The sequence below is a fragment of the Massilia norwichensis genome (assembly GCF_024753245.1).
Classification (GTDB): domain Bacteria; phylum Pseudomonadota; class Gammaproteobacteria; order Burkholderiales; family Burkholderiaceae_D; genus Telluria; species Telluria norwichensis.
Genome location: NZ_JANUGX010000012.1, coordinates 56,753 through 159,246 on the forward strand (window position 1 = coordinate 56,753; position 102,494 = coordinate 159,246).

The 102,494-nt window shown below is 65.4% G+C and carries 83 protein-coding genes and 1 pseudogene (1 of these 84 cut by a window edge); 41 read left to right on the plus strand and 43 right to left on the minus strand.

All coding sequences use genetic code 11. The annotated features are described in order from the left end of the window. From NX782_RS11835 to NX782_RS11850, 4 genes are all read right to left on the minus strand, one after another. Positions 1-318: the beginning of an ATP-dependent DNA ligase gene (locus NX782_RS11835; protein WP_258845661.1), read on the minus strand. It extends 1,314 nt beyond the left edge of the window; 318 of the gene's 1,632 nt are visible here — the first part of the coding sequence; it begins with the start codon at positions 316-318; the stop codon falls past the left edge of the window. Further along, positions 311-1,378 carry a ligase-associated DNA damage response exonuclease gene (locus tag NX782_RS11840; protein WP_258845662.1) on the minus strand — a complete coding sequence of 356 codons (1,068 nt, stop codon included), beginning with the start codon at positions 1,376-1,378 and terminating at the stop codon, positions 311-313. The genes NX782_RS11835 and NX782_RS11840 overlap by 8 nt, the downstream gene beginning before the upstream one ends. Positions 1,379-1,386: 8 nt before the next feature. Beyond that, positions 1,387-3,102, minus strand: a complete 1,716-nt coding sequence (locus NX782_RS11845) for a RecQ family ATP-dependent DNA helicase (protein ID WP_258845663.1) — start codon at positions 3,100-3,102, stop codon at positions 1,387-1,389. Positions 3,103-3,565: 463 nt separating this feature from the next. Next, positions 3,566-3,901, minus strand: coding sequence for a DUF805 domain-containing protein (locus NX782_RS11850; protein ID WP_258845665.1), 336 nt, complete (start codon positions 3,899-3,901; stop codon positions 3,566-3,568). A gap of 156 nt (positions 3,902-4,057) precedes the next feature. Here NX782_RS11850 and NX782_RS11855 point away from each other — a divergent pair, with 156 nt between their 5' ends. Next, a complete protein-coding gene (locus tag NX782_RS11855; protein ID WP_258845667.1) occupies positions 4,058-6,043 on the plus strand; it encodes a PAS domain-containing hybrid sensor histidine kinase/response regulator in 1,986 nt (661 codons plus the stop codon). Here NX782_RS11855 and ahpF read toward each other — a convergent pair. The 10 genes and pseudogenes from ahpF to NX782_RS26575 form a co-directional block, all read right to left on the minus strand. Further along, the gene (ahpF, locus tag NX782_RS11860) at positions 6,004-7,587 is read right to left on the minus strand and encodes an alkyl hydroperoxide reductase subunit F (protein WP_258845668.1); all 1,584 of its coding nucleotides are present in this window, start codon (positions 7,585-7,587) and stop codon (positions 6,004-6,006) included. The genes NX782_RS11855 and ahpF overlap by 40 nt on opposite strands. 296 nt (positions 7,588-7,883) lie before the next feature. Then, positions 7,884-8,447 carry an alkyl hydroperoxide reductase subunit C gene (gene ahpC / locus NX782_RS11865; RefSeq protein WP_258845670.1) on the minus strand — a complete coding sequence of 188 codons (564 nt, stop codon included), beginning with the start codon at positions 8,445-8,447 and terminating at the stop codon, positions 7,884-7,886. 241 nt (positions 8,448-8,688) lie between these two features. Beyond that, entirely contained in the window at positions 8,689-9,906 is a 1,218-nt protein-coding gene (locus NX782_RS11870; RefSeq protein ID WP_258845671.1) for a hybrid sensor histidine kinase/response regulator, read from the minus strand. After that, a complete protein-coding gene (locus NX782_RS11875; RefSeq protein WP_258845672.1) occupies positions 9,896-10,525 on the minus strand; it encodes a chemotaxis protein CheB in 630 nt (209 codons plus the stop codon). Before NX782_RS11875 ends, NX782_RS11870 begins: the two co-directional genes overlap by 11 nt. Beyond that, positions 10,522-11,373 (minus strand): CheR family methyltransferase, encoded by an 852-nt coding sequence (locus NX782_RS11880; protein WP_258845673.1) that lies wholly within the window; start codon positions 11,371-11,373, stop codon positions 10,522-10,524. Before NX782_RS11880 ends, NX782_RS11875 begins: the two co-directional genes overlap by 4 nt. Then, a complete protein-coding gene (locus NX782_RS11885) occupies positions 11,346-14,819 on the minus strand; it encodes a response regulator (RefSeq protein ID WP_258845674.1) in 3,474 nt (1,157 codons plus the stop codon). Before NX782_RS11885 ends, NX782_RS11880 begins: the two co-directional genes overlap by 28 nt. A 91-nt stretch (positions 14,820-14,910) precedes the next feature. Further along, complete coding sequence (locus NX782_RS11890; RefSeq protein WP_258845675.1) at positions 14,911-17,451, minus strand: excinuclease ABC subunit UvrA; 2,541 nt, start codon at positions 17,449-17,451, stop codon at positions 14,911-14,913. 115 nt (positions 17,452-17,566) lie between these two features. Continuing rightward, positions 17,567-18,634 (minus strand): SDR family oxidoreductase, encoded by a 1,068-nt coding sequence (locus NX782_RS11895; protein WP_258845676.1) that lies wholly within the window; start codon positions 18,632-18,634, stop codon positions 17,567-17,569. An 87-nt stretch (positions 18,635-18,721) separates the two neighbouring features. After that, complete coding sequence (locus tag NX782_RS11900) at positions 18,722-20,032, minus strand: glycosyltransferase (RefSeq protein ID WP_258845677.1); 1,311 nt, start codon at positions 20,030-20,032, stop codon at positions 18,722-18,724. A gap of 83 nt (positions 20,033-20,115) precedes the next feature. Continuing rightward, positions 20,116-20,202: pseudogene (locus NX782_RS26575) on the minus strand (PEP-CTERM sorting domain-containing protein); the annotation flags it as partial. A gap of 771 nt (positions 20,203-20,973) precedes the next feature. Between NX782_RS26575 and NX782_RS11910 the strand changes: the two are divergent. Next, positions 20,974-22,524 carry a cytochrome-c peroxidase gene (locus NX782_RS11910; protein WP_258845679.1) on the plus strand — a complete coding sequence of 517 codons (1,551 nt, stop codon included), beginning with the start codon at positions 20,974-20,976 and terminating at the stop codon, positions 22,522-22,524. A gap of 1 nt (position 22,525) precedes the next feature. On the opposite strand, the gene NX782_RS11915 is transcribed toward NX782_RS11910, so the two are convergent. Both NX782_RS11915 and NX782_RS11920 read right to left on the minus strand, forming a co-directional pair. Further along, positions 22,526-22,993 (minus strand): cyanophycin metabolism-associated DUF1854 family protein, encoded by a 468-nt coding sequence (locus NX782_RS11915; protein ID WP_258845680.1) that lies wholly within the window; start codon positions 22,991-22,993, stop codon positions 22,526-22,528. Between the two features lie 2 nt (positions 22,994-22,995). After that, positions 22,996-25,278, minus strand: a complete 2,283-nt coding sequence (locus NX782_RS11920) for a cyanophycin metabolism-associated ABC transporter (RefSeq protein WP_258845681.1) — start codon at positions 25,276-25,278, stop codon at positions 22,996-22,998. 233 nt (positions 25,279-25,511) lie between these two features. Between NX782_RS11920 and NX782_RS11925 the strand changes: the two genes are divergently transcribed. From NX782_RS11925 to NX782_RS11955, 7 genes are all read left to right on the plus strand, one after another. Next, positions 25,512-27,671 (plus strand): cyanophycin synthetase, encoded by a 2,160-nt coding sequence (locus tag NX782_RS11925; RefSeq protein ID WP_258845682.1) that lies wholly within the window; start codon positions 25,512-25,514, stop codon positions 27,669-27,671. A gap of 16 nt (positions 27,672-27,687) precedes the next feature. Beyond that, complete coding sequence (gene cphA / locus NX782_RS11930) at positions 27,688-30,264, plus strand: cyanophycin synthetase (protein WP_258845683.1); 2,577 nt, start codon at positions 27,688-27,690, stop codon at positions 30,262-30,264. Positions 30,265-30,470: 206 nt separating this feature from the next. Then, positions 30,471-30,824, plus strand: a complete 354-nt coding sequence (locus tag NX782_RS11935; RefSeq protein ID WP_258845685.1) for a hypothetical protein — start codon at positions 30,471-30,473, stop codon at positions 30,822-30,824. An 85-nt stretch (positions 30,825-30,909) separates the two neighbouring features. Further along, positions 30,910-31,167: a hypothetical protein gene (locus tag NX782_RS11940; RefSeq protein WP_258845686.1), complete on the plus strand. Its 258-nt coding sequence runs from the start codon at positions 30,910-30,912 to the stop codon at positions 31,165-31,167. A 142-nt stretch (positions 31,168-31,309) separates the two neighbouring features. Next, positions 31,310-31,528 (plus strand): hypothetical protein, encoded by a 219-nt coding sequence (locus NX782_RS11945; protein WP_258845687.1) that lies wholly within the window; start codon positions 31,310-31,312, stop codon positions 31,526-31,528. A 114-nt stretch (positions 31,529-31,642) separates the two neighbouring features. Beyond that, positions 31,643-34,348, plus strand: coding sequence for a DNA mismatch repair protein MutS (gene mutS / locus NX782_RS11950; RefSeq protein ID WP_258845688.1), 2,706 nt, complete (start codon positions 31,643-31,645; stop codon positions 34,346-34,348). Further along, positions 34,348-35,418 (plus strand): hypothetical protein, encoded by a 1,071-nt coding sequence (locus NX782_RS11955; protein WP_258845689.1) that lies wholly within the window; start codon positions 34,348-34,350, stop codon positions 35,416-35,418. The genes mutS and NX782_RS11955 overlap by 1 nt, the downstream gene beginning before the upstream one ends. Before the next feature lie 89 nt (positions 35,419-35,507). On the opposite strand, the gene NX782_RS11960 is transcribed toward NX782_RS11955, so the two are convergent. After that, positions 35,508-36,053: an FKBP-type peptidyl-prolyl cis-trans isomerase gene (locus NX782_RS11960; protein WP_258845691.1), complete on the minus strand. Its 546-nt coding sequence runs from the start codon at positions 36,051-36,053 to the stop codon at positions 35,508-35,510. 79 nt (positions 36,054-36,132) lie between these two features. Between NX782_RS11960 and NX782_RS11965 the strand changes: the two genes are divergently transcribed. The 3 genes from NX782_RS11965 to NX782_RS11975 all read left to right on the plus strand — a co-directional run bounded on the left by NX782_RS11965 (position 36,133) and on the right by NX782_RS11975 (position 38,244). After that, positions 36,133-37,254, plus strand: a complete 1,122-nt coding sequence (locus tag NX782_RS11965; RefSeq protein WP_258845693.1) for a ribosomal protein uL16 3-hydroxylase — start codon at positions 36,133-36,135, stop codon at positions 37,252-37,254. 17 nt (positions 37,255-37,271) lie between these two features. Then, positions 37,272-37,742, plus strand: a complete 471-nt coding sequence (locus NX782_RS11970; RefSeq protein ID WP_258845694.1) for a DUF7931 domain-containing protein — start codon at positions 37,272-37,274, stop codon at positions 37,740-37,742. A gap of 217 nt (positions 37,743-37,959) precedes the next feature. Beyond that, positions 37,960-38,244: a hypothetical protein gene (locus NX782_RS11975; RefSeq protein ID WP_258845695.1), complete on the plus strand. Its 285-nt coding sequence runs from the start codon at positions 37,960-37,962 to the stop codon at positions 38,242-38,244. 128 nt (positions 38,245-38,372) lie between these two features. Here the strand turns inward: NX782_RS11975 and bamC are convergent, their stop codons facing one another. From bamC to NX782_RS12015, 8 genes are all read right to left on the minus strand, one after another. Next, entirely contained in the window at positions 38,373-39,512 is a 1,140-nt protein-coding gene (bamC, locus tag NX782_RS11980) for an NlpB/DapX family lipoprotein (protein WP_258845753.1), read from the minus strand. Positions 39,513-39,535: 23 nt separating this feature from the next. Continuing rightward, positions 39,536-40,429 (minus strand): 4-hydroxy-tetrahydrodipicolinate synthase, encoded by an 894-nt coding sequence (dapA, locus tag NX782_RS11985; RefSeq protein ID WP_258845696.1) that lies wholly within the window; start codon positions 40,427-40,429, stop codon positions 39,536-39,538. A 118-nt stretch (positions 40,430-40,547) separates the two neighbouring features. Next, positions 40,548-42,248 (minus strand): group II intron reverse transcriptase/maturase, encoded by a 1,701-nt coding sequence (ltrA, locus tag NX782_RS11990; protein WP_258845697.1) that lies wholly within the window; start codon positions 42,246-42,248, stop codon positions 40,548-40,550. Between the two features lie 1,121 nt (positions 42,249-43,369). Continuing rightward, positions 43,370-43,912, minus strand: coding sequence for a class I SAM-dependent methyltransferase (locus NX782_RS11995; protein ID WP_258845698.1), 543 nt, complete (start codon positions 43,910-43,912; stop codon positions 43,370-43,372). Between the two features lie 31 nt (positions 43,913-43,943). Continuing rightward, positions 43,944-44,597, minus strand: coding sequence for a site-2 protease family protein (locus NX782_RS12000; RefSeq protein WP_258845699.1), 654 nt, complete (start codon positions 44,595-44,597; stop codon positions 43,944-43,946). 61 nt (positions 44,598-44,658) lie between these two features. Continuing rightward, positions 44,659-45,282: an L-threonylcarbamoyladenylate synthase gene (locus NX782_RS12005; protein WP_258845700.1), complete on the minus strand. Its 624-nt coding sequence runs from the start codon at positions 45,280-45,282 to the stop codon at positions 44,659-44,661. 23 nt (positions 45,283-45,305) lie between these two features. Beyond that, a complete protein-coding gene (locus NX782_RS12010) occupies positions 45,306-46,139 on the minus strand; it encodes a 3',5'-nucleoside bisphosphate phosphatase (RefSeq protein WP_258845701.1) in 834 nt (277 codons plus the stop codon). A gap of 104 nt (positions 46,140-46,243) precedes the next feature. Next, positions 46,244-47,122, minus strand: coding sequence for an alpha/beta fold hydrolase (locus NX782_RS12015; protein ID WP_258845702.1), 879 nt, complete (start codon positions 47,120-47,122; stop codon positions 46,244-46,246). A 163-nt stretch (positions 47,123-47,285) separates the two neighbouring features. Between NX782_RS12015 and NX782_RS12020 the strand changes: the two genes are divergently transcribed. The 5 genes from NX782_RS12020 to NX782_RS12040 all read left to right on the plus strand — a co-directional run bounded on the left by NX782_RS12020 (position 47,286) and on the right by NX782_RS12040 (position 50,750). Beyond that, complete coding sequence (locus tag NX782_RS12020; RefSeq protein WP_258845703.1) at positions 47,286-47,810, plus strand: gamma carbonic anhydrase family protein; 525 nt, start codon at positions 47,286-47,288, stop codon at positions 47,808-47,810. A 3-nt stretch (positions 47,811-47,813) separates the two neighbouring features. Then, positions 47,814-48,770 (plus strand): Hsp33 family molecular chaperone HslO, encoded by a 957-nt coding sequence (gene hslO / locus NX782_RS12025; protein ID WP_258845704.1) that lies wholly within the window; start codon positions 47,814-47,816, stop codon positions 48,768-48,770. Between the two features lie 13 nt (positions 48,771-48,783). Beyond that, complete coding sequence (locus tag NX782_RS12030) at positions 48,784-49,206, plus strand: acyl-CoA thioesterase (RefSeq protein ID WP_258845705.1); 423 nt, start codon at positions 48,784-48,786, stop codon at positions 49,204-49,206. A 126-nt stretch (positions 49,207-49,332) separates the two neighbouring features. Beyond that, the gene (locus tag NX782_RS12035) at positions 49,333-50,097 is read left to right on the plus strand and encodes a DUF3108 domain-containing protein (RefSeq protein WP_258845706.1); all 765 of its coding nucleotides are present in this window, start codon (positions 49,333-49,335) and stop codon (positions 50,095-50,097) included. Between the two features lie 281 nt (positions 50,098-50,378). Further along, positions 50,379-50,750: a PAAR domain-containing protein gene (locus NX782_RS12040; protein WP_258845707.1), complete on the plus strand. Its 372-nt coding sequence runs from the start codon at positions 50,379-50,381 to the stop codon at positions 50,748-50,750. A gap of 13 nt (positions 50,751-50,763) precedes the next feature. Here NX782_RS12040 and NX782_RS12045 read toward each other — a convergent pair whose 3' ends face one another. The 7 genes from NX782_RS12045 to pyrG all read right to left on the minus strand — a co-directional run bounded on the left by NX782_RS12045 (position 50,764) and on the right by pyrG (position 57,037). Beyond that, positions 50,764-51,642, minus strand: a complete 879-nt coding sequence (locus NX782_RS12045; protein ID WP_258845708.1) for a hypothetical protein — start codon at positions 51,640-51,642, stop codon at positions 50,764-50,766. Positions 51,643-51,710: 68 nt separating this feature from the next. Continuing rightward, on the minus strand, positions 51,711-52,190 hold the full coding sequence (locus tag NX782_RS12050) for a hypothetical protein (protein ID WP_258845709.1): 480 nt from the start codon (positions 52,188-52,190) through the stop codon (positions 51,711-51,713). A gap of 206 nt (positions 52,191-52,396) precedes the next feature. Beyond that, positions 52,397-52,639, minus strand: coding sequence for a hypothetical protein (locus tag NX782_RS12055; RefSeq protein ID WP_258845710.1), 243 nt, complete (start codon positions 52,637-52,639; stop codon positions 52,397-52,399). Between the two features lie 2 nt (positions 52,640-52,641). Beyond that, the gene (gene ftsB, locus NX782_RS12060; RefSeq protein WP_258845711.1) at positions 52,642-53,001 is read right to left on the minus strand and encodes a cell division protein FtsB; all 360 of its coding nucleotides are present in this window, start codon (positions 52,999-53,001) and stop codon (positions 52,642-52,644) included. Between the two features lie 89 nt (positions 53,002-53,090). Beyond that, positions 53,091-54,377, minus strand: a complete 1,287-nt coding sequence (gene eno / locus NX782_RS12065) for a phosphopyruvate hydratase (protein ID WP_258845712.1) — start codon at positions 54,375-54,377, stop codon at positions 53,091-53,093. Positions 54,378-54,503: 126 nt separating this feature from the next. Continuing rightward, the gene (gene kdsA / locus NX782_RS12070; RefSeq protein ID WP_258845713.1) at positions 54,504-55,358 is read right to left on the minus strand and encodes a 3-deoxy-8-phosphooctulonate synthase; all 855 of its coding nucleotides are present in this window, start codon (positions 55,356-55,358) and stop codon (positions 54,504-54,506) included. Continuing rightward, entirely contained in the window at positions 55,355-57,037 is a 1,683-nt protein-coding gene (pyrG, locus tag NX782_RS12075) for a CTP synthase (protein ID WP_258845714.1), read from the minus strand. The genes kdsA and pyrG overlap by 4 nt, the downstream gene beginning before the upstream one ends. Before the next feature lie 235 nt (positions 57,038-57,272). Between pyrG and NX782_RS12080 the strand changes: the two genes are divergently transcribed. Both NX782_RS12080 and NX782_RS12085 read left to right on the plus strand, forming a co-directional pair. Further along, positions 57,273-58,436 (plus strand): YjgN family protein, encoded by a 1,164-nt coding sequence (locus NX782_RS12080; RefSeq protein ID WP_258845715.1) that lies wholly within the window; start codon positions 57,273-57,275, stop codon positions 58,434-58,436. Between the two features lie 5 nt (positions 58,437-58,441). Then, entirely contained in the window at positions 58,442-59,494 is a 1,053-nt protein-coding gene (locus NX782_RS12085; RefSeq protein ID WP_258845716.1) for a M48 family metallopeptidase, read from the plus strand. On the opposite strand, the gene NX782_RS12090 is transcribed toward NX782_RS12085, so the two are convergent. Further along, on the minus strand, positions 59,491-60,759 hold the full coding sequence (locus NX782_RS12090; RefSeq protein ID WP_258845717.1) for an ROK family transcriptional regulator: 1,269 nt from the start codon (positions 60,757-60,759) through the stop codon (positions 59,491-59,493). The two genes, NX782_RS12085 and NX782_RS12090, sit on opposite strands and share 4 nt — an antisense overlap. Positions 60,760-61,207: 448 nt before the next feature. On the opposite strand from NX782_RS12090, the gene NX782_RS12095 reads away from it, so the two are divergent. The 5 genes from NX782_RS12095 (at position 61,208) to NX782_RS12115 (ending at position 68,004) form a co-directional block, all read left to right on the plus strand. Further along, entirely contained in the window at positions 61,208-64,219 is a 3,012-nt protein-coding gene (locus tag NX782_RS12095; protein ID WP_258845718.1) for a TonB-dependent receptor, read from the plus strand. Between the two features lie 48 nt (positions 64,220-64,267). After that, positions 64,268-65,815 carry a tryptophan halogenase family protein gene (locus NX782_RS12100; RefSeq protein ID WP_258845719.1) on the plus strand — a complete coding sequence of 516 codons (1,548 nt, stop codon included), beginning with the start codon at positions 64,268-64,270 and terminating at the stop codon, positions 65,813-65,815. Next, positions 65,812-66,513: a SapC family protein gene (locus tag NX782_RS12105; RefSeq protein ID WP_258845720.1), complete on the plus strand. Its 702-nt coding sequence runs from the start codon at positions 65,812-65,814 to the stop codon at positions 66,511-66,513. The genes NX782_RS12100 and NX782_RS12105 overlap by 4 nt, the downstream gene beginning before the upstream one ends. Beyond that, entirely contained in the window at positions 66,503-67,516 is a 1,014-nt protein-coding gene (locus NX782_RS12110; RefSeq protein ID WP_258845721.1) for a cupin-like domain-containing protein, read from the plus strand. The genes NX782_RS12105 and NX782_RS12110 overlap by 11 nt, the downstream gene beginning before the upstream one ends. Before the next feature lie 86 nt (positions 67,517-67,602). Next, the gene (locus NX782_RS12115) at positions 67,603-68,004 is read left to right on the plus strand and encodes a PRC-barrel domain-containing protein (protein ID WP_258845722.1); all 402 of its coding nucleotides are present in this window, start codon (positions 67,603-67,605) and stop codon (positions 68,002-68,004) included. A gap of 167 nt (positions 68,005-68,171) precedes the next feature. Here NX782_RS12115 and NX782_RS12120 read toward each other — a convergent pair whose 3' ends face one another. Beyond that, a complete protein-coding gene (locus NX782_RS12120; RefSeq protein ID WP_258845723.1) occupies positions 68,172-69,497 on the minus strand; it encodes an amidohydrolase in 1,326 nt (441 codons plus the stop codon). A gap of 300 nt (positions 69,498-69,797) precedes the next feature. On the opposite strand from NX782_RS12120, the gene NX782_RS12125 reads away from it, so the two are divergent. Beyond that, positions 69,798-71,504 (plus strand): methyl-accepting chemotaxis protein, encoded by a 1,707-nt coding sequence (locus tag NX782_RS12125; protein ID WP_258845724.1) that lies wholly within the window; start codon positions 69,798-69,800, stop codon positions 71,502-71,504. Positions 71,505-71,638: 134 nt separating this feature from the next. On the opposite strand, the gene NX782_RS12130 is transcribed toward NX782_RS12125, so the two are convergent. Continuing rightward, positions 71,639-74,815, minus strand: coding sequence for an error-prone DNA polymerase (locus tag NX782_RS12130; protein ID WP_258845725.1), 3,177 nt, complete (start codon positions 74,813-74,815; stop codon positions 71,639-71,641). A gap of 103 nt (positions 74,816-74,918) precedes the next feature. Here NX782_RS12130 and NX782_RS12135 point away from each other — a divergent pair, with 103 nt between their 5' ends. The 11 genes from NX782_RS12135 to NX782_RS12185 all read left to right on the plus strand — a co-directional run bounded on the left by NX782_RS12135 (position 74,919) and on the right by NX782_RS12185 (position 87,873). Continuing rightward, positions 74,919-75,686 carry a PhzF family phenazine biosynthesis protein gene (locus NX782_RS12135; RefSeq protein WP_258845726.1) on the plus strand — a complete coding sequence of 256 codons (768 nt, stop codon included), beginning with the start codon at positions 74,919-74,921 and terminating at the stop codon, positions 75,684-75,686. Between the two features lies 1 nt (position 75,687). Beyond that, positions 75,688-76,209, plus strand: a complete 522-nt coding sequence (locus NX782_RS12140; RefSeq protein WP_258845727.1) for a hypothetical protein — start codon at positions 75,688-75,690, stop codon at positions 76,207-76,209. A 64-nt stretch (positions 76,210-76,273) separates the two neighbouring features. Next, positions 76,274-77,044 (plus strand): DJ-1/PfpI family protein, encoded by a 771-nt coding sequence (locus NX782_RS12145; protein ID WP_258845728.1) that lies wholly within the window; start codon positions 76,274-76,276, stop codon positions 77,042-77,044. A gap of 61 nt (positions 77,045-77,105) precedes the next feature. Next, a complete protein-coding gene (locus NX782_RS12150) occupies positions 77,106-80,387 on the plus strand; it encodes an EAL domain-containing protein (RefSeq protein WP_258845729.1) in 3,282 nt (1,093 codons plus the stop codon). A 4-nt stretch (positions 80,388-80,391) separates the two neighbouring features. Beyond that, positions 80,392-81,462: an AI-2E family transporter gene (locus NX782_RS12155; RefSeq protein WP_258845731.1), complete on the plus strand. Its 1,071-nt coding sequence runs from the start codon at positions 80,392-80,394 to the stop codon at positions 81,460-81,462. A 3-nt stretch (positions 81,463-81,465) separates the two neighbouring features. Beyond that, positions 81,466-81,702 carry a hypothetical protein gene (locus tag NX782_RS12160; protein ID WP_258845732.1) on the plus strand — a complete coding sequence of 79 codons (237 nt, stop codon included), beginning with the start codon at positions 81,466-81,468 and terminating at the stop codon, positions 81,700-81,702. Positions 81,703-81,762: 60 nt separating this feature from the next. Continuing rightward, the gene (locus NX782_RS12165; protein WP_258845733.1) at positions 81,763-82,209 is read left to right on the plus strand and encodes a GNAT family N-acetyltransferase; all 447 of its coding nucleotides are present in this window, start codon (positions 81,763-81,765) and stop codon (positions 82,207-82,209) included. Positions 82,210-82,443: 234 nt separating this feature from the next. Next, on the plus strand, positions 82,444-84,837 hold the full coding sequence (locus tag NX782_RS12170; protein WP_258845734.1) for a TonB-dependent receptor plug domain-containing protein: 2,394 nt from the start codon (positions 82,444-82,446) through the stop codon (positions 84,835-84,837). 132 nt (positions 84,838-84,969) lie between these two features. Beyond that, positions 84,970-85,932 carry a glycosyltransferase family 2 protein gene (locus tag NX782_RS12175; protein WP_258845735.1) on the plus strand — a complete coding sequence of 321 codons (963 nt, stop codon included), beginning with the start codon at positions 84,970-84,972 and terminating at the stop codon, positions 85,930-85,932. Beyond that, complete coding sequence (locus NX782_RS12180) at positions 85,925-86,359, plus strand: GtrA family protein (protein ID WP_258845736.1); 435 nt, start codon at positions 85,925-85,927, stop codon at positions 86,357-86,359. The genes NX782_RS12175 and NX782_RS12180 overlap by 8 nt, the downstream gene beginning before the upstream one ends. After that, positions 86,329-87,873, plus strand: coding sequence for a glycosyltransferase family protein (locus NX782_RS12185; RefSeq protein WP_258845737.1), 1,545 nt, complete (start codon positions 86,329-86,331; stop codon positions 87,871-87,873). Before NX782_RS12180 ends, NX782_RS12185 begins: the two co-directional genes overlap by 31 nt. Positions 87,874-87,882: 9 nt before the next feature. On the opposite strand, the gene NX782_RS12190 is transcribed toward NX782_RS12185, so the two are convergent. From NX782_RS12190 to NX782_RS12210, 5 genes are all read right to left on the minus strand, one after another. After that, positions 87,883-89,487, minus strand: coding sequence for a L,D-transpeptidase family protein (locus NX782_RS12190; protein WP_258845738.1), 1,605 nt, complete (start codon positions 89,485-89,487; stop codon positions 87,883-87,885). Between the two features lie 157 nt (positions 89,488-89,644). Next, the gene (locus NX782_RS12195) at positions 89,645-90,649 is read right to left on the minus strand and encodes an MBL fold metallo-hydrolase (RefSeq protein WP_258845739.1); all 1,005 of its coding nucleotides are present in this window, start codon (positions 90,647-90,649) and stop codon (positions 89,645-89,647) included. Then, positions 90,646-91,995, minus strand: coding sequence for an ATP-binding protein (locus NX782_RS12200; protein ID WP_258845740.1), 1,350 nt, complete (start codon positions 91,993-91,995; stop codon positions 90,646-90,648). The genes NX782_RS12195 and NX782_RS12200 overlap by 4 nt, the downstream gene beginning before the upstream one ends. Then, positions 91,992-92,654, minus strand: coding sequence for a response regulator (locus NX782_RS12205; RefSeq protein ID WP_258845741.1), 663 nt, complete (start codon positions 92,652-92,654; stop codon positions 91,992-91,994). The genes NX782_RS12200 and NX782_RS12205 overlap by 4 nt, the downstream gene beginning before the upstream one ends. Positions 92,655-92,879: 225 nt before the next feature. Then, positions 92,880-94,418 carry a Do family serine endopeptidase gene (locus tag NX782_RS12210; protein WP_258845742.1) on the minus strand — a complete coding sequence of 513 codons (1,539 nt, stop codon included), beginning with the start codon at positions 94,416-94,418 and terminating at the stop codon, positions 92,880-92,882. 305 nt (positions 94,419-94,723) lie between these two features. On the opposite strand from NX782_RS12210, the gene NX782_RS12215 reads away from it, so the two are divergent. Then, on the plus strand, positions 94,724-96,343 hold the full coding sequence (locus tag NX782_RS12215; RefSeq protein WP_258845743.1) for a methyl-accepting chemotaxis protein: 1,620 nt from the start codon (positions 94,724-94,726) through the stop codon (positions 96,341-96,343). A gap of 105 nt (positions 96,344-96,448) precedes the next feature. Here NX782_RS12215 and NX782_RS12220 read toward each other — a convergent pair whose 3' ends face one another. After that, entirely contained in the window at positions 96,449-96,919 is a 471-nt protein-coding gene (locus NX782_RS12220; RefSeq protein WP_258845744.1) for an Hsp20 family protein, read from the minus strand. 234 nt (positions 96,920-97,153) lie between these two features. Here NX782_RS12220 and NX782_RS12225 point away from each other — a divergent pair, with 234 nt between their 5' ends. Beyond that, entirely contained in the window at positions 97,154-99,079 is a 1,926-nt protein-coding gene (locus NX782_RS12225; protein WP_258845745.1) for a M61 family metallopeptidase, read from the plus strand. A 26-nt stretch (positions 99,080-99,105) separates the two neighbouring features. Continuing rightward, entirely contained in the window at positions 99,106-99,585 is a 480-nt protein-coding gene (locus tag NX782_RS12230) for a hypothetical protein (protein ID WP_258845746.1), read from the plus strand. Between the two features lie 15 nt (positions 99,586-99,600). On the opposite strand, the gene NX782_RS12235 is transcribed toward NX782_RS12230, so the two are convergent. Together NX782_RS12235 and NX782_RS12240 are read right to left on the minus strand one after the other, a co-directional pair. Then, the gene (locus tag NX782_RS12235; RefSeq protein ID WP_258845747.1) at positions 99,601-100,242 is read right to left on the minus strand and encodes a CatA-like O-acetyltransferase; all 642 of its coding nucleotides are present in this window, start codon (positions 100,240-100,242) and stop codon (positions 99,601-99,603) included. A gap of 9 nt (positions 100,243-100,251) precedes the next feature. Continuing rightward, complete coding sequence (locus tag NX782_RS12240; protein ID WP_258845748.1) at positions 100,252-101,010, minus strand: alpha/beta hydrolase family protein; 759 nt, start codon at positions 101,008-101,010, stop codon at positions 100,252-100,254. 89 nt (positions 101,011-101,099) lie between these two features. Between NX782_RS12240 and NX782_RS12245 the strand changes: the two genes are divergently transcribed. Both NX782_RS12245 and NX782_RS12250 read left to right on the plus strand, forming a co-directional pair. After that, positions 101,100-101,288, plus strand: a complete 189-nt coding sequence (locus NX782_RS12245; RefSeq protein WP_258845749.1) for an aspartate/glutamate racemase family protein — start codon at positions 101,100-101,102, stop codon at positions 101,286-101,288. After that, on the plus strand, positions 101,285-102,421 hold the full coding sequence (locus NX782_RS12250) for an SGNH/GDSL hydrolase family protein (RefSeq protein WP_258845750.1): 1,137 nt from the start codon (positions 101,285-101,287) through the stop codon (positions 102,419-102,421). The genes NX782_RS12245 and NX782_RS12250 overlap by 4 nt, the downstream gene beginning before the upstream one ends. Positions 102,422-102,494 lie beyond the last annotated feature (73 nt).

Sequence of the window (102,494 nt, forward strand, 5' to 3'; positions counted from 1 at the left end):
TTCCATCCACACGGCCAGGCCGATGTCGCTGTGGCGCTTCGGCGGCGGCAGGATGTGGGCGATGGTCTCGGCCATGTCGCCGACCGCCGCGTGGCTTTCTTCGAACAACCACTCGTCCAGCCCGGCGTATTCGATGGCCGCCTCGCGCAATACCTTGGTCGGCACCGCCTGTCTCGGCTTGCCGCCGGCCAGGAAGTAGACGGCCCAGGCGGCGTTTTCGGGCGCGGTGTGCTCGAAGTAGTTCTGCAGCGCTTCCAGCTTGCGATTGGTGGCGGTGGTTTCGTCGAGTTCGGCGTAGAGCTGGGCGAATTCACGCATCCTTCGCCTCCGCCTTGTCAGCCGCCCCCTTGTGCGACTCGCCCTCCTCCGGCGCGGCCGAACCAGTGGCCTCATCGTCTTCGTCCCCGTACTCGGTGTCGAAGGCCTTCGCATCGAGCCCGATCTGGCACAGCCAGCGCACCATCACCGGGATCGAGCCATGGGTGACGACCACCTGGTGCGCGCCGGTGGCTTCGATGGCCGACAGCAGGCCGGGCCAGTCGGCATGGTCGGACAGCACGAAGCCGCGGTCGACGCCACGGCGGCGCCGGGCGCCGCGCAGCAGCATCCAGCCGCTGGCGAAGGCATCCGAGTAATCGCCGAAGCGGCGGGTCCAGGTCGAGCCGGCGGCGGACGGCGGCGCCAGCACCAGCGCGCGCTTCATCTCGTCCTTGCCGGTCTCGCTGACCAGCCGGGTCGGCGGCAGTTCGACGCCACCCTCGCGGTAGACGCGGTTCAGCGGCTCGACCGCACCATGGCAGACGATGGGCCCGATCGAAGTATCCAGCCCGGACAGGATGCGCTGGGCCTTGCCGAAGGCGTAGGCATACAGCACGCTGGTGCGGCCCTCATCCGCGTTGCGGCGCCACCAGGCGTTGATGTCGTCGTAGACCTCCTGCTGCGGGTCCCAGCGGTAGATCGGCAGGCCAAAGGTCGACTCGGTAATGAAGGTATGGCAGCGCACCGCCTCGAAGGGTGCGCAGGTGGCATCCGGCTCGACCTTGTAGTCGCCCGAGGCGACCCAGATCTCGCCCTCGTATTCCATGCGCACCTGGGCGGAGCCGAGCACGTGGCCGGCCGGGTGCAGCGAGACCGCGACGCCGTTATGGACGATGCGATCGCCATACGCCAGGCCGTCGATGTTGATGTCGGCGCCCAGGCGCGACTTCAGGATGTTCACGCTCTGGTTCGATGCCAGGTAGTGCTTGTGGCCCCAGCGCGCGTGGTCGCCGTGGGCATGGGTGATGACGGCCCGGTCCACCGGCCGCCAGGGGTCGATGTAGAAATCGCCAGGTACGCAGTACAGGCCCTCCTTCCTTACGACGACCATGTCACCCATAAAGCTCCTTAATCGATGTGCGTCACGAAGTCCTTCAGGAAGGACCGCTTTTCCCCGTCCGGGAATTCGATGCAGACCTGATCGGCCGCCATCGACACCACCGTGCCCTCGCCGTACTTCGGCACCTTGACCCGCTGGCCGGGCTCGAACAGCGAGGCGGGATCGGGTTCGGCTGCCGGTTCGTGGTCGAATTCGTCGTCGCGGATTTCGATATCTTCCGTCAGCACGGCCGCCGGCGGATTCAGGCAGTTATCGCAGCGGCAGCACTTCTCGAAGCCTTCGACTTCGTCGCCGAAGTAATCGAGCAGCAGCTTCCAGCGGCAGAAACCGCTGACCGCATAGCCGACCATCTGCTCCAGGGCCTCCTTGTCGTGCTCCTGCTTGCGGCGGTAAACCTCGGCCATGGCTTCGAACAGGGTTTCTTTCGGCTGCTGGGCGGTGACGTTCCAGGCCAGCTTGCGCGACTGGCGCAGCAGCTTCATGTCCTTCAGCAGCTTCAGGCAGACCTTCAGGTGCGGACCGGCCAGCTCGCCGGCGACGTCCTCGACGCGCTCGGGCGTGGCGGTCTCGTTCTCCGCCAGTTCGCGCACGGCCTCGTAAACGGCGCGGATCTCGGCGGCGGTCGGGTAGTGCTTCACCAGGAAGAACTGCTGCACCCGCTTGTCGTCCTGCAGGAACAGCAGCGTGCATTCGGCATCCTTGCCGTCGCGGCCGGCGCGCCCGGATTCCTGGTAATAGGCTTCCAGGTTGGCGGGGATCTGCAGGTGGATCACGAAGCGCGTGTCGGGCTTGTCGATGCCCATGCCGAAGGCGTTGGTGGCGACCATCACGCGCCGCTCATCGTCCATGAACAGGTCCTGATTGGCCTTGCGCTCGGCGGCCGGCAGCTTGCCGTGGTAGATGGTGACCGACTCGCCGGCTTCCGCCAATAGGTGGTACATCTCTTCCGCCATCTTGACGGTGGCGGCGTAGACGATGCCCTTGCCCTCGGTCTCGGCCACCAGGCGCCGCGCTTCGGCCAGCTTTTCGTCGTGGTTGGTCACCTGCAGCACGCGGTAGTGCAGGTTCGGTCGGTAGACCCCGGTATTGATGACGTTCATGCGCGGCCGGTTGAGCTGACGGCCGATATCGTCCATCACCTCCTCGGTGGCGGTGGCAGTCAGCGCCAGCACCGGCGGCCGGTCGAGGGCTTCGATGGCGCCGGCCATCTCCAGGTAGGCTGGACGGAAATCATGGCCCCATTGCGAGATGCAGTGCGCTTCGTCGATCACCACCAGGGCGATCTTGACGGGCTTGAGCACCTCGACGAACTCCGCCATCACCAGGCGTTCGGGCGTGCAGAACACGATCTCGCAGCGGTTCTGCGCGATGGCGGCGAGCGCCTCGCGCTCTTCCTCGGCGGAGAGGCTGCTGTTGACCTGCACGGCGCGGATTCCCAGCTCTTCCAGCTTTTCGAGCTGGTCCTTCATCAGCGAGATGAGCGGGGAAACGACGATGGTCATCCCTTCCAGGATACGGGCGGGAATCTGGTAGCACAGCGATTTACCGCTGCCGGTGGGCATGATCGCCAGCGTGTCCTTGCCATCGAGGACGCTGTCGATCACGCGTTGCTGGCCGTCGCGCAGCTGCTGGATGCCGAAGACGGTATTCAGCAGGCGGCGAATGGTGTTGCGGCGTACCGCAAGCAGGCCTTTGTGCAGGAGTTTGGGTTCGTGTCGGGTCATGATGGCCCAACTGTATCCGGGGCCGATCTGAGCTGGTATAGGACGCAACCTACAGTTACCGTAGGAGCGCCACTAGAGCTTTCCGCTACCGCTCAGACAAGGCGACAAGCTGTTTTCCTACAAAGCGGCGGAATTCCCGCCGATAGTTGCCAGACAGCAGGCGACCTATCATGGAACCATATTCTCCCGCAACCGGCACACGATTGGAGCCATATCATGATCCGCATCTTCCCCGCTACCTGGACCGCCCTGCATGTTGGACTCATCAGCGCCGCTACCTGGCTGCTGATCGAAACCGATGCCCTGACCGGCATGGCTCCGGTGTTCTTCCACTGAACGATGCGGCAAGTCTTGCAGTCTTACCGCATCAGTTTCAAGGGCATGCCTTGCGCGTGTCAGGCGACGCTATCCTGAGCAATCACGGATCGGCGCGCTTTCCTTTGTCCTTTCTTTTCCCTTCTATTCAGGCGTAACGCTGCATCGAATCCGCATAGCGGTTCGGGCGGGATTCCTGCACCCAGAACACGATCAGCACGATCCAGCCGATCAGCGGCACGAACATCAGCAGTTGCCACCATCCGCTGCGATCGGTGTCATGCAGGCGCCGGGCGCCGGCTGCCAGCGAAGGCAGCAGGGTCGCGATATTGAATGCCAGCTGCAGATTCTGGCTGAACAGGCCGCAAAAGAACGACCCCAGGCACAGGAAAAGGAAGAACCACCAGTATTCCGAACGCGGCGCCGTCCCGTCGAACGTTGCGTATTTGCTGAAGCAGGTTTTGATCGATTCGCTAAAGGTCATGACATCCCCGGTTTGACAGGCGCGGCAGCCACCATGGCGAGCCGGCGCGACTCTATCCTACATGCGATTCTCATCTCGAAATCTCTCGAACTTCCACGGCCCCGGTTCCGCAATCGGTGTCAAATTTACAGCATGCCAAAGCAGGCTTCTCTTACAATGAGCGATCCATCCGGTCCACCCATCACGCCGATGCAGTCCACCATCCTGTTCGAAGCCGTTTTCAATCATTCGCCGATCGGCAGCTACCTGCTCTCGCCGACGCCGGAAGCGACCATTCTCGCCGTCAACGAAGCCTTCCTGCAGGCCTCGGGACGCCGCCGCGACGAACTGGTCGGCATCAGCCTGTTCGAAGCCTTCCCCGGCAATCCGGACGATCCCGCCGACAGCGGCGAGTCCGTCCTCAGGCAATCGCTTGCGCGCGTGGCCGCCACCGGCAAGCCGGACACCCTGCCCGCCGAGCGCTACCCGATCCGGGTGCAGCTGCCCAGCGGCGAGGTGGTCTTCGAAGAACGCTTCTGGGATGCCGTCAGCACGCCGATTTTCCGCGAGGACGGCAGCATCCTGTGCATCTCGCACGCCACCTCGGACGTGACCGAGCGCGTGCGTTCAGCGATGGCGATCCGCGCCAGCGAGGCGCGCTTTCGCGCACTGACCCATGCGTCGGCCGACGTCATCTATCGCATGAGTCCCGACTGGACCGAACTACGCCAGCTCGACGGCCGCGGCTTCATCAAGGACACGATCGATCCGCGGGCCCACTGGCTGGACGAGTACGTGGCCACCGAAGACCAGCCGCTGGTGCACGCGGCAATCGGCGAGGCGATCCGCAACAAGCGCTTCTTCGAACTGGAGCACCGCGTGCGCCGCGTCGACGGCAGCTATGGCTGGACGCTGTCGCGGGCGGTGCCGATGTTCCGCGAGGACGGCGAGATCGAAGAATGGATAGGCACGGCCAGCGACATCACTGAACGCAGGATGGCGGAAGAAAAGCTGCGCGAGCAGGACCGGCGCAAGGACGAATTCCTGGCCATGCTGGCGCACGAACTGCGCAATCCGCTGGCGCCGATCGGCGCCGCCGCCGACCTGCTGCAGCGTGCCAAGCCGGACGAGCCGATGCTGCGCACGACCAGCCAGATCATCGGGCGCCAGGTGCGCCACATGACGGAACTGATCGACGACCTGCTCGACGTCTCGCGGGTCACGCGCGGGCTGATCGAACTGGAGACGGCGCCGCTGGACATCGCCCAGGCCGCTTTTGACGCGGTCGAGCAGGTCATGCCGCTGATCCAGGCGCGCCGCCACCAGTTGAGCGTGCACCAGCCGCCCGCGCCGGCCCTGGTGCGGGGCGACAGGAAGCGCCTGGTGCAGGTGCTGGCCAACCTCCTCAACAACGCCGCCAAGTACACGCCGGAAGGCGGCGCGCTGCGGCTCGGCATCGAGGTGGAAGAAGATCAGGTCTGCATCGAGGTCGCGGACAACGGGATAGGCATGACGCCCGAACTGGCAGAGCATGCCTTCGAGCTGTTCGCCCAGGCCGAACGCAGCGTCGACCGCGCTTCGGGCGGGCTGGGACTGGGTCTGCCGCTGGTGCGGAATCTGGTCGAGCTGCACGGCGGGACGGTGAGCTGCGCCAGCGCGGGACTCGGCAAGGGGAGTTGTTTCACGGTCTGCCTGCCGCGCCTGGCGCAACAGCAGACAATAAAATCGGAGGACGACGCCGATAATAAGGCGGCTGCGGCCGGGCAGCCGGCAGCGCTGCGCATCCTGGTGGTCGACGACAATGAAGATGCCGCGGACACGCTGGCCATGCTGCTGGAACTGTCCGGGCATGAGATGCTGGTCGAACACGGTTCGCGCCAGGCGCTGGCGCGGGCGCTAGAAGCCCGGCCGAATGTCTGCCTGCTCGACCTCGGCCTGCCCGACATGGACGGCGCCGAGCTGGCGCGGCAGCTGCGCGCGCGGCCGGAAACCGCGGATGCGATGCTGGTCGCGGTCACCGGCTACGGCCAGGAAGCCGACCGCGCGCGCACGCGCGAGGCCGGCTTCGACCACCACCTGGTCAAGCCGATCGATCTCGACCGGCTGCAGGCGGTGCTGGGGGATTACGCCGCTTCGACCGCCACCGGCATGCGGATCAGGTAGTCGAAGGCCGACAGTGCGCACTTGGCGCCGTCGCCCGCGGCGATCACGATCTGCTTGAACGGCGTGGTGGTGGCGTCGCCGCCTGCAAACACACCCGGGATGTTGGTCCGGCCGTGGGCATCGACCACGATCTCGCCGAAGCGCGACAGTTCCACGCTGCCCTTCAGCCACTCGGTGTTCGGCACCAGGCCGATCTGCACGAACACGCCTTCCAGCTCGACGTGCTTGTCCTCGCCCGACACGCGGTCCTTGAACGAGATGCCGTTGACCTTCTTGCCGTCGCCGGTGATCTCGGTGGTCTGGGCGTTGACGTGGATGGTCACGTTCGGCAGGCTTTGCAGCTTGTTGACCAGCACCGCGTCGGCCTTCAGCTGGTTCGCGAACTCCAGCAGGGTCACGTGCTGGACGATACCGGCCAGGTCGATCGCCGCTTCCACGCCCGAGTTGCCGCCGCCGATCACGGCCACGCGCTTGCCCTTGTACAGCGGACCGTCGCAGTGCGGGCAGTAGTTCACGCCGGCGTTCTTGTACTGCTCTTCGCCCGGCACGTTGACGTTCCTCCAGCGCGCGCCGGTCGACAGGATCACGGTGCTCGACTTCAGCGAGCCGCCGTTGGCGAACTTCACCTCCACCAGTTCACCCGGCTTCGAAGGCGCGATCAGCTGCGCCGCTTCCTGCTGGGTCATGATGTCGACGCCATAGTGGCGCACCTGGGCTTCCAGCGCGGCCGAGAATTTCGGGCCGTCGGTTTCCAGCACCGAGATGTAGTTCTCGATCGACATGGTGTCGTTCACCTGACCACCCATGCGGCCGGTGGCGATACCGGTGCGGATGCCTTTGCGGGCTGCGTACACGGCAGCGGCCGAGCCGGCCGGGCCACCGCCGACGATCAGCACGTCATACGGTTCCTTCGCATTCAGCTTGGCGGCATCGCGCTCGCCGGCACCCTTGTCCAGCTTGGCGACGATCTCTTCGACCATCATGCGGCCGGAACCGAACAGTTCGCCGTTCAGGAACACCATCGGCACGGCCATCACCTGGCGCGCCTCGACTTCCTTCTGGTAGGCGCCGCCTTCGATCACGGTGGTCTTCACGCGCGGGTTCAGGATCGCCATCAGCGACAGCGCCTGCACCACGTCCGGGCAGTTATGGCAGCTCAGCGACATGTACATCTCGAACTCGTAGTTGCCGTCCAGCGCCTTGATCGCGTCGACGGTGTCCTGCTCGACCTTCGGCGGGTGGCCGCCGGTCCACAGCAGGGCCAGCACCAGCGAAGTGAACTCGTGGCCCAGCGGCAGGCCGGCGAAGCGTAGCGAGGTCTCGCTGCCGACGCGCTGCACGCTGAAGGACGGCTTGCGCGCATCGTTGCCGTCGGTACGGACGGTGATCTTGTCGGCGCGCAGGCTCTGGATGGTCTGCAGCAGTTCCAGGGTCTGCTTCGAGGTCTCGCTGTCGTCCAGCGAGGCCACCAGCTCGAACGGTTGCTGCACGCGCTGCAGGTAGGCGCCCAGCTGGGTTTTCAGGTCGTTGTCGAGTACGCTCATGGTGATTTCCTTTTCTTCAGTCGTGTTCAGGCCGATGCGGCTCACATGCGGGCGCATCCAATTAATCAAAGTCGTAAATCTAGCTGGGCAGATCGACCAGTTTGATCGCCTGTCTTTCGTGGCCAGTCCTGCGTAGGCGGACGGCATTTCAGGGAGGGGTGGGAGACCGCCCGCCCCTCGCGGGCGGCCTCCTGTACTGCTTTTGCTGCTGGTACTTCTTGTACTGCTCGTGGGCTCGGAGAGCCCACCCTACCACTTGCCGTAGGGTGGGCACCCGTGCCCACCATGTGCTGCTATTAGATCTTGCCGACCAGATCCAGCGACGGCTTCAGGGTCTCGGCGCCTTCGCTCCACTTGGCCGGGCAGACTTCGCCCGGGTGTGCTGCGACGTATTGCGCTGCCTTGACTTTGCGCATCAGTTCCGATGCGTCGCGGCCGATGCCGTTGTCGTGCACTTCCATGACCTTGATCTGGCCTTCCGGATTGATCACGAAGGTACCGCGCAGGGCCATGCCTTCTTCTTCGATCATGACTTCGAAGTTACGCGACAGGGTACCGGTCGGGTCGCCGATCAGCGGGTAGTTCACTTTCTTGATGGCTTCCGAGGTGTCGTGCCATGCTTTGTGGGCAAAGTGGCTGTCGGTCGACACGCCGTAGACTTTGACGCCCATCTTCGCGAATTCCGGCTGGAAAGCAGCCAGGTCTTCCAGTTCGGTCGGGCAGACGAAGGTGAAGTCCGCCGGGTAGAACATCAGGACCGACCAGGTGCCTTTGAAGTCGGCTTCGGTCAGGTCGATGAACTTGCCATCGTGGAAAGCGGTTGCCTTGAACGGTTTGATCTCGGTGTTGATGATGGACATGAAAGCTCCTCTTTCGGGGTTAAAAAAAACGTTAGGTACGCACTATACCGCGCGCACCGTGTTTTGTGAAATTAATTGAACGGATTTCATCAATTGATTTTTCCTATCGCCTCTCGTCATTCCCGCGGAGGCGGGAATCCAAGTATTGCGTACATCTCGTTAGCGCCTGCAACCTGGGTCCCCGCCTGCGCGGGGACGACGGTCAAGAGCGAGGACGACGGCTGGGTTCACGCGAACGACGTCAGGCGGAAACAGCCGCCGCCGGCACCTCCGCCTCGCTGCAGGGCAGCAGCAGGCTGAAGGTGGCGCCCTCGCCGGGCGTGCTCTGCACCGTCAGCGCGCCGCCGTGGGAGGTGGCCAGCTGGCGCGAGATGTACAGGCCCAGGCCGAGGCCCTTCGGTTCGCCGGCCTTGGCGCCGCGTTCGTAAGGTTCGAAGATGCGGTCGATGTAGTCCGGTGCAATGCCCTTGCCGTGGTCGCGCACGTCGATGCGCACGTTGCAGCCGACCTGGTGCACGCTGACCTCGACCGTGCCGCCGCCGCCGTAGCGCAGCGCATTCGTCAGCAGGTTGACGATCACCTGTTCGATGCGGAACTCGTCCCAGATGCCCTCGACCGGCGCATGGCTGGCCAGCTGCAGCGTCGAATTGGCGGCGGCGGCCTGCAGCGAGAGATCGTTGACGACCCGCTCCAGCAGCCCCATCAGCTCGACCTTGCCCGGACGGATGGACAGCGTGCCGCTCTTCATGCGCGAAACGTCCAGCATGTCGTCGATCAGGCGGATCATGGCCTTGATCTGGCGCTCGTCGCGCTTGATCATGTTGGCCACCTGTTCCGGCGTGGAGGCCGGCAGGTTGCCGCGCTTGAGCTGCAGGCTGCGCATCTGCGTTTCCAGGAACAGCGTGTTGAGCGGCGTGCGCAGCTCGTGCGCCACCAGCGACATGAAATCGTCGCGCATGCGCAGCGAGCGCTGCAGTTCTTCCTGGGTCTTGTTCAGCTCGCGCAGCAGGGTGTCCTGCTCGCGCCGGCTGCGTTCCAGCGCCTCCATCTGGCGCCGCATCTCGCGGCGCTGTTGGTCCAGCGTGACGAAGACGTTCACCTTGCTGCGCACCGCGTCGGGGTCGATCGGCTTGTGCAGGAAGTCGACCGCGCCCTGCTCGTAGCCCTTGAAGGCGTAATTCAGTTCGCGGCCGGCAGCCGAGACGAACACGATGGGAATGTTGCGGGTGCGCTCGGTACCGCGCATCAGCTCGGCCAGTTCGAAGCCGTCCATGCCGGGCATCTGCACGTCGAGAATGGCGAGCGCGAACTCGTGCTCGAGCATCAGGGTCAGCGCTTCCTCGCCGGAGCCGGCCTGGAACACCTGGCGCGCCTCATCGCGGATCAGCGCATCCAGTGCGCGCAGGTTCTCCGGCAGGTCGTCGACGATCAGCAGTTTGCTTGGTTCTTTAGGGCTCATGAGTGTCGCTCTCCAGCATGGGCAACAGCGCCCCGATGCGGGCCAAAGGCAGGATCAGGTGCGGGGTAAAACGGTCGATGGCGCTCTGCGGCATGGTGGCCACCTGCGCCTCATCGGGATCTTGCACGACGGTCAGGCCACCGGCGGCGTGAATGGCAGCCATGCCGGCGGCGCCGTCGTGATTGGCGCCGGTGAGCAGGATGCCCGCCAGGCCGGCGCCGTAGGCATCGGCGCTCGATTCCATCAGCACGTCGATGGCCGGGCGCGCGAAATGCACGGGCGGTTCGCAACTCACCGAGAATGTGAAGTCGCTTTCCACCGAGAGGTGATAGCCGGCGCCCGCGAAGTACACGGTGCCGGGCTCGATCGCTTCCTTGTCGACCGCTTCCTTCACGCGCAGCGGCAGGCGCTCGGCAAACAGCTCGGCCAAGCGGCTCTCGCGGTCGCCCGGCAGGTGCAGGATGCAGAACACCGGCAGCGTGTAGCCGGCCGGCAGCGCGGGCAACAGCGCGCCCAGGGCTTCGACGCCGCCGGCGGAGGCGCCGATCACCACCGCCTCGACACGGCGCCCGGCCAGTGCGGCTTGCAGGTCGGTCGCATCAAAGGCTGACTTGTTCACTGTCCCACCTTGCGGAACACCCGCTCGCGCCTGGCCAGCGGCTCGAAGCGCTGGGCATAGCTGGAAAAGTCGATGCTTTCCTTGCTGCCCAGACCCAGGAAACCGCGGTGCACCAGCGATTCGTGGAACAGGCCCAGCACCCGGTTCTGCAGGCGCCGGTTAAAGTAGATCATCACGTTGCGGCAGCTGATGAAATGGGTCTCGGCGAACACGCTGTCGGTGGCCAGGCTATGGTCGGCGAAGGTCACGTTCTCGATCAGGCCGCGGTCGAACAGGGCCCCGCCGTAGGCCGCCGTGTAATAGTCCGAGAAAGCCTGCGTGCCGCCGGCCTTCTGGTAATTCTCGGTGTACAGGCGCATGCGCTCGAGCGGCATCACGCCGCGCCGCGCCGTCTCCAGCGACTCCGGATTGATGTCGGTGGCGTAGATGAGGGAGCGCTCGAGCAGGCCCTCTTCCTTCAGCAGGATTGCCAGCGAATACACCTCCTCGCCGGTGCTGCAGCCGGCCACCCAGACCTTCAGCGACGGATAAGTCTTCAAGAAAGGCACGACCTGGCGGCGCACCGCCAGATAGTACTCCGGATCGCGGAACATCTCGGTCACCGGAATCGTCAGGAACTGCAGCAGCTGGGCAAAGGCGGCCGGTTCGTGCATCACCCGGGCCTGGAGCGCGGACACGGTTTCGCATTCCATCACGCGCATGGCGGCCAGCACGCGGCGCTTTTGCGAGGCGCCGGTGTAGTCGCGGAAGTCGTAGTTGTACTTGAGGTAGACCGCCTCGACCAGCATCCGCAGTTCGATGTCGATGTCGCTGGGCTGTTTCAAATGCGCTCCATGGTCGGCATCCATACCCGCAGCAGCGAGTACAGCCGGGTCAGGTCGATCGGCTTGGCCAGGTAGTCGTTGGCGCCGGCGGCCAGGCACTGTTCCTGGTCATCCTTCATGGCCTTGGCCGTGATCGCGATGATCGGCAAGCGCGCGAAACGCGCATCCTGGCGGATCCTGCGCGTCGCCTCCAGTCCGTCCATGCCGGGCATCATGACATCCATCAGCACCAGGTCGATGTTCTCCACTTCGTCGAGCTTGGCAAGGGCTTCGAAACCGTTGCGGCCCACCTCCACATGCGCGCCGCGCTGCTCCAGCGCGCTGGTCAGCGCGAACACATTGCGCACGTCGTCGTCCACCAGCAGGATGGTCCTGCCCTCGAACACCCGGTCGCGCCCGCGCACGCTCTTGAGCATGCTCTGGCGCTCGGACGAGAGCTGCGACTCCACCTTGTGCAGGAACAGCGTCACCTCGTCCAGCAAGCGCTCCGGCGAACGCGCGCCCTTGATGATGATCGAGCGCGAATACTTCAGCAATTCCGCTTCTTCCTCACGGGTCAGGTTGCGCCCCGTGTAGACGATGACGGGCGGGAAGGAGCACAGCTCTTCCAGCGACATCGCCTTGAGCAACTCGTTGCCCTGCATATCCGGCAGCTTCAGGTCGATGATCATGCAGTCGAAAATCTGCGTGCGCAAGAGGTGCAGTGCTTCCTCGCCCGAACCGACGGCCGCGATCTCGACGTCGGTATCCGAGATCAGCTGCACCACGCTCTCGCGCTGGCGCGCGTCGTCCTCGACCAGCAGCACACGCTTGACCTGTTGCGCCGATTTTTCCTTGAGCTTCAGGAACACCGCTTCCAGCTGCTCGCGGGTGGTGGGTTTCAGCGCATAGCCGATCGCGCCCAGGTGCAGGGCTTCGCCACCGTTTTCCATGCTCGACACCACGTGCACCGGGATGTGGCGGGTGGATGGATTTTCCTTCAGCTGCTGCAGCACCGACAGGCCGGAGCGGTCGGGCAGGCGCATGTCGAGCAGGATCGCGTCCGGGTTCTCGCTGGCGGCCAGTTCCAGGCCCTCTTCCGCGCGCAGCGCCACCAGGCAGCGGAAGTCCATGTCGTGCGCCAGGCCGTACAGGATGCGGGCGAATTCCGGCTCGTCCTCGATCACCAGCGCAGTGCGGCGCCCGGAAGCCGGCTCGAGCCGGTCGTCCTCGAAGCGCGGCGCATCCGCGGCGGCGGCATCGGCGACGGCAGCGGCTGGCGCCGGCGCCTCCAGCGCAGCGCGCGCCGGCTTGGCCGCGTGCACCAGTTGCGGCGCCGGCGGGGTCGCGGCGACAGCGCCATTGCGCGGCAGGCTGAGCATGAAGGTGCTGCCCTCGCCCAGCGTGCTGGCCACCGTCAGCGTGCCGCCCAGCAGGCTGGTCAGGTCGCGCGAGATCGACAGGCCCAGGCCGGTGCCGCCGTACTTGCGCGCGGTCGAGCCGTCGGCCTGGTGGAAGGCGTCGAAGATCTTTTCCTGCTGCTCGGGCGCGATGCCGATGCCCGAGTCCTGCACCTCGAACTGGACCCAGCCGTCGGCGTTGGCGCTGACCGTCAGGCTGACGCGGCCGGCGTCGGTGAACTTGACGGCGTTCGACAGCAGGTTCTTGAGGATCTGCTCCAGGCGCTGGCGGTCGGTGTGGATGGACATCGGCACGTTCGGCTCGACCGTCAGCGAGAACGCCAGCGCTTTTTGGCGCGCCAGCGGCTCGAAGGTGCGCGCCAGGCCCTCGATCACGCGGCGCAGCGGCAGTTCTTCCGGCACCAGCTCCAGCTTGCCGGCCTCGACTTTGGAAATGTCGAGGATATCGTTGATCAGGTTCAGCAGGTCGTTGCCGGCCGAATAGATGGTCTGGGCGAAGCGCACCTGCTCTTCGTTGAGGTTGCCGGCGGCGTTGTCGGCCAGCAGCTTGGCCAGGATCAGCGAGCTGTTCAGCGGTGTCCTCAGCTCGTGCGACATGTTCGCCAGGAACTCCGACTTGTAGCGGCTGGCGCGCTCCAGCTCCAGCGCGCGGTCGCGCAGCTGGTCCTGAGCGGTGGTCAGGGCCGCATTCTTGAGGTCGAGGTTGGCGGCCTGTTCGGCCAGCTGCTCGTTGGTCTGCTCCAGTTCCGCCTGCTGGTTTTCCAGCGCCGTCTGCGATTCCTCGAGGGCGCGCGACTGCTCTTCCAACTCCTCGTTGGCAGTGCGCAGCTCTTCCTGCTGGACCTGCAATTCTTCGTTCATGGCTTGCTGCTCTTCCAGCGCCACCTGCAGACGCTGGCGGTAGACCACCGAAGCGACCGAAGCACCGACGGCCGGGCCAATCAACTCCATGAATTCGGTGTCGCGCTCGCGCACGGCGTGCAGGAAGCCGATCTCGATCACACCCTTGATCTTGCCGTGGTTCACGATCGGCGCGATCAGCAGTTCGCGCGGCGCGGTCTCGCCGAGGCTGGAACCGACCTTGATGTAATCGGGCGGCAGTTCGCGCAGGGTCAGGATGCGGTTCTGGTTGGCGGACTGGGCCGCCAGCGATTCGTTCGGCTGGATGACGCGGGCATGCTTGTCCTGGTGCGCGAAACCGTAAGCGCCGATGCGGGTCAGCGTACCGTCATCGGCGCGCACGTACATGGCAGCCACCACGCCGCCCAGGTAGGGTGTGACGTAATCCAGCACGGCCGCGGCCAGCGGCTCCAGCTCATGCAGGTTGGCGCTTTTCGTGGCCAGTTCGGCCTGGCCGGTGCGCAGCCAGTCCTGGTGGCGCAGCTGGGCGTTGTGCTCGGCTTCGTGGGCAAGGATCTCGCCATAGGAATTCGATAGGGTCATCAGTTCGCGGCGGCCGAACAGGGCCAGCAGGCCGGCCACGGTCAGGCTGAACAGCAGGAAGGCGCCGACCGACCAGCCGATCACGGTGCGCGAGGAGCTGTTGCGCTCCTGCAGCAGGCGCTCCTCGGATTCGATAAACAGCTTGAACTGACGGCGTACTTCGTCGGTGAGGGCCTTGCCACGCCCGCTCTTGACCAGCTCGACCACGTCCTCATTCTTGATGCGCCGCCCGATCGCTTCGTCGGCGAATGCCTGCCAGTCGCGCTGGGCAGAACGGACCCGCCGCACGCGGTCCAGCTGGGGGAAGTTGTCTTCCACCAACCTGGCCAGGCTGTTCAGCTCGGCATCGAGCTTCGGTTTGGCATCGGTATATGGTCCCAGGAATTCCCTGTCGCCGGAGATCAGGTAACCGCGCAAGCCGGCTTCCATGTCCGCCGACATGCGGCTGACTTCATTGGCTTTCCCGATCACGCGCTCGGAATGCTCGACCCAGGTGAGCACATTGATCAGGTAGGCGATGATGCCGACGAAAACCAGTGCGCTCAACACACCCATGCCCAGCGGCATGGCGACATTGCGGGACAGGATGCGGCGGAACTGGCTGCTGTCGATACTCGATCCAGACATGCTTATTCGTTAACTCTTAAGAAAAAAATATCCTAAGTGTAACGCAATTGCAAAATCGAGCGTGTTCTATTGAACCTGTTTTTGTAGCCTGTTAGCGTAAATACCGCGCAAGATAAGGGGCTGTTCGGCTGCCCCGGCTGTTTGCCACCTGCTGCGGTGGACCCGACGCCACCACCGTGCCGCCGGCCTCGCCCGCGCCCGGACCAATGTCGATGACCCAGTCGCAGGCTGCCGCCACACGCATCGTGTGTTCGACCATGATGACGGTATTGCCGGCGTCGACCAGGCGGTTCAGCTGGGCCACCAGGCGGTCGGTATCGAGCGGATGCAGGCCAGTGGTGGGTTCGTCCAGCACATACAGGGCGCCGCCGCGGGTCGCGCGCTGCAGTTCGGTGGCCAGCTTGATGCGCTGCGCCTCGCCGCCGGACAGCTCGGTCGCGCTCTGCCCCAGGCGCAAATAGCCCAGGCCGACTTCGCGCACCACCTGCAGCGGGCGCGCCACCGCTTCCTCGTCTTCGAAGAAGGCATGCGCTTCGTCCACCGTCATGCGCAGCACTTCGGCGATATTCCGGTCTTTATAAGTGATCTTCAGGGTGTCGGCGTTGTAGCGCGCCCCTTCGCAGGTCGGGCAAGGCGCGTAGACGCTGGGCAGGAACAGCAACTCGACCATCACGAAGCCCTCGCCGGCGCAGTGCTCGCAGCGGCCCTTGGCGACGTTGAAGGAGAAGCGCCCGGCATCGTAGCGGTGCTTTTTCGCGCTTGGGGTCGCGGCGAACAGTTTGCGTACCTGGTCGAACAGGCCGGTATAGGTGGCCAGGTTCGAGCGCGGCGTGCGCCCGATCGGCTTCTGGTCGACCCGCACCAGGCGCTTGATGTTTTCCATGCCGCCCGCGATGCGGCCCTCGGTGGCGATCTGCGGCTCCTGCTCCAGGCCCGGCTCTTCCTCGGCCTCTTCCTGTGCTGCGCCCTGCCCCAGTGCGGTGCTCACCAGGTCGACCAGCACCTGGCTGACCAGGGTCGACTTGCCGGAACCGGACACCCCGGTCACGCAGCTCATCACGCCGAGCGGGAAGGCGACCTCCAGCTCGTGCAGGTTGTTGCGGGTGACGCCTTCGAGCTTGAGCCAGCCGCTCGGCTCCCTCAATGGGCGCGGTTCCGGCTGCACCTCGTCGAACAGATAGCGCTTGGTGTGCGAGCGCTCGACTTTCTTCAGCCCCTCGGGCGGGCCGCTGTACAGAATCTCGCCGCCGCCCTCGCCCGCCTGCGGACCGACGTCGACGATCCAGTCGGCGCAGCGGATCACGTCGAGCGCGTGTTCGACCACGAACAGCGAGTTGCCGGCCGCCTTCAGCTGGTCGAGCGCCGCCAGCAGCGCCTCGGTATCGGCCGGGTGCAGGCCGGCCGAGGGTTCGTCCAGTACATACACCACGCCGAACAGGCTGGAACGCACCTGGGTCGCCAGGCGCAGGCGCTGCAGCTCGCCCGGCGACAGCGTCGGCGTGCTGCGCTCCAGCGCCAGGTAGCCCAGGCCCATGTCCAGCAACACGCTCAGGCGCGCGCACAGGTCGGCGGCGATGCGGCGCGTGACGATCAACTGTTCCGGGTGTTTGGCGGCGGCCGTATCGGCCGGCACCTCGCCCTTGGCGAAAGGCTTCATCAGCTGCGCCAGGCGGGCCAAGGGAAGGCGCGACATCTCGGTGATGTCCAACCCGGCAAAGGTCACGGACAGCGCCTCCTGGCGCAGCCGCCGGCCGCGGCACAGCGGGCACTCGGTACTGACCATGTAGCGCGCCACGCGCTTCTTCATCGATGCGCTCTCGGTGTTGGCGAAGGTCTGCAGCACGTAGCGGCGCGCGCCGGTGAACGTGCCCTGGTAGCTGGGCGTTTCCTTGCGCTTGAGGGCGCGCTTCGTTTCTTCCGGCGTGAGGCCGGCATACACCGGGACGGTCGGGGTCTCGTCGGTGAACAGGATCCAGTCGCGGTCTTTTTTCGGCAGGTCGCGCCAGGGGGTGTCGACGTCGTAGCCCATCGTGACCAGGATGTCGCGCAGGTTCTGGCCGTGCCAGGCCGGCGGCCAGGCGGCGACCGCGCGCTCGCGGATGGTGAGCGTATCGTCCGGCACCATCGACTGCTCGGTCACCTCATACACACGGCCCAGGCCCGAGCACTGCGGGCAGGCGCCTTCCGCGGTATTCGGCGAAAAGGATTCGGCATACAGGAGTTCCTGGCCCGGCGGATAGTCGCCGGCGCGCGAGTACAGCATGCGCAGGGAGTTCGACAGCGTGCTGACGCTGCCGACCGAGGAGCGCGCGGTGGGCGTACCGCGCTGCTGCTGCAGCGCCACCGCCGGCGGCAGGCCGTCGATCTCGTCGACTTCCGGCACCGGCATCTGGTGGAACAGCCGGCGCGCGTAGGGCGAGACCGACTCCAGGTAGCGCCGCTGCGCTTCCGCGTACAGGGTGCCGAAGGCCAGCGAGGATTTACCGGAACCGGAGACGCCGGTGAACACGACCAGCGCATCGCGCGGCAGCTCGACGCTGACGTTTTTCAGGTTGTGCTCGCGCGCGCCGCGTACGCGTACGCGGCCATGGTCGGCGTGGATCGACGTTTCGGTTTCTTGCTTGCGGCGCATCGGCCCTCCAGGGATCGTGTCGGATGACCGTATTACAACGCAGTGCGCGGTTTTCCGCGGTGCGCTGGCGCACCGTGCGGGACCCTTGCCGGCATCGCCGACGACGAATTGCCGATCAAGGTATCAGGCGCTCCGCCCGCAGCGCCGTGAACAGGTCGTAGAAGGAATCTTCGGTCGACTGCCAGCCGGCAAACCCCAGGCGCCGGCTGTTGGCCATGTCCGTCATCACCTCGATCGGTCGGCCGAGGTCGAGGTCGGTGTGCCAGGGCGAGGCCAGGCGCCGCAGGTCGGCTTCCTGCAGGTGGTGGCGGCGTGCCATCTCGCTCCACAGTTCGGCGTCGTTCGCCATCTCGGCCTCCAGCGCTTGCACGGTGCCGCTCCAGCCTTCGGCCTGCACGCCGAACCAGGCCGCCAGCCGGCGCCACAGCCAGCTCCAGCGGAAGTAATCGCCGTTGGTGATGTTGAAGGCTTCGTTCTTGGCGGCGTCGTTGTCGGCGGCCCAGCGCAACTGCTTGGCCAGCATGCGCGCATCGGTGACGTCGCACAGCCCGTTCCATTGCGCTTCCGAGCCCGGGAAGCGGAATGGACGCCCGGTCTCCTTGCAGATCGACGCGTACACGGCCAGCGTGGTGCCCATGTTCATGGCGTTGCCGACCGCCATGCCGATGATGCTGTGCGGGCGGTGGATGGTCCAGGTGAAGCGGTCGCGCGCGGCGGCGGCATAGACCTCGTCTTCCTGGGCATAGTAGAAATTGTCGAGCGGCAGGCGCGGCTGGGATTCGCGCAGCGGCGTGTCCGGCAGCGTGCCCGAGCTGGCGTAGGCTTCGAAGGGACCGAGGTAGTGCTTCAGGCCCGTCACCAGCGCCACGTGGCGCAGCGACTTCTTGGGCGACAGCGCGTCCAGCAGGTTGCGCACCAGCAGCGCGTTGACGCGGATGTTCTCGGCCTCGGTGTCCTGGCGCATCCAGGTGGTGATGAAGACGTGGGTCGGCGCGACATCGGCGAGCGCCGCCTGCAGGCCGACTTCGTCCAGCAGGTCGGCCGCCACCGGGATCAGGCCCGGCAGGTCGCGCGGTGGATGGCGCGCCAGGCCATAGACGGTCCAGCCATTGGCCAGCAGTTCACGGGCGGTATAGCGGCCGCCGATGCCGCTGGCGCCGACGACCAGTGCGCTTCTTTGCATTGTTCACTCCAGGAAATCATAAGATCGTTCGATTTTACTGCCATTCTTGCGCGCTTTCCGGAGGGGTCGGCGCGCCATTGCCTGGACTCATCGATTGATGGACGCATCGGCCGGCGCGTCGGCACTCGCCGCCAGCGTTTCCAGGCGCAGGCGCACGGCCTGCATGCCCTGTCCGAGGGCGAAGCGGCGGCTGATCCGGCGACAGCGCGCGATCAGCTCGCGGTCCGCGAGCAACTGCTGCAGCCCGCGCGCCAGGCGCACGCCGTTCAGCCGCGATGCCACCGCGCGAAAGGCCACACCCAGGGCCGCGACGCGCGCCGCATTGTCGAACTGGTCGTGCGCCAGCGGCACCACCAGTTGCGGCGTACCGGCGCGCAAGGCTTCGGCCGTGGTGCCGATGCCGCCATGGTGGACCAGCACCATCGCGCGCGGCAGCAGGCGCCGCAGCGGCACGTAGTCCTGCCACAGGATGGAAGGCGGCAGCTCGCTCGGCAGCTGCTCGCGGTGCGGGGTCAGGAAGATGGCGCGCAGGCCGGTCAGCTCCACCGCCGCGCGCGCATGTTCGAAATAGGCGCGCGCCTGGGTATTGCCGGTGCCATGGGTGAAGACCACCGGCCGGGTGCCCTGCCCGTCTTCCAGGAAGTATTCGAGTTCGCGCGACAGCGGTGCATCCGGATTCGGATCGAACAGCGGGAAGTCGGCGCGCAACAAAGGCTTGGGCCAGTCCGGCTGGGTCGGCGCGAACCAGTCGGGAAAGAGCGTGATCGACAGGTTGGCCACCGCGAACAGATGCTCGAGCATGCTGGGGACCGCCGGCATCCCCCTGGCCTGGCGCGCCGCGTTCACGTCCCGCAGCGCCACCGGATCGATGAAGCGCGCCGCCAGGCGCCGCAACAGCCAGCTGCGCATGCCCAGGGGCACCCAGCGCGGCACCGGCCATGGACCGAGCATCAGCGGATCGTGGACAGTCGGCAGGTTTTGCGGCGCCAGATAGGCCGCGGCCACTTTCAGGCCGGGACGCCGGGCGCGGCACAGGTCGGCCTCGGGCAGGGCCAGCGGATGCACCAGCAGCACCAGCGGCTCGTCGGCCGGCAAGGCATCGACGAAAGGCACGATCTGCGCCATTGCCGGGCGCGTCGCGCGCCAGACCACGCCAAAGCCGCGGGTCGGGTGCCAGAGGTCGGGATCGAGCAGCACGGCCGGGTCGGCGGGCAGGCCGATGAAGGGCAAGCCGCTGGCACGCACATAGGGTTCGTGCTGCTCTGGTGCCAGGAAGCTGACGCGGTGCCCGGCATCGAGCAGGGTCAGCGCCATCGCCATGAAGGGAAAGAGGTCGCCGGCCGAGCCGATGGTAACGACGACGAAGTGGGTTCTGCGGACGCCTGTTGCTAGTAACATGGCGCCACATTACGCGAAACCCGGGCAGGACGGCGCGGGGCTGCGGGGCAAGGACCGGGCTGGCCCTTGCCGGACGAGGCAACTCAGGCCTTGCGGTTTGCCTTGCGGCGGTGCACGGCCAGGCCGGCCAGGCCAAGGCCCAGCAGCGCCAGCGAAGCCGGTTCGGGCACCTCGGCAGATTGTTCGCGCACCAGGAAGGTTTCCGCCCAAATGGCGTTGCTGTACTGCTCGCTCGTCGCGAGCGGCGAGTGCCAGACGTAGCCGCTCAGGGCGTCGCCGTAATCGCAGTGGTTGTAGAACTTGTCGAAAAAGGATGCAGCGCACTTGCCGTCGAAGGCGCTTACCAGCTCTTCCAGTGAGGTGAAGCTGGCGTTCCACTGCTCGGCGGTGGCGAATTTGAAACCGTAGGACAGCTCGACGCGGCTGCAGCTCGGCCCGTCGCCGGCGCAGGACGAGGCATAGACCCAGTCCAGCTGACCGGCCTTCACGATCAGGGTGGCGGGCGGCTCCTGACCCAGCTGGGCGGCGGCCTGGGCCAGCGGGGCGGCGCAGGCGGCAGAGAGGCCGATGGCGGCGATGAGCGTGCGGATAGTGGATTTCATGTTGTTCTCTCGATTGGACGAGTTGAATACAAGCAAGAAATATACCGCTTCCATAAGTAGTTGATTATTATTGATTTCCTGTTTTCATCTAATTCTCAGTGTAAAGATTTTCGACAAGAAATTATTCACTTTGCATACCGGATCGGGCGGTTCTATTGGTGGTCTCGCCTGACGAGCATTTCCTGGAGCGCATGAGGCTGACGCATCTGGTCGACTGGGTTGCTGGACGGTGGCGCGTCACCCGCTGAGCCTCACCCGCTGAGCATGCGCAAAAGCGAGCCTGGCAGCGCGCGTTACGTTAGGTGTATTGACACTGTATGACGTGCCCCGGGAGCGCCCATGAACAGAACTCTGGCTTTGCAGCAAGCGTATCGGACATCGGCACTGCTGCTGGCCTTATCGCTGGCGCTTGCCGGCTGCGGCGGCGCCGACCAGCCGCGCAAGGCGCCGCCTGCACCGCCGCCACCGCCGACCCTCGACCAGCAGCTCGCCGCCACGCTGGCGCAGCACGGCTTCACCGGCACCGTCGAGCAAAAGCTCGAGAGCCGGCTCGGCCGGCCGCTGGACTTCAAGCGGGCCGACCTCGGCCGCCTGCTGTTCTTCGATCCGGTATCCAGTCTTCACAACGACAATTCCTGCGCCGCCTGCCACTCGCCCAGCCATGGTTATGGCGATACCCAATCGATCGCGATCGGCATCCAGAACAACCTGATCGTCGGGCCGGACCGCCAGGGACCGCGCAACCGGCGGCGCTCGCCGATGATTCTGAATGCCGGCTTCTTTCCCAGGCTGATGTGGAATGGCCGCTTCTTCGCGCCCTCCGGCGATCCCTTCGACAATTCACTCGGCTTCAGCTTTCCGCAGCCGGAAGGCAGCAGCACCTTCCGGCCGCATGACCCGGCGGTGCCGCAGCTGCTGGTCGCCCAGGCCTATCTGCCGCCGACGGAGCTGATCGAGGAAGCGGGCTTCACCGGCATCCGCGACGGCCTCGATCCGCGCTACTTCCAGTTCGACGACGGCAAGGGCGAAACCTGCCCGGCGCTCGATACGGGCGGCTTTCGCAACGGGCCGATCCGCGCACGTGTCGAACAGCGCCTGAACGCCATCCCGGCCTATGTGCAGAAATTCGGCGAGGCCTTCGACGAAGTGCGCAGCGGCGCCCGGATCGACATCAGCATGTTCGCCCGCGCGATCGCCGAATACGAATACATCCTCAAAGGCGCCAACGCCCCGATCGACCGCTTCGCCCGCGGCGAGACCGGCGCGATGACCGATGGCCAGAAACGCGGCGCACTGCTGTTTTTCGGGAAGGCCAATTGCGTGGCCTGTCATGCTGTCGGCGGGAAATCGAACGAGATGTTCAGCGACTTCAGGATGCACAACATCGGCGTGCCGCAGATTGCGCCGGCCTTCGGCGTCGGTAGCGGCAACGTCATCTTCGACGGTCCGGGGGAGAACGAGGATTATGGACTGGAGCAGGTCACCGGGCTGGCCAGCGACCGCTATCGCTTCCGCACTTCGCCGCTGCGCAACGTGGCGCTGCAGCCGGCCTTCTTCCACAATGGTGCCTTCACCAGGCTGGAAGACGCGGTCCGCCACCACCTCGATGTGATGGCCTCGCTGCGCAGCTATGACGCGAAGCGGGCCGGGGTGGCGCCCGACCTGGCGCAGCGGATGGCACCCATCGCCAATGTTGCAGCCAGCATCGATCCCTTGCTGCGCCGTCCCTTGAGGCTGAGAGCGGAAGAATTCGATGACCTGGTCGAGTTCGTCCGCAAAGGCCTGCTCGACGAAGGCACGCTGCCGGCGCTGGCCTGTACCCACATTCCGGATGCGCTGCCGAGCGGCATGCCCTTGCCGACATTCCAGTCCTGCCCGGCGACGCCTTGAATTACAGGAAGCGGTCCAGGATCTTCCGGCTACCCTTGTCGATCGCAAACATATCGCGGATCAGGAAGTGAATCCCGTGGCTGTCGGCGATCAGCAGCGAGTACGCATTCAGGCGGCGGATATCTTCCTCGCCTTTCAGCACGAATTCGGTATCGCCGCGGTCGGTCTTGACGGTCCAGGTCGAGGGCGTGGCAAAGCTGGACACGCCCCGGATCGACAGGATCTCGGGCATGAATTCGCGCCCTTCGAGTTCTTCGGTGACCAGTGCGCGCACTTCGGGCGACACGTCCTCCAGGTTCTCGATCCAGGCCACTTCCTTGCCGCCATCGCGCACCAGCGAGATGCCGCGGGTCGGCGCCTGGACCGGGAAGGAGCGCACCGGCGCGACGCCGACGAATTCCTCGCCTTCGGCATTGGTCAGCACCAGCTTGCCGAAGGGGTCGCGCCGTAAATTAAAAGCAGTCGTCATTCTTAGTCTTCTTGGCTAGAGTCGTCCGGGTCCTGGTCGACGTTGCGCGCCTGCGCTTCGTACAGGCGGTAATAGGCGCCCTGGCTTGCCATCAGTTCATCGTGGCTGCCCTCTTCCACCACCACGCCGCGGTCCAGCACCACCAGGCGGTCGGCGCGGTGCAGCGTGGACAGGCGGTGCGCGATCGCGATCGTGGTGCGGCCTTGCACCAGGTTGTCGAGCGCCTTCTGGATTTCCTTCTCGGTTTCCGAGTCCACCGACGAGGTCGCTTCATCCAGGATCAGGATCGGCGGGTCGATCAGCAGTGCGCGCGCGATCGAGATGCGCTGGCGCTCGCCGCCGGACAGGCCCTGGCCGCGCTCGCCGACCATCGAATCGTAGCCCTGCGGCAGGCGCAGGATGAATTCATGGGCGTGGGCGGCGCGCGCAGCGGCGATGATTTCTTCGCGCGTCGCATCCGGCTTGCCGTAGGCGATGTTCTCGGCAATCGTGCCGAAGAACAGGAAAGGCTCCTGCAGCACCAGGCCGATGTGGCGGCGGTAGTCGGCCACGGCGAAGGAGCGGATATCTTTACCGTCGAGCAGGATCGCACCCTCGGCGACGTCGTAGAAGCGGCAGATCAGGTTCACCAGCGTCGACTTGCCGGAACCGGAATGGCCGACCAGGCCGACCATCTCGCCGGCCTTGATCTTCAGCGAGATGCCGCGGTTGACCGCGCGGTTGCCGTAACGGAAACCGACTTCGCGCAGTTCGATATTGCCCTCGACCTTGTCGATCTTCACGGGGTTGACCGGGTCCGGCACGCTCGAGACGTGGTCGAGGATGTCGAAGATGCGCTTGGCGGCCGAGGCCGACTTCTGCGTCACCGAGACGATGCGGCTCATCGAATCCAGGCGCACGTAGAAGCGGCCGCTGTAGGCGATGAAGGCGGACAGCACGCCGACCGTGATTTCCTGGTGCGCCACCTGCCAGATGCCGAAGCACCAGATGACCAGCAGGCCCAGTTCGGTGAGGAAGGAGACGGTCGGCGAGAACAGCGACCAGACCTTGTTCAATTTATCGTTGACGGCCAGGTTGTGCTTGTTCGCTTCGCGGAAGCGCGAGGCCTCGCGCTTTTCCTGGGCAAACGCCTTCACCACGCGGATGCCCGGAATGGTGTCGGCCAGCACGTTGGTGACTTCGCCCCAGACGCGGTCGATCTTCTCGAAGCCGGTACGCAGCTTGTCGCGCACCACGTGGATCATCCAGGCGATGAAGGGCAGCGGCACCAGGGTGATCAGGGCCAGCTTGGCGTTAATGCTGAACAGGATCGCGCCGGTCATGATGATCATGAGCACGTCGGACAGGAAGTCCAGCAGGTGCAGCGACAGGAACACGCAGATGCGGTCCGAACCGCTGCCGATGCGGCTCATCAGGTCGCCGGTGCGCTTGCCGCCGAAGAATTCCAGCGACAGCCGCAGCAGGTGTTCATAGGTTTCCGAGCGCATGTCGGCGCCCATGCGTTCCGACACCAGCGCCAGCACGTAGGTACGGCCCCAGCCCAGCGCCCAGGCCAGCACGGCCGAGGCCAGCAAGCCGCCCATATACATATAGACCAGCCCGGTATCGATCTTCTGGCCGTTCTGGTAAGGGATCAGGACGTTGTCCATCAAGGGCATCGTCAGGTAAGGGGGAATCATGTGTGCGCCGGTACTGGCCAACATCAGCAAGAATCCAAGCAGGAGCTGGCCCCGATACGGCTTGGCGAAGCGCCACAGGCGGAACAGGGTCCAGGTCGACGGCGGGGTGTGCAGTACCTTGGTGCAGATCGGGCACTCTTCCTGGTCGGCGTCGAGCGGCGCCTTGCAGCTCGGGCAGGTGTGCTGCTCGGGCGGCTGGATGGCGATGCCGGTCAGGTAGCTCTGGACCTGGTCCTGGAACTGGTCCACCAGGCGGATCGCCTGCAGGTTCTGGCCGAGGGTGAAGCGCCACGAGGCCAGCAGGCCCTTGGCATCGACCAGTTCGATGTGGCCGACGCCGGCGTGGTCGTAATGACGCATGGCCAGACCGGCATGGTAAGGCCAGTCGCGCCAGTGCGTATCGCCCGGGCTGCGGGTCAGTAAACGGATGTTGGTGACAACCAGTATCCCTTTGGTGAAGCGTAATTTCGCATCGAGGTCAACCTCGAGGGCGCTTAAAACGTTTTCCCCTGGCGCAAGCTTTTTCTGGACGTCCGCCTGCCAATGCTCAGGCAGGAAACTGGCAGCCGCCAGCGGCGTTGAGGGAACTAGTTGTTGAGTCGTCATGTGCTATCAAAAGTTGGAGACCGGAAGGGTCGCCAGGATGGAACGCTGAGCAGGGCACGCCGGTTGACAGGCGTACGGTATTCTATCGATGGGGGCGAGACTGGCAGATTTCGGTTGAGGCCTGTAAGCTTCGTTTCGGCAAGTATACAACATGTGCACTGCAGCAATATCCGCACAAACATAAGGCAACGCTACGGGTGAGAGAGCGGTCACCACGCGGCAAGATATTTTTCATGACAAACAAGAAAGACATAAAGATTCTTCGTGTAACCCACCTGCGTGGACCGAACATCTGGACCTATCGCCCCGTCATCGAGACCTGGCTCGACATCGGCGAACTCGAAGAATGTCCTTCGAACACCCTCCCCGGTTTCAACGAGCGCCTGACCGCCTGGCTGCCGGGACTGATCGAACATCGCTGCGGCGTCGGCGAACGCGGCGGCTTCCTGGAACGCCTGCGCGACGGCACCTGGGCCGGCCACATCCTCGAACACGTGGTTCTCGAACTGCAGAACATGGCCGGCATGAAGACCGGCTTCGGCAAGACCCGTTCCACCGGCGACCACGGTATTTACAAGATGGCCTTCCGCACCCGTGACGAGGTCGTCGGCCGCGCCGCCCTGCAGGCCGGCCACGCGCTCCTGATGGCCGCCATCAACGACACGCCCTTCGACATGAAGGCCACGGTGGCGAAGCTGACCGAACTGGTCGATCGCTACTGCCTGGGCCCGTCCACCGCCAACATCGTCGATGCCGCCACCGAGCGCCGCGTGCCTTCGATCCGTCTGACCGAAGGCAATCTGGTGCAACTCGGCCATGGTGCGGCGCAGCGACGCATCTGGACTGCCGAGACCGATCGCACCAGCGCCATCGGCGAAAGCATCGCCAGCGACAAGGACCTGACCAAGACCCTGCTCGCCTCCTGCGGCGTGCCGGTGCCGGAAGGCAGCGTGGTGCGCAGCGCGGATGACGCCTGGGAAGAAGCCGAGGATATCGGCCTGCCGGTGGTCGTCAAGCCGGTCGACGGCAACCACGGCCGCGGCGTGACCCTGAACCTGATGAACGAAGCGGACGTGAAAGCCGCCTACGCGATCGCCGCCGAGGCGGGCGACTCCAGCGCCGTGCTGGTCGAGCGCTACGTGCCGGGCAACGAGCACCGCGTGCTGGTGGTCGGCTCGAAGGTCGTGGCCGCCGCCAAGGGCGAATCGCTGTTCGTGACGGGCGACGGCAAGTCGACCGTAGTCGAGCTGTGCAACAGCCAGATCAACACCGACCCGCGCCGCGGCGAAAGCGAAGAGCACCCGCTCGGCCTGGTCAACCCGACCGACCACGAGATCCGGCTCGACCTGCAGCGCCAGGGCCTCACGCCGGATTCGATCCCGCAGGACGGCCAGAAAGTGCTGATCCAGCCGAACGGCAACGTCGCCGACGACGTCACCGACGAGGTGCACCCGGACGTGGCCTACGTGGCGGCGCTGGCGGCGCGCGTGGTCGGCCTGGACATCGCCGGCATCGACCTGGTGTGCGAGGACATCTCGCGTCCTTTGGCCGAACAGCGCGGCGCCATCATCGAAGTCAACGCCAGCCCGGGCCTGCTGGCCCACATCAAACCGGCCACCGGCAAGCCGCGCGAAGTCGGCAAGGCCATCGTCGAGCATCTGTTCGCCGACGGCGAAGTCTCCGGCCGCATTCCGCTGGTGGGCGTGACCGGCACCGAGGGTGCCAGCCTGGTCGCCAGCCTGGTCGGCACCGTGCTGCACCAGTCCGGCAAGCACGTGGGCGTGGCCAACCGCAAGGGCCTGTTCCTCGACCAGCGCCGCGTCACCGGCGCCGACTGCACCCGTTTCGACGCCGCCCAGCGCCTGCTGATCAACCGTAACGTGCAGGCCGCCGTGTTCGAGTCGAACGCGCGCGCGATCCTGACCGAAGGTCTGCCCTACGACCGCTGCCTGGTGGGCGTGGTGACCGACATGGGCCAGGTCGGCGCTGTGGAAGACCTGTACGTGCGCGACCAGGATGCGCTGTTCAACGTGGTGCGCAGCCAGGTCGACGTGGTGCTGTCGGAAGGCGCCGCGGTGCTGAACGCGGCCGACCCGCAAGTCGTGAAACTGGCCGAGCTGTCCGACGGCGGCGTGATCTTCTACGCGCTGGACGAACAGAACGAGGTCCTGCAGCAGCACCGCGCCGCCGGCGGCCGCGTCGCCTTCGTGCGCGACCAGCACATCGTGCTCGGCCAGGGCAGCGAAGATGCGCCGCTGCTGGGCCTGGCCAAGCTGAAAGCCTCGGTTGCCGCGCACCCCGAAGCCGTGCTGGCCGCCGCCGCCGCAAGCTGGGCGCTGGACGTGCCGACCGATTTGATCTGCGCCGGTCTGCGCAGCTTCGAGAACAAATAAAGGATTGAAGGTTTTTATGGAAGTATCTCGCGTCCGGGCCCTGCGCGGCCCCAACCTGTGGAGCCATCACACCTCGGTCGAGGCGGTCGTTTCCTGCACGCCCGAAGAAGAGTCGATCCAGGCCCTGCCCGGCTTCGAAGCGCGCCTGCGCGCCCTGTTCCCGCAGATCGGCCAGCTGCAGCCGATGGGTCATGACGACACCATCCCGCTGGCCCAGGTGCTGGAAGTGGCGGCCCTCGCCCTCCAGGCCCAGGCCGGCTGCCCGGTCACCTTCAGCCGCACCACCGCCACCATCGAACGCGGCATCTACCAGGTCGTGGTCGAGTACAGCGAAGAAGACGTCGGCCGCCTGGCCCTGACCCTGGCCGAGCAGCTGATCGCGGCCGCCCGCGCCGACCAGTCCTTCGACCTCGACGCCGCCCTGCACCAGCTGCGCGAACTCGACGAAGACGTGCGCCTCGGCCCGTCCACCGGTTCCATCGTCCAGGCCGGCGTGGCACGCGGCATCCCGTTCCGCCGCCTGACCGAGGGCAGCCTGGTGCAGTTTGGCTGGGGCAGCCGCCAGCGCCGCATCCAGGCCGCCGAGATCGATGCCACCGGCGCCATCGCCGAGACCATCGCCCAGGACAAGGAACTGACCAAGAAGCTGCTGGACGCCGCCGGCGTGCCGGTGCCGCTGGGCCGCGTCGTGCTGGACCCGGACGATGCCTGGCTTGCTGCCCAGGAGATCGGCCTGCCGGTCGTGATCAAGCCGAAGGACGGCAACCAGGGCAAGGGCGTGACCGTCAACGTCAACACGAAGGAACAGCTGACGGCCGGCTTCCACGCCGCCTCGGAATTCCGCGACGACATCCTGGTCGAAAAATACCTGCCGGGCCACGACTACCGCCTGCTGGTGATCGGCAACCGCCTGATCGCCGCCGCCCGCCGCGACCCGCCGCATGTGGTCGGCGACGGCAAGCACAGCGTGCGCGAACTGGTCGAGATCGTGAACCGGGACCCGCGCCGCGGCTCCGGTCACGGTACCGCCCTGACCAAGATCCGCTTCGACGACATCGCCCTGGCCAGCCTGGCCAAGCAGGGCTACGACGCCGACTCGGTGCCGCCGAAAGGCCAGCGCGTCACCCTGCGCAACAACGCCAACCTCTCGACCGGCGGCTCGGCCACCGACGTGACCGACGACGTGCATCCGGAAGTGGCGGCACGCGCCATCGCCGCCGCGCACATGGTCGGCCTGGACATCTGCGGCGTCGACCTGGTGTGCGACAGCGTCCTCAAACCCATCGAAGAACAGGGCGGCGGCATCGTCGAAGTGAATGCCGCGCCGGGCCTGCGCATGCACATCTCGCCGTCCTTCGGCAAGGGCCGCGCGGTCGGCGAAGCGATCATGGACACCCTGTACGCGCCCGGCGACGACGGCCGCATCCCGGTGGTGGCGGTGACCGGCACCAACGGCAAGACCACCACCGTACGCGTGATCGCGCACCTGCTCGGCGCCTCCGGCCTGCGTACCGGCATGACGAACACCGATGGCGTGTACATCCAGGGCCGCCGCATCGACAGCGGCGACTGCAGCGGTCCGCGCAGCGCGCGCAATGTGCTGCTGCACCCGGACGTCGACGCGGCCGTGTTCGAGACCGCGCGCGGCGGCATCCTGCGCGAAGGCCTGGCCTACGACCGCTGCCAGGTCGGCGTGGTCACCAACATCGGTTCCGGCGACCACCTGGGCCTGAACTACATCACCACGCTGGAAGACCTGGCGGTTCTGAAGCGCGTGATCGTGCAGAACGTCGCGCCGAACGGCATGGCGGTGCTGAACGCGGCCGACCCGATCGTCGCCGCAATGGCCGAGAACACCAAGGGCGACGTCACCTACTTCGCGATGGATTGCTCGCTGCCGATCATGCAGAAGCACCGTGCCCAAGGCCGCCGCATCGTCTACGTCGACGACGGCCACATCGTCGCGGCGCAGGGCAAGGTCGAGGAACGCATCGACCTCAAGGAAGTGCCGATTACCCGCGGCGGCGTGATCGGCTTCCAGGTCGAGAACGTGATGGCGGCCGTGGCTGCGGCCTGGGCGGTCGGCATCGAGTGGAACATCATCCGCACCGGCCTGAAGACCTTCGTCGGCGAGAGCGACAACGCGCCGGGCCGCTTCAACGTGTTCGATTACAAGGGCGCGACCGTGATCGCCGACTACGGCCACAACCCGGACGCGATCCAGGCGCTGACGAATGCCGTCGAATCGATGCCGGCCAAGCACCGCTCGGTGGTGATCAGCGGCGCCGGCGACCGCCGCAACGAGGACATCACCGACCAGACGCGCATCCTGGGCAAGGCCTTCGACGAGGTCCTGCTGTACGAAGACCAGTGCCAGCGCGGCCGCTCGGAGGGCGAAGTCGTGGCCCTGCTGCGCGAAGGTTTGCAGGGTGCGAGCCGCACCAGCCATGTCGAGGAGATCAAGGGCGAATTCGTCGCGATCGACCGTGCTTTGGCCCGCCTGCAGCCGGGCGATCTGTCGTTGATCCTGATCGACCAGGTCGACGAGGCGCTGGCGCATATTGCCAAGCGGGTGGCGGAAGCCAAGGCGTGAAGGCTTGAAGTAATCTGAAGACGGGCGCTGCGGCGCCCGTTTTTACGTTCGTCGTCCCCGCGGAGGCGGGATAGTGCCCCCAGCACTATCCCCCCAAGTTTGCCGGCACACCACCCACGCCAGCACGATTCAGTTAGCCACCGCACAAGCCCACCAGGCTTCATGCCTTACCATGAGCGATCACGACATCGCGCAGGCAGTGAATCATGACGACCGACAAGGATTCCAACGAGCAGTCTCCTGAACTGCCTTTCCGCTCGCTGCTCTACCGCTTCCTGTTCTTCGACTGGCTGTTCCGCGACGTCGGCGCCGCCGGCACCCGCCTCGAACGGCACGCCGCCTTCCAGCACAACCGCCGGATGAGCCGCTACCTGCCGGTCTACCTGCGCCGCTGGTCTTTCCTGACCGCCTTCGACTTCGCGCTCGGCGTGCTGTTCGAAAAGGTGCTGCAGGCCGGGCTGCTGTCGGCCTGGTTCTTCACCTGGAGCTGCGTGACCCTCACCGGGATGCTGGTGATCACGGTGGCATGGTTGATTTTGACCCACGCCAGGCTTTCATAAATTTCTTGATTCCAACTAAAATTTCCTAATTCCAATTGCAGGAAGATGCCTCCAGCTACTTCAGCGAACCACCATGGAGGCCAACATGAGTTATCTGCGCATCAATTCCCACAAAGTTCCCCGGCTGTATCCAGGCAAGCGCCACTTCGAAAGGCGCGTCGACGAACGCACCGCCACCGACATCGACGACGCCCTGCGCGCCGACAGCGTGCAAGCGGCGGCGATGGCGATGGACCACTTGCAGGTCGACGTCGACGTAGCCTTGCGGGTGTTGGCCGGCAAGAACGACGACCGGGGCAAGAAGCGGCGACAAGCAGACCAGGACTTGCCCGCCGCTGCCTGAATCAAACTTTCCGCTTCTCTTCCTCCGTCCTGCGCCGGATTGCCGGCCAGGACGATTTGCTCTTCCTCCCTGCTCCATTGACCTTCGCTAAATTGCCAGCACGGCAAGGCGAGATGATGGCATTTCAACAACGGAGGTTACGATGAGCTACCAATGGATCGACGAACAGCCCCAGTTTCCCCACACTCGCGCCGAAACCCTGGGCGACCGCCGCACGGACCACCAGACCGCACAGAAAATCCGCGATGCCTTGCGAGCGCGCAGCGTGCACGCGGCGGCGCAGGCGCTGGAGCATCAGGAGGTCGATCTGGCGACGGCGCTGCGGGTGCTGGCCAAGCCGGAGTGGCGGCGGGCTTGCTAGGCTCGAACCCAGCTAACTGTTGTCAAACGCGATCATCCGCTCTCCCCGCCCAGCCCTAACGCGGTAAAATGGCAACCCAAGCCCGGCCCCCTGCCGGGCTTAGCCTGAATAGCCATGAACGTCCCACACGAAATCAACGCCGCCGCGGCCAAGGCCCTTGCCACCGCCGAAAAACACACTCCGATGATGCAACAGTACCTCCGGATCAAGGGAGAGTACCCGACCATGCTGGTGTTCTACCGCATGGGCGACTTCTACGAGCTGTTCTTCGAGGATGCCGAGAAAGCCTCGCGCATCCTCGGCATCACGCTGACCGCGCGCGGGACCTCGAATGGCAACCCGATCAAGATGGCGGGTGTGCCCTTCCACTCGCTCGATCCCTACCTGGCCAAGCTGGTCAAGCTGGGCGAGTCCTGCGCAATCTGCGAACAGATCGGCGACCCGGCGCTGAGCAAAGGCCCGGTCGAACGCAAGGTGGTGCGGGTGGTCACGCCGGGCACCCTGACCGATTCGGACCTGCTGCCGGAAAAGGCCGAGCGCCCGCTGCTGGCCGTGTGCACGGTCCCGAACCGCAAGCATGTGACGACCGGCCTGGCCTGGCTGTCGCTGGCCAGCGGCGCGCTGAAGCTGATGGAATTCACGGCCGATTCGAAGAACGCCGCGCTGCGCCTGGTGCAGGAGCTGGAGCGCATCGCGCCGGCCGAAGTGCTGCGTGCGGATGCGAATGGCGACATGTTCGAGGAAACGAACATTGGCCACAACCAGCGCGTGCCCGAATGGCACTTCGAGGTCGTGCACGGCCACAAGGCGCTGCTCGACCAGCTGGGTGTGTCGACGCTCTCCGGCTTCGGCTGCGATGGCCTGGGCGCCGCCTTCGGCGCGGCCGGTGCGCTGCTGCGTTACGCGCAGTCGACGCAGGGCCGCGGCCTGCAGCACGTGAAGAGCCTGGCCGTCGAATCGGAATCCGAATTCATCGGCCTGGATGCCACCACGCGCCGCAACCTGGAAATCACCGAGACCATTCGCGGCCTTGAGGCGCCGACGCTGTTTTCGCTGCTGGACGGCTGCCGCACGGCGATGGGTTCGCGCCTGCTGCGCCACTGGCTGCACCACGCGAAGCGCGACCAGTCGGTGGCGCGCGGCCGCCACGAGGCGATCGCCGCGCTGGCCGAGCACGACGCCTGCCACGCATTGTCGGCGACGCTGGCCCACGTGCCGGACGTCGAGCGCATCACCACCCGCATCGCTCTCTTGACCGCGCGCCCGCGCGACCTGGCCTGCCTGCGCGACGGCCTGAAACAGCTGCCGGTGCTGCGCGAGCTGGTCGCCAACTGCTTCATCCCGGGTGACTCCTGCCTGCTGCGCGATATTCATGAAGCCATCGCCATCCCCGAGCATTGCCTGGACCTGCTGACGCGCGCCATCGCCGAGGAACCGGCCGCCATGGTGCGCGACGGCGGCGTGTTCGCGCGAGGCTTCGATGCGGAGCTCGACGAGCTGCGCGCGCTGTCCGAGAACGCCGGCCAGTTCCTGGTCGACCTCGAGACCCGCGAGCGCGCCCGCACCGGCATCGCCAACCTGCGCGTCGAATACAACAAGGTGCACGGCTTCTACATCGAAGTCACCAACGGCCAGGCCGACAAGGTGCCCGAGGACTACCGCCGCCGCCAGACCCTCAAGAACTGCGAACGCTACATCACGCCGGAGCTGAAGGCGTTCGAAGACAAGGCCCTGTCGGCCCAGGACCGCGCGCTGGCCCGCGAGAAGCTGCTGTACGACCTGCTGCTGGCCGACCTGGCGCCGCATATCGCCTGCCTGCAGATGGTCGCTTCGGGCATCGCCCGCATCGACGCGCTGGTGGCGCTGGCTGCGCACGCGGTGCGCAACAACTGGTGCCGTCCGCAGCTGGTCGACGCGCCCTGCCTCACCATCTTCGAGGGCCGCCATCCGGTGGTCGAGAACCAGATCGAGCGCTTCATCGCCAACGACTGCAAGCTGTCGAACGACCGCCGCCTGCTCCTGATCACCGGTCCGAACATGGGCGGTAAGTCGACCTTCATGCGCCAGGTCGCATTGATCACGCTGCTGGCCTACGTCGGCAGCTACGTGCCGGCGACCAGTGCGACGATCGGCCCGATCGACCGCATCTTCACCCGCATCGGCGCTTCCGACGACCTGGCCAATGGCCGCTCCACCTTCATGGTCGAGATGACGGAATCGGCGGCGATCCTGAACGGCGCCACCGAGCATTCGCTGGTGCTGATGGACGAAGTCGGCCGCGGTACCTCGACCTTCGACGGCCTCGCGCTGGCCTGGGCGATCGCGCGCCACCTGATCGACACCAGCCGCAGCTTCACCTTGTTCGCGACCCATTATTTCGAACTGACCCAGCTGCCGGAGAGCCATCCGAGCGCGGCCAACGTGCACCTGTCGGCGGTCGAGCACAAGGACAGCATCGTGTTCCTGCACGCGGTGCAGGACGGCCCGGCATCGCAGAGCTACGGCTTGCAGGTGGCGCAGCTGGCCGGCGTGCCGCCCTCCGTGATCCGCGCCGCGCGCAAGCACCTGGCGCGCCTGGAATCGCAGGCGCTGGATGCGACGCCGCAGCTCGACCTGTTCGCTGCCGCGCCTTGCGACGATGCCCTTGACGCCGATGCGGCGCCGGCCGAATCGACGCAAGCTACAGTGGCGCCGGCACCTGCCCCGGTGCAGGAAGAATCGCCGGCCCTCACCCTGCTCGATGCGATCGATCCGGATGCCCTGACCCCGCGCGAAGCGCTCGAGCGCCTGTACGAGCTCAAGCGCCTGGCCAGCGCATAATGCGGTTGACGCGCCCGCGCCTCGGTCTCCTGGTCGCCGCCGCCCTGCTCACGGGCAGCGCGCTGGCGGCCAGGGACGCGAAGGAGGACGATGGCGCGCACCGCTTCGCCGTCATCGGAAACAATGCGGGGCGCGATGCGGGCCAGCGTGCCGGCGACGGCATCGACGCGCGCCTGAAGCAGGCCATCAACGAAGCCGACGACAAGTCGACCGCCTTCCTGGTCGTCACCGGCATCAAGGGCGTCAAGGAAGCCTGCAGCGACAAGCTCTACCAGCAGCGGCGCGAGGTGATCAGCAATGCGCGCCGTCCCGCCATCGTGGTGCCGGCCGCCAGCGACTGGACCGAGTGCCGCAACAGCGCCGGGCGTACCAATGCGATCGAGCGCCTGAACCGGATCCGCGAGCTGTTCTACGCCGAGCCGCAATCGCTGGGCGCGCGCAAGCTGCCGCTGACGCGCCAGTCGGCCAGCCCGCGCTTTCGCAGCTATGCGGAGAATGCCCACTGGTCGGTCGGCAAGGTGCTGTATGCCGTGCTGAACCTCCCGGCCAACAACAACCATTACCTCACCGAGGCCGGCCGCAACAGCGAATACGAAGACCGGCTGGTGGCCAACCGCTTCTGGCTCAACCGCCTGTTCGCAATCGCCAAACGCGACAAGGCGGAAGCGATCGTGCTGTTTGCGGAAGGCGACCTGAAGGCGCTGTCGCAGCCGACCGGCCTGCGCGCCCTGCTGCGCCGCGCGGTGCCGGTGCCGGACAACGACGGCTTTGCCGAAACGCGCCGCCAGGTGCTGACGCTGGCGCAGAAATTCCGCGGCAAGGTGCTGCTGGTCGACAGCGCGCCGCTGGCCAAGGGGGCGAAGCCGGCGATCGAGTGGCGCGGCAACCTCGGTCATCTATCGGTCGGGCAGGAAGAAATCCAGGTCACGGTGGACCCGGCGGCCAAGGCGCTGTTCAGGATCGGCGAGCTGGACGATGCCGGCGACAAGGCGAAAGGCGAGAAGCCGGAAAAGCAGGAGAAGCCGGACGGCGGCAGCCATCCCAAGGCGGTGAAGCAGGCGCTCAAATGAGCAGAATTTAGCGCGCAAATGAGCACGGGCCGCAGCTAGCGGCCCGTTTTTCATGCGCGCTGACTTAGCTCGTGAGCTTAGTGGTGAGCTTAGTTGAGCGGCTGGCTGCGGAAGTGGTCGCCTTCCTCGCCGTCGTCCATGTCGTCGCCGTGGCCGTGATGGTGGCCATGGGCGCCATGCACGTGACCGTGGGCGATTTCCTCTTCGGTGGCGGCGCGCACGTCGATGACCGACAGCTCGAAACGCAGGGCCATGCCGGCCAGCGGATGGTTACCATCGAGCACGACCTTGTCGTCGGCGACTTCGGTCACGGTGAAGATCGTCGGTTCTTCGTCGCTGCCATCGGCCACGCCTTCGAACTGCATGCCGACTTCCAGCGGTTCCGGCAGGCGCGAACGCTCTTCGACCTTCAGCAGGCTCGGGTCGTAGTCGCCGAAGGCGTCTTCCGGCTCGATCTGGATGGTCGACGAGTAGCCCACTTCCTTGCCGTCCAGTTCCTCTTCGATCTTCGGCAGCGTGTTTTCGTAGCCGCCGTGCAGGTACACCATCGGCTGGGCGCCGTCTTCGATCAGGTTGTTCTGGGCGTCGGACAGCTTGTAGTTGACCGATACCACCGTGTTCTGGGCAATCTTCATTGCGCTTCCTTTCATGTATAAGGCTCGGATTATAACCCCGCTAACGCCGAAGCCCGCCGGCCGCTGGTTATAATGTCGCATGAAAAAATTACAGCTCCTCGGGAACATCACGCCCGCCCAGTTTCTCCGCGATTACTGGCACAAGAAGCCGCTGCTGATCCGCCAGGCGATCCCCGGTTTCAAACCCCTGCTCAAGTTCGACAAACTGGCCGAACTTGCCAAGCTCAACCACGTCGAATCGCGCCTCGTCATCCTCGCTGATGGGCAATGGAACATGGACCACGGTCCGCTCCAGGAATTGCCGCCGCGCAGCCAGCGCGAGTGGACCATGCTGGTGCAAGGCATCAACCTGCACGAGCCCAAGGCCGACGAACTGCTGCGCGAGTTCCGCTTCGTGCCGGACGCGCGCCTGGACGACCTGATGGTCAGCTTCGCCACCGATGGCGGCGGCGTTGGTCCGCACTTCGATTCCTATGACGTGTTCCTGCTGCAGGCGCAGGGCCGCCGCCGCTGGCGCATCGGCGCCCAGCAGGACCTGAGCCTGGTCGAAGGCCTGCCGCTCAAGATCCTCGCCAACTTCGAGCCGGAAGAGGAATTCGTGCTGGAACCGGGCGACATGCTCTACCTGCCGCCGCACTATGCCCACGATGGCATCGCCGAGGGCGAGTGCATGACTTATTCGATCGGTTTCCGCTCGCCGTCCTACCAGGAACTGGGCGAAGCCTTCCTGCAGTTCATGGCCGATTCGATCGACCTGCCGGGCCGCTACGCCGACCCCGGACTGCAGCCGGCCAAGAACCCGGCCGAGATCCCGAAGGAGATGCTCACCAGCATTACCGAAGAACTGAACAAGGTGCGCTGGGACGAGGAAGACGTGACCATCTTCATGGGCGAGTACCTGTCCGAGCCCAAGCACAACGTGTTCTTCACGCCGGTCGCCAAGCCGCTGACGGTCGGCCGCTTCATGGAACAGGCTGCCAAGCGCGGGCTGAAGCTGTCGCCGAAGACGCTGATGCTGTACCGCGGCAAACACGTGTTCATCAACGGCGAATCCTTCGAGGTGGGCCGCGCCGACAAGGCCGTGCTCGACGTGCTGGCCAACCAGCGCAGCCTGGACGGTGCGATGCTGGAGCAGGCCTCCGATGACGTGCTGGAAGCGCTGTACACCTGGTACTCGGACGGCTGGCTCGAACTGGGCTGAATGCGCCGCCTGAGCCCATGGAGATCCTGCGCTTCGACACCCGTGCCGAGTTCCAGCGCCAGCTGCGCGCGGTGATGGCGCGGGCGCAGGCATCGCTCGATCTGTTCGACCCGGATTTCGCCCTGTTCCCGCTGGGCGATCCGGACGTCGATGCGGTGTTGCGCAGCTTCCTGGCGGGTGGCGGCCAGCTGCGCCTGGCGATGCACGGCAGCGCGCACATCGAGCGTCACGCCCCGCGCTTCCTGCGCCTGCTGCGCACACATGGGCACCGTATCGAGTGCCGGGTAACGCACCGGGGTATCCGCCAGCTCACCGATTCCTTCTGCATCGCGGATGGCCTGCACATCGTTCGGCGCTTTCACAGCGACCATTTACGGGGCGAAGCGGTCTTTGATGCGCCGCAAGAAACGGAGGTGCCGCGTGAGCGTTTTGCGGCGATTTGGGAAGAATCTCAACCCGGTTTACACCCTACTGTGACCGGTCTTTGACTGCCTCCTGAGGCCGTTACATGTTGTAACAATATGAATGTTGTTGTTACCTCCAATAGTTTCAGGATAGCATGTGTTTTCTATTGCGATTCAGTAAATTTGGCTATAATATCGGGTTAGGAAGATTCCGCTACGGTAATTCCTAACGAGCGATAATTACCGGTAATTATTCATCGCATTAGACGCACTTACCTTTTGAATTAACTAAGGAAAAACCATGAAAAAATCTCTGCTGATCGTTTCCCTGCTGGCTGTTGCTCTGGCTGCTTGCTCGAAGAAAGAAGAAGCTCCGGCCGCTGCTCCGGCTGCTGAAGCCACCGCTCCGGCTGCCGCTCCGGCCGCTGACACCACCGCTGCTCCGGCCGCTACCACCACCGACGCTACCGCTGCTGCTCCGGCCGCTGCTGACGCTGCTGCTTCGGCCGCTTCGGCTGCTGCTTCGGCTGCTTCGGCTGCTGCTGACGCCGCTTCGGCTGCTGCTGCTCCGGCTGCTTCGAAGTAATCAGCATTGCTTCATTAAAACCGGCCCGCGGGCCGGTTTTTTTTCGCCCGTCATTCCCGCGCAAGCGCAAATGAAGGGCAATAAAAAAACCGGCCATCAGGCCGGTTTTTCATTGGCAGCAAACCAGATTACTTCAGCTCGCCCACCAGCAGATTCAGGATCTTCGCGCCGGTTTCCGAAGTCTCCGGCTTGCCGTCGTTGCTCTGGACGGTGACGTCGGTCGTGGCGGCATTCGGCACGGCCGAGACCAGGACGCGGTAGCGCTGGGCTTCCTTGTTCTTGTCTTCGCTGCCGAACAGCTTGCTGAAGAAGCCTTCCTTGGAAGCCTTGTCCGGATCGACGTAGCGCACGAAGTAGATGCCCTGCACGCGGTCGCGGTCTTCGACGGTGAAGCCGACGCGGTCCAGCGCCAGGCCGACACGACGCCATGCACGGTCGAAGCCTTCATCGACGACGACCTTGCCGTTTTCCAGCTTGGCGTGCTCGGCTTCCGGCGCCGCATTGACGACGGCGGCGGTGGCCTGCTTGACCTCGGCCGGCTTGGTGGCGCCGGTCAGCTGGGCCATCAGGCGAGCCAGGAATTCGGCCTCGAGGCCCGGATCGGTCGGACGCGTGGTCCAGGTCGTGCTTTCCTTCTGCGGGCCGACCAGCACTTCTTCCGCGCCGCGGTGGCTGATGTAGATTTCGGTCGAGCCGTCCGGACGGCGCTCCAGGCGGGTGCGGTACTTGTCGCGCTCGCCGGTCGAGTAGGCCGCGTCGAACACTTTGCCGATGGTGCGGCGGATGATGTCTTGCGGAATCTTGGAACGGTTCTCGGCCCAGTTGGTTTCCATGACACCGGTCTGGGCGTTCTCGGTTTCCACCGTGAAGCCGACGCTCGGCCAGAAGGCCTGCAGCTTCGGCCACAGCTGTTCCGGGGTCGCCTTGACCACCAGCCAGCGCTGGTTGCCGGCGCGCTCGATGCGCACGGCGTCGGTCGAGATCGGGCCCACCGGCTCGCCCGCCACCATTGGCGCGGCAGTCTGGTCGCCGCGCGCCTGCTGGAAGCCGGAAGCGGTGGCGACGCCGCGGCCTTCCGGCACGGCATAGCGGTTGTCTTTCTGCAGCTGGGTCAGGTCCGGCGGGATGTCCAGCGGGGCGGCTTTCTTGGCCGAGCGATAGTCCACCTTGTCGTGTTCGAACACGGTCGTGCACGCTGCCAGGCTGAGTGCCAGTGCGGTCAGGGCGACGGTACGGGTAGCGTGGTGAGTCTTGATCTTACGATTCATCATGTGTTCTGAGTCTGAAGCTATCAAAGTACGCCCGATTCGCGCAGTGCCGCGCGGACGGTGTCGTGGTATTGCGCGGACAGTGGTGCCAGCGGCAAGCGCAGGCCCGCCGGCATCTTGCCCATTTCAGCCAGCGCCCATTTGACCGGGACCGGGTTCGGTTCTACGAACAGCTTTGCGTGCAGCGACAGCACGCGGTTATTGATCTCGACCGCACGTGCGATATTGCCCGCCATGGCCGCCTCGCACATGTCGTGCATGGCGCGCGGCGCAACGTTCGCCGTCACCGAGATATTGCCGGCGCCGCCCATGAACATCAGCGCCATCGCGGTCGGATCGTCGCCCGAGTACACGCCGAAGGGCTTGCCGCCGGCGAAAGAACGGTCGAGCTCGCGCAGCAGCTCGGCGCCACGGCCGATGTTGCCGGTCGCGTCCTTGATGCCGACGATATTGTCGATCGGCGCCAGGCGCAGCACGGTCTCGTTGCTCATGTCCGCCACGGTACGGCCCGGCACGTTGTACAGGATCACCGGCAGGTCGACCGCTTCCGCGATCGCCTTGAAGTGCCGGTACATGCCTTCCTGGGTCGGACGGTTGTAGTACGGAACCACCTGCAGCGAGGCGTCGGCGCCGACGTCTTTCGCATGGCGGGTCAGTGCGATCGCTTCCGCGGTCGAGTTGCCACCCGACCCGGCGATCACCGGAATACGGCCAGCGACGTGCTCGACCGTCAGCTTGATCAGTTCGCAGTGCTCTTCCGGGCTGACGGTCGCGGATTCACCAGTCGTACCGACGATGACGACACCGTCCGTGCCCTCCGCAACGTGCCAGTCCAGCAGTTTTCGGAGGCTGTCCTTGTCCAGGCTGCCATCTTCAAACATTGGCGTGACGATTGCTACTATGCTGCCCTTAATCATAATCAGTGGACCGTGCCGTTAATAAAGTTGGGTAGGAAGAGCCTGTTACCAGACCCCTCCCCCCGTAGAACCGTGCGTGCGACTTTCATCGCACACGGCTCGAGTGTAATAAAAGCTCCTATACAGGAGCCGGCTTAACAACTTTCAAACCAAGGCTGTGAATCTGCCTGTGGCAGGTCGGGTGCACCAGAACTTTGTTGCTGAGAGCTTCCGAGCCGCCGTTCACCTTGTAGACGATATGGTGAACATCCGCCTCCTCAGTCAACTCGAACCCACATACCGGGCACTTTCCCTGCTGGTCGAGGTACAGTCGAGCCCACCGCTTGAAGAATGGCGCCTTGCGCTGCATCCTCTTTTGCAGGGTCTCTTCCAGATAGACCTCGTCCTTCGGGTCGTAAGGGTTGAACTCCCCCTTGATCTTCAAGTGCCGTAATATGGGCGTGCTAGACAGCGAGTATAACTCTAGCACATCTTCTGCACCATCTTTCTTGGCTGCATTTACGGCAAACACCCAGTTCCGATCTCCGACCGTCCGCCAATACCTGTCGCGGATGTAGTCCTTCTTCTTCCTTGGATGCCTGCGCTTGGCCCAGCGCACTAGTCGCCAGTACAGCAGCGAGTCAATGCGCGAGAAGGTTTCCTTCGCCACGACCGGACTGTGATACGCCGCCCAGCCTTTCAGCTTCAGATTCAGCGCGCGGATAAGATCCTCCTGCGTCGCCGTTGCCATGGATCTGACAACCCTTCTCAACTCGTCGTAGAACGCTTTCACATTCTTCCTGCTTGGCTTGATGAGAAGCTTCTCGGAATACTTGCGGAAGTTCCAGCCAAGGAAATCAAAGCCATCGTCGATATGCACGATCCTCGTCTTCGACTTCGAGAGCCTGAGGCCTCTCTCCGCCAGGAAGGATTCAAGCCAAGGAACGACCTCGTTCTCCAGCAGCTCTTTCGAGTCCGCAGTGATCACAAAGTCGTCGGCATACCGTATGACTCCGAGCTTGAGCTTGTTGGTCCGGACCGTGCCCCACTTCCCGATGAAATGTTCGGTAAGGCTTCCTTCCAGTCCGTTCAACGTCCAGTTCGCTAGTGCTGGGGAAATCACGCCTCCCTGCGGCGTTCCAGCGACTGTTGCAGCCAGACCTGCCTTGTCAACCACACCGCACTTCAGCCACCTTTTCAGGATCAGCTTGTCCATGCAGACGTGCTCCAATAGCCACTTGTGATTGATGTTGTCGAAGAACCCCTCAATGTCCGCGTCCAGAACCCATGCTGCCGAGATCTTCTTTCGGGCCATTTTCACGAACAGTTGGGACATCGCGTCGGCTGTGCACCGAGAGCGCCGGAACCCATACGAGTTCGGGTCACTCTTCGTTTCCAGTACCGGATCGAGCGCAAGCTGATACAGCGCTTGCATTGCCCTGTCCAGCATGGTCGGAATCCCCAAAGGGCGCATGGTTCCGTTCGCCTTGGGAATGTACACACGACGTAATGGCCGGGGGTGGTAGCCCCGCTTCTTCAACCGGGATATCGCCCTATATTTCGACTCCCGCGTATCCCACAGCTCACGGTCGACTCCCGCCGTCCGTTTGCCTCGGTTTTCCGTCACTCGCCTCACCGCCAATGCTCTGGCAGAAAACGAGCGGGTCAGTGACCGTTGCAAGGATTTGACCCTGCGCCAGTCGCACGACGCTGTTGCCTTCGCTAGCCGGACCTGCATGGCTCTCACGTTTCGCTGGACTAGGCCCCAATCCACCGTTGCCCAATCCCTGCTGACGTGTGAGGACGCAGAACCGGCCGTCATGCCGCCAGTTACTTCCATGCTGTACCTCCATAGTCAGTGACTGTAGAGGCCGCACGTCGTCCCCGAAGGGATTACGTGCTCCCTCCTGGGTCCAATGAAATAACTACAAAGCCGGAACAGATGCTAACGACTATTACACCTCGTGGAAGTCTGCACCCTTTCGGGCAGGACAAATCTTGAATCCCTATCCGGACCGTTACAGCCCGGCCTTCGCTTTCTCCACGATCCCCTACCCGCTATCCCAACAGCTCGCGCCTGCCTGCTCTTTCGGTGTTTTGTCCGAACAGGCGAGAAGTCGGGCTTACCACGTTCCCTGCAATGCCGACGCGGGACTTGACCACCTCCCGCGACCTACCGTTTAGGGTCCATCTTTCCCCCGGTGACCGTTCGACGACGTGCTCTGTTTTTCAATCAGGGCATCCGGTCACGTACCTTTTGGTTAAGGCCATCAAGCAGCTTAAGCCTTTCAATCGTCACGAGGGTTCACACGATGGTTCAGTTAATTTACCCATGCGGCACTAGCCTTGCCCCGCAACCGCCTGCTGCTGGCAGTATCCATGCTCCACTCACGTGGCGCATGACAGTAAGAAGCTACTGTGGGACGTGTTCCTGAGGCTTCGAACCCCACCGTTACCGGTGACGCACGCTCAGTCCAGGCTACAGATGGTCGTACATCTGGTTGTGGCACCACTAAATAATCCATGGACACAACAAGGCATCACAGAGCAGAGGTGCTCTGGACAGGAGACATGTTGCACGCCTCCCCGCTCCACTCATGACACAAAGAATGTTGTAAGCAGTTGTTACGAAAATGCCTACAGTGACGAAAATGCTACATCCTGCCCAAATCAAGCTACAACTTCAGACAAAGGCTCGACCTGCCACCTCCATTAACGCGAGGCAACAACTCGATTGTGCAGTTCCGGAGGGAACTGATAAAGCGTCGGAGCCGAAGCGCCAGACGGTTCTCTCAGAGTGAAACTTCAGAATAATGCTCGCCAAAACGCACAAGGCCAGCTTTTGTGTCCAGGCAACACTCAACGTGTCGCACTAAAAATTCGATTGTACTGGATAGCCCGAGGTTATGGTTTATTTCCCATTTAGATAAACAGCTCAGTTACACCTCAGTTACAGCTCAGTTACATATCCAGTCGCGCAACCTCGAGATCGAAACCCTGCCCCACCGCGCACAGGCGCTGCACCCGTGCCGGCTTCGGTGCGGCGATCACGCCATCCTCGTAAGCCAGCACCCGCAGACCGCCCAGCGCCGCCAGTTCCAGCAGCTCACCCGGATTCAGCAGGAACGCAGGGTTCGACGGCTTGCCGAAGATTTCGTTCCCGCGGGCGAAGGTTTCGTAGATCAGCACCCCGTCCGGCGCCAGCGCGGCGGCAATCTGGCCGAACAGCGGACGGTGCAGGTAATTGGTGACGACGATGCCGGCCAGGCTGCCCGGCGCCATCGGCCAGACGGCATCCGGCGCTTCCAGGTCGTGCTGAAGCGTGGCGATGCCCGGCCCGCTTGCCGCGGCCAGCGACTGCGCATCGCGGTCGAGTGCGGTGACGGCGTGGCCCAGCGAGGCCAGCAGACGGGCATGGCGGCCGCTGCCGCAGGCCAGGTCGAGCGCCGCACCCTGGGGAATGAGCGGCGCCCAGCGCGCCACCCAGGCAGATACCTCAGACATGGGATCGCCTCAACATGGCTGTGTCGTGCAATCAGGTCAGGATGAAGCTCAGCGGATACACGATCACGTGCAACAGCACCTGGGACACCGCAATGATGGGAATGATCCAGTAAATGTGCAGTTTCAGCAGGATCACGCCGAGCAGGATGAAGAAGCCGTAGGGCTCGATGCGCGCATACTTGTAGGCCAGCTTGTTCGGCAGCAGGCTGAAGACGATGCGGCCGCCATCCATCGGCGGAATCGGCAGCAGGTTAAAGGCCAGCAGCACCAGGTTGGTGATGACACCTGCTTTGGCGACCATGTTCGGGAAAGGTTCGCTGACGCCGAAGTATTGCAGGAACATGCCCAGCAGCAACCACATCAAAGCCATGCCGAAGTTGGCGGCCGTACCGGCCAGCGCCACGAAGGCCATGTCGCGCTTCGGCTTGCGCAGGCGGCCGTAGTCGATCGGCAGCGGCTTGGCGTAGCCGAAGGCAAAGCCCGTGGTCAGGTAGAGCAGCGCCGGCAGGATCACCGTGCCGAAAGGATCGATGTGGGCCAGCGGGTTGGTGGTGACACGACCGGCCGCGAAAGCGGTCATGTCGCCGAAGTATTTTGCGGCATACGCCTGGGCGGCGTTGTGCATCGTGATCGCAAAAAGAACGGGCAGCGCGTAGACTGCTAGGTTACGTATTTGTTCATCCATAAAAACGATTCTAACAGACGAACAGATGCCTGCCGAACTACAGGCGAAACTTCAGGCCGGGTTAGAGGCCGAATGCGCCTGGGTCGCCGCGGCCTTCGCGCAGCAGCACGGGCTCGGTGCCGGTGAGGTCGACGATGGTGGTCGGCTCGAGGGTACCGGCGCCGCCGTCGATCACCAGGTCGATCTGCTTGCCGAGGCGTTGCATCACCTCTTCCGGGTCGGACAGCATGTGGTCGTCGCCGGGCAGTTGCAGGGTGGTGCCGATCAGCGCCTCGCCCAGCTCCTCCAGCAGCGCCAGCAGGATCGCGTTCTCGGGCACGCGGATCCCGATGGTCTTGCGCGAAGGATGCGACAAGCGGCGCGGCACCTCGTGGGTGGCATCCAGGATCACGGTGTAAGGACCGGGCGTGACCGCCTTCAGCAGGCGGTACTGGCGGTTGTCGACGCGCGCGTAGGTCGAAATCTCGGACAGGTCGCGCACCAGCAGGGTCAGGTGGTGCTTCTCGTCGACGCCGCGCAGCCGGCGCAGCTTCTCGACGGCCGCCTTGTCGTCGAGGCGGCAGACCAGGGCATAGGCGGAGTCGGTGGGCACCGCGACGATGCCGCCCGACTGGATGATCTGCGCGGCCTGGCGGACCAGGCGCGGTTGCGGGTTTTCGTGGTGGATTTCGAAGTATTGGGTCATCGGCTACCTTTACTTGGAACCAGTCAGAACCAGTCGTGCCACACCGGCGTCAGTCCCGCGGGCAGCGGCGGCAGTTTGTCGAACTCCACCCTCGCCTCGCCCGGCGCGTGGAAATCGGTGCCGCGCGAGGCCAGGAAACCGTAGCGGCGCGCCACCTCGGCATAGGTCTCGTACTGGTCCGGCGTGTGGCTGCCGGTGACGACCTCGATGGCATTGCCGCCCAGCTGCTTGAATTCGTCGAGCATCGCGCCTTCGGCCACCGGCGTGAAACGGTAGCGGCCCGGATGGGCGATCACGGGAATGCCGCCGGCCTGGCGGATCCAGCCGACCGCTTCGGCCAGCGTGGCCCAGCGGTGCGGCACATAGCCCGGCTTGCCCTCGGTCAGGTATTTGCGGAACACCTCGGACGTGCTGCCGCAGGCGCCGATCTCGACCAGATAGCGGGCGAAATGGGTGCGCGACAGCAGGTCCGGGTTGCCGACGTATTTGAGTGCGCCTTCGTAGGCGCCGGGGATGCCGGCGCGCTCCAGCTGGGCGCCGATCTCGCGTCCGCGCGCATCGCGTCCGTTGCGGGTAGCGGCCAGGCCCTGCGTCAGCACGGGTTCGTCCTCGTTCACCTGCAGGCCGACCACGTGCACGGTCTCGCCGCCCCAGGTCACGGAAATCTCGACGCCCGGCACGAAGCGCATGCCGAGGTCCAGCGCCGCCTGGCGCGCGGCCTTGATGCCCTTCAGCTCGTCGTGGTCGGTCAGCGCCCAGGCGTCGACCCCACCCTTGCGGGCATAGGCCGCCACGGCAGCGGGTGCGAGGACGCCGTCGGAGACGTTGGAATGGCAGTGGAGATCGACTTTCAGCATGGTGTCATTGTACCCGGATCGATCCGAACGCGACGGCCGGCGTGGGCACGGGGTGCCCACCCTACATGTCTCGTAGGGTGGGCTCCCCGAGCCCACGTATCACATCACTCAGCCAAAAACGCCTCGATCATCCGCGCCAGCATTTCCGGCTGGTCATGATGCAGCATATGCCCGGCCTCCGGCATCATCTTCGGCGTCACCTTGGCCAGGCAAGCCATGCGCCGCTCGACCTCGTGGCGCGCCTCTTCCTTCGGCCCCATCCACAGCCACATATTGGTGTGCTCGGCCTCGACCCACAGCACCGGCGCGGTGATGCGGCGCCAGCAGGCCAGCACTTCATCCACGTGGTACAGCAGTGGACCGTGCATCTTGTGCGCCGGGTCGCCCAGGATTTCCCACTGGCCATCGGCGTTCTGCGCGGCCCAGTGCTGGGCCAGGTAGGCGGCGCGTGCGGCCGGCAGGCGCGGGTTGGTCTTCTGCAGGCGCTGCGCCACTTCGTCCAGGCTGGCATAGGGGCGCATGGCGGGCGGCGCTTTCAGCTCGTCGAGCCACTTGGCGTAGCGGCCCGGCGCCTGTTCCGGCCGGGTGGGCGCCAGGCCGAAGCCTTCCAAGTTGATCAGGCGCTTGATGCGCGCCGGGCAGATGCCGGCATACACGCTGGCGATGTTGCCGCCCATGCTGTGGCCCAGCAGGTCGACGGCCTCGCCCGGCGCGTAATGATCGAGGATGGCATCGAGGTCGGCAAAGTAGTCGGGGAACCAGTAGGTGTCCGTGCCCGGACGCTCGGTCAGGCCGAAGCCGCGCCAGTCGTGGGCGATCACGTGCCAGTCGCCCTCCAGCGCATCGACCACGAACTGGAAGGACGCCGACATGTCCATCCAGCCGTGCGCCATGAAGAGCTTGGGTGCGCCTTCGCGGCCCCAGTGCCGGACGTGGGTGCGCAGACCGCGGATGGTAAGGAATTCGGAACGGGATGGCTTCATGGCTTGTGCGGGATAAGATGTGAAAATAGAACGACCGTTCGCATTATAGGCACAAAGCTTGATTTCCCGCTCGCCGGCCCCATCTCAGCCGCTTGTCGGACGACAGCTGGCGCGAGGGCGTAAAATAGCGCCAATAACAACCTAAACTTTCGCGAGCACATCCATGGCAATTTACCAGCTGGGCGAGCATGCGCCCGAGATCGACGCCTCGGCCTACGTGGCCGATTCCGCCAACCTGATCGGCAAGGTGACCCTTGAAGCCAAGGCTTCGGTCTGGGACGGCGTGACGATCCGCGGCGACAACGAGCGCATCACGGTCGGCGAAAACAGCAATGTGCAGGAAGGCACGGTGATGCACACCGACATGGGCTTCCCGCTGGTGATCGGCAAGAACGTCACCATCGGCCACCAGGCCATGCTGCACGGCTGTACCGTCGGCGACGGCTCGCTGATCGGCATCCAGGCCGTGGTGCTGAACGGCGCCAGGATCGGCAAGGGTTGCCTGGTCGGCGCCGGCGCCCTGGTGACCGAGGGGAAGGAATTCCCGGATCACTCGCTGATCATCGGCAGCCCGGCCAAGGTAGTGCGTACCCTCACGGAAGAAGACCTGCTCCGCCTGCAAGGCAATGCCGCCAGCTATGTCGAGCGCGGCCAGCGCTTCAAGGCGGAACTCAAGAAAATCGGATAAAGAATGACGACTGATACCAGCAAGGACATCCTGCAAAAATTCATCTTCGACAACGCTGCCGTGCGCGGCGAGCTGGTCGAGATTTCCAACGCCTGGCGTGAGATCCAGTCGCGCCACGACTACCCAAAGGCAGTGAAGGGCTTGCTGGGCGAAATGGTTGCCGCCGCGGCGCTGCTGTCGGCCAACCTGAAGTTCAACGGCTCGATCGTGATGCAGATCTTCGGCGACGGCCCGGTCAAGCTGCTGGTGGTCGAGTGCGACGCCGAGCTGCACCTGCGCGCCACCGCCAAGCTGAGCCCGGGCGCCACGGTGCCGGACGACGCCTCGATGGCCCAGCTGCTGAACGTGGGCGGCCAGGGCCGCTTCGTGATCACCCTCGATCCGAAGGACAAGGTGCCGGGCCAGCAGCCTTACCAGGGCGTGGTGCCGCTGGTCGGCGAGGACGTGGCCACCGTGATCGAGAACTACATGCTGCGCTCGGAACAGATGGACACCAAGCTGTGGCTGGCGGCCGACGACAATGTCGCGCGCGGCCTGCTGCTGCAAAAGCTGCCGCGCAACAGCAACATCGAAGGCCAGGTCGCCCAGGCCACCGAAGAGGAAGACATCGAGACCTGGAACCGCGCGCTGGCGCTGGGCGGCACCCTGCAGCAGAAGGAACTGCTGGAGGCCGACGTGGCAACGCTGCTCAAGCGCCTGTTCTGGGAAGAGACGATCCGCGTGTTCGATCCGCTGCACCCGGAATTCCATTGCACCTGCTCGCGCGAGAAGGTCGGCAACATGCTGAAGATGCTGGGTCGCGAAGAAGTCGATTCCGCGCTGCACGACCTCGGCCAGCTGGCGATCAACTGCGACTTCTGCGGCAAGCACTACGAGTTCGACGCGGTCGACTGCGCCCAGCTGTTCGCCGCCGACACCACCGCCGACGCGATTGCGCCGGCGTCCGATGTGAAGCACTAACCACAAGGTCCGCATGCGCGACACGCCCCGCTCCGCCTTCCCGCACTTTTGCGAGATCGCTACCCGCTGGATGGACAACGACGTCTACGGCCACGTCAACAACGTCCATTACTACAGCTACTTCGATACGGCGGTGAACCGCTTCCTGATCGAGCGGGGCGTGCTCGACATCCACGGCGGCAAGACGGTCGGTTTCGTGGTCGAGACCGGCTGTTCCTACTTCCGCTCGATCGCCTTCCCGGACACCGTGCACGTGGGTGTGCGCGTGGCCAAGCTGGGCAATTCCAGCGTGCGCTACGAGATCGGGCTGTACCGCAACGACGACGAGATGCCGGCAGCGGCCGGGCATTTCGTACACGTTTATGTGGATCGCGAATCGAATCGGCCGGTGCCGATTCCCGACGACACCCGGGCGCTGCTGGCGACGCTGTCGTAGGGTGGGCTCCCTGAGCCCACGCGTGGGCGGGGGCCGCCCACCCTACGCATGCATATCCATTTGTTGTTGATCTGACATAGTCATACTCGGCATACTCGGCGGTATCTCCCTTCCGCCGAGGTCTTCATGCGCCGTGCCCTTCTCTCCGCCCTGCTCGCTTGCCTGTCGATGTGCGCCCAGGCCGCCGTCACCAATATCGACGTTGGCACCCCGCTGCCGCGCTTCAACTTGCTCAAGCCAGGCACCCACCACTACCTGCGCTATTTCCGCACCACCGACGGCGCCAATATTCCGCTCGACATCTGGGCGCGTGAAGTGCGCTTCGAACAACGCGAAGGCAGGCAGCAGATGCACATCGTGCAGCGCTGGGATGGCGCGATGGCCTCGCCCACCTCACCCGGTTCGGTCAAGCGCCTCGACTCCTGGTTCGAGACCGCCACCTTCCGCCCGTTGAGCCATGTGCGCATCACCGAAAGGGATGGCAAAAAGCTGGTCGAAGGCGTGGTATTCAGCAAAGAAGGCGTGAGCGGCATGCCGGAACTGGCCGATAACGCCCTGAAAACGCTAGCGATCGCGTCGGGCGAGCCGACCTTCAACTTCGAGACCGACATCGAATTCCTGCAGGCGCTGCCGCTGGCCGCAGGCTATGAAGCCAGCATCAACTTCTACCATGCCGGCGGTCCGGCGCCGAAGCGCTATCAGTTTAAAGTCAGCGGTTCGGAAACCATCGCCGGCCCGGCCGGTCAAGTCGACTGCTGGGTCGTCACGACCGATTACGGCACGCCCGGCGCGGAGGCGAAGTTCTGGTTTGCCAAGGGCACGCAGTTGATGCTGCGCCAGGAAAGCGCGCCGCGCGACGGCAAGGTGCTGGTCAAGACCCTGATCGACTAGCTGGCGCAGGCAAGTCCACAGGCGCAGGATGCCGGACAAAATGTTTCGCAGACTTCTTTGAACTGCAACAAAGCGGAGCTATGCGAAGAAGCGCTGTCGGAATACGCTGAATCGATGTCCTGCGCATGGCGTAGTTGATTAAGATCAATTGAATTTCATCAACCCCGCGCTCCAATGACGGCCAGTGCACAAATGCGTGCACGCGGTGCCGGGACAATGTCGCTTTTACACAAAAGGCGCCATTTCCCGGTCAGTCCAAATCCGTCGCTTGGAGATCAGAAATGAACGAACATGTTTTACCCCGCAAGGTCGTCGCCCGTTATGCAATCGCTACCATCGGCTCGCGCACCAGTCGCGGCGACCAGGTCGTGCTGGCATCGAACGATCCCTGCGCGGACGATTACCGGATTGCCTGCGTGGGCGACCGCGTGCGCTACCCGGACGGCAGCGAAAGCGTGATCACCTCGGGGGCCGGCCATGCGTCGACCATCGGCAACCGCCCGATCGCGCTGGTCGGCAGCCACGTTGCCAACGGCGACCGCATCGTCATGCGTGCGCAGAGCATGGGCGAGATCGTGGTGCTCGAAGGCGAACCCGTGCTGGGCCTGCTCGAGCCAGGCTACATGCCGCCGCAACCGGGCGCCGCGCCCTGAACGGCGGCGTGCCTCAGCTGCGTGGGCAGGCTGCGGCCGCCAGGCGCGTGCCGGCCTGCAGCGCGGCATCGAAGGCGCCGGGCGCCAGTTCTTCGCCGAAGCGTTCGCGCAGTTGCTGTTCGCTCAGGGGATGATGCCGCGCCATATTGGACGCAATTGCATAAGTCATCGAAGCGGCCGGATCGCGCGCCACGATCTGGCCGGCATCATAGGCATTCGACAGCAGGCCAAGCGCGAACTGGTCGCACTGCGCCCCGGCCTGGCGCAGGTAGGCGACGGCCTGCTGCTTCCACTGCTGCACTTCCGGGTCGTCGGCGCGCGCGCCCAGGTCGACCGGCTTGCCGCCCGGCCCCTCCATATAAAAATCGATCATCGCCTCGCGCTGCCCGGCGTCGGCCAACTGGCCAAGGAAGCGCATGCGCTCCTGCAGCTGGGCCGGCGAGACGTTCGCACACAGCTTGTGCATGCGCTCGCGTTCGCGCCGGGTCTCCTTGAGTTCGTCCTCGCTGAAGAAATCGGGCAGCGGATCGTCGGCCGCGGCGCAGCCGGATGCGGCCTGGTACGCCTCGTAGGCCGCCTTCAGGTCGCCGGTGCGGGCACGCGCGGCGCGTTCGCTAATGTAGGTGGCGGCATCCTGGCCGCCGAAATCGACGGGACGGCCGTTGCGGCCGTAGAACACCTTCGGGGGCGCGGCAACGAAGTCTTCCTTCGACGCCGATGCCGACGTCGCGAGCATGCCCGGATCCATCCAGCTCCCCCGTGCCGGTGTGCTGTGCGCGGCCGGTGCCGGCGTTGCGGCGGACAGCTCGGGCTCGGCACCTGGGCGCAGGGCGAGCACGGCGGCGAGGCCGGCGCCGGCGGCGAGGAGGATGGCAAGGGTTCGGGTCTGCATCGTCGTATCCTAGCAGCACTGGGCATAAAGCACTGCGGCGGCTGCGGCGCAGTGCTTCCCAGGCTGGCTTAGTTCCACAGATAACAATAAGCCTGGCTGCGTTCCAGGTTGGCGCTGACGCTGCCGCTCGAGGATACGGTCTTCAGGAAACCGTTCGGGGCCGAGGTGGTCGGGGTGGCGTTGCAGTTGTTGTGCACCCAGTGGATGCCGCTGCCGTCCGAGTACTTCTGGCCGCAGGCTTCGACGCGCTTGCCGGCGGTCAGGGCTGCCAGCGAGGGCGGCATCGAGGTCGAGTTCTTCACGTAGTCGCTGGCATAGACATTGTCCATCGCGACCTGGTAGGAACGGCCGTCCTGGTCGGCCTTGATATACATGATGGTGTGCGAAACCTGCACGCCCTGGATGGTCTGGGTGGCGGCCTGGAATTTTGCGCTGGTGGTGATGGTGCCGGTCAGGTAGGTACCCTTGTTGGTGGCGCAGGTGGTGGCGTCGGTGGCGAAGGCGCACAGCGGCGCGAACAGCAAGATCGCGAGCAGGTTCTTTTTCATTTTTCCGTTTCCAATATGTCGTTATACGTGTGAATCCCCGCTCGATGGCGGGTGCCGCCCTTCCTGCCCAAACCGCACAACACAGAAAAGACTGCCAGGAATTCTATTCCTGCTCAGCAGTATGAAGACACATTGTTACAAAATTATTATGAAACCGCGCCTGCTATAAACCATAGTCGCGCCGATCGACGAAAGTCACCGAGATGTCACGGCATATGCAGGTCGATGACCTTCATGATCGCCAGCGTGGTGTCGAGGCTCATTTCGCCGGCCAGCATGGCATCCGCCAACTGGGCGCGCGGCAGGCTGGCGGCGGCCGCGAGAAGCGGCAGGCCGTCGGAGCGCGCGACCGTCGCCAGGGCCGCGGTCATGGCCTCGGCATTGCCGCTCTCGAAGGCGGCCGCCAGGTAGGCGGCAACGGCTTCGAGCGTGTTCAGTTCCTCGTTCATGCTCAGTCCTCGGGCGGCTTCTGGTTCGCCTTGGCGCTCTTGGGGTCGCGCGGCGGCGGTGGCGGGGTCATCATGACGGCCGGCTTCTCGTCCTTGCGCAGCACCTGCACGAAGATCTCGTTCTGCTTGATCATGCCGAGTTCGTAGCGGGCTCGCTCCTCGACGGCTTCGGTGCCGTCGCGCAGGTCGCGCACCTCGGACTCGAGCTTGGCATTGCGTGCCTTCAGCTGGTCGGTGCGGGCGTGGCTGACGGCCAGTTGCCGCTCCAGTTCGCCGACGTCGAGCCAGCCCCCTTTCCCCAGCCACAGCGGGTACTGGATCAGCAGCAGCAAAGCGGCGAGAGCGAGGGTGATGAGACGCATGGTGAATATGGTGTAAAAAATCGGGAGACAATCCGACCGGCCGTGGCCGTGCGGAATTGACTCCCGAATTTTGGGTACTACATAAAATATTACTTCAGGTTGTAGAACGCGTCACGGCCCGGGTAGCTGGCGATATCGCCCAGGTCTTCCTCGATGCGCAGCAACTGGTTGTACTTGGCCATGCGGTCCGAACGCGACATCGAGCCGGTCTTGATCTGCAGGGCGTTCAGGCCCACGGCGATGTCGGCGATGGTCGAGTCTTCGGTTTCGCCCGAGCGGTGCGAGATCACGGCGGTGTAGCCGGCGCGCTTGGCCATCTCGATGGCGGCGAAGGTCTCGGTCAGGGTGCCGATCTGGTTGATCTTGATCAGGATCGAGTTGGCGATGCCCTTCTGGATGCCCTCTTTCAGGATCTTGGTGTTGGTGACGTACAGATCGTCGCCCACCAGCTGCACGCGCTTGCCCAGACGGTCGGTCAGGATCTTCCAGCCGTCCCAGTCGCCTTCGGCCATCGCGTCCTCGATCGAGATGATCGGGTACTTGTCGCACCAGGTTTCGAGGATGTTGGTGAAGTCGGTGGCCGACAGCTGCAGGCCGCCTTCGCCTTCCAGCACGTACTGGCCGTTCTTGTAGAACTCGCTGGCGGCGCAGTCCAGGCCGATCGCGATCTGGGTGCCCGGCTCGTAGCCTGCCTGCTCGATCGCCTGCATGATCAGCTTGATCGCTTCTTCATGGTTGGCCACGGAAGGTGCGAAACCGCCTTCGTCGCCGACGGCGGTGTTCAGGCCCTTCGAGTGCAGGATCTTCTTGAGGGTGTGGAACACCTCGGCGCCGTAGCGGATCGCTTCCTTGAAGGACGGCGCGCCGACCGGGATGATCATGAATTCCTGGATGTCCAGGTTGTTGTCGGCGTGCGCGCCGCCGTTGATGACGTTCATCATCGGCACCGGCATCTGCATCGCGCCCGAACCGCCGAAGTAGCGGTACAGCGGCAGGCCGGCTTCTTCGGCGGCGGCCTTGGCCACGGCCATGGAGACGGCCAGCATCGCGTTCGCGCCCAGGCGGCTCTTGTTCTCGGTGCCGTCCAGGTCGATCAGGGTGCGGTCCAGGAATGCCTGTTCGTTGGCGTCCAGGCCCATGATGGCTTCGCTGATTTCGGTGTTGATGTTCTCGCAGGCCTGCAGCACGCCCTTGCCGAAGTAACGCTTCGGATCGCCGTCGCGCAGTTCGATCGCTTCGCGCGAACCGGTCGAGGCGCCCGAAGGCACGGCAGCGCGGCCCATCACGCCAGATTCCAGCAGAACATCGCACTCGACGGTCGGATTGCCGCGCGAGTCGATGATTTCGCGGCCGATGATATCAACGATAGCACTCATGGTTTTTCAGTCTCCGGAAAGTAAAGAATTTAGCAGCGTCATTCCCGCGAAAGCGGGAATCCATACCGCGCCTGCTTCGGCCAGTCAGCATGGATTCCCGCTTCCGCGGGAATGACGGTTGAACGATTACTTGAAGTTGGATTCGATGAACCCAGCCTTCTTGACGATACGGTCGATATCGACCAGGGTCGTCAGCAGTTCCTTCATGCGGCCCAGCGGCACGGCGTTCGGGCCGTCCGACAGCGCGCAGGCCGGGTCCGGGTGGGTTTCCATGAACAGGCCCGACACGCCGGCGGCAACCGCCGCGCGCGCCAGCACCGGCACGTGTTCGCGCTGGCCGCCGGACGAGGTGCCCTGGCCGCCCGGCAGCTGCACCGAGTGGGTCGCGTCGAACACCACCGGGCAGTTCGATTCGCGCATGATGGCGAGCGAACGCATGTCCGACACCAGGTTGTTGTAGCCGAAGGAGGCGCCGCGTTCGCAGGCCATGAAGTTATCTTCCGGCAGGCCGGCTTCCTTCGCCGCGGCGCGCGCCTTGTCGATCACGTTCTTCATGTCGCCCGGCGCCAGGAACTGGCCCTTCTTGATGTTGACCGGCTTGCCCGAACGCGCGCAGGCGTTGATGAAGTCGGTCTGGCGGCACAGGAAGGCCGGGGTCTGCAGCACGTCGACCATGCTGGCGACCACCGGAATCATCTCTTCGTCATGCACGTCGGTCAGGACCGGCACGCCGATTTCCTTGCGCACGTCGGCCAGGATCTCCAGGCCCTTCTCCATGCCGGGGCCGCGGAAGGACTTGCCGGACGAGCGGTTGGCCTTGTCGAAGGACGATTTATAGATGAACGGAATGCCCAGCGCGCCGGTGATTTCCTTCAGCTGGCCGGCGACGTCCATCGCCATCTGGCGCGATTCGATCACGCAGGTACCGGCGATCAGGAAGATAGGCTGGTCGAGGCCGACTTCGAATCCACAGAGCTTCATGCCACTTCTCCTTGCACGGCCGCGAGGTTGCTGTCCTTCGCGGCCTGTTTGTTTTCTGCCTGGTGAGCCAGGGCTCCCTTGATGAACGCCGTGAACAGCGGGTGGCCGTTACGCGGGGTCGACTTGAACTCCGGGTGGAATTGCACGCCGATGTAGAACGGGTGCACGTCGCGCGGCAGCTCCATGATTTCCAGCAGGTCTTCGTTCGGCGTACGGGCCGACACCACCAGACCGGCCGCTTCGATCTTCGGCAGGTAGTAGTTGTTGCCTTCGTAGCGGTGACGGTGACGCTCGGTCACGACGTTGCCGTAGATCTCGGCCGCCAGCGTGCCCGGATTCACCGCGCAGGTCTGGGCGCCCAGGCGCATGGTGCCGCCCAGGTCCGAGTTCAGGTCGCGCTTCTCGACCTTGCCGTCGTGGTTCTGCCACTCGGTGATCAGGGCGACGACCGGCTGGTCGGTTTCCGGATCGAACTCGGTGGAGTTGGCGTTCGGCAGGCCGGCCATGTGGCGCGCGTATTCGATCAGCGCCACCTGCATGCCCAGGCAGATGCCCAGGTAAGGGATCTTGTTCTCGCGGGCATAGCGCGCGGCCATGATCTTGCCTTCCACGCCGCGCTTGCCGAAGCCGCCCGGCACCAGGATCGCGTCGAACTTGGCCAGGTGGGCGCAACCGGTGCTCTCGATCTCTTCCGAGTCGATGTACTCGATGTTGACGCGGCTTTCGGTGTGGATGCCGGCGTGGCGCAGCGCCTCGGTCAGCGATTTGTAGGATTCGATCAGGTCGACGTACTTGCCGACCATGCCGATGGTCACTTCGTGCTTCGGGTTCTCCAGCGTGTGGATCAGTTTGGTCCACATCGACAGGTCGGCCGGCGGCGCTTCCAGGCCCAGGGCTTCGAGGATGATGTCGTCCAGGCCCTGGTCGCACAGCACCTGCGGCACCTTGTAGATGGTGTCGACGTCCCACACCGAAATCACGGCCTGCTCTTCGACGTTGGCGAACAGCGAGATCTTGGCGCGTTCGTCGTCCGGGATGCGGCGGTCGGCGCGGCACAGCAGCGCATTCGGCGAAATGCCGATCTCGCGCAGCTTCTGCACCGAGTGCTGGGTCGGTTTGGTCTTGAGTTCGCCGGCAGACGAGATGTAAGGCACCAGGGTCAGGTGGACGAAAGCGGCGCCCTTGCGTCCCTGGCGCAGCGACAGCTGGCGCGCGGCTTCGAGGAAGGGCAGCGATTCGATGTCGCCGACGGTGCCGCCGATCTCGACCAGCGCCACGTCGACGCCTTCGGCGCCGCGGCGGATGTAGTCCTGGATCTCATTGGTGATGTGCGGGATCACCTGCACGGTCTTGCCGAGGTACTCGCCGCGGCGTTCCTTGCGGATCACCGATTCGTAGATCTGGCCGGTGGTGAAGTTGTTCACCTTGCGCATGCGGGTGCTGATGAAGCGCTCGTAGTGGCCGAGGTCGAGGTCGGTCTCAGCGCCGTCGTCGGTAACGAAGACTTCACCGTGCTGGGTCGGGCTCATGGTACCCGGATCGACGTTGATGTACGGGTCGAGCTTGAGCATGGTGACTTTGAGACCGCGCGATTCGAGGATCGCAGCGAGGGAAGCGGCCGCGATTCCCTTGCCGAGGGAAGACACGACGCCGCCAGTGACGAATACGAATTTGGTCATTGTGCTGAAGGTGCCGAACGGCACGCGCGGGAAATTGAAATTATACCTTAAAAGCTGCAAATACTTCCTCGTTACAACTTGGCAACGGCCTCCGGCAGCGCACGAGAGCGTCGCTTCGACGCCATGGCGTGGCGCATTCGACTCAGCCGGCATCAAGCCGTCTTGCAAAAATTGCCAAGACAGGAAAGCTGTGCTTACACTGGCATCTTTCCTTCAAGCCAACATCGAGCCACCCATGATCGAGCATGAACAGGCAGCCGACACCGCCGTGCTGCCGGACGCCGCACTGCCTGCCGCCGAAGCTGCCGACCTCGGCACGCCGGCGCCCCTGCGCTTCGGCTTCAGCGGCAGCGGCGCCGAATATTTCCGCATCTGGATCGTCAACCTGCTCCTGAGCGTGGCCACGCTCGGCATCTACTCGGCCTGGGCCAAAACCCGCCGGCTCCAGTATTTTTACCGGAACACCGAGCTGGCCGGCGCCAGCTTCGACTTCCGCGGCGATCCGAAAGCGATCCTGCGCGGCCGGCTGCTGGCGGTGGTCCTGCTGGCGGCCTACCACTATGCCTTCGGCTTCTCGGCAATGGCCGGCGCGATCACGGTGGCGGTGCTGGTGGCGGGCCTGCCCTTCATGATGCGTTCCGCGCTGCGCTTCCGGCTCTCGAACACCTGGTACCGCGGCCTGCCCTTCGGCTTTGCCGGCGGCACCGGCGCCGCCTACCGCGTCTACGCGCTGCCGATCGCCACCTTCATCCTGCCGGGCGCGCTGATCGCACTGATGCCGGACACGCCGATCGTGCGCGCCATCTTCCTGCTCTACCTGGGCTGGCCGCTGATGCACGGGGCGATGAAGGTCTACCAGCACGGCAACCTGATGTATGGCAACCAGCGTGCCGCATTCGGCGCCGGCATCGGCGAGCTGGCGACGCCCTACGTGGTGACCTTCGTGGCGGGCATCGTCTTTGCCGTGCTCTACGGCATCGTCGTCTACGTGGCGACGTCGACCTCCGTTGCCGGCCCCGGCAAGATCGCCGGCCCGGTGATGATCGTCGTTGCCGTGCTGCTGCTCTACCTGTACTTCATCCTGGCCGCCCTGTTCGTCATGGTGCGGATGAACAATATGGCGTGGTCGGATACCGGCTTTCCCGGCGTGCGCATCGTTTCCTCGATGCGGCTGCGCAGCTACTTCGGCCTGCAGGCCGTCAATGTCCTGCTGACGATCCTGACCCTGGGCCTGTACCGTCCCTTCGCCGCGGTGCGCACCTGGCGCTACCGCCTCGCCCATGCGCATGTCGAGGCGCCCGACGGCTTCGAAGCCGCGACCGGCCAGGCCGGCCGGCGCAGCGCATCGGCGGCCGGCGACGGCAGCGCCGAATTCCTCGGCCTCGATCTTTCCTGGTAACGCCCATGATCACCGCCCACTATTTCGACGGCCGCAGCGCGCGCCTGCATCCGGTCCAACTGAACGTCGAGGCCGACAAGCTGCTGGTCAGCGCGCCCAGCTTCGAACGCAGCTATCCGGTCGCCGCGGTGGCGCTGGCCGAACCCTTTGCCGCCGCGCCCGCCATGCTGCGCTTTGCCGACGGCGCCAGCTGCGAAGTCAGCGCCACAGACCGCCGCCAGTTGCTCGATGCACTCGGCTACCGCAAGAGCGCGGTGGAGCGCTGGCAGGGCCGCTGGCCGGCCGTGCTGCTGGCGCTGGCGCTGCTGGTCGCGCTGCTGGCCCTGCTCTACTTCCGGGGCCTGCCGGCCCTCGCCGAGCGCATCGCCACCGCACTGCCGCCATCGGTCGACACCCGGCTCGGCCGCGCTGCCTTGTCCAGCCTGGAGCGGCACGGTGTACTGGAACCCTCGCGCCTGAGCGATCAGCGCATCGCCGAAGTGGAAGCCCTGCTGCCGGGCATGCTGCCGGCCCATCCGCGCGTGCCGATCCTTCTGTTGGTGCGCAATTCGCCCAAACTGGGCGCGAATGCGATGGCCCTGCCGGACGGCACGATCGTCGTCACCGACAAGATGGTGCGCCTGGTGCAGACCAAGGACAACCAGCTCAACGAAGAAGGCAAGGCGGCGCTGTCCGCCGTGCTCGCGCACGAGGTCGGGCACATCGAACACCGCCATGCCACGCGTGCCATGACCGGTTCCTCGCTGATGGCGGCGTTGTCGGCGGCGCTGTTCGGCGACTTCAGCGCGGTGGCGGCCGGCGTGCCGGCGGTGCTGACGCAGATGCAGTATTCGCGCGCCATGGAACTGGATGCCGACGACTACGCGGTGGCCCAGCTACGCCGCCATGGCCATTCGCCCGCCGCCTTCATCGAGGCACTCGAAGCCCTGGAAAGCCAGGCGCCCAACGAGTCCTCGACGCCGCGCTGGCTGAAGACCACGATGAGCTATATGTCGACCCATCCGGACACGGCCGAGCGCATCGAGCGCCTGGAATCGCTGGGGGGCCCTGAGGATTAGCAGGCCAGGCCGAGCTCGCTGCTCGGTGCCCGCATCTGGCGGCCCGCCTTGTCCGCCCGCCGCGCCAGGCTCTGCAGGTCGAGCGGCCGCGTGAGCCGGTGGCGTGCCAGTGCGGCGCCGCCCAGCGCGACCGCGTTGGCGCCGAAGCGCGAGGTGCGAATCGCCGGTGCGCTCAGCATCGCGGCATCCGCATACTCGCCCAGCACCCGCCGCGCCGGCTCGATCAGCGTTTCGCCCAGCCGCAGCGCGGGCCCGCCGATCACGATCGCCATCGGGTCGAAAGCGGCCCACAAATTGTTCAGCAAGACGCCAAGCTGGCCCCCGGCCGCGGTCACCGCCGCGCAGGTCTGGCACTGGCCCTGCGCCACCTTCTCGAACAGCCGCTCGAGCGCCGCGGGGCTTGGCTTTTCGCTGCCCAGCAAGGAACCCAGGCCGATCAGCGCATCCGCGCAGCCGCGCCGCCCGCACGAGCATACCGGCCCGTCGGCTTGCAGGATCGCGTGCCCGACCTCGCCCGCGAACCCGTTCAGGCCGGTGAGCAGACTGTCGCCGACGATCACGCCGGCGCCCACGCCATAGCCGATCGACAAATAGACCAGCGGATCGGTACCCGACTGTCCGGTGAATTCGAATTCGGCCAGCGCCGCGACGTTCGCCTCGTTCTGCATGTACAGCGGCAGCCCCTCGAGCGGGGTGCCGGCGAAGTGCGACCACATTTGGGTGCCGACGTCGACGTTGCGCCAGCCCAGGTGGGGCGCGTAGCGCAAGACCCCGAGCGTTTCGTCGACCCCGCCATGCAGGCCGACGCCGATGCCCAGCACCCGGCGCGCACCGAGCGCGCCCGTGGCACGTCCCAGCCGGCGCGCCAGGCGGACCAGGGCGGCAGCGGCCAGCTTGATGCACGATGCCGGATCGCGCGCATCGTCGTAGGCGACCACGCGCGTATCGAGCACCTCGCCCAGCAGGTTGGTGGCGACCACGCGCGCTTCATCCACGCCGATCTCGGCGCCGAGCAGGGCCAGCCGGTCGGGATCGAGGTGCAGCGGCGTCGCCCGGCGCCCCACTTCGCCGGTTGCGATCAGCTCGCTCTCGCTCAACCAGCCTTCGTCCATCAGGTCGCGCACCAGCATGGTGACCGTCGACTTGGTCAAGCCCAACACCTCCGCCAGCGAGGCGCGCGACAGCCCGGGCTGCGTGCTGACCTGCCGCACCAGGGCCATCCGATTGAGTTGCTTCAGCAGTTGGTGGTCACCGGTGACTGGCATGGATGATAAGTGAGATAAGTGTGATGTTTATGCAACACCCGTACCGGCATTAGAGACAGCCCCAAGTCTGCATTGCCGGGTCAGAATGACAAGTATAACCCCCTCTTCCGCCGGGATGAGCGGCGCCGAAAAAACGCGAAGTCCTTGATTTTTCTATGAAATCGATTTCATGACCGCTCGGGGGTGCTTCGCCGCGCCTTATGCGGCATGGGTTTCCCGGGCGCCGCCGTGCATTTTCGGCCCTCGATTTCGTTTGTTCGACGAATTGACTAATTCAAACTTAACCATTAGCCTTCAGTCAATACAATTAAGTCCGAACAGCAATTTCCGACACAGATAACGGACGAAGCCCCACTACAAAATCACAAAAAGGTGCCTTGCGGCACCACCACCAGCGGCACGTTCCCGTCTGGGCGCGGCGCCATATTTGTAGACGAGAGGAGACATCGTGCTGCACAAAAAACGGAAGGCGAATTCGTTCCACCCAGACACCAGGCAAAGGCTGATCGCCCTGGCCGTCGCCAGCGCTTGCGCTACCCTGCTTGGCCAGGCACACGCGCAGGAAGCGAACACCGGGGCCGCTGCCAACGCGGCCGATCCCACCAACCCGAATACCGTGGTCGTGCAAGGTATCCGCGCCAGCATGCAGTCGACGCTGAACATGAAGCGCAACTCGGACGGCTTCGTCGACGGCATCGTCGCCGACGACATCGGCAAGTTCCCGGACACCAACCTGGCTGAAGCGCTGCAGCGCATCAGCGGCGTGTCGATCGACCGCAACCGCGGCGAAGGCGCCCTCGTCACCGTGCGCGGCGTCGGCCCCGACCTGAACCTGGTCCTGCTCAACGGCCGCCAGATGCCGACGGCGCGCCTGGGCGACCAGTCGGGCCGCGCATTCGATTTCAGCAACCTGGCCTCGGAATCCGTATCGCAGATCCAGGTGTACAAGAGCGTGCGCGCCGACGTCACCCCGGGCGGCATCGGCGCCAGCCTGAACATCCTGACGGGCCGTCCGCTCGACCTGGGCAACCAGGCCAGCTTCGGCGCCAAGGTGATGTACGACGAGTCCAACAACAACCTGCCGGGCGACGTCAAGGCCAAGCGCTCCACCACCCCGGAAGTGTCGGGCCTGTACAGCACCACCTGGCACGACGGCATGTTCGGCCTGGCCGCCACCGGCAGCTACCAGTCGCGCAACATGGGCATCAACACGGCCTCGGTCATCAACGGCTGGCTGGGCCCGCTGCGCGGCAATGCCACCAGCGGCGAAGGCCTGGTCACGCCGCCGGGCGACCCGAACTATGTGAACATCAAGAACCCGCCGGGCCCGAACGACCTGTACCTGACGCCGCAGAACATGTCGTACCGGATGAACGGCTACCAGCGCCAGCGCACCAACGGCCAGCTGACCTTCCAGTTCCGCCCGGTCAAGGACCTGACCACCACCCTGGACTACACCTACGCCGAGAACAAGATCCAGCAGCGCTACAGCGAACTGTCGGCCTGGTTCGGCCATAACACCGACATCCAGGGTGCCGAGTTCACCAAGGGCCCGCTCGCCTCGCCGCTGTACTACGAGGAACGCTATACCAGCCCGCAGGACATCTCGATGAACGGCGGCGACTCGGCCACCAAGTCGACCCTCAACTCGCTCGGCTTCAACGCCCAGTGGAAGGTGTCGCCGAGCCTGCGCCTGAACTTCGACGTCCACCATTCGGTGGCCGAAGCGAAGTCGGACAGCCCCTTCGGCATCAACAACGACCTGGGCACCGCCAGCTTCAGCCGCGGCACCACGCGCGCCGATTTCACCAACGAGATGCCGGTGATGTCGATCCAGGGCGCCGATTTCGTGGCGGCCCCGCACCAGGTCGCCGGCTCCTGGTTCCAGGACGGCGTCAACAAGATGAAGATCGACCAGATCCAGCTGGGCGGCCGCCTGTCGCTGTTCGAACGCTCGGGCCTGAACTTCGGCCTCGGCCACATCAAGAACGAAAACCATTCGGTCTTCCAGCAGGTGCAGCGCGATACCTGGGGCGGCACCGTGCCGCAGAACTCGGCCGCGTACGACCAGAGCCTGTGGCACCTGGACGACCTGCGCAAGTACTTCGGCAAGCTGGGCGGCGCGGACAACCCGAACCTGTTCACCCAGATCCACCCGTTCGACTTCGCCGCCGTGCGCAACGCCGCGATCGGCATCACCGGCGACCAGGCCGGCTATACCCCGAGCCTGTCCAACCCGGCGTTCGACCGCACCACCATCGAGAAGACCAGGTCGATCTACGCCCAGTTCAACACCGACTGGGACACCGCGCTGCCGATGCATACCGGGATCGGCTTCCGCTACGAGCAGACCCGGGTCGATTCGACCGGCCTGACCAAGGTCCCGACCGCCATCCGCTGGATCTCGGAGAACGAGTTCCCGGTCGACTTCGGCACCCAGGTCTACGAGACGCTGCACGGCAAGTACAACAACTTCCTGCCGAGCGTGGACTGGGACATGGACCTGCGCCCCGACCTGAAGATCCGCGCCAGCTATGGCGTGTCGATCGGCCGTGCGCGCTACGACCAGATCGCCGGCGGTTCCACCTATGGCACCACCGCCAGCGTCACCGGCGATACGGTCAGCCGCGGCAACCCGGCACTGGAGCCGGTCAAGTCGAAGAACCTGGACCTGTCCGCCGAGTGGTACTACAACAAGCAGAGCATGCTGTCGCTGGGGCTGTTCAACAAGAACCTGACCGATTACACCGGTTCGGCCGTGGTGAACGAGAACTCGCCGAACGCGCTGACGCCGGTCGGCGGCAAGTACTGGAACGCGGCGCTGGCATCCGGCTGCTCGGCATCGAACCGGATCTGCATCCGCAACTACATCCTGCACAACTTCGCCGGCCAGCCGGGCGTGACCTTCACCGGCGACAACTCGGTGGGCAATGCCCAGGGCACCATCACCGGCATCCCGGGCGATCCGGCGCTGCCCTACACGGTGTCGACCCTGGCCAACTCCGAGGGCGCCAACCTCAAGGGTGCGGAGGTGAACTGGCAGCACATGTTCGCCAACGGTTTCGGCTTCCAGGCCAACTACACCTACGTGAAGTCGGACCTGAAGTACGACAACCTGAGCCTGGGCAACCAGTTCGCGCTGGTCGGCCTGTCGAACTCCGCCAACCTGGTCGGCATCTACGAAGACCAGAACCTGTCGGTGCGCGCAGCCTACAACTGGCGCGGCGAGTTCCTGTCGTCGACCAGCGACAACAGCAAGCCGAACCCGAGCTATGTCGAGCCCTACGGCCAGCTGGACCTGTCGGTCGGCTACAATCTCAGCAAGAACCTGAGCCTGTCGCTGGAGGCGATCAACCTCACCGACGCGACCCAGCGCACCCACGGCCGTTCCGACATGCAGGTGCTGCAGGTGTCGACCGGCGGCCGCCGCTACATGGTGGGCGCACGCTACAAGTTCTAAGGCATGGCGCAGGCCGTCCCCCGGCGGCCTGCTTTTCTCATACGCACCATGAACAGTCGCGAAGTCAAACATGTCGTCATCGTCGGCGGTGGGTCTGCCGGCTGGCTCACCGCCGCCGTCATCGCGGCCGAACATGCGCGCGCGCTCGGCTCGGACCTGCGCGTGACGCTGCTCGAATCGCCCGAGGTCGCGCCGGTCGGCGTCGGCGAAGGCACCTGGCCGAGCATGCGCGAAACCCTGCGCCGGATCGGCGTCCATGAAGCGGACTTCGTGCGCGAATGCGACGCCTCGTTCAAGCAGGGCTCCCGCTTCGACGGCTGGCTGAGCGGCGGCACCGACCGTTATTTCCACCCCTTCGTCGTCCCCCAGGGCTACGGCGAAGCCAACCTGGCCGCGCGCTGGCGCGACACGCATCCCGACGTCCCCTTCGCGGAGCTGGTGAGCTTCCAGCCGCACCTGTGCATGGCCGGCAAGGCGCCCAAGCAGTTCGGCACCCCTGAATTCGCGGCCGTCTCGAATTACGGCTACCACCTGGACGCCGGCAAGTTCGGCGTGTTCCTGCGCCGCCATGCCACCGAACGCCTGGGCGTGCGCCACGTGCGGGACCACGTGACGGCGGTGAGCTCGCACGACAACGGCGACATCGCCGCCCTGCAGACGCGCGAGCACGGCGCGATCGACGGCGACCTGTTCGTCGACTGCACCGGCTCGCGCGCGCTGCTGCTGGGGGCTCACTTCGGCATTCCGCTGCTGTCGCAGAAGCAGGTGCTGTTCAACGACAGCGCGCTGGCGGTGCAGGTGCCTTACCCGCGCGACGACAGCCCGATCGCCTCGCCCACGATCTCGACCGCGCAAAGCGCCGGCTGGATCTGGGACATCGGCCTGCCGACCCGGCGCGGCGTCGGCTACGTCTATTCCAGCGCCCACTGCGACGACGACGAAGCGCAGGCCACCCTGCACGCCTATCTCGAACGCAGCGGCGGCGCCCAGGACGTGCCGGCGCCGCGCAAGCTGCGCTTCGAACCGGGCTACCGCGAGTGCTTCTGGCACCGCAACTGCGTCGCCGTGGGCCAGGCCGCCGGCTTCATCGAGCCGCTGGAAGCATCGGCGCTGGCCATGGTCGAATTGTCGGCCGCGATGCTGGCCGACGCCCTGCCGGCCACGCGCGAAGCGATGGCGGTGGCGGCGCAGCGCTTCAACGAGGCCTTCCGCTATCGCTGGGAACGCGTCATCGATTTTCTCAAGCTGCATTACGCGCTCTCGCGCCGGCGCGATTCCGCCTACTGGCAGGACAACACGGCGCCCGCCTCGATTCCCGCGCGGCTGCGCGACTCGCTGCAGCTGTGGCGGCACCAGCCGCCCTCGCGCCACGACTTTCCCCGGATCGAAGAAATCTTTCCGGCGGCGAGCTACCAGTACGTGCTGTACGGGATGCGCTTCGAGATGGCGTCGCGGCATGTCGTGCGCGCCGACCAGCCGGAACTGGCCGACCGGTGCTTCCACGAGACGGCCGCGCTGACGCGCAGGATGCTGGCCGGGCTGCCGGACAACCGCGCGCTGATCAACCACCTCCGACAAGAACACCAGAGACCATGAGCCAACCCGTTCCGCTGCACCACCTGGACCACAAGGACCTGCGCGTCATCACCGACCGCGGCGCCGCCTACGGCGACGATGTGATGTTCTGCCCAACCTTCCCGCAAGAGTTCCGCGCGGTCCAGGCGCACTACCCGATCGTGTTTCGCGCCACCGCCGACGGCGGCTACGAGGCGCTGGCGCTGTTCGGCTTCGAGGCCGGCGAGAACCTGTTCCTGACCCCGCAGGGCTGGGACGCCCATTACGTCCCGCTGGCCGTCGAGCGCCATCCCTTCCTGATCGGCCGCCACGGCGACGAACTGAACATCCACATCGACCTCGACCACCCGCGCGTGAACACGACGGTCGGCGAGAAGCTGTTCCTGTCCTATGGCGGCATCAGCGAATACCTCGAACGCATCAATTCGGTGCTGCTGACCCTGCACCAGGGGCTGCAGGCCATGCCGGCCTTCGTGCAGGCGCTGCGCGAACATGAACTGCTCGAATCCTTCGTCGCCGACATCACGCTGCAGGACGGCGCAGAGCACCGCCTGGCAGGCTTTTACACGATCCACGAGGAACGCCTGCATGCCCTGCCCGGCGCCGCGCTCGAACGCCTGAGCCGCGACGGCCACCTGCAGGCCATCTACATGGTCGTGGCCTCGTTCGCGCACATGCGCGACCTGATCGCGCGCCGGGAACGCCGTCATGCTGCCTGACCCCGCGCCGATCCGCGAGCTCTCCGGCCTGGCGCCGGACGTCCTGAGCGACGAGCTGCTCACCGCCTCCGAGCCGGTGGTGCTGCGCGGCCTGGCCGCTTCCTGGCCGATGGTCGGCAAGGCGCGCCTGTCGCAGCAGGAAGCGGGGGCCTACCTGCGCCGTTTCTACCGCGGCGAAAAGGTGCTGGCCTTCCTGGGCGCGCCGGAGATGGCGGGCCGCTACTTCTACAACGAAGACCTGAGCGGCTTCAACTACGCCGCCATCAAGGCGCCGCTCGACAAGGTGCTGGAAGAGCTGGAGGACCACAAGGACGACGCCCACCCGCCCTCGGTGTATGTCGGCTCGACGATGATCGACCACTACCTGCCGGGTTTCCGCGCCGAGAACGACCTCGACCTGGGCGGGCGCACGCCCCTGGTCAGCATCTGGATCGGCAACCGCTCGCGCATTGCCGCGCACTACGACGTGCCGGACAACATCGCCGTCGTGGCCGCCGGGCGCCGCCGCTTCACGCTGTTCCCGCCCGAGCAGGTGGCCAACCTCTACATCGGGCCGCTCGACTTCACGCCGGCCGGGCAGGCGATCAGCCTGGTCGACTTCGCCAAACCCGACCTCGAACGCTTCCCGCGCTTCGCCAGGGCGATGCGCAGCGCCCTGACGGCCGAGCTGGGACCGGGCGACGCGATCTTCATTCCCTCGATGTGGTGGCACCATATCGAGGCGCTCGAACCGTTCAATGCGCTGGTCAACTACTGGTGGCGCCAGTCGCCGCCGCACATGGACTCGCCGGCCAGCGCGCTGATGCTGGCGCTGCTCACCGTGCGCGAGCTGCCGCCCGCCCAGCGGCGCGCCTGGCAGGAACTGTTCCGCCACTACGTGTTCGACAGCGACGGCCTGGAAGCGGCCCATATCCCGCCGGCCGCGCGCCGGATGCTGGCGCCGCTCGACGAAGATAGTGCGCGGGCGCTGCGCTTCCAATTGCTCAACCGGCTGAACCGCTAAGCGCCAGGGGCAGCCGGATGTTCTTCGAAACCCGGGCCGGCGCCGGACTCGGTTATCCTTGCGCTTCCGGATAAAGGAGACCAGGCATGTCCTACGAGGAAAGAGATGACTACGGTATGTACAGGAACAAGCACGGCAAGGGACCCGGCCCGGAGCTGATGGGTGCCAACACCCTGCTCGGCGACCATGTCCATAACCTGCAGAACGAACACCTGGGAGTGATCAAGGAATTCATGGTGGACATGCGCACCGGCGCCATCGCCTATGCGGTGATGTCGTCCAGCCGTTTTCTCGGCCTGGGCGAAAAACTGATCGCGGTGCCCTGGCAGGCCTTGAGGCTGGACCCGCAGCACAAACGCTTCACGATGGACATCCCGAAAGAGCGCATCGAGAACGCGCCGGGATTCGATACCGACCACTGGCCGGACATGGCCGACCTCGAATGGGCCGGCGCGGTGCACAACTACTACGGAACTCGCACAGCTTGAACGACGCTCCCGCGTTCTAGACGTCGTTCCCGCGTCTTCAACGTCGTTCCCGCGCAGGCGGGAACCCAAGTTGTTCGAACCGCGAAGAACTTGGGCCCCCGCCTGCGCGGGGGCGACGAGTTTTTGCGCGGGGGCGACGAGTTTTTTGCGCGGGGGCGACGAGGTTCTTACTTCTTCGGCGCCATCAGGTCCAGCAGGATCGCGATTTCAGCCTTGATGGTGTTGACCACGGTCGGCTTGAAGTCCGGCGCCCATTGCGGCGAGTGGGTGCCCGGCAGCGGCTGGCCGGCCTTCTTCGCGGCCTCCAGGCGCGCGCCATCGACCGCGCCGACGTGCAGCAGCACCGCCTTCACGCCCGGCTGCAGACCGTATTGCGAGAAGTCTTCCGAGGTCATCTTGGCCGGCATCTCCTTCACGAATTCCGGACCCACCGCGCCCTGCACGGTCTTGACCATGCGGCCGATCAGCTCCGGATCGTTGTAGACCGAGTCGGTACCCGGCTCGACCTGGACCAGCGGCTCCTTCGGCGCGCCGGCGGCCATCGCCTCGCCCTTCGCTTCGCGTGCGATGCTGGCCAGCACGCGCTTGCGCACTTCCGGCTTGAAGGTACGCACCGACAGCGACAGTTTGACCTGGTCCGGGATGATGTTGGCGACGGTGCCGCCGTGGATGCTGCCGACGGTGATGACCAGCGGATCGATCGGGTTGTTCTCGCGTGCGACCAGGGTCTGCAGCGCCAGCACGATGCGCGAAGCGATCACGATCGGGTCGCGTGCCTCGTGCGGCACGGCGCCGTGGCCGCCCTGGCCGAAGACCGTGATGTTGACCACGTCCGACGACGCGCGGAACGGGCCGGCGTGGTACATGATCGTGCCCGACGGCATGGTGGCGTCGTCGTGGAAGGACAGTGCGTAGTCAGGCTTCGGGAAACGCTTGAACAGGCCATCCTTCAGCATCGCTTCGGCGCCGTGCACGGTTTCTTCCGACGGCTGGCCGATCAGCATCAGGGTGCCGCTCCACGCCTTGCGGTTGTCGGCCATCAGCTTGGCGGTGCCGTACCAGGCCGACATGTGCAGGTCGTGGCCGCAGGCGTGCGCCAGCGACACGGTCTCGCCGGCGGCGTTCTTGGCGGTGGCCTTGCTGGCGAACGGCAAGCCGGTCTTTTCCTGGACCGGCAGCGCGTCCATCTCGGTGCGCAGCATCACGGTCGGGCCGGGGCCGTTCTTCATGATCGCGACCACGCCGGTGCCGCCGACGCCGGTGGTGACTTCGAAGCCCAGCTTCCTGGCCAGTTCGGCCAGCTTGGCGGCGGTCTGGTGTTCGTTGAACCCGAGTTCCGGATTGCGGTGCAGGTCCTGGTACAGGTTCTCGATGGCCGGGTAGTTGGCGTTGAGCTGCTCGGCGAACGGTGCCGGCAGGTTGGCGGCGCCGGCGCCAGCGCCGATCAGACCGGTCAGGAACAGGACGCTGCGGAGGATGTTGGATGACTTCATGGGGATAGGTTCACGTTGTTTAGGTGAGGCGAAAACGAGGCAAGTTTGACATGCCGCTTTTTTCAGGCTAACAGTTCACTCCATTTGTAACAATGAATATTTAACAATTCCCCCGGCTTTGTGGGATTATACCTACAAAATGTTGCATAAATATTTCCATAAAACATTTTCCCATTCCGATTGGAAATGTATAGACCGTACAATATGTACACTTCAGGCCTGCCCCCTTCGTGCCCATGCTCCATCTCGAGCAGGTTTCCTTCACGCGTGGCCGGCCATCTTTCAACAAAAGGAATATCGATGGGATTCGTTGCAAACATCAAGATCGGCAAACGCCTGGGACTCGGCTTTGCTCTCATTCTGGCGATGACGGTGGTCATTGCCGCCGTCGGCGCCTGGCGCATGACGGAAGTCGCCGAGTCGGCCAAGACCATGATGGCCGTGCCGCTGGCAAAGGAGCGCCTGATCACCGACTGGTACAGCCTGAACTTCGCATCGATCCGTCGCACCGCCGCCATCGCCAAGAGCACCGATCCCTCGCTCGCCGCCTACTTCAAGGACGACGCGGCCGCCTCGGTCAAGAAGGCCGCCGAACTGCTCAAACAGATCGAACCGCTGATCGCCGCCGATGGTCCTGAAAAGGAACTGTTCGCCAAGATCCTCGAACAGCGCAAGGCCTACAGCGCCTCGCGCGACGGCACCGTCAAGGCCAAGGCCGAGGGCAATGCCGATGAAGCGGCGCGCATCCTCGAAAAGGAATTCACCCCGGCCGCGCAAAAATACCAGGACCTGCTGCAGGAACTGGTGACCATGCAGCGCAACAGCATGGACGCCACCGCCAATGGCATCGACGACAAGGCCATGGCCGCCACCAGGATGATCGTGATCCTCAGCGGCTGCGCGCTGGTGCTGGGCGCAATCGTCTCCTGGCTGCTCACCCGCGGCATCGTGCTGCCGATCCGCGACGCCGTCTCCGTCGCCGAGACGGTTGCCAGCGGCGACCTGACCCGCACCATCGAAGCGCACTCGAAGGACGAAACCGGCGCCCTGCTGCGCGCCCTGCGCCACATGAACGACAGCCTGGTGGGCATCGTCAGCCAGGTCCGCGGCGGCACCGACACCATCGCCACCGCTTCGCGCGAAATCAGCGCCGGCAACCTCGACCTGTCGGCCCGTACCGAGCAGCAGGCCGGCGCGCTGGAAGAAACCGCGGCTTCGATGGAAGAACTGACCACCACCGTGCGCCAGAACGCCGACAACGCACGCCAGGCCAACCAGCTCGCCATCGCCGCCTCGGAAGTGGCGACCCAGGGCGGCGCCGTGGTCGGCGAAGTCATCACCACCATGGGCGCGATCAACGACAGCTCGCAGCGCATCGCCGACATCATCGGCGTCATCGACGGCATCGCCTTCCAGACCAACATCCTGGCGCTGAACGCCGCCGTCGAAGCGGCGCGCGCCGGCGAACAGGGCCGCGGCTTCGCGGTCGTCGCATCGGAAGTGCGCAACCTGGCGCAGCGCTCGGCCGCCGCCGCCAAGGAGATCAAGGAACTGATCACCGCGTCGGTCGCCAACGTCGATGCCGGCACCAAGCTGGTCGACCAGGCCGGCAGCACGATGGAACAGGTGGTGGGCAGCATCCGCCGCGTGACCGACATCATGGCCGAGATCACCAGCGCCAGCCAGGAACAGACCGGCGGCATCGAGCAGGTCAACAGCGCCATCGCCCAGATGGACCAGGTGACCCAGCAGAACGCCGCCCTGGTCGAGGAAGCCGCCGCAGCGGCCGGCTCGATGCAGGACCAGGCCGCCAAACTGGCCGAGGTGGTCAGCGTGTTCAAGCTGGACCGCGCGCACGACCTCGCCCTGCCTGCGGCCCCGGCCAAGGCCGCGCCGGTGCGCCCGGCCCTGCCGCGTGCGGCGGCGCCGGCGGTCAAGGCCGCGAGCGCAAAGCCGGCCCGCAAGCCGGCCAAGCAGCCCGTGGAAGCCGACTGGGAAGAGTTCTAACAGTGAGCTTGTCAACGTCGTCCCGTTAGCTTGTCAACGTCGTCCCCGCGCAGGCGGGGACCCAAGTTCTGCCAGCGCAGTCGAAATGCGAACAAACCTGGGTCCCCGCCTGCGCGGGGACGACATATTTGGAACTAGCAAAAGTCCCTGCTGCGGGTATCGAGATTCCCCAGCAGGTGCGACATGTCCACCAGGCGCTTGGCCACCAGGTGCCTGACCTCCCCTTCCTTCTGCCAGATCCCGTACACGCCCAGCAGGTGGGAATTCAACACTTCCCGCCGCTGCTGTTCGACCAGGCTGGCCCACACGATCACGTTGACGTTGCCGGTTTCGTCCTCGATGGTAAGGAAGAGCACGCCCTTGGCCGTGCCCGGACGCTGGCGCACGGTGACGATGCCGCAGGCGCGCGCCAGCTGGCCGTTGGCGAAATCCATCAGCACCTCGGCCGGCAGGAAACGCCTGGCCAGCAATTGCGGGCGCAGCAGCGCGAGCGGATGCCGGCCCAGCGTGAGCCCCTGCGCGCGGTAATCGCCGACGATCTCCTGCCCTTCGCTGGGCGCGGCCAGGGTCGGCACCTCTTCCGCCAGCGAGGCCGGGCGCAGCAAGTCCTTGTCCGGCACCGCGCCCGCCGCCTGCCACAGGGCCTGGCGACGGTGCCCGGCCAGGGCCTCGAGCGCATTGCCGCCGGCCAGCACCTGCAGGTCGCCGCGGTCCAGGCTGGCGCGGCGGGCCAGGTCGGCGGTGTCGAGGAAGGGACGGATGGCGCGCGCCAGCTCGATGCGCTCGGCGGCGCCCTTGTCCATCCCGCGCAGCATGTGCAGGCCGAGGCGTACCGCCGGCTGGGGGCGGGACGGATCGGTTGCGTGCGCGTCCAGCTCTTCCAGCGTCGACTCCCAGCCGCTGACCGTCACGTCCACCGCGCGCACCTCGATGCCGTGGCGGCGCGCATCCTGCACCAGCTGCGAGGGACTGTAGAAGCCCATGGGCTGGCTGTTCAGCAGCGCGCACAAGAACGCCGCCGGCTCGTGGCACTTGAGCCAGGAACTGGCATAGGCCAGCAGCGCGAAGCTGGCCGCATGCGACTCCGGAAAACCGTATTCGCCGAAGCCCTGGATCTGGCTGAAGATCTGCTCGGCAAAGCCGATGTCGTAGCCCTTGGCCAGCATGCCGCCGACGATGCGCTCGTAGTATTTTTCGAGTCCCCCTTTGCGCTTCCAGGCCGCCATCGCGCGGCGCAGCTGGTCGGCCTCGCCGGGTGTGAAGCCGGCCGCCAGGATCGCCACCTGCATCACCTGCTCCTGGAAGATCGGCACGCCCAGGGTGCGGGCCAAAGCCACCTTCATGTCCGGGCTCGGATAGACCACCGGCGCCTTCTGCTCGCGCCGCTGCAGGTAGGGATGCACCATGCCGCCCTGGATCGGCCCGGGGCGCACGATGGCCACCTGGATCACCAGGTCGTAGAACTGGCGCGGCTTCATGCGCGGCAGCATGCTCATCTGGGCGCGCGACTCGATCTGGAATACGCCCACGGTATCGGCGGCGCGGATCATGCGGTAGGTGGCCGGGTCGTCCGGCGGGATGTCCTGCATTTCGAACACGGTGCCGTGGCGCTGGCCAACCAGCTCCAGGCCACGGCGCAGCATCGACAGCATGCCCAGCGCCAGCACGTCGACCTTCATCAGGCCCAGCTCTTCGAGGTCGTCCTTGTCCCATTGGATGACGCTGCGCTCGGGCATGGTCGCGTTCTCGATCGGCACCAGGCGCGAGAGCTTCCCGCGCGCCATCACGAAACCGCCCGGGTGCTGCGACAGGTGGCGCGGAAAGCCGAGCAGGCGCTGCGCCAGCGAAGCCCACTGCTGCGACAGCGGCGCCTCCGGATCGAGGCCGCTCTCGGCCAGGCGGTTCAGGAGGTCGGCCTTGCTGTCGAACCAGTGATGCTGCTTGCAGACCCGCTCGACGATGGCAAGGTCGATGCCGAGCGCGCGCCCGCTGTCGCGCAGCGCGCTCTTGGGGCGGTAGCTGATCACCACCGCCGCCAGCGCGGCGCGCTCGCGGCCGTACTTGCGGTAGATGTACTGGATGACCTCCTCGCGCCGCTGGTGCTCGAAGTCGACGTCGATGTCGGGCGGCTCGTTGCGCTCCTTCGAAATGAAGCGTTCGAACAGCAGGCTGGCACGGCTGGGGTCGACCTCGGTGATGCCCAGGCAATAGCACACCGCCGAATTGGCGGCCGAGCCGCGGCCCTGGCAGAGGATGTGCTGGGAGCGGGCGAAGCGCACGATGTCGTACACGGTCAGGAAATAGTGCTCGTAGCGCATCTCGGCAATCAGGCCCAGCTCATGCTCGATCTGAGCCTGTACTTTGGCCGGGATGCCGTTACGGAAGCGCCGGTGCGCGCCGATATAGGTTTCGCTGCGCAGATAGCTGGCGGCCGTGTGGCCGGGCGGGACCACCTCGTCCGGGTATTCGTAGCGCAGTTCGTCCAGCGAGAATGTGCACAGGCCGGCAATGCGCAGAGTCTCGTCCAGCGCCGCCCGCGGATAGATGTTGGCCAGGCGCACCCGCGAGCGCAAATGCTGCTCGGCGTTCTGGGCCAGCTGGTAGCCGCATTCGGCCACCGGCTTGCCTATCCGCGTCGCGCTCAGGGTGTCCTGCAAGGGCTTGCGCGAGCGCACGTGCATCACCACGTGGCCGAGCGCGACGATCTTCATGCCGTGCTGCCAGCCGACTTCCTCGACGGTGGCGCGGTGGGCATCGTCGAAGGCGCGGTGCAGCAGGTTCAGGCCGATCCAGGCGCGGCCCGGGAAGCGCAGCGCCATCCACGCCGCCTGCGCGTGCAGGCGGTCGACACCTTCCTGGTCGTGGCCCGGGTAGGCGGGCAGCAGGATCGCCAGGCAGTCCGGCATGCCGCTTTCCAGGTCGGCGGGATGCAGCAGGTAAGTCCCCTTCGCGCTGCGGGTGCGCCCGAGCGTGATCAGTTCCGACAGGTTGCCGTAGCCGTTGCGGTTCTGCGCCAGCAGGACAAGAGAAAGCGCATCGGTGCCGTCCGGGTGTTTCAAATGGAAATGGGCGCCGATGATGAGCGGCAGCTTTGCCCCCTTCGCTTCCGCATGCGCGCGCACGACCCCGGCCAGCGAACATTCGTCGGTGATCGCAAGCGCCGCATACCCCAGCTGCACGGCCCGCGCCACCAGTTCCTCCGCATGCGATGCCCCTTGCAGGAAGGAGAAGTTCGACAGGCAGAACAGCTCCGCATACTGGGGCAGGCCCAGGTGCAGACCCGTTTGGGAAGATGGCGGCTCGGATGGCATCGTGCGTGCGTTGTTTGTATGCAAATAGGGCTACAATTGCCTTAACCAAAGACAATACTGTATAAAAACACAGTATAACTGACGACTTCGACAATTGCGAAACATGCACGTGCAAACATTGAGATGCTTCGGGGCGCGGCCAGGCCAAGGGAACCCGGCGCTGGTGATCGAAGACGACGACATGGACCAGGCTGCCCGCCAGGCCTTTGCTCGCGAACACAACACCACCTGCGTCTTCCTGTCCGCGGATGGCGAGGTGGATTACTTCTACCCGCACATGCGCAGCCCGCTGTGCCTGCACGCGACGCTGGCGGTGGCCGCGCTGCTGTCCGGCCGTCCCGGCGCTGCGGCAAGACTGAGCGTGCGCACCGCCATGCAGGGCCAGGTGCTGGGCCTGGCGCGCGAAGGCGATGACTATTTCGTGCGGCTGGCGCCCCAGCCCGCGCCTGCGCCGGCCATCGACGATGCGCAGGTCGCGGCGCTGCTGCGGGCGCCCGGCCTGGCGCTGGCGTCCAGGCCCCGTGTGGCCTCGGTCGGCAGCCCCAAACTGCTGGTGGAGGTGCGGGACGTGGATACCTTGTATGGCCTGGCGCCGGACCTGGCCGGCATCGCGGCCTGGGGCCGGCAGCAGGGCGTGAACGGCCTCTACGTTTATTGCCGGCTGAATGCGGACACGCTCGAGGGCCGTAACTTCAACCACCTCGACCCGGCGCTCGAAGACAGCGCCACCGGCGTCGCCGCGGGTGCGCTCGCGCTGGCGCTGCAACAAAACCTGACGGTGCGCCAGGGCCGCGCGGTCGGCAGCGATTGCCTGATCAAGGCCCGGGTCGAAGGCGATGCGATCCTGGTCGGCGGCAGAGTAGAGGTCTAGCATGCGGCGCGCCATCAAGCTCATCGCGCTTGCCGCCCTCCTGATCCTGGGCGGCTGCGCCTCGCGCACGGCATCGCGCATGGGCACTGCCGCCACCGCCCCGCTCAACGACCTCGGCATCCGCAAGACCGAGATCCCGAGCGTGCTCGAGAAGGCACAGGAAAATCCCTACCTGATGCCGGCCGGGCTGAGCTGCGTGGCGATCGCCCGCGAGCTCCACGAACTCGACAGCGCGCTCGGTCCCGACTACGACGCGGCGGCCTCGGCCAAGGCCGAGACTTCCCTGATGGACAAGGCGTCCGACCTGGCCGAAGATCAGGCGGTCGGCGCGGTGCAACGGACCGCCGAGGGACTGATTCCGTTCCGCGGCTGGATACGCAAGCTGAGCGGCGCGGAGCGCCATTCGAAGCACGTGTCCGCCTGCATCACGGCCGGGTCGGTGCGCCGCGCCTTCCTGAAGGGCCTTGCCATTTCCCAGCACTGCACGATGCCGGAGCTGCCGCCGGCGCCGGCGCAAAGCTAGCGCCCGGGAACTAAAGCCCCGCGTGCCGACTCTGCTAGCAGGAGTCTGTCGATGGGAGAAGATCATGAGCGCAACCGGAAAACTCGCCGGCAAGCGGATTGCCGTGCTCGCGGCGGACGGTGTCGAGGGGGCGGAACTGGGCGCCGCGCTGGCGGCGCTGAAGGACGCGGGGGCGCAGACCGCGCTCGTCGCCCTGCGTCCGGGCCGGATACGCAGCATGAACGTGCACCAGCCATCCGACCTGGTCAAGGTCGACAGCAAGGTCGAGAACGCCAGCGCCGCCGACTACGACGGCCTGCTGATTCCAGGTGGCTATATTGCGCCAGACCTGCTGCGCCAGTCGGCCCCGGCGCGTGAATTCGTGCGCGCCTTCGACGCCGCCGGCAAGCCGATCGCGGCGATGTCGCACGGGGTCCTGGTGCTGGTCTCGACCGGGCTGGCCAGCGGCCGGCTGCTCACCTCCTGGCCGGGCGTGCGCGACGACCTGGTGAACGCCGGCGCCACCTGGTGCAACCAGGAAACCGTGCGCGACGGCCGCATCCTGACCAGCCGGACCCCGCAGGACTGCGCCGCCTTCCTGCGCGAACTGCTGCCCTTGCTGGCAGGCGAGCCTGCTGCCGATCCCGCCGTGACCCGGGCCGATTCCGATCCGCCCCAGCAGGCGCCGTCGGAATTGCCCGACCAGTCGCTGCGCTGGCTGGCGGCGCCCTCGCTCGGCGCCATGCTGAGCCTGGCGATCGTGGGCGTCGGCGTGGTGGCTGCCAACCGCAGCCTGCGCAAGCGCGGCGGCAAGGAAGTGGCGGCCGGGACCGGGGAAGCCGTCCAGGACAGCTAGCGCCGGGCCGGGGGCACTTCGTGCTATCGTCGTCCTGACCGGCCTATCGGGAGACCCATCCATGCCCCTCGTGCGCATTCTGGTGCTCGTGGTTCTCTGCGCCCCGTTCCTGGCCGGCGCGGCATCCGTGCACGCCCCTCTGCGCGTTGTCATGGACGAAAACTATCCGCCCTTCGCCTACCGCAACCCGGACGGCAAACTGGAAGGCTATACGGTCGACCTGTGGCGCCTGTGGGAGCAAAAGACCGGGCGCCGGGTCCAGCTCATCGCCGTCAACTGGGCCCAGGTGCAGCCGATGCTGGCTGCCGGCCAGGCCGACGTCATCGATCCCATCTTCCGCACCCAGGCCCGCAGCGCCACCCTCGACTTTTCCCCGCCCTACACCACGGTTGCGACCGCCGTCTACGCCGATGCATCGCTGCAAGGCATCCACGACATCGCCAACCTGAAGGGCTTCGAAGTGGGCGTGCAGACGGCCGACGCCTGCGCCGAAGAACTGCTGCGGGCGGGCATCACCGGCGTGCGCATCTATCCCACCTACCAGGCCCTGGTCGATGCCGCCGCCAACCAGGCCATCAAGCTGCTGTGCATGGACGAGAACTCGGCCGACTACCGCCTCTACCGGCTCGGCCTGCAGCGCCACTACCTGAAAGCCTTCGAGGTGACCCGCAACGACCTGCGCCGGGCGGTGCGCAAGGGCGACGCCGCCACCTTCGCCGTGGTCGAGGATGGCATGGCGCGCATCACCCCGGCCGAGCTCGACGCGCTGCACGACAAGTGGATGGGCCGCCCCCTGCCCTTCTTCCGCTATACCGAGCGGCTGCTGGAAGCCCTGCTGGTGCTGGGTGTGCTGGTGCTGCTGCTGGCCGTCTGGCTGCGCTCGGTACACAAGGCAGTGCGCGTGCGTACCGCCGAGCTCGAACGCGAAAAGACCCAGCTGCGCACCCTGGTCGAAAGCAGCCCCGACGTCATCTGGCTGAAGGACCCGGAGGGCGTCTACCTGGCCTGCAACACGCGTTTCGAGGAATTGGTGGGCCGCACGCGCGGCGATGTCGTCGGCAAGCGCGACAGCGACTTCTTTTCCGCGTCCGAGGCCGGGCGCATGCGCGATACCGACCTCGAGGCGATCAGGCAAAACAGGCCGCTTGCCCATGAGCAGCGCCTGACCCGACCGGACGAAACCAGGGTCCGGGTGTTCGAAGCCATCAAGACGCCCATCGTCGAGCCGGACGGCAAGGTGCTGGGTGTGCTCGGCGTCGGGCGCGACATGACCGAACGCATCGACCAGGAACGCACGATCCGCCAGCAGGCCAGGATGCTGGCGGACATGAGCGCCCTGGCCCGGATCGGCGCCTGGGAGTTGGACTGCGATACCGGCCGCTTCGAATGGAGCGACGAGGTCCGCCGCATTTACGGCCTGCCCGAGGGCGCGCAACTGACGCTCGGCGACTGCCTGGCCTGCTGGGACGAGGAAGACCGCAAACTGGGCGAGCGCGTACTGCACGCGGCGACGGTCCATGGCGAATCCTTCGACATCGAAGTCCAGATCACCACCCCTGCGGGCAATCCCAAATGGCTACGCGTACTCTGCCATCCGATCCTGCTCGACGGGCGGCGCGTCCTGGGCGGCACCGTGCAGGACGTGACGCATCGCCGCAGCCTGGAAGAATCGATGCGGATGGCAAACCTGATCTACCAGACCAGTTCGGAAGCCGTGCTGGTGACCGATGAGGCCAACCGCATCGTCGACGCCAACCCGGCCTTCACGGTCCAGACCGGCTATGCATTGGACGAGGTGGCCGGCCAGGAGCCCCAGCTGTTCGGCTCGAGCATGCACGACCAGGGCTTTTACGCGCGCCTGCGCCAGGCGCTGGCCGAGCACGATCACTGGCAGGGCGAGATCCAGGACCGCAACAAGGACGGCCGCTTCACCGCGAAATTCGTCAACATCCGCGTGATCCGGCATCCGGACGGGCGCGTCTACCGCCACGTGATCCAGTTCCAGGACATCAGCGAACAGAAGCAGAAGGACGAAGTGATCTGGCGCCAGACCAATTTCGACCCGCTGACCGGGCTGCCGAACCGCCGCCTCTTCCTCGACCGCCTGCAGCAGGACATGAAGAAAGTCCAGGGAAGCGGCCGCCGGCTGGGCGTGCTGCTGCTCGACATCGACCGCTTCAAGGACGTCAACGACAGCTACGGCTATGCCAGGGGCGACGAAGCCCTGGTCGAGCTGACCCGGCGCATGGGACGCTGCGTGCCGGCCGATGCCACCGTGGCGCGCCTGGGCGGCGGCATGTTCGCGATCGCGGTCGGCGAAAACGAGCACGAGCTGCACCTGGAGATCATTGCCGGCGCGCTGATCGAGGCGGTGGCGGTGCCGCTGGGCCTTGTCGCAGACGAACTGGCCTACCTGTCCGCCAGCATCGGCATCAGCCTGTATCCGGACGATGCCCTTGATGCCGCCGCCCTGCTCGCGCGTGCGGAGGATGCGATGCTCCAGGCCAAGCGCGCCGGACGCGGTCACTTCCAGTACTTCACGTCCGCCCTGCAGCAGCAGGCCGCGCTCAAGCTCAGGCTCGGCAAGGACCTGCGCACGGCGCTGTCGCGCCGGCAGTTGCAGGTGTTCTACCAGCCCATCGTTGAAGCCGCCACCGGGCGCCTGCGCAAGGCCGAGACCCTGCTGCGCTGGGACCATCCGGAACTCGGCCCGATCAGCCCGGCCAGCTTCATTCCGCTGGCCGAAGAAACCGGCCTGATCGACGATATCGGCGAATGGGTACTAGGCGAAGCCATCGCCAGCATCGAACGCTGGCGCCAGAAATACGACTGTACGATCGAGCTGAGCGTGAACATTTCGCCGATGCAGTTCGAGCGCCAGGGCGGCCTGCCCTGGCTGGACCGCATCCTGCACGCCAGCGCGCCCAGCAGCAGCCTGACGGTGGAAATCACCGAAGGCGTGCTGGTGAGCGACGCCGAACAGGTCTCGCGCTGCCTCGGGGCGCTGCGCGGCGCCGGCGCCAAGGTCTCGATCGACGACTTCGGCACCGGCTTTTCCTCGCTGGCCTACCTGAAGCATTTCGACGTCGACTACCTGAAGATCGATAAATCCTTCATCAAGCACCTGGCCGAGGACGGCAGCGACAAGGCCCTGACCGAGGCGATCATCGGCCTCGCGCACCGGCTCGGCATCGAGGTGATCGCCGAGGGCGTCGAGCACGGCGCCCAGCGCGACATCCTGGCCGCCTTCGGCTGCGACTTCATCCAGGGCTGGTATTACTCGAAGGCGCTGTCCCGCGACGCCTTCGAGGACTACATCGAACGGCAGTTGGCGTTATCATAAGGTCATGAACCCACCCGCCAGCCAATACACGCTCCAACAAAAAGTTTTCCTGTTCCTGCTGACGATCGTCACGATCGGCTTCTTCTGGATCCTGATGCCCTACGCGGGCGCGGTGTTCTGGGGCATCGTGCTGGCGATCCTCTTCATCCCGCTCTACCGCCGGCTGCTGCGGGCCACCAAGCAGAAGCCGAACGTCGCGGCATTGCTTACCCTGGCCTCCATCGTGGTGATGGTGATCATTCCGGTGGCCCTGATCAGCGCCTCGCTGGTGCAGCAGGCGGTCACGGTCTACGACATGGTCAAGTCCGGCCACATCGATTTCGGCCGCTACTTCACCCAGATCATCGGCGCGCTGCCGAACTGGGTCGTCAGCCTGCTCGAGCGTTTCGACCTCACCAGCATCGCCTCGCTGCAGCAGAAGCTCTCGACCGTCGCGGCCCAGGTCAGCCAGGTCGCGGCCAAGTATGCGCTCAACTTCGCCAGCAACACCTTCGACTTCCTGGTCAGCATGACCATCATGCTCTACCTGCTGTTCTTCCTGCTGCGCGACGGCCATTCGCTGGCCGGCCGCATCAAGACCGCGGTGCCGCTGAGCCTCGACTACAAGAAGCGCCTGTTCAGCAACTTCACCACCGTGATCCGCGCCACCGTCAAAGGCAATGTGCTGGTGGCGATGGCCCAGGGCGCGCTGGGCGGCCTGATCTTCTGGATCCTGCACGTGCAGGCGCCGCTGCTGTGGGCGGTGGTGATGGCCTTCCTGTCGCTGCTGCCGGCGGTCGGCGCCGCCATCGTGTGGGCACCGGTGGCGGTCTACTTCCTGGTCACCGGCTCGGTCTGGCAGGGCGTGGTGCTGATCGCCTTCGGCGTGTTCGTGATCGGCCTGGTCGACAACCTGCTGCGCCCGCTACTGGTCGGCAAGGACACCAAGATGCCCGACTATGTGGTGCTGCTGTCGACCATCGGCGGCATGGCTTTGTTTGGATTGAATGGCTTCGTGATCGGGCCAGTGATTGCGGCCTTGTTCATCGCATCCTGGGACTTGTTTGCGTCGGCTGAAGAATTTCACCAGGAGTAAGAGATGAGCGAAAAAGTGAATACGACGGTTGCCGAGCTAGTGTTCGAGCTCGGCAAGGTAACGCGGCGCGCAGCCGAGAATACAAACGGCAAGCTCGATCCGGTCGCGCTGTCGAAGCTTGCGAATCAGTTACTGGAAGCGGGGCATGAGAAAGTCGCAAATGACTTGCTGATGGTGTTTGTGGCCGGGTTCGAGGAGGGCGATCCGCCTGAGCGGCGGGTGCATCCGGAAGATCGTTGAGACGAGCATCGACTTCTGCCAGCGATAAAAATCCAACGATCCACAATTGACAACCCATACATGCACATCACGCTGGAACCAGTAACTATCGATAATTTCGAAGTCCTGATGGACATGGAGCTACCTCCAGAGCAGGCGCGGTTCCTCGCCAGTAATGCCTATTCGATCGCACAGGCACATTACTACGCCGACTGGCGGCCGCGCGCAATTTACTGCGATGGCAGCCCAGCAGGTTTCGCTTTATACGATGTGACCGGCAATGACGAACCGGGACACTACGCAATTTACAGGCTGATGGTGGACTATCCTCGTCAAAACCAGGGAATAGGCCGCCGGGCAATGGAGCTGCTGCTGTCGGAGATCCGGGCGTACGCAGATGCTCGCCGGATCACCATTTGCTATAAACCTGATAATGCCACTGCACGCAGGTTCTACGCGTCGCTGGGTTTCATCGAAACCGATATCGATGAGCTTGGAGAGATGGTAGCGGAGATCTTGCTGGAATAGCTTGCCTGCCTCTGCTCGACCGGGATTTTCTCGACCATGTCTGGCTCCTACGCGATCCAACATCGTTGAGACATATTCCACTAATGCATCAAGAAAAGCAGTGCCATGCGTAAATACCTACGTATAAATACTGATTATAGGCAACACTGTTGTAGTTATGAGACGATCAACTTCTTAACCCCTATACGCAACTGGTACATTCAAGGATTGCAATCTTTCCCGAGGACCAAGCCCTTGAAACCGACCGCGATCCGTCAATCCCTTCTGCTCGCCTTGTACGGCAGCGCCGCGCTTGCCGCCCTGCCTACAAGCGCCGGCGCCCAGACCACCGCACCGGCCGCCGAGGTCGGCAACACCATCCAGAGCGTGAACATCGTCGGCTCGCGCCGCGTCGGCAACACCTCGGCCACCGACACCCCGGTCCCGGTCGACTATATCCCGCTGACCAAGGCGGCCGAGCAAGGCGGTCAGTTCGACCTGGCGCAGACCCTGGCGAATATCTCGCCCTCGTTCAACTCGACCCGCCAGACCGGTGCCGATGGCGCCGACCTGGTCGACTCGGCCGCCCTGCGCGGCCTGGGCTCGGACCAGACCCTGGTGCTGGTGAACGGCAAGCGCCGCCACACGACCGCGCTGGTGAATCTGTTCGGCGCGCGCAACCGCGGTAACACCGGCACGGACATGAACGCGCTGCCGCTCCTCGCCATCAAGGACGTCCAGGTGCTGCGCGACGGCGCCGCCGCGCAATACGGCTCCGATGCCATCGCTGGCGTGATCAACGTCGAACTCAAGAAGAGCCTGGGCTGCGAATCGATCGCCGGCTTCGGCGAGTACTCGAAGCACGACGGCAAGAACTGGATCGCCTCGGCCTACTGCGGCGTGGCGGTCGCCGATGGCGTGCTCGGCATCACCGGCGAATATTACGACCGCGGCCGCTCCAACCGTGCCGAGCCGGACAATCCGCGCATCATCGGCGACACCAAGACCAAGAACAAGACCGTCTACGCGAACGGCGAATTTCCAGTGGGACCGGGCAAGCTCTACCTGACGGCCGGCGCCCAGACCCGCGACGCTTCCTCGGCCGCCTGGGCTAGAGGCGGCATCGGTTCGGACGACATCCCCTCGCGCAACTCGGCCGCCATGTACCCGGAGGGCTTCGTGCCCTTCATCAACGGCGACATCGACGACCGCTTCGGCATCCTCGGCTACCGCACCCGCTTCGGCGAATGGGCCGGCGACTTCTCGCAGACCTACGGCTACAACCGCATGCGCTACACCATCGCGCACACGCTGAACGCCTCGATCGCCAACCTCGACCTGGCCAATGGCGGCCGCGGCATCAGCCCCTCGCAATTCGACGCCGGCGGCTTCGCCTTCCGCCAGCTCACCACCAACGCCGATTTCAGCCGCTACTACGGCGACATCCTCGGCGGCCTGAACGCGGCCTTCGGCTTCGAGTACCGCGCCGAGAACTACAAGATCTTCGCCGGCGAACCGGGTTCCTACATCGACGCCGACGGCGTGGGCATCGGCGGCAATGCCGGCAGCCAGGGCTTCCCGGGCTTCCAGCCGGGCGATGCGGCCGACCGCAACCGCCACAGCAGCGCCGCCTACCTCGACTTCGAGGCCGACCTGAACGCGCGCACCAAGCTGCAGGCCGCCCTGCGCCACGAGCGCTATTCGGACTTCGGCTCGACCACCACCGGCAAGCTGGCCGGCTCGTTCAAGGCCACCGATGACGTGCTGCTGCGGGCCTCGGCCAGCACCGGCTTCCGCGCGCCCTCGCTGCAGCAGGTCTACTTCTCCTCGACCTTCACCGACTTCATCAGCGGCGTGCCGATGGACGTGGTGCTGGCGCCGAACGGCGGCAAGGTCGCCAACGCGGCCGGCATCCCGCAGCTGAAGGAAGAGAAGTCGAAGAGCTACACCCTGGGCATGACCTGGACCCCGTCCAGGACCGTGTCGGTGACCGCCGACCTGTACCACATCGACATCGACGGCCGCATCGTGCTGTCGGGCCGCTTCGACGCCGACAACTACCCGGCCCTCGGCGCCACCCTGCAGACGCTGGGCGTGGGCCAGGCGCAGTTCTTCGTGAACTCGGTCGACACCCGCACCCAGGGCCTGGACCTGACCGCCTCGCACCGCATGGACATCGGCGGCGGCAAGCTCGCCACTTACCTGGCGATGAACTTCAGCCGCACCCAGGTCACGGGCGTGCACGCACCGAGCGCGCTGGCCGGCTTCGAGGACGTGCTGCTGTCCGAACGCGAGCGCCTGTTCATCGAACAGGGCGGCCCGCGCCGCAAGGCCACGCTGGACTTCGACTACACCAAGGGCAAGCTGGAAACCGACTTCCGCATCGTGCACTACGGCCCGCAGACCCTGGGCACCTTCTCGGGTCCGCCGGTGCCGAACCAGCACTACGAAGCCAAGACCTCGGCCGACCTGTCCTTCACCTGGTCGTTCACCGACAAGACCAAGCTGACCGTGGGCGGCACCAACATCTTCAACGTGCATCCGACGGCGCAGAATCCGGACGAGACCGATAACGGCTTCAAGTATGAAAGCGTGCAGTTCGGCCTGAATGGCGCGGCGTATTTTGCGCGCGTGTCGCACAGGTTCTAAGCGCCCCACCTACCGCCCCCGCGCCCGCGGGGGCGGCGTTCTACCGGAACTGGTCCTTATCCGAGTTGTGTTAAGTTAGTGACCGATGACGCGGCCGATTGCCTCGATCATGCGATGTCATTCATAACGGCAATGCACAGCATGGACCCTTTACCGTTATTGTCCCTGGTCGTACCGTTCTATAACGAAGAGGAAATGATCGGCCAATTCTTTGACCGCGTCATTCCCACACTCGAAGCCATTCCCGGCATCCGCTTCGAAATCGTCTGCGTCAACGACGGCAGCCGCGACCGCACGCTGCAACAGTTGATCTTCGCTTCGCGCCAGGATGGGCGGGTGCGCGTGATCGACCTGACGCGCAATTTCGGCAAGGAAGCCGCCCTCACGGCCGCCATCAACGAAGCCCGCGGCGACCTGATCGTGCCCTTCGATGCCGACCTGCAGGATCCGCCGCACGTGATCGGCAAACTCGTCGACAAGTGGCGCGAAGGCTACGATGTCGTGCTGGCCAAACGCGTCGACCGCGAAGCCGATTCCCTGCTCAAGAAGTGGACCGCAGTGTCCTTCTACCACTTCCATAACGATGTCTCCGACGTCAAGATTCCGGAAAACGTCGGCGACTTCCGCCTGTTCACCCGCGAAGTCTGCGATGCCCTGAAAGCCCTGCCGGAGTCCTGCCGCTTCATGAAAGGCCTGTTCGCCTGGGTCGGCTACCGCACCGCCGTGGTCGAGTACGTGCGCGAGGCGCGCGCGGCCGGCAAGACGCATTTTTCCGGCTGGAAGCTGTGGAACTTTGCGCTGGAAGGCATCACCAGCTTCAGCACGCTGCCGCTGCGCATCTGGACCTATCTCGGGCTGTCGGTGGCACTGCTGGCCCTGAGCCGCGCCATCTACCTGGCTGGCCGCACCCTCATCTATGGCGTCGACGTGCCGGGCTATGCCTCGCTGGCCACCGCCATCCTGCTGCTGGGCGGCATCCAGCTGATCGGCATCGGCGTGCTGGGCGAATACATCGGCCGCATCTACCTCGAATCGAAGGGCCGCCCGATCTACCTGGTGCGCCAGCGCTTCGAAGGGGCGGCGCCGCATGTCTGACGGAATCGTTACCCGCCAGGGCGTATCCAGCCGCGCCACCCGCATCATGCTGGGCCGCTTCCTCGTCTATGCGATGGTCGGCGCTGCCGGCACCGCAGGGCACTACGCCTTCCTGATCACGGCCGTGTCGATGGGGATGATGGGGCCGGTGCCGGCGTCCGTGCTGGGCGCCATCGTCGGCGCCATCATCAACTTCGTGCTGAATACCCTGGTCACCTTCCGCGGCCGCCTGACACTGGGCACCGCCGGGCGCTTCTTCGCCACGGCGGCGCTGGCGGCGGCGGCCAACGGGCTCCTGATGTCGGCCCTGCTGGCTTCCTTCCGCATCGATTACCGCCTGGCCCAGCTGCTGGTCACGGCGGTCCTGCTGTGCATCACCTTCGGCGTCAATTCGGCATGGACCTACCGCGCGACGAAGCCGCGCTGACGCCGGCCAGCGATGCGCCGCTGGCCCCCTCGCGCTTCATGCTGCTGTGCGGCCTGCTCGGCGTGCTGGCACTGCTGCTGCGCCTGCCGACGCTGTCCAGCCGCTCGCTGTGGCTGGACGAAACCTACAGCGCCTGGTTTTCAAACCTACCGCTGCATGCGCTATGGACCGAGGTGCCGCTGTACGAAACCCACCCGCCCTTCTATTACACGCTGCTGAAAGGCTGGCGTGCGCTGTTCGGCAGCAGCGAGGCCGGACTGCGCAGCCTGTGCGTGCTGGCCAGCGTGTTGAACGTGGTCCTGATGCCGGTATGCGCGCGCTGGGCGCGACTGGGCGCACGGGCCGAACGCGTCGGCCTGCTTGCCGGCCTGCTGCTGGCCGTGAACGCGAACAATATCCTGTTCGCCCAGCAGGCGCGCCCCTACGCCATCCATGCGCTGGCCGGGATGCTGGCGGTGTTCTTTGCCGGGATGCTGGTGCGCGAGTTGAGCGGCGTGCATGCGCCCGGCGCGAGGCCACGCCTGTGGACCTGGGCCGCCGGCCTGGCGCTCAGCGCCGCCTCGATGCTGTGGCTGCACAACACCGGCGTGTTCGCGGCCTTCGCGATCTGGACCGGCATGACGGCCGGCCTGCTGTTCGCCGCGCCGGGTCCGCGCCGGCGCCAGGCGCTGGCGGTGGCCGTCGCCGGCCTCGGCGCGCTGCTGCTGTGGTTGCCCTTCCTGCCCATGCTGATGCGCCAGAGCGCAGCCATGGCCAAACTGGCGTACTGGATCCGCTTCAGTCCGCCCTCCATGAAAAGCGCCTGGACCGTGATGGCTGGCAGCCAGCACCTGCACTACCCGATCCTGGCGCTGGTGCTGCTGGCCTTTATCTGGCTCTGGAAACGCGCGCGGCCGCAGGTCTGGCTGCTGGCCTGCACGATGCTGCTGCCCATCCTGGCGATGGCCGCCTACAGCCTGCTGGTCAAGCCGGTGTTCCTGTCGCGCCTGTTCGAGTGGCTGGCGCCGCTGACCATGGCGCTGGCGGCGCTGGGCATCGCCGCGCTGCCCCGCTCCTGGCGCTTGCCGGCGCTGGCCCTGGTGCTGGCGCTGTCGAGCTGGGACGTCGTGGGTTTCTACCGCTCGCACACCGAGAACTGGCGCGAGATGCTGGTCCAGCTGAAGCACGATGCGCAGCCGGGCGACCTGGTGCTGGCCTTCCCGAACGAGATCCAGATGCCGGTGAGCTATTACATGAAGGATGGGCCGGCCGTGACCTATCTCCCCGGCCCCTTCCCGGCGCTGGGCCTGGCGCGCGTCTATACCGGCAATGCCGGCGCGCCGAACATCGCGCCGGACGATGCGGCGCGCCTGCGCGCACTGGTGGCCGGCCGGCGCCGGGTCTGGCTGATCGAGCGGCGCGCGGACCTCTACGACCCGACCGGCATCGTGACCAAGGAACTGGAGGCCTGCTGCCGGCTGCTGCGCAGGCTTGATGGCATTGGCGCCAACGTCTCGCTGTACGAGAAACGCTAAGAGCGCGCTCTACAGCGCCTGACGCTGCCGCAACGCTTCCAGATCCTGCGCGAGCTTCGCATCGCGGCCGTAGATATCCGCGGCAAAGCGCGCGCTGCCGTCGCTGTCGACGGCGGCGGTAGCGTAGAAGATCACGACCGGAATCGGACGGGCCAGGTCGACGTGTTTGGTCGGTCCCGGCTGCAGCGCCAGCTGGATGGCGTCGGCGTTCCACTTCTGCTGCCCGCCGAGCACGTACTGGGCCAGGGCCGCCGGATGCTCGACCCGGATGCAGCCGTGCGACAGGTCGCGCCGGCTGCGTTCGAAGGCCTCGCGCGCCGGGGTCGAATGCAGGTAGATGTCCATCGGGTTCGGCATCGCGAACTTGATCGCGCCCAGCGAATTCTTCGGGCCCGGACGCTGGCGCAGGCGTGCCCGGCCCGCCCGCAAATCGGCCACGCTGGCGTTGGCCGGCACCGTCTCCATGTCGTTCTGCGCCAGGTAGGCCGGGTTGCGCGCCATCTTCGGCAGGATCTCCTTTTCGAGGATGCTGCGCGGGACGTTCCAGTAGGGGTTGAACTCGAGGTAGCGCATCTGGCCGACGAACAGCGGCGTCTCGGTCTTGAGCGCGGTGCCGACCACGACCCGCATTTCGATCGGCGCATCGGCACTGGCCGCATCGGCGCGGCCATTCTGCATCGCCCACAGGCGGTAAGCCGGCAGGTTGACCACGATCAGCGGACCGGGGCCGAATTCCGGCAGCCAGCGCAGGCGTTCCAGGGTCAGTTCGAGCTGGCGCACGCGCCGGCCAAGCGGCACATTCAGCGCGGCGATGGTGCCACGGCCCAGCACGCCATCCTCGTCGATCCCGTGGCGGGCCTGGAAGCGCTGCACGCCTTCCTGCATCTGCTCGCTGTAGACGCCTTCCGGCGGTGGCGGCGTATCGGCCGGCAGATCGCCCAGCAGCACCAGGCGCTGGAACAGCGCCGCCGCATCCGGATAGGCGGCGCCGGGCCGGACCTTGGCGGCCGGCACCGCCAGCGCCGGGTACGGCTGCCTGGCCAGTTCGCGGTAAGCGGCGAGTGCCGCCTTGACCTGCCCGTACTGCGCGAACTGCGGCTCGGCCGCCTTCACCGCGGCCTGCAGCTTGCCGCCGGCGAGCCCGGCGCGCAGGCGCTCGACCGGATCGTACTGGCGCAGGCGCGCATCCGGCAGGCGCGTATGGTATTCGGAGCGCACGCGGCCGACACGCAGGTCGGCAAGGTAATGCAGCATCGCCGAGGTCAGCGCGACGTCGAAGCGGGCGTCGGGCGCGCCGGCGCGCAACTGGCGCTGCAAGTCTTCGGCACCGTAGTCGCGCGGGTCCAGGCCTTGCACCCTGGCCTGGCGCAGCACCCACAGGGCGGCCGCGGCGGTCGACGGATTCCAGGCCGGCGCATATTTGCGCGGCGCGTAGAAGCGCTCGAGCCAGCCGCGTTCGTCATAGGGCCCGGCCGGCTTCGCGTGCGACTGCGATGCCTGCACGGCCAGGAGCCGGATGGTGGCGGGGACGGGCTGGGCGAGGGAGGAACAGGGAGCGAGCGCCACCATTGCACAGAATGCAAGTGCGGCGCCGATTTTCAGGCTGAGCTTCATTGATGCTTTCCAACTGTGGCAACCGTGCGTTACCGATCAGCATCATACCTGCAGGCTCCTGTGGCGCCCAATCGTGCGCCGATTTCTTTCTTTTCAAAATGCAACAGCGCTTGCACCCGGCGGGAAACGGTGCGGTTCCACGGCCTTCCGCGAATGCCTAGCCGGCGCTGCGCCACCAGGCCGGCACGGACTGCGGCCGGTCCAGCGCCCAGGCCTGCCCCATCTGCGGCGTCGCCAGCGGCACGCCGGCTGCCGTCGCCAGCGCCTGGATGCGGTCCAGCGGCTCGTACCAGGGATGGAAGGCGAGATCGAAGGTGCCGTTGTGGATGGGCAGCAGCCAGCGTCCGTTCAGGTCGAGGTGGGCCTGCAGGGTCTGCTCCGGCTGCATGTGGACGTCGGCCCATTGACGGTCGTAGCCGCCGGTTTCGAGCATCGTCACGTCGAAGGGCCCATAACGCTCGCCGATGGCCTTGAAGCCGGCGTGGTAGCCGGTATCGCCGCTGAAGAACAGGCGCAGATTCCCGGTCATGATGACCCAGGAAACCCACAGCGTGCGGTCGCCGTCGCGCAGGCTGCGGCCCGAAAAATGCTGGGCCGGCACCGCGGCCAGGCGCACGCCGCCCGCCTGCGTCTCCTGCCACCAGTCGAGCTGGCGGATTTTCGCGGCATCGATGCCCCAGCCGACCAGGCGCTCGCCCACGCCCAGCGGCGCGACGATCAGGCCGGCCCGCGGCGCCAGCGCGAGGATGCTGTCGCGGTCGAGGTGGTCGTAATGGTCGTGCGAGAGGATGATGCCGCGCAGCGGCGGCAGTGCATCGAGGGTCAGCGGCGGCGCATGGAAGCGCTTCGGACCGGCAAAGCTGAACGGCGAGGCGCGCTCCGCGAACACCGGATCGGTCAGCCACCAGCCGCCGTCCAGCTTCATCAAGAGGGTCGAATGGCCGAGGCGGAACAGGGTGGCCTCGGGCGCCTGCGCCAGCGTGGCGGCATCCAGCGGGCGCACCGGAATCGGCCGGTGAGGCACCGTCGATGGCGGCTTGGCGGTGAACATGCGCCAGACCAGGCCCAGGGTCTTGCGCAGGCCCATCGCCTGGCGCGGCACGACGTTGCGGAAGGCGCCATCGGGGCGGCGCAGCGAACCTGGCGCGGAAAGATCGTTCATGCCGGGAAGCGCACCGTCGCCGCCAGCCCGCCCAGGCGCGCCGATTCGCCCAGCGACAGCACGGCGCCATGGCGCTCGGCGATCGCCTTGATGATGGCCAGGCCCAGGCCGCTGCCGGCCGCCTCGCTGCCCGGCACGCGGTAGAAGCGGTCGAACACGCGCTCGCGTTCCTCCGCCGGGATGCCCGGACCGCTGTCCTCGACCGTGACCTGCATGCCGCCCTGCTCCGCCGTCACCGACACGTCGACCGTGCCGCCGGCCGGGGTGTACTTGATCGCGTTGTCGACCAGGTTGCGCAGCAGGATCATCAGCGCTTCCGGCTGGCCTTCGACCTGGCCGCTGTCGGCGCGCTGCAGGCCAAGGTCGATCTGCTTGTTCTGCGCCACGCCGATCAGGTCGGCCACCGCGCGCTTGGCCAGGCCGGCCAGCTCCAGCGGCTGGTGCGGGGCGGCGCTGGCTTCCTGGCGCGCCAGCACCAGCAGTTGCTCGACCAGGCGGGTCGCGCGTTCGATGCCGGCCGACAGGCGCGCGATCGCGGTCTTGCGCGCTTCGGCGCCATCGGGGCGCTGGTCGCTGCGCTCCAGGCTCTGCACCTGCAGCTTGAGCGCGGCCAGCGGCGTGCGCAGTTCGTGCGCGGCATCGGCCACGAACGTCTGCTGGGTGTCGAAGGCCTGGCGCACACGGCCAAACAGCAAATTCAATTCCTGCACCAACGGCCGCACCTCGTCCGGCAAGCCGGCGTCCGACACCGGCGACAGGTCATCCGCCTGGCGCGAGGCCAATTGCTTCCGCACGCGCGCCACCGGCTCCAGCGAGCCGCTGACCACCCACCACACGACCAGCATCAGGATCGGCATCATCACCGCGATCGGCCCCAGCGTGCGCAGGGCCAGGTTGCTGGCCATGCTCTTGCGCACGGCCAGGTCTTGCGCCACCTGCACGGTCTGGGAACTGGTCTGGATCGAGAAGATGCGATAGGTGGTGCCATTGGCGCGCACGTTCGAGAAGCCAAGCACCGCGCGCTGCGGCAGGCGCGCATGCGAAGCGCTGCGGAACACTTGCACGCCGTCCGGCGACCACACCTGCACCACCAGGTCGTCGTTGCCGGTCAGCGGCGCCTCGACACCGCCGGCTTCCTCGCTGTTGGCCAGCGGGACGCGCGAACGCAGCGACAGCGCCATCTGCTGCATGTGGTAATCGAAGATCTGGTCGGCGTCCTGCAACGCGGTGCGGTAGGCGATCGAGGCCTGGGCCACCGCGGCGATGGTGATGGCGGCCAGCAGGTACCACAGCAGGCGGCCGCGCAGGGAGTGAGCGAGTCGGGTCTTTGCTCTCTTGGGACTCATACCTTCGGCACCATGTAACCGACGCCGCGCACGTTTTGAATCAGGTCGCTGCCGAGCTTTTTGCGCAAGCCGTGGATGTAGACTTCCACCGCATTGCTGCTGACTTCATCGCGCCAGCTGTACAGCTTTTCTTCCAACTGCGCCCGCGACAGCACCGCGCCCGGACGCGCGACCAGCGCTTCCAGCACCGCCCATTCGCGCGCCGACAGCACCACCGGCTGGCCGTCGACCAGGGTTTCGCGCGTGGCCGGATTGATGGAAATGTTCTTGTATTCGAAGACCGGTTCGGCGCGCCCGGCGGCACGCCGCAGCAGCGCACGGATGCGCGCCAGCAGTTCGTCGAGATCGTAGGGTTTGAGGACGTAGTCGTCGGCGCCGGCATCCAGCCCGGCGATGCGCTGGGCCACGGAATCGCGCGCGGTGGCGACCAGTACCGGGGTGCGGTCCTTGCGGCCGCGCATGGTGCGGAGCACTTCGAGCCCGTCCTTGCGCGGCAGGCCCAGGTCGAGCAGCACCAGATCGTAGTTCTGGTTCTGCATCAGGGCCGTGTCGGCCATCTCGCCATCCTTGACCCAATCGACGGCGTAGTGCTCGGCCCTGAGCAGGTCGAGCACCACTTCGCCGATCATCGTATCGTCTTCCACCAGCAACAGCCGCATCAAATCCCCCGATTCTCAGAAAACCATGCGGATAGAAGAATCTTTCGAGCCTTCAGTGTACTAAGAAGACCTTAAAGCCTCCTTAAAGCATCCCACCAAACTCAAGGGACCTCGGAAAACCGTCGCGAGCGGCCGCAGGTTTGGCCGAGAAGCGCAGCTGTACTTGGGTACAGCGAGCATCGCAGGCCGAACCTGCAACGCGCAGCAGGTTTGCCGAGTGTCCCATCACCCAATCCGCACGGGGATGAATATTTTGTCATCTCCACGCTGGATCAGCAAGGCAACCGACTTGCTGGACTTGCCGACCACGTCGCGCACCTGCTCGACGCTGTTGACCGGCTTGCCGTTCACCGACAGCAGCACGTCGCCCGGCTGGATGCCGGCCACCTGTGCCGGACCGCCGGCGTCCTCGACCAGCAGGCCGCTGGCAATGCCGGACTGGCGGCGCTCCATCGGGTCCAGCGGACGCAGGGACAGACCCAGCTTGGCGCCTTTGTCGAGTCCGGCCAGGCTGTCGCGATTGGCGCGTTCCGGCTTGTCGTTGGCGTTTGCCAGGGTCGCGTTTACCTGGATGATCTTGCCGTCGCGCCAGACGTCGAGCGCCACGCGGTCGCCCGGCTTGGCGATCGAGACGATGGCGCTCAGGTCGCCGCCAGAGACGATCGGCTGGCCATTGACCTTGCGGATCACGTCGCCCGACTTGAGCCCGGCCTTCTCGGCCGCGCTGCCGCGCTCGACACTACGGACCAGCGCGCCATCCGGCGAGTCCAGCTTGAACGAGTCGGCAAAGTCCTGGCCAACGTCCTGCAGGCCGATGCCTAGCTTGGCGTGCTGCACCTTGCCGGTGGCGACGATCTGGTCCTTGATGCGGACCGCGACGTCGATCGGGATCGCGAACGACAGGCCCTGGTAGCCGCCGGTCTGGCTGTAGATCTGCGAGTTGATGCCGACCACCTCGCCGCGCGTGTTGAACAGCGGACCGCCCGAGTTACCCGGGTTGACCGCGACGTCGGTCTGGATGAACTGCACGCCGTTGGTATCGATGTTGCGGCCTTTCGCGCTCACCACACCGGCGGTCACGCTGCTTTCCAGGCCATAGGGCGAACCGATCGCCAGCACCCATTCGCCGACCTGCAGGCTGCGGCTGTTACCGACCGGGACGGTCGGCAGGTTCTTGGCGTCGACCTTCAGGACGGCGACGTCGGTCTTCGGGTCCGAGCCCAGGACTTTTGCGCGGTATTCGCGGCGGTCCTGCAGCTTGACCGTGACTTCATCGGCGTCGCGCACCACGTGCGCGTTGGTAAGGATGACGCCGTCCGGGCTCACTATGAAGCCCGATCCGGCGCCGATAACGACTTCCCGTCCGCCTCCGTTGCCGCGCGGTTGCTGCGGCTGGAAGCGGCGGAAGAATTCAAAGAAGGGATCGTCCTCGTCGAACTGCGGCATCTGGCGCTGGGCCACTTTGGTGCTGCCGACGACGCGCACGTTCACCACGGCCGGGCCGTTGTGCGAGACGATCTTGGTAAAGTCGGGCAAGCCCGTGGCTGCCGGATTGCCTGCCACGGGCGCCGCTGTTGCCGGCACCGGAACGGCCGGCGCGGCTGCCTGCGCTGCGACCGGAGCGCCGGCCGCTGCCGCGGCTTCGGCGGCGGCAGTGGCGTTGTTGTGATTGACTGCGACTGCGCCAACCGCTCCGCCAATGACACCGGCCGCGCACAGGGCCAGGGTGAGACGCTTTGCAGACATGGCAGTTTCGTTTTGCATGTACGTACTCCTAGATTGGGAAAAGTGGTTTTTGGAGACTGCTTTTTTGATGTAACTAGTTTCTCGCAACTGCCTTAAATCACTCTTAAGGTCGAGCTTTGCATGGAACGGTATGGCCGTCACATTTATCGATTCTGATGAAACATGCCAAACAGGGGCCAAAATTGTTGTTTTCACTGTCAATTTCATCATATATGTTGGTTTATTGAAACATTATGGTGAGAATCCGTGTATATTGATGAATAACCACTTTTACAGTGTGGTTGCGCAGTAGACACCGCACTCCCCCCTTTCGAATCAAAGACATGAAAATCAACAATGTACGGATCGGCGTCCGGCTTGGCGCCGGCTTTGGCGCAGTTTTATTTCTTCTCGTGCTCATCGGTGCCTTCAGCCTTTCGCGGCTGGCGCAGATGCAGGAACGTATCAACAGCATTACGCAGGTCAACAACGTCGAAACCAGGCTCGCGGCAAGCATGAAGGACAGCGTCATGGACCGCATGGTCGGCTTGCGGAACGTCGTGCTGTTGACCGATGAAGCGGAGGTGCGCGGCGAGATCGAGCGGGTCCGCGCCGGCGCCGAGCGCTACGCGAGCGATGCGGGCAAGCTGCGTGCCCTGTTCGCATCGGACATCGGCACCCGCCGGGAAGAAAAGGCGCTGTTCAACAAGGCCGCCGGCCACGCGCAGGAAGCCAGCCCGATCATCGCCAAGGCGCTCGAACTCGGCCAGGCGAACCAGATTCCGGAGGCGACCGCCGTCCTGATCCGCGAACTACGGCCGGTACAGCGGAAATGGGTAGCTACCCTCGACGAGCTGGCCGATTTCGAAGAAAAGCTGAGCGTACGGAGCGCTGAAGAAGCCGAACACGCCTACGCCGCTGCCCGCGCGCTGGTCATCGCACTGGGCATCGCCGCCATCGCGATCGGTGCCGGCGTGGCATGGTTCATCACGCGCGGCATCACCGCGCCGATCGCCGAAGCGGTGCAGTACGCGCAGGCAATCGCCGCCGGCGACCTGCGCAACCAGATCCGCAGCGAGCGCGGCGACGAGGCCGGCCAACTGCTGCGCGCACTCGGTCACATGAATGACAGCCTGCTGCGCATCGTGGCAGGCGTGCGCACCGGCACCGAAACGATGGCCAGCGCCTCGGGCCAGATCGCCGCCGGCAACCTCGACCTGTCTTCGCGTACCGAAGAACAGGCCGGCTCGCTGGAGGAAACCGCGTCGTCGATGGAAGAACTGACCTCGACCGTCAGGCAGAACGCGGAGAATGCCCGCCAGGCGAATGTGCTCGCCGCCTCTGCGGCGGCGGTGGCCGGCAAGGGCGGCCAGGTGACAGCCGAAGTGACCGCGACGATGGCAGACATCAACGCCTCGGCCAGGAAGATCACGGACATCATCGGCGTCATCGACGGCATCGCCTTCCAGACCAATATCCTGGCCCTGAATGCGGCCGTGGAAGCGGCACGCGCCGGCGAGCAGGGACGCGGCTTTGCCGTGGTCGCCTCGGAGGTGCGTAACCTGGCGCAACGCAGCGCCACCGCGGCCAAGGAGATCAAGGAACTGATCGTCGACTCGGTCGGCAAGGTCGATGCCGGCACCAGACTGGTCAACATGGCGGGCACCACGATGCAAGAGGTGGTCGACAGCGTCAAGCGGGTCTCCGACATCATCGCCGAGATCTCGGCTGCGGGCCAGGAGCAGAGCGCCGGTATCGAGCAGGTCAACATGGCGGTCACGCAGATGGACCAGGTGACGCAGGAAAATGCGGCGCTGGTGGAAGAAGCGGCGGCGGCGGCCCAGTCGCTGGAAGAGCAGGCTGGCATGCTGGTCGAACTGGTTAGCGTGTTCAAGGTCGACGCGGCGGAGAGCGTGCCGGCGCTGGCGGCGCCAGGGCTGCGCCGCCTGGGCGCGCCGGCCTGAGACGGGCCGGAATTCTCCGGCGTATGGATGTGAAAAGAGGCGCTCCTGGCGCCTCTTTTTCATTCGTGGGCACGGCGTGCCCACCCTACATTTACATCTACCGTATTACGCGGCTTGCTGTTGCGGCTGCTCCAGCACTTGCACGTTGTCGGTGTTGCCGTTGGCGTCAGCGATCGCGATCTTGCGCGGCTTCAGGGCCTCGGGCACTTCGCGCACCAGTTCGATGGTCAGGATGCCGTTGTCGAAGCCGGCGCTGACGACCTTCACGTGGTTGGCCAGCTGGAAGCGCTGCTCGAAATCGCGCTGGGCGATACCGCGGTGCAGATAGTGGCGCTGGACCTCATCCTTCTGCTTGCGGCCGGTGACGTGCAGGGTATCGCGTTCGGAGACGATCTCGATCTCGTTGCGGCTGAAGCCGGCGAGCGCCATCACGATGCGGTATTTGTCTTCGCTCACCAGTTCGACGTTGTACGGCGGGTAGCTCGGCGCTGCTTCGGCGCGCTGCTCGAGCATATTCACCAGACGGTCGAAGCCGATGGCGGAACGATACAGGGGAGTCAGGTCAAAAGTACGCATGATTAAAATATCCTTTTAAGGTTAAGCGATAAGTTTCCGGACCTCATCGTGAGCATCCGTTGGGACCAATCTAATGCCCTCCCCGGTCGTTTTCAAGGCATACGAAATATCGTTTTTAAGCATATTTTTCAAATTTTATTTGCATCGATTCTGCAAGGCATCACCACCTCACCAGCAGTGCTACACTCGGCCATTTGTTGCAATTTTGATTCACCACCGACCGCTTTCCCTGCCATGACCGCACATCTCTCGCATCGCCGTTTCAAGACGCTGGCCACCCGTTCCGCCACCGCCGTTGCCCTCGCACTGACGCTGGCCTTCCCTGCCCGCGCCGACGTGCCGGCCCCCGTCGCCCCGTCCTATCCCGGCACCATCGTCCTGAACGTCGATGCGACCAACCTGTCGCAGCAGATCTTCCAGATGCGCATGAGCATCCCGGTCAAGCCGGGCCCGCTGACCCTGCTGTATCCGCAGTGGCTGCCGGCCAACCACGGCCCGAACGGCCCGATCACCCAGCTGGCCGGCCTGAAGTTCAAGGCCAACGGCAAGCCGGTCGAATGGACCCGCGATCCGGTGCAGGTGTTCGCCTTCCACCTCAACGTGCCGGAAGGCGCGACCATGCTCGAAGCCGAGTACCAGTACCTGTCGCCGCTCGATACCTCGCAGGGCCGCATCACCATGACCGACGAGATCCTCGGCGTGCAGTGGGTGTCGATGACGCTGTACCCGGCCGGCTACGTGGCGCGCGGCATCACGGTGCAGCCGAACCTGAAGCTGCCTAAAGGCTGGCAGTACGCCACCGCGCTGGAGACCGACAACCGCCAGGGCGACGAAGTGCGCTTCAAGCCGCACGACCTGGAAACCCTGATCGACTCGCCGCTGTTCGCCGGCCACTACTACAAGCAGTTCGACCTCGACCCGGGCGCCAAGGTGCCGGTGCGCCTGAACGTCTTCGCCGACACGCCGGAGAGCCTGGAAGCCAAGCCGGAGCAGATCGAGGCCCACCGCAAGCTGGTCAAGCAGGCCTACAAGCTGTTCAACTCGCACCACTACAACCATTACGACTTCCTGCTCGCGCTGTCCGACGAATTCGGCGGCATCGGCCGCGAACACCACCAGTCCAGCGAGAACGGCGTCAAGCCGGGCTACTTCACGGACTGGGCCAAGGGCGAAGCCGGGCGCGACCTGCTGCCGCACGAGTACACCCACTCGTGGGACGGCAAATTCCGCCGTCCGGCCGGCCAGAACGTCCCGAACTTCAACACCCCGCTGCAGAACGAACTGCTGTGGGTGTACGAAGGCCAGACCCAGTACTGGGGCAGCGTGCTGGGCGCGCGTTCCGGCCTGGTCTCGATGGCGGGCGCACGCGATGCGCTGGCCGCCACCGCGGCGCGCTACGACAGCGTCGCCGGCCGCAGCTGGCGCGCGATGCAGGACACGGTCAACGACCCGATCATGAACGCGCGCCGCCCGCTCGGCTGGGCCAACTGGCAACGCAGCGAAGACTACTACTCGGAAGGCCAGCTGATCTGGCTGGACGTCGATACGCTGATCCGCGAAAAGACCGGCGACAAGAAATCGCTGGACGACTTCGCCAAGGCCTTCTACAGCGTCAACGACGGCAGCTTCGTGCCGGCCTTCTACACCTTCGAGGACGTGGTCGCGACCCTGAGCAAGGTGGTGCCGCACGACTGGGCCACCTTCCTGCGCTCGCGCGTCGACGGCCACGGTCCGGGGGCGCCGCTGGATGGCCTGGCGCGCGCCGGCTGGAAGCTGGTCTACACCGACACCCCGACCGATTACATCAAGGGCGCGGACGACCGCAACAAGGTCGCCGACCTGAGCTACTCGGTGGGCTTCACGGTCAGCGCCGAGGGCAACATTCGCAACATCATCTGGGACGGCCCGGGCTTCCGCGCCGGCCTGGCCGCCAACAGCAGCATCGTCGCCGTCAACAACCGCGTGTTCAAGCCGGACGTGCTGAAGGCCGCGATCAAGGCCGCCAAGGACAGCAAGGAGCCGATCCAGCTGCTGGTCAAGAAGGGCAACGTGCTGCGCACGATCGCGCTCGACTACCACGGCGGCCTGCGCTACCCGCGCCTGGAGCGCATCCCGGGCACCAAGGACCGCCTGGAGGGGATCTATTCCGCATTGAAGTGAACGTGGGCCGGAGACAGGAGACAGACATGGACATGATGCCGATTCTGCCGGAAACCGAGGTCGAAGCGACGGCCGCCCTGCACCTGGGGCGCTTGCTGTTCGTGTTCGGCCGCATGGACCTGAACCTGGACCAGGCCATGCTGAAAGCCTGTGCCGCGCAAGACGTCGCGCGCGAGATCGTCAGGATCGAGCGCCTGTCCTTCGAGGACAAGCTGCGCGAGTACGAAGCCCTGGTACTGGCGCGCAGCACGGACGATGCGCAGCTGCTGGCGCGCTGGCAGCGCTGGTTCGCAGCAGCGCACGCGCTGCACCGGCTGCGCAGCGCCTTCGCGCACGGGCGCTGGGGCTTCCAGAACATGCAGCAGCAGATCGTCCATGTTTCCACCCTGCCGGGCAGCCCGAACCAGGACGAGGTGCGCTACACCCTCACCGGGTTCGCGGCGCGGGTTGCCGAGGTCGAGGATATCGCCGAGGAGTTTTTTGCCCTGACGCGGCCGGTGCGCTGAGGCAGGCGGCGGCAACTAGGCTTGCATGATGGCCGCCAGCTCGGCGGCGATCTGCTGCGCCAGCAGGTGGATGTGGTAGCCATCGACGAAGCCGTGGTGGGCCTGCACCGAGAACGGCAGCTGCAGGCCGCCATCGGGGCCGGCGCTGAATCTGCCCCAGGCCAGGGATGGAATGTCCGGCGTGGCCAGCGATGCCATCGGATGCTGGATCGAGGTGAAGTCCAGCCAGGGCATGCAGGTCACGAACACCTGGTCCTTGGCCTCGCGCGGCGACATGCCCGCGTATTTGCGGTTCAGCTCCAGCATGGAACCCGCTTCCTCGCGCGCGGCCTGGCCGTTGGCGACGAAGGTGCGCACGTCGTCCGACCAGTCGAACTGGGCGAAATTCAGGTCGAAGTGCTGGTTCACGACCGTGAAGGACGGCAGCAGGCGCTCGATGCGGATCACCTCCCCTTCGAACACGCGGTAGCGGAAGTTCTCGATCTTCAGGATCGAGCGCAGCACGGCACACAGCAGCACGTGGAAAGGCGCCAGGTCTTGTTCCTTGCACCAGGGCCGGAAGTCCGGCAGGTCCATGCGGAAGCACAGGTTCACCGCCGGGCTTTCCATGCTGTCGAAAAGGTCGAAGCGGTCGCGCCGCCGTTCAAAATTCTGCATACTGTTTATTCAATTAATATAGCGCGCGCTCCAGGCCGCGATCACGCTCGCCACATAGGCCGCGTCTTCCTTGCGCGTCACCAGATGGTCGATGCCGTCCAGCGACACAAAACTCTTCGGATGCTGGGCGATGCCAAAAATACGGCCGGCGTTCTCCACGTCGACGGTACCATCCTGCGGCGCGTGCATTACCATCAGCGCGCGGCCCAGGCTGGCGATCCGTTCATGCAGCTGGTGCTGGGTCGCATCCTCGACGAAGTGCTGGCGGATGTCGAACGGGCGTCCAGCCAGGCACACGCGCGCCTCGCCCAGCTGCTCGATGGTGTCGAGGTGCTCGGACAGCAGCTTGTCGACCACGTAGTGCGGATCGCTGGGCGAGGCGATCGTCACCACCGCCGTCGATTCCGGAATGCGGTGGCTTGCGGCCAGCACCGCGGTGCCGCCCAGGCTGTGGCCGATCAGCAGCTTCGGCGCGGCGAAGCGGCCGCGCAAGAAGTCGGCGGCGGCGACCAGGTCTTCCACGTTCGACGAAAAATTGGTGTCGGCGAACTTGCCTGCGCTGTTGCCGAGGCCGGCGAAATCGAAGCGCAGCACGGCCACGCCGAGGTCGGCCAGGCCCTGCGCAATGCGGGTCGCGGCCAGCACGTCCTTGCTGCAGGTGAAGCAGTGGGCGAACAGGCCGTAGGCGCGCGGGGTGCCGTCGGGCGCATCGAGCTTGGCCGAGATCTTGCCGTGCGGCCCCTGGAAATCCATGCGTTCAGTAATCATGGGCGCCACTGTGCACCGGATCGGCCGCGCATGCAAGTCGGCGGCGCGCGCTATACTCATGAGCCCATCCTCGACAAAGGAAGCGTGCCATGGCCTCATCCAGCGAATCGGCGAATCCCCAGCAAGTCATCGGCCTGATCGGCGGCATGAGCTGGAAGAGCTCGGCCGAATCCTACCGCCTGATCAACGAAGATGTGCGCATGCGCCTCGGCGGCCTGCATGCCGAGGCGGCGGTGCTGCGTTCGCTGGGCCTCCGCGGTGCGGAGGAAAAGCAATGATCGAGACCCCGCTCACCCGCGACTTCATCCACGGCGCGGTCGACATCGAACAGACGCCGATGGGACTGTTACCGCACCGGCTGCCTGCCTGGGCCCGCGCCCAGTGCCCGGATGCGCAGCTGGCGATGGCGGAATCGCAGCCGTCCGGCGTGCGCCTGGTGTTCCAGGCCGCGGCCACCGTAGTGGAACTGGGGGTGCTCGCAACCAAGCGTGTCTACGGCGCCCTGGGTCCGCGTCCGGATGGCGTCTACGACCTGTTCATCGGCGGCGAGCTGGCGCAGCAGGGCAGCGTGCAGGGCGGCAGGACCCTGCAGATCGACATGGCGACCGGCGCGGCAAACGTCATCGAAGGCGAGGTGCAAGCCCTGCGTTTTGGCGGCCTGCCGCCCGGCCAGAAGACGATCGAGATCTGGCTGCCGCACGACGAAGTGACCGAGCTCGTGTCCCTGCGTTCCGACACGCCGCTGTCGCCGGTGCCGGCGGCGGGAAGGCGGCGCTGGGTGCATCACGGCAGTTCGATCAGCCAGGGTTCGAACACCACCCATCCCTCGGGCACCTGGCCCGCGGTCGCCGCCGTGCGCACCGGCTTCGACCTGCTGAATCTCGGCTACAGCGGCAACGCCCTGCTCGATCCTTTCGCCGCCCGCACCATTCGTGATCTGCCGGCGGACCTCATCAGCATCAAGATCGGGATCAACCTGGTCAACAAGGACCTGATGCGCCTGCGCGCGTTCGGCTCTGCCATGCACGGCTTCCTCGATACGATCCGTGAGGGACATCCGGCCACGCCGCTGCTGGTCGTGTCGCCCATCTTCTGCCCCATCCACGAGACGGTGCCGGGACCCTCGGTGTACGACCTGGATGCGCTTGCGGAAGGCCGTCTGCTGTTCCGGGCCGGCGGCAGCGCGGACGAGGTCCGGCAGGGCAAACTGACGCTCGGCGTGATCCGCGATGAACTGCGCAAGATCGTCGAGCAGCGCCGTGCGGGCGGCGACGCGCATCTCCGCTATGTGGACGGGCTCGAGCTCTACGGGCCGAACGACAACCTGCGGCTGCCGCTGCCGGACGAACTGCATCCGGATGCGGCCAGCCACCGGCTCATCGGCGAGCGCTTTGCGGGGCTGCTGCGCTGAGCGCCGGCTTCAGCCGAACAAGCCGTGCAGATACCAGCGCGGCTCCTCCTCGTCCGCGCCAATGCGCTCCCGG

Bases quoted from the DNA above. Each gene is read 5' to 3' on its own strand.
- NX782_RS12150 (WP_258845729.1), top strand. From the start codon at position 77,106: ATGCCCCTCGTGCGCATTCTGGTGCTCGTGGTTCTCTGCGCCCCGTTC.
- NX782_RS12210 (WP_258845742.1), bottom strand. From the start codon at position 94,418: ATGCAAAACGAAACTGCCATGTCTGCAAAGCGTCTCACCCTGGCCCTG.
- NX782_RS11975 (WP_258845695.1), top strand. From the start codon at position 37,960: ATGAAAAAATCTCTGCTGATCGTTTCCCTGCTGGCTGTTGCTCTGGCT.
- NX782_RS12190 (WP_258845738.1), bottom strand. From the start codon at position 89,487: ATGAAGCTCAGCCTGAAAATCGGCGCCGCACTTGCATTCTGTGCAATG.
- ahpF (WP_258845668.1), bottom strand. From the start codon at position 7,587: ATGAGCGTACTCGACAACGACCTGAAAACCCAGCTGGGCGCCTACCTG.
- NX782_RS11890 (WP_258845675.1), bottom strand. From the start codon at position 17,451: ATGCGCCGCAAGCAAGAAACCGAAACGTCGATCCACGCCGACCATGGC.
- NX782_RS12220 (WP_258845744.1), bottom strand. From the start codon at position 96,919: ATGCGTACTTTTGACCTGACTCCCCTGTATCGTTCCGCCATCGGCTTC.
- NX782_RS12125 (WP_258845724.1), top strand. From the start codon at position 69,798: ATGGGATTCGTTGCAAACATCAAGATCGGCAAACGCCTGGGACTCGGC.
- NX782_RS11880 (WP_258845673.1), bottom strand. From the start codon at position 11,373: ATGGATGCCGACCATGGAGCGCATTTGAAACAGCCCAGCGACATCGAC.
- NX782_RS11920 (WP_258845681.1), bottom strand. From the start codon at position 25,278: ATGACGACTCAACAACTAGTTCCCTCAACGCCGCTGGCGGCTGCCAGT.
- NX782_RS12165 (WP_258845733.1), top strand. From the start codon at position 81,763: ATGCACATCACGCTGGAACCAGTAACTATCGATAATTTCGAAGTCCTG.
- mutS (WP_258845688.1), top strand. From the start codon at position 31,643: ATGAACGTCCCACACGAAATCAACGCCGCCGCGGCCAAGGCCCTTGCC.
- NX782_RS12135 (WP_258845726.1), top strand. From the start codon at position 74,919: ATGCACGTGCAAACATTGAGATGCTTCGGGGCGCGGCCAGGCCAAGGG.
- NX782_RS11965 (WP_258845693.1), top strand. From the start codon at position 36,133: ATGAAAAAATTACAGCTCCTCGGGAACATCACGCCCGCCCAGTTTCTC.
- NX782_RS11995 (WP_258845698.1), bottom strand. From the start codon at position 43,912: ATGTCTGAGGTATCTGCCTGGGTGGCGCGCTGGGCGCCGCTCATTCCC.
- NX782_RS12000 (WP_258845699.1), bottom strand. From the start codon at position 44,597: ATGGATGAACAAATACGTAACCTAGCAGTCTACGCGCTGCCCGTTCTT.
- ltrA (WP_258845697.1), bottom strand. From the start codon at position 42,248: ATGGAAGTAACTGGCGGCATGACGGCCGGTTCTGCGTCCTCACACGTC.
- NX782_RS12205 (WP_258845741.1), bottom strand. From the start codon at position 92,654: ATGCGGCTGTTGCTGGTGGAAGACGATACGATGATCGGCGAAGTGGTG.
- NX782_RS11955 (WP_258845689.1), top strand. From the start codon at position 34,348: ATGCGGTTGACGCGCCCGCGCCTCGGTCTCCTGGTCGCCGCCGCCCTG.
- NX782_RS12085 (WP_258845716.1), top strand. From the start codon at position 58,442: ATGATCACCGCCCACTATTTCGACGGCCGCAGCGCGCGCCTGCATCCG.
- NX782_RS12180 (WP_258845736.1), top strand. From the start codon at position 85,925: ATGTCTGACGGAATCGTTACCCGCCAGGGCGTATCCAGCCGCGCCACC.
- NX782_RS11925 (WP_258845682.1), top strand. From the start codon at position 25,512: ATGACAAACAAGAAAGACATAAAGATTCTTCGTGTAACCCACCTGCGT.
- NX782_RS12020 (WP_258845703.1), top strand. From the start codon at position 47,286: ATGGCAATTTACCAGCTGGGCGAGCATGCGCCCGAGATCGACGCCTCG.
- NX782_RS11840 (WP_258845662.1), bottom strand. From the start codon at position 1,378: ATGGGTGACATGGTCGTCGTAAGGAAGGAGGGCCTGTACTGCGTACCT.
- NX782_RS11870 (WP_258845671.1), bottom strand. From the start codon at position 9,906: ATGAGCCCTAAAGAACCAAGCAAACTGCTGATCGTCGACGACCTGCCG.
- NX782_RS11850 (WP_258845665.1), bottom strand. From the start codon at position 3,901: ATGACCTTTAGCGAATCGATCAAAACCTGCTTCAGCAAATACGCAACG.
- NX782_RS12015 (WP_258845702.1), bottom strand. From the start codon at position 47,122: ATGAAGCCATCCCGTTCCGAATTCCTTACCATCCGCGGTCTGCGCACC.
- NX782_RS12005 (WP_258845700.1), bottom strand. From the start codon at position 45,282: ATGACCCAATACTTCGAAATCCACCACGAAAACCCGCAACCGCGCCTG.
- pyrG (WP_258845714.1), bottom strand. From the start codon at position 57,037: ATGACCAAATTCGTATTCGTCACTGGCGGCGTCGTGTCTTCCCTCGGC.
- ftsB (WP_258845711.1), bottom strand. From the start codon at position 53,001: ATGCGTCTCATCACCCTCGCTCTCGCCGCTTTGCTGCTGCTGATCCAG.
- NX782_RS12225 (WP_258845745.1), top strand. From the start codon at position 97,154: ATGACCGCACATCTCTCGCATCGCCGTTTCAAGACGCTGGCCACCCGT.
- NX782_RS12250 (WP_258845750.1), top strand. From the start codon at position 101,285: ATGATCGAGACCCCGCTCACCCGCGACTTCATCCACGGCGCGGTCGAC.
- NX782_RS11895 (WP_258845676.1), bottom strand. From the start codon at position 18,634: ATGCAAAGAAGCGCACTGGTCGTCGGCGCCAGCGGCATCGGCGGCCGC.
- NX782_RS12115 (WP_258845722.1), top strand. From the start codon at position 67,603: ATGTCCTACGAGGAAAGAGATGACTACGGTATGTACAGGAACAAGCAC.
- NX782_RS12185 (WP_258845737.1), top strand. From the start codon at position 86,329: ATGGACCTACCGCGCGACGAAGCCGCGCTGACGCCGGCCAGCGATGCG.
- NX782_RS12010 (WP_258845701.1), bottom strand. From the start codon at position 46,139: ATGCTGAAAGTCGATCTCCACTGCCATTCCAACGTCTCCGACGGCGTC.
- NX782_RS11900 (WP_258845677.1), bottom strand. From the start codon at position 20,032: ATGTTACTAGCAACAGGCGTCCGCAGAACCCACTTCGTCGTCGTTACC.
- NX782_RS12155 (WP_258845731.1), top strand. From the start codon at position 80,392: ATGAACCCACCCGCCAGCCAATACACGCTCCAACAAAAAGTTTTCCTG.
- NX782_RS12200 (WP_258845740.1), bottom strand. From the start codon at position 91,995: ATGAGTCCCAAGAGAGCAAAGACCCGACTCGCTCACTCCCTGCGCGGC.
- NX782_RS11855 (WP_258845667.1), top strand. From the start codon at position 4,058: ATGAGCGATCCATCCGGTCCACCCATCACGCCGATGCAGTCCACCATC.
- NX782_RS11845 (WP_258845663.1), bottom strand. From the start codon at position 3,102: ATGACCCGACACGAACCCAAACTCCTGCACAAAGGCCTGCTTGCGGTA.
- bamC (WP_258845753.1), bottom strand. From the start codon at position 39,512: ATGAATCGTAAGATCAAGACTCACCACGCTACCCGTACCGTCGCCCTG.
- NX782_RS12175 (WP_258845735.1), top strand. From the start codon at position 84,970: ATGCACAGCATGGACCCTTTACCGTTATTGTCCCTGGTCGTACCGTTC.
- NX782_RS11945 (WP_258845687.1), top strand. From the start codon at position 31,310: ATGAGCTACCAATGGATCGACGAACAGCCCCAGTTTCCCCACACTCGC.
- cphA (WP_258845683.1), top strand. From the start codon at position 27,688: ATGGAAGTATCTCGCGTCCGGGCCCTGCGCGGCCCCAACCTGTGGAGC.
- NX782_RS11940 (WP_258845686.1), top strand. From the start codon at position 30,910: ATGAGTTATCTGCGCATCAATTCCCACAAAGTTCCCCGGCTGTATCCA.
- NX782_RS12145 (WP_258845728.1), top strand. From the start codon at position 76,274: ATGAGCGCAACCGGAAAACTCGCCGGCAAGCGGATTGCCGTGCTCGCG.
- kdsA (WP_258845713.1), bottom strand. From the start codon at position 55,358: ATGAAGCTCTGTGGATTCGAAGTCGGCCTCGACCAGCCTATCTTCCTG.
- NX782_RS12245 (WP_258845749.1), top strand. From the start codon at position 101,100: ATGGCCTCATCCAGCGAATCGGCGAATCCCCAGCAAGTCATCGGCCTG.
- NX782_RS12195 (WP_258845739.1), bottom strand. From the start codon at position 90,649: ATGAACGATCTTTCCGCGCCAGGTTCGCTGCGCCGCCCCGATGGCGCC.
- NX782_RS11935 (WP_258845685.1), top strand. From the start codon at position 30,471: ATGACGACCGACAAGGATTCCAACGAGCAGTCTCCTGAACTGCCTTTC.
- NX782_RS11910 (WP_258845679.1), top strand. From the start codon at position 20,974: ATGAACAGAACTCTGGCTTTGCAGCAAGCGTATCGGACATCGGCACTG.
- NX782_RS12090 (WP_258845717.1), bottom strand. From the start codon at position 60,759: ATGCCAGTCACCGGTGACCACCAACTGCTGAAGCAACTCAATCGGATG.
- NX782_RS12040 (WP_258845707.1), top strand. From the start codon at position 50,379: ATGAACGAACATGTTTTACCCCGCAAGGTCGTCGCCCGTTATGCAATC.
- NX782_RS12105 (WP_258845720.1), top strand. From the start codon at position 65,812: ATGAGCCAACCCGTTCCGCTGCACCACCTGGACCACAAGGACCTGCGC.
- hslO (WP_258845704.1), top strand. From the start codon at position 47,814: ATGACGACTGATACCAGCAAGGACATCCTGCAAAAATTCATCTTCGAC.
- NX782_RS12235 (WP_258845747.1), bottom strand. From the start codon at position 100,242: ATGCAGAATTTTGAACGGCGGCGCGACCGCTTCGACCTTTTCGACAGC.
- NX782_RS12055 (WP_258845710.1), bottom strand. From the start codon at position 52,639: ATGAACGAGGAACTGAACACGCTCGAAGCCGTTGCCGCCTACCTGGCG.
- NX782_RS12100 (WP_258845719.1), top strand. From the start codon at position 64,268: ATGAACAGTCGCGAAGTCAAACATGTCGTCATCGTCGGCGGTGGGTCT.
- eno (WP_258845712.1), bottom strand. From the start codon at position 54,377: ATGAGTGCTATCGTTGATATCATCGGCCGCGAAATCATCGACTCGCGC.
- ahpC (WP_258845670.1), bottom strand. From the start codon at position 8,447: ATGTCCATCATCAACACCGAGATCAAACCGTTCAAGGCAACCGCTTTC.
- NX782_RS11960 (WP_258845691.1), bottom strand. From the start codon at position 36,053: ATGAAGATTGCCCAGAACACGGTGGTATCGGTCAACTACAAGCTGTCC.
- NX782_RS12120 (WP_258845723.1), bottom strand. From the start codon at position 69,497: ATGAAGTCATCCAACATCCTCCGCAGCGTCCTGTTCCTGACCGGTCTG.
- NX782_RS12160 (WP_258845732.1), top strand. From the start codon at position 81,466: ATGAGCGAAAAAGTGAATACGACGGTTGCCGAGCTAGTGTTCGAGCTC.
- NX782_RS11915 (WP_258845680.1), bottom strand. From the start codon at position 22,993: ATGACGACTGCTTTTAATTTACGGCGCGACCCCTTCGGCAAGCTGGTG.
- NX782_RS12230 (WP_258845746.1), top strand. From the start codon at position 99,106: ATGGACATGATGCCGATTCTGCCGGAAACCGAGGTCGAAGCGACGGCC.
- NX782_RS12130 (WP_258845725.1), bottom strand. From the start codon at position 74,815: ATGCCATCCGAGCCGCCATCTTCCCAAACGGGTCTGCACCTGGGCCTG.
- NX782_RS12035 (WP_258845706.1), top strand. From the start codon at position 49,333: ATGCGCCGTGCCCTTCTCTCCGCCCTGCTCGCTTGCCTGTCGATGTGC.
- NX782_RS12080 (WP_258845715.1), top strand. From the start codon at position 57,273: ATGATCGAGCATGAACAGGCAGCCGACACCGCCGTGCTGCCGGACGCC.
- dapA (WP_258845696.1), bottom strand. From the start codon at position 40,429: ATGATTAAGGGCAGCATAGTAGCAATCGTCACGCCAATGTTTGAAGAT.
- NX782_RS11970 (WP_258845694.1), top strand. From the start codon at position 37,272: ATGGAGATCCTGCGCTTCGACACCCGTGCCGAGTTCCAGCGCCAGCTG.
- NX782_RS12045 (WP_258845708.1), bottom strand. From the start codon at position 51,642: ATGCAGACCCGAACCCTTGCCATCCTCCTCGCCGCCGGCGCCGGCCTC.
- NX782_RS12215 (WP_258845743.1), top strand. From the start codon at position 94,724: ATGAAAATCAACAATGTACGGATCGGCGTCCGGCTTGGCGCCGGCTTT.
- NX782_RS12110 (WP_258845721.1), top strand. From the start codon at position 66,503: ATGCTGCCTGACCCCGCGCCGATCCGCGAGCTCTCCGGCCTGGCGCCG.
- NX782_RS11885 (WP_258845674.1), bottom strand. From the start codon at position 14,819: ATGTCTGGATCGAGTATCGACAGCAGCCAGTTCCGCCGCATCCTGTCC.
- NX782_RS12240 (WP_258845748.1), bottom strand. From the start codon at position 101,010: ATGATTACTGAACGCATGGATTTCCAGGGGCCGCACGGCAAGATCTCG.
- NX782_RS12140 (WP_258845727.1), top strand. From the start codon at position 75,688: ATGCGGCGCGCCATCAAGCTCATCGCGCTTGCCGCCCTCCTGATCCTG.
- NX782_RS12030 (WP_258845705.1), top strand. From the start codon at position 48,784: ATGCGCGACACGCCCCGCTCCGCCTTCCCGCACTTTTGCGAGATCGCT.
- NX782_RS12050 (WP_258845709.1), bottom strand. From the start codon at position 52,190: ATGAAAAAGAACCTGCTCGCGATCTTGCTGTTCGCGCCGCTGTGCGCC.